Source organism: Bacillus cereus group sp. MG4 (genome assembly GCF_040460055.1).
Lineage (GTDB): Bacteria > Bacillota > Bacilli > Bacillales > Bacillaceae_G > Bacillus_A > Bacillus_A wiedmannii.
In genome coordinates this window covers 5029268-5144610 of sequence record NZ_JARVGZ010000001.1, presented here as the reverse complement: position 1 = coordinate 5144610, position 115343 = coordinate 5029268, and the positions used below count along the sequence as shown (strand labels likewise).

The window sequence follows — 115343 nt, the reverse complement described above, 5'->3', positions numbered from 1 at the left end:
GGCGGGAACAAACAAGAATTAAGTCAATTTGCTATAGGCGTATTATATGGATTTCCTGCATCCGCACTACTACTATTTATCGTCTATATTGGTCTAAAAAACTCATTTTCACTTAGTACATCTTTCCTGTTTGGTATAGGTGTTTGGTGTATCGTTTTTGCTTGTCAAAAATTATTTCAAGCTTAGTTAGGGGGATTTACTATTTATAAATTTGTAGAGGTATTGAAGCAATTCACTCCTTGCAAATAAAAAAAGGAAGCAACTAACGCTGCTTCCTTACTTATCTATTCATAATCTTCTTCATCATCGATTTCTTCATAATACGAATTCCCATTACTTACATATATAGGGCTATTCGCAACGTCAATACGTAATACCCATGCCCATGGCACAGCTAAACGCTTATGTATTGCTCGCCAAAAGCTCATTGATTTTCTTTCGTACTCCTGGAACTCCTGAAGTAACTCTTTGTAGGAGGAACCGTCTAACTGAATATTTGCTTCTAACAAACGAGAATGGGCATAGTACTGCAGCTCTAGTTCAGCAGCAATTTCCATTTCTTCTTCCGTTGCCATACCAATAATTGCTCCATCTGCTGGTACAATTTCAAATACGTTCTGAACTTCAATAAGCCCTTCTTTCTCTTTCTCAAACATGTAAACAGCCTCCTTTAACACATATTTTTTATGTTACAAAGTCATACTTCTACAATAACTTCTCCCTTTCCTCTTTTTTTGATAAACTTTTACAAATTATTTATCTGATAATCTGTAGGCTGTATTCTTTCAGCAGAACTGAAACAATTATTATCAAAAGTTAATTTATACACGTCAGGCATATGAAGGGTTTTCCAAAACTGAAAATCATATTTCGAATCAAAATAATTCATTAGTAATACCATAATATTCCCATGAGTACCTATTACAATATTCTTACCTTTATATTTTTTTAATATACTTTGCATACATATTACAGCACGTCTTTGCGCTACATCATTTGATTCTCCGCCTTCGTATGCAAAAGTCCAGTCTTCCCATACCTTCTGAAGAGCATCATTAAAATCCTGTACTGGTTCTTTACTTAATAGCCTTTCCCGTAAATCCTCTTCCAGTTGTATTGATAAATTATATGTATTCGCAATTCCTTGCACAGTTTGCATTGCCCTTTTGTACGGACTAGAAATCACAACATCAATATGTTTATCTTTTAATAAGCGTGTTACATTCTCTGCATCACAATGTCCTTTTTCAGATAAAGGCCGTTCCCGTTCTTCTTTTGTATATGTAGAGTGGGCATGGCGAACGAAATATATTGTCGTCATTTTTCAACTTCCCTTCTTATTTTCAATCTATATTCAATGAAGTAAATAAGAAATCCTGTATTATAAAAAGAAAAAGGACGCTTTCTAAAAAGCGCCCTTGTTTACATAATAAAATTATTTCATTATAATTTATTTCTAAACCCTTCATCTGTTATAGCATCTTGAATAAAATAATCTATATTATTTCTCAGCTTTTGGTATGCAACTTGATCTTCTATATCGTTAAACATAATTACAACTTCTACCTTATTTCCCTTCTTATCTGTAGTATACAAACTTTTTGTCAATACGAATGCGGTAGACCCACCTTTTTGACCAGCAAATTCTAACTTATTATTATTAACTGTTCCTTTGAAAATATTCTCAATTTCTTCTTGCATTGATTTTGGAAAATAATTTCTACTATTTATCTTTTTCATTATACTCATATAGTCTTTAGCGTTTGCACCCACTAATCGATCTGACCAAATTCGCTGAAATCCCATATCTACCTTTAATGGAATATCCCGTTTTCTCCATTCTTCTTCATCTTTCATCCATTCATGAATTTGTAATACATGTTTATTATACTCATCCTTTGACATGTTACGTATCATTTCTAACGATTGATTTTCTGGCTCATGAAGCTCTTTTTCTACATACCCTCTCATATATAGTGAAGCAGTATACGAAGAGAATTTGTCATGACTAGTAAGCTCTAACTCTTTTAAACTATCATTCACTCTTTCTATTCCAAGCTTATCTAACAAATATGTTGTATTCGCATTAGAACTATAATGAATCATTCCTTTAGCCACTTCTTCTAAAGCGATCTGCCCATTTTTCACTAATTCTCTCGCTTTGGCATCTTCTAACCAGTCAGGATGCGCTCCACCATCAGTGTTTTTAACGTAATATTTATCTAGCTCCTGCAATGAAATTTGTTCATCACGACTTATTTTCCCTTCTGACACTTGCTTAGCAAATTCAACTGCTATTACAATTTTGGCCATACTCGCTAATGGCAATTTTTTATTTATAGAAGTTATTACTTCTCCATTTCTTTTAATAAATAATGAGCATGTTTCATCATCTTTATGTTCTTTTATGTACTTTAATACGTAACCAGGGTCTTCTTTTGACAAATAGTACTTCATAATGACAAAGAAAGCTATAACGGCTACTATAATGACTCCTGCAATAATTCCTATAATCTTTAATATGTTCACAATATGCCCCCTCTATAAATTCCCTTCTATATAATAATTATAACGAATAAAAATACAAAATTATACAAAATAGAGTAACTCTTCCTAAAAAAAGAAAGAGTTACTCTATTTCACATGATGTTATTTGTCCATTTAACGTAACAACTATATTTGAGTCGTCACTTTCTTTAATGCTATTTAGTCGATTTGAGTTAGGAGGACCAATTACAACTGACTCCTTAATTGGCGAAAGATCCTTTCCCAATTTTTCTGCACTTACACCGTATGCAGATTGAAATACTTCTGGCGGTGTTAATCTAAGTATGTCTGATCCTTCTGCTGTTTCAAACTGATCGTTATTGAAGAACAAATGTAATTGTACTTCTTCTGTTATCGCTGTAATCCAATGCCACCATCCCATTGGAATAAAGACAGTTTGCCCCGCTTTTACATGATAATTTTGCAATTGATTCGTTTCCGGATTTAAGATAGATGTAATCGCTTCTCCTGATACAACAACATCTAATTCCCACGCATTCGGATGCCAATGTGGTTCCCGCATGTGCCCTTTTGTCATAAATAAATCGACAAACGCTCCACCGATCATTGCTGGTAACTGCGTTGACGTAACTTCATAGGCAACGTTTTTCTCATCTCTTTTAAAAAAGATGTTTTTTCTCGAATCAAAGAAAAGGTTTGGAGTTCCTGAACTTTTCTTTAAATTTTTATTATCTGGAACATAACCTGAACTACTCATTTTATCCCTCTTTTCCACTCCGAACATTTCTAGTTTCACACTGTATCGTATGGAAAAAATGTATGAATGTGCCTAATCATTCACATAACAAAAAAACATGCCTTCATGATGAGAGCATGTTTTGTGATATTCTTCACATTGTTTAGTTAAAAAATAAACTTTTTACTTACCATGATGTAACATTAAATCACTAAGTTCTTCTTCAATGTGATTTAATTTCGCAACGCCTTCTTTCCATTTATGAATATAACGTGAAACCCCAACAAAAAACAAAACAATAATTGTGGAAAGAATAATACCATATACGATTGCTACAGTACTCATAGTTACACTTCCTTATAATTAGTAATGTGGTTATTAGTTATATTTTTATTATAAACCTTTTTCTTTTAAAATACTTCGATTTCAACTTTTTGTAACAAAATTGATTTTTCTAATATTTTGTTCGTAAAAATGGCATATTTTTCACAAATTATACAAAACTTCACCTTATGTACTATTACCATATGAGTTATATTATTAAATAGAATAAAGGGGATGATATACTATGACGACTTGGTTTATTGTAATGTTAGTTGTATTTGGGGCATTTAAAATTATCGTTTCTAGCCTTCCCAACTCTGTTATTGAATCCATTATTAGCAAGTACGAAACACATCCACAACTTGAAGAAGAGAATTCGACTGTTACAATCAATGGAAATAACTTAGAAGGCGAACAAAAATCCAAAATTATTCATGATTTTAACGAAGGTTTATTTTTAGATCGCTATTATGCACCACCACACAATGAGGGCACGCCTTTAATTATCAATGCAAAACGTGGTAAAAAAGATTTTATCTTTTACATTTATAGTCATGAAGAGCATGTTGATGTTGTAAAGCAACATAAAAAGAAAGTAGTTGCTTATAGTTTACGCTCTAAAAACCTTCAAAATAATGATATGTTCTTGTCAGCTGATTTAGCTTAATACTCATATATTAGAAAAAGGAATCCATGGAATATGGATTCCTTTTTACTATTCACTGAAAAATAAGCTCAGTCTTCAAACTATCTTTCGGTAACAGCCATCCTTTTTGTTCTAAACTCTTCATTAATAATTCTCTTTGTTTTGTTGCAATACTTTCCTCATTTGTTTTAAACGACACTTCTATTACGAAGTCATCTTCTATTTTCCCTGTATTACTTAGTGGCCAAACTTCAATATTCGTTTTAATATTTTCAAATTCAGCTGTATACCTTTTCATTAATACAGGGCCATAAATACGAGAATTTTTGAGCATTTCTTCTCCCCAATTCGTATACAACCATTTGTTCATTTTCCCTGGTAACTTTTCTATTAACATGTTTTGAGCAGCTCGTTCTTTTGGTAAATCAAGTACTCCATATCCTTTAGCACTGTAGCTTTTCTTATTTGAAATACTTAACGTTTTCTTCTCAAATCCCCAATCTATTTCTGCCTCATAGTTATCAGTTTTACTATCAAATCCATCCTTTTGAGCCACTTCTAGTGCATCTTGAATTACACCATTTTGAATCGGATATCTTTTTTTATATGTTAGCTCAAAATCTTTACTAAATTCTTTCTTTCGAATTCTCGCAAACCACCCTTCATTACTTAAATTTTTATTTGCCGTATCTAAAAATTCCACTTGTATTCTTTCATAATTTGTACCAGCCTGAAAATATTCTAATATCTCTTGGTTCATTTCTTTGTTGTAACCTAATACTTGTTCTGGCTTTAATAATAACTTCACTTCAAAACTAGGTTTCATTGGACTAGCAGCAAACCCTTCCTGAACGTTATAAAGGAAACAACAAAAGAAAATGCTTACGAATACAAATACTTTTTTCATATACCTATCCCCTTTACATTTTAAATGACTTCTATACGTTCCATAGTTAGTGAATACACATTTTCATATCCTGCTATACTAAGCTTTTTCTGTAATCGATCCGTATCCTCTTTCAAAGCGTGTACTAACACCGTATGTTCTGGTAATAATGTATTTAACATCTCTTTCACATCTCTTATACTTTGGTGAACTTTATATGGAACTCGCTTCACCCTACATTCTTTACCTACACGTTCTTTCAAAACTTTGTCTGCAAAACCCCCTTTAGCAATATGTCCAGTAAATATAATGGAATTTCGCTCGTCATGCCGAAGTTGTTCATAATATAACTGTGCTCGTTTCGTTTGCATATTCGCATCACTCATTACAACTATTCCATAACTATGTTGCGTACCGATGTTATCATCCATAACTATTACGTTTCTTTTTAAACTCTCCATTAGCTCTTCAAGTTTTTCATTATTTTTGATCCAATCTTTATATACGATCATCTCTTGGAATCCAGCCAAAATTTCTTGATCTACTATAATGGGAAGTTCTTTATATTTTTTATATAAATACAATACGATATCTTGCGCCCTCCCAAGCGGTGGCAATGGTAATAATGCTATTCCCTTCTTTTGAGCAACTCGTTCAACTTCTGCACATAGTTCGTCTACTCGTTCATTTTGCGAAACATCATCAGTGTGATACGCGGCATCTACGATTGCAACTTTTATATCGACATGCAATTTCTCAGGTAAATTAGCTCGTAGTATGTTAGACTCTGCTGAATAATCGCCAGAATAAAATACATATGTATGACTCATATCCACTAAAAACCAAACAGCCCCTAATACATGTCCGCTATACCCCCATTGAAACCGCAATGTAGGTGTAATCTGTACCCATTCATTTGGATTACTAATCTCATCAATATATACATAATTTAAATCTTTAACATTTTGGTCGTTATAAGGTACATTCCATCCTCGCGTCAAATTGTAGTTTCTCCATTTTTCGTAATAAGCTGGAAGTTGTTCCTTCGTATAACGGGTCGTCCAAATTTTTTTCTTATATCCATACTTCGCTAATAAAGGTAAACCCATCGTATGATCTTCATGAATATGTGATAAAAATACTGCATCTAAAAACGGTACAACTTCCCTCTCTATTTTTGGATAACTATCCTCATATGATCGATTAATACCACAATCAAATACTAGTTTCGTCTCTTTATGGTTTACGAAGTAGCAGGAACGACCGTATTCTCCCGCTCCTCCCCATACTTCTATCCTCATCATGCTACCCCTTTTCGTTTTTGCTCCATATGTTGCAGAAGTAATAAACATATTGTTGTAAGTCCAACTGAAACGACAGCCATCGCCATTCCTATAGATACTTCTCCTTGTTCAAATTGAGCAAAAATAAATGTTGCTGACGTTTCTACTGATGGAGGTAGTACGAGCAGCGATGCTACTAACTCTCTTATCGAGATTGTAAATGTCATCGCCCATCCAGCAAGAATACCCGGGATAATAAGAGGTAATATTATTTTTCTAAAAATATAAATATAATTTCCAGAAAAAATGGTTCCTGCCTGTACAAGAGAATCATCAATTTGCCCGAGCGATGCTTTTACATACTGCACCGTATAAGGTAAAAAAAGAACAACGTACGTCACGATAACCATGACTGGTGTATTGTAAATTGACATGGGCATATAGGGTGAATTCCAAAATAAAATCAGCCCTACAACCATCACGATTCCTGGTACCATATTCGGTAACATACCGCACATATCAAGCCATTTTTCAGAGGACTTTTTCCCCTTTCGGATCATAAGCGCCAAAAACACTCCAATCATTACAGCAATAATCGCTGTTATAAGTGAAAAGAGAAAACTGTTCCATAAAGCTTCTAATCCTGGAGAGCCAATTGTAAACAATGCTTCATAATGGCTTGTTGTAAAGTTGTTTACATGCAAGCCGCCGCCTCTTAATTTTGATAATGAAGCAATCAGTATAGAAAAGTATGGGATTCCAATTGATACGATTAATAAACCAATTACATAGCCCCATGCCACAACGCGTGTAAATATAGACAATGTATACCTTTTAGATTTCACACCTTTTCCACTAACCATTGCATATGAATACTTTCGATTTAATACATTTTGCATATACCAAATGAGCATACATGCACTAAGTAATAAAGAAGATAATGCTGTTGCACTACTAAAATCAATCGGCCAACTCGAAATAAATTTATGAATCTCTGATGTTAACACATGAAATCCTATTCTTCGTCCGAATGTAGCTGGTGTTCCAAATTCAGCAATCGTCTTTACGAAAATGAGTAAAGCACCCATTACATAACTTGATACTAATAACGGCAATATTATTTTTCGTAAACGATAGAAAAATCCTCCACCATGAACTGCTGCCGCTTCTTCTTTACTACTTCCAATTTGAAGTAACGTGTTTTTCAACATGAAGTAAAGAAATGGGAATAAATGCAGACTCATAATTAAAACCATACCTCCTAAACTAAAAAACGAAGATGAAATCGTCTTTAGCATCGGGAAAAACTGTTCGAAATAGCCGTTCGGTTGCATGAACAAAATCCAGCCCATCGATCCAATATATGGCGGTGTCATAAATGGAATCATAAAAATAACATCTAACTTACTATATTTTCCAACATCTGTTTTGCTCATAATAAACGCTAATGGAAATGCAAATACGGTTGCTCCTATTACTACGAGTACACCTAGGAGCATCGAGTTTAGAAAAATCCCAGCTAATCCACCACTATGCATCACTTCAAAAGGCTTTAAAAAATTCCAACTACTATTTTCATATACACTAGAAAGTAAAATGAGAAAAAGCGGAATGACGATTAACATCGCCACAAGTAACAACGCTAACGTCATTCCAACTTGTCTTACTGATACGAATCGATTTACCATGTAATCACCATCTTATTGAAATACTTTCTTAAATTGTTTTCCTATTTCATCTTGTTCCTTCTCAACTGTTTTCCAATCAATATTTAATACTGGAATCTCTTCCACATTTGGTCTATTTTCAGCTTTTATATCTGTTCTACCAGGCAATAAATATGCTTTAGAAATTTGTTTTTGCACATCATCTGATAATAAATAATCAATAAACTCTTTTGCACCTTCTACATTTTTACTATCCTTCATAATGCCTGCTGCGCGTGGACTAATGACTGTTCCGCTTTTTGGATATACGATATCAACTGGTTCACCCTTTGCTTTTGCACTGTACGTCATATAATCAACACCCGCAATGACCATATCTTTTGCACCTGTTACAACTGGATCTAATGCCTCTTGGTTTGCCCCTGCTACTGTAACTTCATTTTTCTTAAGTTGTTCAAATAAATTCCATCCATCTTTTCCATTCTTTTTCACGTATCCTGTTACAAAGTCTAAAGCTGAACCTGAAAGTGCTGGATCTGGAAGATTCACTTTCCCTTTCCATTCTCCTTTTGTTATATCGCTCCAATCTTCAGGCGCTGTCTTCACATTTTTTGTGTTATACACAATTCCTAATGCGGAAGCACTATACCCGAAATAATGACCTTTATCATCCGACCATTCTGGACGAAGCTTATCAGCTTGTTTTGCTTCTTTATAAGCTAACGTTTGACCATATCCTTCCATCGCTGGTAAAGAAGCAAGTACGACTACGTCAACGACTGGTTTTTTCTTTTCAGCTTCCATTCTCGCTAAAATTTTTCCAGTTGTCCCTTGAAACATTTCCACTTTTATACCCGTTTTCTTTTCAAAGTCCTTTTGAATTTTTTCTGCTAATCCTTTTGGTCCTGCACTATATACAACAATTTTCTTTTCATTAGTAGTTTTACTTTTTGCATCTGCATTACCTGTCTTTGAACTACAGCCTGTTACGACAGCAGAAAATAATAATGTACATACAAATAAAGACTTAAGCGAACTGAATTTCTTCATACGATTCTCCCCCTATATGATGAATACATTTTTTTGGTACGTATAACGATACCGGTTTCCCGATACTTAACTTACTATTGTGATAAGCTGTCCATACACCGCGTGTCCCCATGTTTACTTTCACTTCATAACGTTCCCCTACATATGTAACGTGCTGAATTTCACCTGTATACATTTCGCACACTTCATTTTTGGTCCAGCTCACATGCTCTGGACGAACCATTTCTTTACCCTCTACAAGCCAATTTGCCTTACCAACAAATTTTGCAACAAATTCATGCGATGGCTTCACGTAAATGTCTTCTGGTGTTCCTTTTTGTAATACTTCTCCTTGTTCCATAACAATAATTTGGTCTGACATTGACATAGCTTCTGTTTGATCGTGCGTGACATACAATGCCGTTAAACCGATCGAATGAACGATATCCATAAGCTCTAATCGCATTTCTTCTCGCAAAATTGCATCGAGTGCACTCAGCGGTTCATCGAACAAAATAAAATGTGGTTTCGTTACAATTGCTCTAGCAAATGCGACACGTTGCTGCTGTCCACCAGAGAGTTCATGCGGATATCTTTTCTCCATCCCTTGCAGGCGAACTCGCTTTATTGCATCTTCTACTTTTTCCCGTAATTGATTCGTTTGCTTTGTAGCTCTTAAACCAAATGCGACATTTTCAAATACAGTCATGTGTGGCCATAAAGCAAAATCTTGAAATACCATACCGATATTACGTTCATGAGGAGATGTTTTTATTTTTTTCGCACCAGAATACATACACGTATCTCCAAAATATATTTCACCTTTATCTGGCTCTTCAAGTCCTGCAATCATTCTAAGTAAAGTCGTTTTCCCGCATCCCGAAGGCCCTAAAAGTGTGGTGAATTCACCTTGTTTCATGACAATTTGTAACGGCTTTAACGCCTGCGTTTTTCCAAAATTCTTTTCTAATCCACTAATTTTAATATCCATCGTTTCACCTCTCTCCCCTCACTCTTAACCTGCTTTCATTCTATATGGAAGATTTATACTGAATGTTAATGTACTGTAAAGATTAAATTAAAAAACTTCTAATAAACTATTTATTTCTATAGATTTTTTCTATAGTTAAAATAAAAAAGGCGGCAATTCATAATGAATCTCTTAAAATTGGAAATTGTAGTGCTTATTAAGAAATACAAAAAGCTTACAATCGTTGCAGAAAAACTAGGTGTTAAACAACCTACTATTACATTCCATATAAAAAGCCTAGAAGAGGAACTCGGTGTATCTTTATTCGAATTACGTTCGGGAAGGTATTTCTTAACAGAGGCTGGTGAGGCATTACATCATTATGCTTGTAAAATAGATGCACTTATGAAAGAAGCTAGACGGGTCACGCAGGAGTTTAAAGATTTTCATAAAGGCGCTATAACAATTGGCGCTAGTTATGTACCAGCGACTTATCTTTTACCAGAAATTGTTCATCAATTTCAATGCGAATTTCCAAATATAAAAATAACACTTATGGTAAAAACAGCTCCTGAAATTCGAACGATGCTACAAAATCATGAAATTGATCTCGGTGTAATTTCCGCAGCACCGTTTGATGAATTACTTTTAAAACAGGCAAATGTAATGCCTGATACACTTGTTCTTGCTTTCTCCAAAGAACATCATTTCTCGAAAAAAGGAAATGTATCACTACAAGATATTGAAAAAGAACGTATACTATTGCATCGTAATCCATCTACAACGAGAGATTTACTTACAAAATGGATGTTAGCTCATAACATTACATTCCAATCTGAAATTGAATTAGATTCATTAGAAACAATGAAACAAATTTTAAAATATTGTAATGGTGTCGCTTTTATTTCTAAACTAGCTATTGAACAAGAAGTACAACGAAATGAACTATGCTATATACCCATCCCGGGATTTGAATTTCAACGTAACATTTATACGATTCATCATGAGGACAGATGGAATTCTAAAATTATTTCTTTTTTACTACATAGCATCGCTTCTTATGCAGAAAAAGATTAAAAGGCTGTCGTTATACACGACAGCCTTTTAAACGATAACTCTATTTATTTTTCTTCGTTTCAATTTTTGCTTGCGCCTCTTCAGCCTTATCTAACGCTTCTGAAACTTTCTTCTCTTTTTCTTTCACATCATCTATACTATCGACAGCTTTAATGAGTTTATCAATTCCTTCTTCTTCTACTTTTCTACGCTTGGCTACTCTTTCATTCACTTTCTCTTCTACATCTTTTGCTTTTTGAAGCATATTCTCTGCATTTGATGTTACAGCTTTTTCAAGTGCATCATCTTTTTTCTTTTGTAACACTTCATTTGCAATGTCTTTCGCTTCTAAATACTTACCGTCTTTTAATGCTGTTGCTCCGTGATCCATTCTCTCTGCAACTTCTTTATATGATTTTGCTTCATTTCCTGATTTCTCTTTTTCTGCTTTTTCAAACCACATCGTTGCATCACTATATTTTTCATCTTTCAATGATTGCATACCTGTTTCAATATATGTGTCATAATTGCTACATCCAGCCATTACGACTAACAGAAAAAGCATAACAAAACTTAATTTTTTCATGATGTTTTCTCCTTTTCTTTGCCTGCTCACTATACTGTAACATACATGAAAAAGAGTTTCAAAAACTAAAATACTAATTTGGTCATTTTTATAATGATAAGTCAAATTTTTATTATTTTCTTATTTTTAAGCCGACACATCTACTTGTTTTTTCGCCATATGTTGCTTTACTCCAACTAATACAACTAACAATACCCCCCCGCCTATCGTCATCATAACAATGCTAGTTGGCAACATATCTAATAATAATCCATATACAATCATACCAAGCGGTGCGATTGCAGTCGCAATTGTTTCAAGTAGGCCAAACACACGCCCTAAGTAGCTCGGATCTGTCGTCTTTTGCATATGTACTTGCATCGGAATATTTACAATCATAATTGATATACCCGTTAACATCATAAAAGCTATATAGTAAATAAAACTTGCCACTTTTGGAATGGTAACTAACAACGGGAAGACTGTACATAAACTCAAACCAGCAAACAAAAACAGTCCCGTATAAATAGAACGAAACGGATTATTCACTTCTTTACGCACTGATAAAGCAATCGCCCCCATTAACATCCCGACTGCTAACATTCCCTCTACAGTACCGAGTTGCTTTGAAGATAAATGCAATGTATGGACGATAATGTATGGAAGTGCAACGGTTAGCCCACAAGCAAAAAAGTTTACCCACAATGCTATTTTCATTAAGCTATATATTTCATGCTGTCGTTTTACATATGAAAAACCTTCTTTTATACTCGTCAAGAAATGCTCTTTACTCCCAGCCACTTCTTTTTTATATAAATCAAACACAATAAATAATTGCAAAATAACCGCTAAAAAGAATGTAATGCTATTTAACAAAAAGAACGACTTAATGGAAAAGAAACCAAATACAACTCCACCAATAATCGGCCCTAAAATATTTGATAAAGAAGCTGCCGTTTGATTTAAAGCACTCGCTTTTTGAATACGCCCCTCATCCACTAAACTCGGAATAGACGACGTTAATGCAACAGAATAAAAACTTGCACAAATTGATAATAATGCTGCTGAAATATAAATAAAAAGAAGTGATGGTCCAAATATAGTAACAAGAATAAACATAATAAGCATCGTTAAACTACTTAATAAATCTGTACCAATGACAAGCCATTTTCGATTGGCACGGTCAGCTACAGCACCTGCAATTGGACCACAGATCATCCTTGGAAGTGATCCGCAAACGAGCGTAATTGCAAACCCCATTCCTGAACCAGTTGTCTTTAGTACGTATAACCCCATTGCAAACGTATAAATACCCGCCCCTAACAAAGACGTCATCTTTCCAATCATCATTAAAATGATATTTCTCGTTGCAATCTTCATTCTTGAATCAGCTTGACCTATACTTACATCTTCCATTATGACACTCTCCCCTTAAAAGTTAAATTGTGTTAAACTTATTATATAATCAACTTTCCAATTATTACAACAAAAAGTTTAATTGTATTTAACTTTTTTAATTATAAAGGAGCTACAATATGGCAACTCTCGGAGAAAAAATTAAGGCATTGCGAAAAGAAAAAAAGCTTACTCAAACAGCACTGGCAGGTTCCGAATTGACAAAAAGCATGCTTAGTCAAATTGAAAATGGAAAAGCTACACCTTCTATGAAAACATTACAATATATTGCAGAAAAACTTGAATGTGAAACGAGTTTTTTATTAGAAGAAGATGATGTAGAAATTGTAGCACTCATTCAAAAAATGGAGCCATTAATAAAAGCAAATAAATGCGATGAAGTATATGAGACTTTACTACCTATCGTTCAAAAAGAACTACCTCTTACTTTAAATACAGCACGTTTATATAAACAGTTCATAACTGGAGCGGCTATTATGAACGATTATAATATTGAATATTACGTTGAAAAAGCTGTTTCTATATTTGAAAAATATACTTTGTATCGCGAAAGTACTGAAACGAAACTACTGTTTTACTATATGCTCTACAAACGGAAAAAATATAAAGAATGTTTACAGTTGATTACCAGAATTCGCGATGAATATAAAACGAAGAATTTAGAAATGGACCTTATTACACATATACAATTATATTTAAAAGAAGCAATTATTTTACTCGCATATGGTAATTATGAAAAATGTGAAAAAGTCATTTTAGATGCACTTGCATTTTCAAAAAAACATCAAGTGTATTATAAAACAGATGAATTTTACCGTATTTTATCTTATCAAAAAATCATTACAACTGATAAAGAAAGATATTTATATTACATAAAAAAATCTGAGCAATTTGCCATATTTACAGAAGATACTTTATCTGCTGCAAATATACATATATTAAAAGCTTATTACTACAATACAATTACAAACGAATATACCATTGCATTAGAACATCTAGAACAATTCCGAGAAAAACTAAAAGATGTACCAATTTTTCAAGACGATGGACTGTATTATCTTGAAAAAGGAAAATCTTTGTATGGTTTAAAACATTACAAGGAAGCTTTAGGAGTATTAGATCGTGCTATCATACCGGATTATATGAGTCATCCACTTGATCAATCGTGGTTATTAACAGCTGGATCTTATCGTGCCCTTTGCTATATAGAACTTCAAGATAAAACAGCTGCACTCAAAGAAGCAAAAGAAGCAGTTCAAGCGATAGATAGCTATCCTGATTCCATCTTCTCTTCATTTATTAAAGAAACATTACAAATAATACAAAAACTTTAAAAATGTCTCGAAATGGTATATTATTCCTCCCTTTTTGCAAAGATAATAATGATGGGAGGAATATAAATGAATATACAACGTGCAAAAGAGCTTTCCGAGTCATCTGAAGAAGCCAATGTCAGTTTTCAAGGCATGCCTGTTATGATTCAACACGTCGATGAAAGCAACGAAACCGCCCGCATATATGAAGTAACAAATCCAAAACGCGAATTAACTGTTCCAGTTAATAGCTTAGAGGAAATATAAAAAATGCCACTTCGATTTTGAAGTGGCATTTTCTTTTATTATATGTTGCATCACTCGTTTTTCCTTTTTAATAAACCGTACAATCCTATACAAATTACAATGAGACCCACTATGCCAAAAGCCAGTTTTTCAAATAAATCTCTTGTTTCATGCCTCCTCACATCTACTATACTTTTGTTTTGTCTTTCAATTTCATTTTGCTCTGCTTCTACTCGCTCCCCATACACTAACAAACGATATTTACTTGATGTATATGGTTCACACGTAAGTAATGTAACTTTATCTTTTCCTTTTATTACATTTAATTTATCAACTTGATTAGGATTAATAATCTCACGGCCAACTACTTTATACTCTTGCTGCTTTCCAAATACCTTTACATAGAATAAGTCTCCATCAGTTAACCGATCAAGATGGCGAAACATCTTTGCCCCGTGATAACCTCGATGCCCTGCTAAAACAGTATGTGTATCTTTCCCACCAATTGGTAATGAAGTCCCTTCAATTTGCCCTATCCCTTTACTTAAGTTTTCTTGACTCGCCCCTAAATAAATTGGCAACTCCTCATTTATTTTTGGAATTGTAATTGTACCAAATACTTCAGTTTTATTTATAAAATCTAATTGTTCGTTATTTACTTTTTCATCATGAACAAATGGATCATTCATTTTAAAAGTAGTTTTACCTAATAAGCTATTATACGTTTCCATCCTACGAAATTTCTCATTAACATCTTCTACTTTTAAATTATCAACCACTTTTTCGTAACGGATTACTCTCGTTTTATATACATAATTGTTTATATAATTAGCGACCAATGGATATAGAAATAGAGATAAACCTGCAAGGAACAAAACTAAACTTATGAATCCCCTTCTCACACACTCACCACACAATACATACTATTTTCGTTTTTTTAAATAGATTATTAGAAGGACAATGCAAATAATACCAATAGAAAAAACGATCATCCAATCTTCTAAAATGAAAGGTTTTGTAATCATTTCTTTTTCTTCAGCATCATATGGAACACGGTGTCCTCTCACTAGTAACCTATGCGTGTTCACTCCATAAGGGGTACACGTAATTAATGTTGCGTAATCTTGTCCTTGTACAACTAATAAATCTTCTGTTTCATTTGGTAATACGATTTTTATTTGATCTACCTTATAAGCAAGTACTTTATCTAACGAATGAATATAAAACACATCATTCTTTTCAATTTTGTCTAAATGGGTAAACATAAGCGCTGAGGGTAAACCTCGATGTCCTGTTAAAACTGTATGTGTATTTTCTCCACCTACCGGTAATGAGGATTCATTTAATTGCCCAATTCCACGGCTTAGCACTTCTTCCGCCGTTCCTTGATAAATTGGAAGGTTCACATCTATTTTCGGAATTTCTATATATCCCATAATTTCGCCGATATTTAGCACATCTACATGGGAACTTTTTTTCTCCTCACCATTTTCATGAAACGGATCCGAAAATGTCTGCGTCGTATTTTGAACTTTCTTATTATACTCTTGTGCTTCTGTTTCTTTACGATTAATCTCTTCTTTCTCCAACTCCTTTATCGCTTCATCATACATACTCACTTCTGAATAATGAGTTCTCGTTGCAAACCAATTACTTACAGTTGGATATAAAAATATACTTAACCCTAGTAAAAAAATACTTCCAAAAATAATATTTCTTTTCATAACATCCTCTTTCACTACGGATAAAATGTGGAAAAGAGGAAAGCAATATGCCTTTCCTCTTTACTAAACTCAATTATTATAAAGATATCAATTAAGAATTCTTAACAGGTTTCTTTCTAAAGAAAATAAGCGCTGCTGTCATCATTAATAAAAGACCAGTTACTGTGAAGAAAATTGTTCCCATTCCACCTGTTGCTGGAATAATCCAACCGCTCTTATTATTCTCAACTTGTAGCTCTATTGTTTGATGTTTTTCATCAATCGTAATATCAATCGGGTCTCTTAACTTTTGATAGTGTTCGACTGCACCGTCTTTATCCTTATACTTTGGTGCTTCCGTCTCAACAATTTGATATTCACCGTACGGGATTTCATTCCATGTAATAATACCATTTGCATCTGTTATATCATTCATTTCTTTCCCATTAACTTTTATAACATTACCTTTTTTATCTTGTAATTGAAACTTCGCACCTTCTAATTTAAGCGTCTTATCCTTACCATCAACTTTTTCAATTTTAATATTTCCCGTTGTCGGTGTGACCACCACTTCATTAGATGGCTTTCCATCTTTTTCTGATGAAACATCATCTTTGTTTACAAAATCAAGTACTGCTTTGTTCGGAATTTTCACTCCAGATTCAACATCACTTTTAATTTTTGCAGTAATTTGTAAATGAAGCTCTTTTCCATTTATTTTTGAAAAATCTTCAATCGTAGCGGTTACTTTTTGACCTTCTACAACTACTTTTACACTATCATCTTCAACTTTCTTTCCATCAACCATAACAATTGGTAGGCCTTTTATTTCCAAACGATCATCTAAAATATCTGTTACAACATATTTTTTATATGATTGAATATCTTCAGGAAGTAGTGTTTTAATATCATACGTATAATCTGTCTCTTTATTAATTCCAGCTACTTTTGAACCGTTATTTATACTTTTAGTAATGGTAGGTTCTTTATAGTTCTTTATATCATCCAGCTTAACTACTTCACCAGATTCCTTAATAGAGAAAGGACGCTCCTCTTTACTAGTTAAATAACCTGTTGGAGCCTTATGCTCAATAAAATAATAATAATCCCCATATTCTAGCGAATCAACACGAACTTTACCATCTTCACCTGTTACTAATGAACTCGGTGTCTTAACTTGTGTACTAGTTCCATCCTTATTCTTTTTAAATAAATGGAACTCTGCATCTTTTAATACTTTACCGGCTTCACCTTTTTTTACGAATTCTACTGAACCACGTTTTGTTTCATTTTTAGGGTAAATATGAACATCGTAATTTAAATCTTTACCGTCTGCACTTGTCATTGGAATATCGACAATAAAAGTAGTCTTATCCAACGCAATATGTTTTGGACCTTCAATTGCTTTTACTTCATAACGTCCTAGCGGAAGATTTGTAAAAACAGCTTCCCCTTTTGTGTTTGTTACCTTTGTTATTGCAGCGTCTTTTACTGGTTTTGCATCTTCTTTTATAACAGTTCCATCATTTGAAATTTTTTCAAATGACTCAATTCGTTTAATTTCAAAAGTTACACCTTCTAAAGGTTTTGCATCTTCTGGAACAGTTTGTCCTTCTTTCCCATTACCTTCTGTAGTTGTTTTAGAACCTTTACTTTGTTCAAACTTGTGAATCGTTAAAGTACCTGTACTTCTAGATTCCGCACTAACAATTATGTTAGATAACGTTGAAAAAGCTAACATACAGATTAAAAATAAACTAAAAATCTTTTTCATTGTCGTCCACTCCCTATCATTTTCATTGCTTTTGTTATTTCTATCTCTCATTGTTTCTCTTTCTAACAAAGAGGAACAATGTAACCAACATCAATATTCCACCAATTGCATAATAAATACTTGTCCCTATTCCACCAGTCTCTGGAATAACAAATTCACTCTTCTTATTTACTACTCTTATTTTTTGTGAATCCATTCCAGACTTCACTTCTATTTCTACTGGCTCTCTCATCAACATATATCCTTTTGGTGCCTGTACTTCTTTTAATGTATATTTCCCAATTATTAATGGAGTTGAAGTTGCTAAACCATTTTTATCAGTTGTTAATGTACATACTGTATTTCCATCTTTACTTATCACTTCAAATACTGCGCCTTCTAATTTGAGGTTTTCATCGTTCGCATCTACTTTTTCAATCTCAAACTTTCCTAATGTTGGTGGTACTACAAATACTTCATTTGATATGGATTTCTTCTGATCAAACAGTAACTCTGCTTTATTTGGAATACCATTATTCTCTTTATATTTCGTTAGTATATCTGCACTTACATTAGCATTTAGTGTTGACTTAATATGCATTGTGTAAGATTGATTCGCAAGATAATTATAGTTTCCGTCCTGCTTTGGTAACTCAATACTTACTTTCTTTAATTGTTCATCAATTTGCGGTATAACTTCTATTTCTTCTCCGTCGCTGTTTACAAGTCGTACTTGTAGGACAGTTAACACATCTTCTAAGTCATCCTGCAATACCACTTTTTCAAGGTTCATGACATCATTACCAAAATTATAGTTTACATGCCATGTAAACTCTTCACCTACACTTTGTAATGTCGCCTTTTCCACTTCTTTTTCATCTGCATCCGAAACCTTCTTTCTTACCGTAGGCTCCCTTGCTTCCACATTCGTTTTTACATTCGGTTTTTGTGGTGGTAAATCTTCATTATCTGGTGTTTTCCCCTCAATAACCGCTATGTTCTCAATTTCTTTCGTTTTTAATGCGTCTTGCGTAACTTTCACTTTAAAAGTTACCGTTCTTTCTTCTGTATCAAGTACATCACCAAAGTTTACTTTGATCGTGTTATCCTCATACGATCCTTCATCTTCGTCAACTGCATCTGTCATTCGCTTCCCATTCAACTTCATACTACCAGCTATATACTCTATACCTCCAGGAAGCTTATCCGTTAGACGCATATCTTTAATAAGCCCATTTTCTACCTTATTTCGAAGTTTAATTTGATACTCTAATTCATCATTGACATGGAATTTTTCTTGCTTAATACCAATAATCTCTTTCTTCGATTCTAGTTGACCAGACAACGGGTCAACTGGTGTTTCAACTTCTGGCTTTTCCTTATCTTTCGAACTATCAGTCTCAACTATTGCTATATTTTTTATTTTCTTATTTGCCATCTCCGGCTTTACAACAACTTCAAACGTAATTGCTTTCTCTTCCTCACCTTTAAGGTCGCCGAGATGAGCATAAATCGTTCCATCTTTTATATGTGCATGATCTTCATCTTCAACATCCGTTTGTTCCTTCCCGTTTATCTTCAACGTATTTGGAACATATTCTACTTCTTCAGGGAGTTTATCCGTAATTTTAACAGATTTTAAGAGAGAATCTGGCACACTATTTTTAGTATGAATTGTATACTCTAATTTGTCGCCAACCTTCAGCGTACCACCATTTATATCCTTAGCTAGTTTAGTAGCTACTAACTTCCCGGGTTTCTCCTCTCGTTCGGGTAATACTTTCACTACTACTTTATTAGAAGAGTTATCCTCAACTTTACTTCCTGTTAACTCATCAATCCCTTGAACAACGGCAGTATTAGGAACTTCAGTTTCTACCTTTCTACCTTTTAATGTTGCCTTAAATTCAACGATTGTTTCAGGCGTTTTATCCGTATAAATTCCGCCTTTCGAAGCATTCGCTCCTTCACCAATCCTAATTGTTAACTTTCTCGTCTTTTCATCATAATCAACTTGATCTGTTTGATTCCCCGCGTTCGGACCAGAGATAATTTTCACCGATCCAGGTATAAAGTTTAAACGATGGTCTAGAACATCTGTAATCTTTGTATCAATTGCACTCGAATTCGGCTCAATATTTTTTACTTTCAATCGATATACGATTTCTTCACCGGGTTCGTATTTTTCTTTTACATTAACGACTGATTTTTCAATATCAAGCTCTGGCGCTGTTGCATTTACAGCAAAGGCTAGTGTGTTTAATACGTAGTCATCTTTTGTTGTATATGCTTTTAACTTTACTTCTCGTTGACCTGGCTTAATATACCCTTCTGGTAATTGAATTAAATCCGCATCAATTCCCAAGTTATTTCTATAGTCAGGGGCAAAAGTACCTGGGTACTTATCACGCATATGTTGACCATATTCTGAAATTGTAGAATTAAATATATTGTCGCTAGGGTTTAATGTATCCGTAATTCCTTTCCAATTATTTTTCCCATCAATGTCCATCTCTAACTTATCATTATTCCAATATCGGTCCCCTTGTACAGCAAACACAGATACTTTAGGTTCTAATTTACCACTACTTGCCGCAATAAAATCTTTTATTACAAACTCTTTCGCTCCAGAGCTACTTGCTCGCTTTAATCCTCCATCATAAACAGTAAAAGCTTTTCTCGTTTTTGATTTATCTTTCGTGACAACTAACATGTACCAACCTGCAAAAGAATAATACCCACTACTATAAGCGTAGTATGAATTTGGATAAGGAATATTCGCTACAGTATAACTCCCCTCTTTTGAATTAGATGTTTTCAAAAGTTCCGTTACATTTGCATAGTTAGTATAATACGTACCATTAATTCCAAAACCGTAAGCTAATCCACTTCCATAGTAAGTATAGCTTGGAGACACATCAAAACTCTTTCCTGTTGGAGTTGAAAACTTTATAGGTGCCGTATATTCTTGTTGTTTCAGCTCGTAACGTGTTGAGCTCCAATACAAACCCGCCCACTCAATTTCAGCATCACTTGGTATCGGAATATAAGCTTTTGAAGAATTTTTTGTTCCTGAATCATTATCAACATCTATTAATTCTCTTGTTTGACTAGCAGGCGCAGTTTCCCACGCTACATAATCAATATCTGAATAGAGTATTTTGTCCTTCCTTGCCGAATCAATTTTAACTCCCAAATTCACATTCCCAGTAGAATACATATCACCTTTATGAATAGATTGATAAGTAGGTTTATCGAATCCCTCATCATCTGTTACCGCTGCACTCGCCTTATCAATTGGACTTAAAAACTGTAATTGGGATAATAGCAAGAATAAACTCATAACAACTACAAATACATTTAATATTTTTTTATTTTCTTTTATCTTACTGTGCAAAGAGATCACCTCCTTCAATACATTTTACTAACATATTATATATATATATTTTATATGTATTATTCTAATATAAATCATGTGATTTGTTAACAAAATATGTGATTTATTCCTAATTTATGAATTTGTATATAATAATTTTAAGACTTCTAACACTATCCAATAATAATTAAACTTTGAATATAAATAATATAGAAACTTCTTACTTTAAACCTATTTTATGGTATTCTATATAATGGTAATTACAGAATCCTTATAACCTAATATAAAATTTTCATATTTCCATACCCTATTAATAAAGGAGGCTTTTGATGAACCTTTCTATATACGAAGGTTTAGGCATTATTTTTCTCTTAATAATTATTATTTACGCTCTCGCCCATAAATATTTATGGTCAAAAAAATTACTTACTATTCTATTTCTCGTTAGTAATACTATTTATCTTATTTGGCGAACTTTTTATTCGTTACCAACTATTAATCTCATAAGTATTATGGCGGGTATTATATTGTTAATTACAGAGTGGGCTGGTTATTTACAATCTATCGTTTTCAGCATCATTTCATGGAAGCCGTATAAACGGAAAGAAGTACCTTTATCTACTTTCGAAACATTACCTAAAGTTGACATTTTTATCGCAACTTACAATGAGCCACTCGATTTATTAAAACGAACTGTCGCTGGTTGTACAATGATTACTTATCCGAAAGAGTTGCTCAATATTTACATTTGTGATGATGGTCGACGGGAAAGCGTTAAAAATCTTGCTAGTGAGTTTTCTGTTCACTATATTACTCGTACTGAAAACAATCATGCAAAAGCAGGAAACTTAAATCATGCCATGACCCATTCGACAGGTGATATTATCGTTACAATGGATGCTGATATGGTCCCAAGAGCCAACTTTTTAGAGCGAACGATTGGTTATTTTTCTAAAAATAATGTTGTATTTGTTCAAGCACCACAAGTGTTTTATAATGCTGATCCGTTCCAATATAATTTGTTTTTTGAAGATAATATCGCCAATGAACAAGATTTCTTTATGCGTCAATTAGAGGAAGGAAAAGATCGATTTAACGCTACGATGTATGTTGGTAGTAACGCTCTATTTCGCCGTACTGCTCTTGAAGAAATTGGAGGATTTGCAACTGGCGTTATTACTGAAGATATGGCAACTGGTATGCTACTACAAGCGAACAAATGGGAAACTGTATTTGTCAATGAAACACTCGCTGTTGGATTATCCCCAGAAACGTTTAGCGATTTGTTAAAACAACGTGATCGCTGGTGTCGAGGGAATATTCAAGTCGTAAAAAAATGGAATCCTTTCACTTTAAAAGGATTATCTTTTATGCAGCGTCTTTTATATGCAGATGGAATCCACTATTGGTTTTTCGGCATTTATAAAATGATATTTTTACTAGCACCACTATTATTTTTAGTATTCGATATTTATAGTTTAGAAATTAATTTTATGCAATTATTTATGTTTTGGGCTCCTGCCTTTTTAACGTCACAGCTTATTTTCAAAGCTGTTTCGAATAAAAAACGAACGACTACGTGGAGTCACGTATACGAAGTAGCTATGGCACCTTATATGGGATTTGCTATTTTGTCTGAAACATTCTTACGGAAAAAGTTTCAATTTCATGTAACGAGAAAAGGCGTCCAAAATAACACGAGGCATTTTTTATGGATTGCAAGTGTCCCTCATCTCGTGCTACTAATATTAACAATTATTGCACTTATTCGGGCAACGCTTATGCTTCTATCCCCTGAACAATATCATATTGAAAGAGAAAGCTTATATATTAATATTTTCTGGGTACTTTACAACGGAATAGCTATTATCACTTCCTTATTTGTAGCATTTGAAAGACCGCGTTTCCGAAACTCTGAACGTTTCGTAATAAATTTACCAGGTACTTTACAAACCGAAGATATGACGATTTCTTGCCACGTCCTTGATATTAGTGAAACTGGTGCACGTTTTGAAGTAGATTCATCCATTCCATTTGAAACTTTATCAAGTCTATCTTCCTATACACTATCTTTTGGACAGGTAGAAAAGATTCATAGTACAAAAAAATGGATCCGAAGACAAGCAAATTCAGTACAAATTGGTGTATCGTTTCATGATGTATCCCATGAGCAATATTGTAAACTCATTCTTCATCTATTTAGTAAACCTATTAATGACCGGGTGGAAAAGGTATACGATAAAGCATTTCTTACACTAGCAATTGCATCGTTCATAAAAAACACAAAGAAATCACCAAGACAATTTCGCAGGCAACATATACGTGAACAACTGATGTCTCCTGGAACATTGCATATGAATGGGATGCCGATTGAAGCGACCATTATCGACTATAGTACAGGTGGGTGCCAAGTACAAACGAACACCCCACTCGCGATTGACCAAATTATACAGATAACAATGAATGAGCGTAATATTCAAAAGAAAAAAGCAAAAGTATGTTGGATCCAAAAAAAGGGTCGTAAAATATATGCTGGATTAAAATTTACAGCGTAAAAAAGAAAAGAAGCCGCGTGCTTCTTTTCTTTTTATTTCGTGCTAAAATTCAAACTATGAAATAATTTTCAAGGGGGAATTTGAATGAAGAGCACATCGCAAAAAACGAGTCATTATTATGCAGTTATTTTCACTTCTAATTTATCAAATGATACGGCAGACTATAGTACCGTTGCTGACAAAATGGAGGAACTTGCAAAGCAGCAACCTGGATTTCTAGGTGTAGAAAGTGCACGAGATCATTCAGGACTCGGAATCACAATTTCTTATTGGGAATCACTTGAGGCGATTGACAATTGGAAACAGAACGCCTCACATAAAGAAGCAAGAAAAAGAGGTCGTGAGCAATGGTATGAAAACTTCCACCTACGTATCTGCCTTGTTGAGAAAGAATTTAAGTTTCATAGAGGTACATTGTAACTATGAAGAAAAAATTAGCTCTCGTTATTGTTCATGAAATATATGGTGTAAACGACCATATGCATCACGTTATCCACCACTTCACTTCATCCCATATAGATGTATTCTGTCCTAATCTTCTACAAACGCAACACGCATTTCATTATAGTGATGAAGAAAAAGCATATCAACATTTTGTAAATCATATTGGATTTGATGATGGAAAAGACCAAATTGACGAATTCATCAATACTCTTTCAAGCAATTATACACATATTGAACTTATCGGCTTTAGCATTGGAGCTACCATCTCATGGCTATGTAGTAACAATCCGAAAATAGATTTTATTATCGGATGTTACGGTTCCCGTATACGCGACTATGTTCATATAAAACCAACTTGTGCTACCCTACTTATTTTCCCTGAAAAAGAATCTAGTTTTTCAGTATCCTCTTTAATCCAAACATTGCAGCAACAAAAAAATCCTTTATTAGAAATACAACAACTACACGGTGAACATGGTTTTCTAAATCCGTACACTGAAAAATATAACGTGCACTCTACAAAACAAGCATACAATCTAATAAATTCGTTTCTTATAAAGTGAAACTTTAATCAGTGGGGGCTCTTTATCTCCTACTAATTATTAGTTGAACCAATCGGGCTTTTACGGGCAGTTGCTCCCCCACCTAACCTCTTTTCTTACGCTGAATTTTGAGGTGGGATCTTACTGCCCGTTAATGCGGGATAAAAACAATCTTATAAAGGAGACTCAAATGACGCTTACATTACTGTTATTTATTTTCATAGTCATTGCCTTTATATCCGCGCTAACTATCATTTTTATGACCGTAAAAAAAGAGGGGTTTTTCAAACGCCCCTACTTACAATCTATTATCGTTTGCATTTTATTTTTTACAAATTGGATCTTATATTTATCAACTTTTTACTCGTTACTCCCTGAGAAAATTAGTGATTTTATATTCTTACCCATTTGGTTTTTCCTTTGTATTTTAGGATTTATCGTTTTCTGGCGCGAATGGAGAAATAATCGTGTGTTCTCGATATGTATCAGTTTTCTTTCTTTGATTAGTTTTTTATTTGGATTATTGTTGTTACTTCTTTCGGGGATGTGACTGTTATAAAGAGAAGAAAACACCTCTTTATAACAGTTTTTTTCGTTCCATGACTAAAGGAATTAGTAAATAAAAAGCGTAAGCAATAACCATCCAAATGGTAAATGATATGATTTGCTGTGAGGATAATTGTGAGAATATACGAGAAGAATTATATAAGATGTAAGAATCTAAAATTAAACCGATTGCTGTACCACATATACCTAACTTAATAACTGCATATTTTGTAGTATCTAGTCTTTGGTATAACCACATTACAAAGTATAAAGCTATAGCTGTTGCTAATTCAAGAAACGTCAATTGTAGAAAAAATCCATTTGAAGTGTATTCTAATAAAACGGAAGAACCGAAAATAATGAAGAACGCTGAGGCAAAAAGCCAAACGCCGATAGAAAATAAAATTGTGAGCCAAAGTCTATTATTCACTGACATTACCTCCCTTTTGTAGCACTGTAAACTTTTCCAAGAGCATATATAAATCACCATATACTTTATCTGTAGAAAAAAATGGATTGAATAATGCTTGCAATGCCAATCCATCAACTAATGCATTACATAAAACGCTCCACGTTTCAGTTGGAATTTGAGATGTCATTCTATCTCCAACTTTTTCATTTAACACCCTTTCTAGTTCTTGATTTTCATATTGTAACAGTTCACCAATTTTATTTTTCATCGCATCATTTTGTAATCCACTAGCTACTAATTGAAAAAACAAATGATGATACATTGAATCTTTCACACATCTACTTTCGGCAGACTGTAAAGCCTTTTCTAACTGTACATCCTTTCCTATTTGTTCCCACGACGCTTTACAAAACGATTCAGTTACTTCAAGTAATAATTGATCTTTCGTTTTAAAATGATAATATACGGTACCTTGTGTAACTTGAGCACTCTCTGCAACTGCTTTTAATGTCAACTTTTCCATCCCATGCTCTGCAATAATTTCTTTTGCTGCTTGTAGTAAATTCTCTTTATTAACAACGTTCGGTTTTGCCATTTCTATGACCACCTTTTAAGTTAGTTGGATAACTAACTTAAATCATACAGAAAAATCAGATAAAATAAAAGAAAGAAAAGCCAACATTCAACTTTTCTTCCTTCTATGTTTTCCTTTAGTTTTCACTGTCACTGATTCACAAGGTGTATAATATATTTGAGGTGTCGCCTTATCAACAAACATCATAAACGTGACGAAGCCGATAATAAATAAAATAAACAACGTTAACAAAATTGCTCCTATCGTTAAAAGTATCATAACACCACCCCTATATTTTTCATGTTATTACACTTTTCGCTATTATATGAGCGTAATCCTTTTTAGAAAAAGAAACGTAACAAAATAATCACAATCACTCCTGTTAATACTGTACCTAACAAACTACGAGTATATATCGCTACAAGAAATGTTGGAATTGCTGCGATCAAGTAATCCCACTGCATCGTCTCATGCATAAATAATACTTGGGCTAAAAGTGCTGCTAATATCGCAATTGGTATGTAATTTAACCATTTTAAACCCCAGTCTGGAATTTGTAGTTTGCTAAATACGAGTAGAGGTAAAATACGTGGCACGAGTGTGACAGCTCCTGCTGCTAATAAAAGTAATAATACGTCTAATCTCATTTCCATTTTTCAATTACCACTCCAATCGTCGCAGCTAATAAGGTTGCGATAATAACCGCTATACTATCTGGCATAAATAAGTGTGAAACGTATGCGATCATAATCGCTACAATTGCAACAATAAGATGAATTGCTAGTTTCGGTTTACTACTTATGAGCTGAAGGACAAATAATCCGATAAACATCGCTGGTAATGCATAATCCATCCCGTACGTATGTGGATCTGGTATCCACTCACCAAATAGCCCGCCAATGATAGTAGCAAGAATCCAATTTAAATAAGCCGTTACATTTAGCCCAATCATCCATCTTTCGCCTACATATCCTTTTTGCGCTGCATGCTGTACTGCCACGCCGAACGTTTCATCTGTAATTTGAGAACCGATAAATACGTTTTTTAATAGAGGAAGTTTCGTAAAGTACGGTGCAAGGGCAGCACTCATTAGAAGGTGGCGTAAATTAACAAAAAAGACGGTGAAAATGATTGCTGAAGCAGGAGCACCGGCTGCATACATACCAGCTAATATAAATTGGGCAGAACCTGCATAAATTAAAGTGGACATAAATGCAATTTCAATGATTGAGAACCCTGCTGTTTTTGCAATTACACCAGCTGCTATACCGATGCTCAAGTAACCAAATACAGTTGGTAAACAATCTTTTACTCCTTGCTGAAATGTATCATCGCTCTGAAAAGCTACATGGGCCTGAGCTTTACTCATTCGTATCATCCTCCATTCCTTCCATCGTTCGTTTTCCTGTTACGACATGAACTAAATCTATATTTTCACGCCATAACGTATCTAACTTATCAGCTCCAAATTCCTTCGTGATTTCTTCAACCATAATATCGTGCCGCACATACTCTGTAGCAACGAGAACTAGTGCTGGGTCATACGTTGTTACGGCCCATGAGGTACTATCATTTGAAAAGTTCGCAATTAATACTTCCTCTCCATCACGAGCAATAACAGTTAAATGACCACCCATTCTCTTTTCAACAACGTGGGGTGTCATGTAATTATGGTGAAACGTCGCGCCTATTTTTGTATTGGGAGTGCCAAATAAGATTGAAAATATATGTACACCTTCCTCTTCCTTTTGACGAATATATGGCTCAATTTCATGCACTTGATCTTCCCATACAGAAATCCATAACTCTTCCTTTGCTCTACTAATTATATTGCATATTTCTTTTAATACACGATCATTTGAACGAATATGCGAAATTACATCTATTTGTCGCTCTTGTTCTAAACCATTTAATTTCTCATCTAAAAATTCAAAGGACTTCTCAAAGTCTTTTCGCATTCGATTCATTAATTCGGTAGCTGGTACTGGTACATATTTCACCGGTTCTGACGGAACGATATGCACCGCCCCTTTATCCATCAATTTACCGAGTACTTCATAAATCATCGAACGAGGTACCCCTGTTTGTTTACTCACTTCATACCCAGTTACTGGAGAATGTTTTAGTAGTCCAATATACGCTTTACATTCATACTGGGAAAAACCTAACTTTTGTAATTCCTTTATAATTTCATCCATCAGTACCCCTCACACTCTATATAACTCTCATTTCAAAACGATGCATGTATGTTAGTAGTTATTAGTATACCTACTAATATAAAAAAACAGACCTATAAAGTCAATTGATAATTCTGAAATTTAACCCTAAAAATAAAAAGCCTTTCATAAGAAGGCTTTTTGTAGTAACACTCCTGTTATTTTAACTGCAAAGATTTTGATGTATTTCCCCTTAAATGTTCGCGCAAAGTAGAACCTGTATACTCTTCTCTAAATACACCAGCCTTCACAAATAAAGGAATGACTTCACTAAAAAATAGATTTAGTGACTTTGGAGGTCCTCCTGGAATGGCAATAAATCCATCTAATGCTCCGGCCTCAAATCTATCCATAATTTGCTTCGCAACGTCTTGCGGTGTACCAACTGCAACCCAATGAGCGGAGCCAACAACTTCTGGCCGTTCTAGTATTTGTTCAACAGTTGGTTCATTTTTCATAATGAAGTTCCGTAATAATTCGGCATGTGTTTTACTGCGAACCGTTTGATCCCGACTTGGCAGCATCTCTTCTGTAACCTTACTTTCCAGCGGAATCCCTCTAGCGTCTAGTCCGAGAACCATTTCAAGTAACGCATATCTCTTCTCTTTTGTGAGATGTTGATGAGCTTGCCTATGCATTTCTAACGCTTCTTCATATGTATCACCGATAAAGAAATATAATCCAGGCAATACACGTATATCATCTTGCTTTCGGCCATGCTGTTCTGCTCTTTTTCTTAAATCTTGACGCAGTTCCATTCCTGACTCTACATCTGGCGTTGCAGCAAAAATTGCATCAGCAACAGAAGCAGCAAAATTCCGGCCTGACTCTGAAGCACCCGCTTGAAATAATGGCATTTCCCCTGAAATATGCTGCGGAATATTTAGTGGACCTTTCACCTCAAAGTATTCACCATTATGCTCAATAGGCTTTACCATCTCTCTAATAACATCAGGATTATCTACTTTCAATACTTCATTAGGGTGACTCCCCCAAAGCTTTCTTACTAACGCTGTACATTCTGCCGCTTTCGCGTATCGTTCCTCAGATGATGGCATTCCTTCCTCACCAAAGTTTTCAGCACCGTCAATGGATGTAACAATATTCCAACCAACTCGGCCGTTGCTAATCCAGTGTAACGATTGTAATTGCCTCGCTAATATATATGGTGGATAAAACGAAGTTGAAGCAGTCGTAACGACTCCAATTTTTTCTGTTGCATAAGCAATAGCGGTAAACAGTAACGTCGGATCTAAAATGACATTTCCCTTATTACGAGCAATTAAATCCGGGTGCGTCACTAAATAATCTGCCTTAAAAACAAAATCTAACTTAGCCTTTTCTGCCTGTAGTGCCAACTCTACTTGTTCATCAATTCCCGAATCAAATATACTATCTTCTTCTTTCTTTCTAGAAATTAAACATAATCCAATACAAAGTTGTTTTTTTGTAGACATACACACCATCCCCTTGTTTTTAATTTACCTAGTTAAGCAATGTTACTGTCATTATGAAATTCCATTTTTATGAAAAAAGATAAAATGATATTGATAATCATTATCATTTTATGGTGTAACTGTAATAAAAGCAATAATAAAAAAGACTTCCACTATGGGAAGTCTTTTATCTCAATATTTCATTCGCTTCTTTTTCATAAATTTTATCAAACGAAGTCATAACACGTTGTGACGCTGAAATCATTTTTTGATCCGTCATAAGATCAGCCATCTCTTTCGTCATATCTACATTTGAATTTTCTAGCATATGGTTTTTTACTAAGCCTGCTCCGTTCGGTAAATCAGCAATGTTCCCTTCTGCTAGTGTAAAGCTTTTGTTCTCTCTTTGTACGAGACGATTATTCGCATCTGCACCTACTGTTTTTGTTTGCAGACGAGCGATATTATTTTGCGTCACCGCATCATATAACGTACCGTCTGCTTGTACAGCTACCTTTGCTCCTTCTGGAATACGAATACGTTCATTATTCTCACCCATTACAAAAGCACCTGAAGTTGTTTGCAGATAACGATCACTATTTAATGCAAAACTACCATCTCTCGTTAAAAACGTTTCATCATTTTTAGATGTAACGAAAAACGAAGCTGTGCCAGCAGTTCCGTCATCTAAAAAGAAATCTGTAGCACTATTTGTCATTTGTATATTTCCTTGTACTAAGTTCACATGCGTTGCGGCTGGTACTACAGCGTAATCGACCGAACCGATATTTGTCACAGCCCCATCTCCGCGGCGATATGTGTCTTGTACATCAAATACTTTAGAAGTCATATTTTCTGCTTTAAATCCTGTCGTTTGAGCATTTGCAACGTTATTCGAATGAACATTAATGCGCTGCATGTAATTCATCATACCCATAGAACCTATATAAAGACCGTTCATACTCGTTTGAATAAGGCAGTTGCCTTATCCTTCACCTCTTTTCTATGATGTTTGCAACATTTGTTTCGCTAAATGTTCAGCTGTAGCGATATGTATATGTTGCTTCACGTCTTGTCCGTCAGTAATTAATACAATTGGAGCTGATGATACTGCTGGAATTTTCAACAATTCACCACTACTTGCTGTTTCATCAAATTTCGTAAATACGATACCATCAATATGAATATCTTTAAAGTTCGTAATGATTTCAATCATATCTTTACTTTTCATCGAAGCAGATAACGTTAAACAAATGTAATCTGGCTCTACTTGTCCCATCGTTTCAATCATTTCTTCCACTGTTTCTGACGCACGATAATTTTTTCCGGCTGTATCAATTAAAATATAATCGACACGCGCTTCTTCTTTAAAATACGTAAGCGCTCTTGTCATTGCAGCCTCATCACGTACGGCGATTACTTCAAATCCAATTGTCTTTACGTAATCTTGCAGTTGCTGTACTGTCCCGATGCGTGAATGGTCTGTCGTAATAAAACCGACCGTTTTTTTCTTACCGTGAAACTGCCATGCCATTTTCGCAAGAGTCGTCGTTTTTCCAACTCCAGTTGGACCGATTAATGCAATTGTTTGCACTTCTTTTTCAAAAACGTTTTCCGTATTGAAATGAGATCTCATATCTTCCAATATGTATCCGATCACTTCTTCTTCTGTAATCATCGTTGCATTCTCAAACTTCACTTTTAACTTTTCAGCATATGCATGAATGAAATATTGTTCTACATCGTTTTGCTCTAGCATGCGAATTACTTTTTGAATAATAAACGGTACAGATTCTTGCTTTTCTTTTTTTACAACTACTTCTTCTTTCTTGACCGGAACAACTTTTTTCACAGCTTTTTTCTTTTTCGTTACTTTCGTTTCTTCCGTCTGTTTCACAACGACGATACCTTTTTCAAACAGCTTTAATAGTTTCTCTTTCTTTCTTGTCCATTCTTCACTATTTCCTGTTTGCATCGCCGCATATGACATAGAAGTCGTCACGTTTTCTAAATTGTGCAGTACCGATTGAATTCCGTTCGCCTTTACAATTTGTTCTGAAGAATCATTTACAACATCCATTAGTTGTTCATGAAATTGAGCTGTGCCTTCATTCACTTCTTCCTGTTTATCCTCTGGAAAAGCAACTAACATTTCATAATTCTTTTTCCAAAAAAACGGGATATTCCGTTTTACACTTTCATCGACAACGTAATAATAATCTGTACCATATTGGTCAAATAACTTTCGATACAATTCATTTTTCGAAGCTGCTTTTATTCGCATTAACGCTTCTTTCTTTTCTGTACTTTCCATTACTTCACCCCCTACTATTCAATATAGGCAATTTGATCTACAACAATTTCCGGTGCTAATTCGCTAATACAAAGTACTTGCGCTTCTACTTGATAACGCTCAAGAAGTCTTACAATCGCAAATCTGAAATCTTTTCTACGCGTTAATAATACTGGTTCTCTTCCCATTAAACGAGCTTGTTTAAAAACACGCTGTACTTGTTCAACAACACGTGTTTCTAAATCTAAATCCCAGTTTAATAAGTAACCTTGGTATGAATTATTTACAACATCCGCATCTAACTCGATTGAATCTGAGAAGAGCGCTGCGTAAATTTTACCGTCAGGATTTTTCGCATTTTCACAAATCACTTTTGAAATACATTCACGGACGAATGACGTTACACCGTCTACATGATTTTGATAAATTTCTTTTCCATCAATAATACCTTCGATAATAGTTGGTAAATCACGAATAGAAATACCCTCTTTTAGCAATTGTTTAATAACATTTTGAACGAGTGATAAGTCGATTTCTTTCTTCTTAATCTCTTCTAATAAAACACCGTTATCATTTTCAAGCGAGTTAATTAAGTCTTTTACATGTTGACGCTGAATTAACTCATGAAGATTACGTCTAACGACAACATCTAAATGTGTAATTAATATGCTAAGCGGCTCTAATACTTGATAGCCTTTCATTTGTGCATCTTGTACCATATGCTCTAAAATCCAATATCCATCTTCACCGAAAATTGGATCTTTCGCTGGTTCTGCATCTAAATCGGCCATTACATTCGGTGTTTTCAATGCTAATAAGTAACCTGATTTTAAAACACCTTCTGCTGCCTTCGCCCCTTTAATACGAATAATGTAACGTCCGCGTGGTCTAAAACTCGTATTATCTTTAAAGTTAATGCCAGGAACGTTAATACCAAGGTCAGTAATAATCGACTTCCTCATAAGAACAACTTTATCACGAGCTGTTTCCCCGTTAATCTTCTGCTTTACAAGTGCTGCTAAATCTAAACCGAGCTCTACAATAATTGGATATTTATCTGTAAATACTCCGAATGAATCTTCCACTTGTTGCAGCTGCTCATCTTCGCCTTGAATCATTTCTAATTCTTTTTGAAGCTCGTCTTCTTTTTCTTTCTTTATTCGGTTTTTATTACGAATTCCTAATAAAATAATTGTTCCACCAACAAGAGCAAACGGTAGAAATGGTAGCGGAGTGAAAATACCCATCGCAATAAATAAACCACCAAGCGCATATACAACAACTTCATGTGCTAATAACTCTTTAAAGATACCTTCTGTTACTGTATCCGCTGAACCATCAAATACACGTGTTACGATAATCCCAGTTGAAATCGCAAGCATTAACGAACCGATTTGGTTTACGATTCCGTCACCGACAGTTAACTGTGTATAGTGAATAGCTGCATCAGCAAAACTCATTCCTTGCTGCATCATGCCGACAATTAAACCGAAAATAATGTTTACGAATAAAATGACAATCCCGAAAATAACGTCCCCTTTAATGAACTTCCCGGCACCATCCATCGCCCCGTAAAACTCTGTTTCCATATTTAACTTTTTTCGTTTTGCCTGTGCATCTTTTTCAGTAATAATACGCTGGTTTAAATCCGCATCGATCGACATTTGTTTCCCGGGTAAAGAATCAAGTGTAAAACGAGCTGCAACTTCAGCTGTACGAGATGCACCGTTTGCAACGATAAACTGGAATATAATTAATACTATAAAAATAACGATACCAATTAATAAGTTCCCGCCAATTACAAACTGACCGAACTCTTCAATAACATGCCCCGCATTTCCGTCTGTCAAAATCGCTCGCGTCGTCGATACGTTAATCGATACGCGGAAAATCCCGATTAATAACAGCATCGTCGGAAATGACTTTAATTCATCCCACTCGTTAATACTTGTTGCTCGCATATAAATAAGCACTGACATACTTAGTAAAAAAACGATAACGATATCAAGTATAAATGGTGGAAGTGGAATTAAGAGCGCCACTACGAATGACGCTGCTAAAAAGATAGAAAAATAGGTTCTTGCAGAATCTATCTTAAACACAAGAGATCTCCTCCAACCGCGCTATTATACTTCAAGTTCATTCGTTTGAATTAAATAGCGCATAACTTCAATTACAGCTACGTATAAATCTTCTGGAATCGTCTCATCTTCCTCGACTTGATAATATAAAGAACGAGCAAGTGGACGGTTTTCCACCATTGGTATTTCTTGTTCGCGGGCGAGCGTTCGTATATATAATGCGAGCTCATCTTCCCCTTTTGCAACGACAATTGGCGCCGAATCAACTTGTTTATTGTACCGAAGTACGACTGAAATATGAGTCGGATTGTTTACAATAAACGTTGCACCATCCATCTTCTTCGCAATTGTCCCTTGCAAGATCGCATGCATAAAGTTTTTTCGCTTTCCCTTTACTTGCGGGTCCCCTTCATTATCTTTATGCTCTCGTTTTACTTCTTCTTTTTTCATCTTAATATCTTGTTCGTACTCCCATTTTTGATAAATAAAATCAATAATAGAAAGAACGATTAATATAATTAAAATAGCTAAAAAGATAAATTTAATTTGCCTAATAATTTCAGTAAGTGACGCAGTCCAGTTAAATCCAATCATACTAACGATTTTCTCTAAATTCTTTTTAAAGAGAATGTAAGCGACGTAACCGATTAATCCCATATAAAATAGTGATTTCAAAATATCTACTAAACTTTTACGACTAAACAATCTCGTAAAATAGTTTTTTGGGTTAATACGTGAAGCTTTCGGCTTAATGACTTTAGAAGAAAATAAGAAACCGACTTGAATCATATAATTAAATAAATGAAAAGCGTATACGAGTATTAATATCGGAGCTGATACTTTTAGTAATAAAATACCCATTAAATAAAAATACTCGGTCGAATCTGTATTTTTTCCAATTTGATCAAACAGCACCGCTACAGAATTTGCAATCTCAAACCCTAACCAATCTCCGAAAAAGTAAACGACAACTGCTAATACAAGTATGGAAAACAAATTATTTAAATCTTTACTCCGGGCAATATTCCCTTCTTCACGCGATTTCTTACGCTTCTGCGGGGTGGCCTTTTCTGTTTTATTATCCTTTGCCATGTGCGTCCCCCTACTTCGTTAAGAAAAAGTTAAATAGTTTCGTATATTCCTCAAGCAATACATCCGTCATATTTTTAAACACATAACCGAGCATCGGTACACTCATCGCAATAAACAAAATACCACACGTAATTTTAATGACATACGCATTCATAAAAACGTTTAATTGCGGAGCGTTTTTTGCGATTAAAATTAAAACAAAGTTAATGATGAACAAACTTCCCATGAGCGGAAGAGCAATTTCAACCGCTGATGTAATCGCAAATAATAACGTTGCGAGTAGACTATCTAAAAAACTAGTCGTCAGCAATTTTGAAATCGCCTCTGTATATTGAAACGACTTTAAAATCGTGGCAACGAAATAATTAATGCCGCCAAGTGAAATAAAAATAATGAGAAAAAATATATCAAAAATGGTTGATAGTAAAGTAGACTGTGAGCCTGCATTTACATCAAACAAACTTGCCTGTGATAAACCGATATCAAAGTCTAAAATATGCCCGGCCATTTTTGGAATGTTCCACAGCATTTCTACAATTTTTGAAAGCGATAATCCAATTACAATTTGCGTACCTGCATAAGCTGCCACGTCCCAAGTTGTCTTTATGTGAGAGACATCAACTTGATCGGCCACTGTAATTGAAAGAGCAAGTCCTACTGTAACCTTTGCCATCGCTGGAATGGATCGACCTGAGAAAAACGGTAAAAAATATAAAAATGAAGTAATGCGGCAAAACGCAAAAAACGTCGCCGCCCATAATTCCATATTCATTTCAGTTCACCTATCTTAGTACGAACGCAATAGCGATGGGATTTTATCAAATAAATCTAAAATAAGCGTCGTTAACTCTTGAAACATCCACGGACCTAAAATGATAATAACGAGTACAATACTCGCCATTTTCGGTAAAAACGTCAACGTTTGCTCTTGAATTTGCATCATCGCCATAATAACAGCGATGATAATAACGACAATCATACTTACGCCGGCAACCGGCATTAAAATCATAACCCCTTTATAAAAAAAGGTTTGAAAAATATCTATAATTGGTGACGTATTCATTTATATGACTCCTATCACATAGCATCAAACGCTTCAGGCGACCGTTTTAAACATAATGTCGACGATTTTTGTATATCCACCTAAATATACGAAAACGAGTATTTTAAATGGTAAACTTAAAATCATCGGCGGTACCATCATCATCCCGAGATACATTAAAAGTGTACTAATAATCAAATCTATAAATACAAAAGCTAAATAAATGAACATCCCCGTTAACAAACCCTTTTGAATTTGCGTTAACGTAAAGGATGGTACGAGCGTAAATAAGGAAAGATCTTTCAAATCTTTCGGCAACTCTTCTCCGCGAACTTTCAGCATCATCTTTAAATCATGCTTATACGTATGCTTTGACATATACTCTTTCATAATCGGAGCTGTCGTCTCCGCAGCTTGACTTACTGTTATTTTCTCTTTCGTCATCGGATCCCACACATCGCTCTTTAGCTGTCCAAGTACAGGCTGCATCGTAAAGAGTGATAAAAATAATGCAAGTCCAACAAGTACTTGGTTCGGTGGTAAATTCATTACCCCAAGTCCTTGACGTGTAATCCCAAGAACGATCATAAAATAAGTAAAATGTGTAAATAATAGAACGATAGAAGAAGATAATGATAAAAGGGTAACGAGCGCAAATAGTTGTACACTTGAATTACTCGTAAACTCTTTTCCATTTTCGAAATTAATAAAACCATTCGGGGCCGCATACGCTGGATTTACAAAAACAATTGAAAAAACGATAGAAAATACGAAAATAACGGCTAATAATGATAACTGTTTCTTTATTCTCATGATGGATCCTCTACTTTTTTCGTTTCACTCTTCACCGCGTCTTCTAGCGCTTGTTGAAACTGATTTCCTGTTCCTGTTAATTGCACAGATTGTACACCGTTATTACTAATAACAGTGAACACTTGCTTGCCATCAACTTCAAATAAAAAGGCGCTCGTTTGATGATTTAAATAAACGCCGTCCTTCACTTGAATGTGGCCATTTTCACCTTGTTTAAAAAACTGCTGCTTGCGCGTCTTTTTCGTCATATAATATGCACCGTAGCCGAGCGCACCAAACAGTAAAACGACTTGAAATAAGGTCGTCATATACGACATATGACTCCTCCTCTACTCTTTATCTTGCATCTGACTTTGCGCTTTCATAAGCGCAGCTTGCTTCTTGTCAGCTTCAATTTCAGAAATGATAATACCGAACTTCTCGTCCATTACGATCGCTTCCCCAATGCCAACTTTCATATTACTTAAATACACATCTACTTTATGTCCTAAGTTTTTCTCTACTTCCAAAACATCGCCCACTTTTAACTGTTTCACATCACCGAGCGTAATAGATGACTTCCCAAGCTTTACACCAAGTTCAATCGAAATATCCGAAACAGTATCAATATGTGCTTTACCTGTCTCATTTCGCTTTCCTGCAAATTCTTCTAATCCCATTAATGACACAGGAGATACTTCATGCTTCATATGGATCCTCCTACTCTACAAAACTTTTAAATAAGAGCGCCTTACGCGTTCCATCTTTTCCAATAAAACAATTAAATTTATGCTTTCCATCTACATAACCAAGCAATTCATCCGAAACTTTCGTATGAAGCGGAATAATATCTCCCTCTTCAATTTGTTCAATGTCACCCATTGTCATCTTCTGTTCACCAATCGCAACGTGAACAGGTTTAAACACTTGATTTACTTTCACTTCTACTTCAGACGTATACTTTTTACGCTTATCCGAAGAATGTTCGACAACATTTTCAGACGTTAACTTATCCATAATTTCTTCAACAGATAAGAATGGAATACCGATACGAACTGTCGTATTCCAAAAATCAGTTTTCATATTTACGTTCAGTAATGAAATGATATCACTTGCTGTCGTAATCTTTAACGCATTTGGATCTGTCTCTGTCGTTACAAATTTCGGTTTAATCTCTACAACACTTTCAAATGATTGCTCTAAATTTTTGCATAGAAGCGCAAAAATATTATCAAGCGTTAAAAACTCGAACGCCGTCAGTGGTCTACGCATCGTAAAGTTACGCTTACTATCTCCGCCGAGCCAGCACTCATGAATGTAAATAACAAATGCTAAATCAATCTCAATAACAATTTCTCCAAGCTCTGGAAGTCCGAGGTCAATGACGCAATATAAATAGTAATCTTTCGGCATTTTCTCCACATACTCACTCGTAAATGGAACTTGCTCTACTGTCGAAGGCTCTAAGTCAATTGGAATACGCATACGCGCTGACAACGTCTGTGACGTCTGTTTACCAAACGTAGAAGCAATCGCTTGCAAACTACGTAAATGCTCCACACCGAACTTCTCCGGTCTATTAAAATCATACTCTTGAAATTTATCTTGCTTCCCTGCTTCTTGTGCGAAAGCTGGCATTTCCTCGCCTTCATTTACCGCCTTCAGCAGGGCATCAATTTGCTCTTGGCTTAATTTATCGCCGCTCATGAAAATCCCCTTCCCTACCTTTTCAATTCAACGATTTCAACGTACATCTTTCCATTCTTCGTCAAAATCTTTCCGGTTCCAATCTCTTCATTCTCAAGCATAAGACGCACCGTATTTTTCGTTGAATTTTCAAGACGATACAATGTACCTTTCGTAATATGAAGCAGATCTTCAATTTTCTTTTTCGTATTTCCGATTTCAAAATAAATTGTTAACGGAATATCATCTTGTAATTTCAAACTGGCCAACTCCCATATCATGTTCACGAAAATTTCATGTTCTCTCTATATGAATGAAATCTCTTATTTTGAAACGTCGATATTTAATATTTTTTTAATATATCCTTGCGTTTCTTTAAATGGAGGTACGCCTCCGTACTTTCTCACATTACCAGGACCAGCATTATAAGAAGCAAGCGCTAAAACTAAGTCACCATTATTTTTCTTTAAATAACCGCTTAACTCTTTCACGCCGCCTTCAATACTTTCAGCTGGTGAAAACGGATTTTTTATCCCCATCTCTTTCACATTCGCCGGCATAAGCTGCATAAGTCCCATTGCTCCTGCATGCGACACCGTTTTCGGATTAAAATTAGACTCTACTTCAATCATTTTTTGAATTAACGTTTTCGGAATTCCGTATGTATGACTTACTCTATCAATAATATCCTCATACTTACCTTCATTGGAAGAACGTATTTTTTGAATATTATACTTCTTCGTTAATCCCCACGTATCAACAGCCTCATTTTTCGTTTCTGGGAAACGTCGTTCAAACTCTTTTTGTGCAACTTGCACTTCATCTACGTTCTTCGTTTCAGCTTTTTCTTCAGGCTTACTCGCTTCCTCTACTTTATTAATAGATTGTTCCGTTTTATTTACGACCGTTTCTATTTTCGTAGATTGTACCGGCTGACTCATATCCTCTACATTTGCCGGCTGCGTTGTGCCCTTCGTCTCCTTCGCAGGTTCACTCTGCAACTTTTCTTGAAAACGACTACTAACGAATGCTTGTGGACTACTTAGCTTTTGCTGAATTTGTCCTTTCTTATATGCAAGCACTTCTTTTACTATATTTCCAACTAACATAATATCACCTTTTCGGTAAACAAAGATAATCTAATATTAGAGTTTTTTCGTAAAGTTTGCAATAATCCTTTGCAATTATATTGTAATAAAAAAATGACTAGATTGCTAAACTGTTATTTTTTTATATTTGTTAATTACAATTATTCGTTGACACGATATACACCAAGGATTACAATTAATTCGAAATTGACTTTTTTACATATTGCCATCTTGCAATTTGCAGAAAAATCAATATAAAAAAATGGGGGTTCTTAACATGAGAATTAATACAAACATTAATAGCATGCGTACGCAAGAATACATGCGTCAAAACCAAGCTAAAATGAGCAACGCTATGGACCGTTTATCAAGTGGTAAACGTATCAACAACGCTTCTGACGATGCAGCAGGCCTTGCAATTGCAACTCGTATGCGTGCTCGTGAAAGCGGTCTAAACGTAGCTGCAAATAATACACAGGATGGTATCTCTTTAATTCGTACTGCTGATTCAGCTTTAAACTCTGTTTCTAACATTTTACTTCGTATGCGTGACATCGCTAACCAATCTGCGAACGGTACAAACACAGACACAAACCAAGCTGCATTACAAAAAGAGTTTGGTGAATTACAAAAACAAATAGATTATATTTCAAATAACACTCAATTTAATGACAAAAAACTTTTAAATGGTGATAGTTCTACAATTAATATCCAAACTCTTGATTCTGACGATAAAACAAAACAAATCGGTATCGAGCTATCTAATACTTCTATTCAAGCATTAGGAATTAAGGATTTAAAAATTGGTGCTCAAGCTCCAGACCTTACTGAACTAAAAGATGCATTTACAAATTATAAAACATTAAAAGCGGCAAGTCCTGCAACTGATGCTGGTGTTTTAACAAAAGCTAAAGCTGATGCTAAAGCTGCATATGACAAATTAGCACCTGATTTCATTAAAATTAAAGATTCTTTAGGTACCGATGCAGCTAAAGCTGTAGGAACTACTTATCCAGCTGCCGACACAGACATCGATCCTGTGGTAACAGCTTTAATGGCCACTGGAGAATTTGACAAGGCAGAAGCTGCTTTTAAAGAGAATCCACCTACAACTGGTGTAGATGCAAATAATGCGATTAAAAAAATTGACACAGCAATTGAACAAATCGCTTCTAACCGTGCGACTCTTGGCGCTACATTAAACCGTCTTGACTTTAATGTAAATAACCTGAAGAGCCAATCTTCGAGCATGGCTTCAGCTGCTTCCCAAATCGAAGATGCTGACATGGCAAAAGAAATGTCTGAAATGACTAAGTTCAAAATCTTGAATGAAGCTGGTATTAGCATGCTTTCTCAAGCTAACCAAACACCACAAATGGTTTCTAAATTATTACAATAATTAAACCTTACAAAATATCACATATAAAGGAGAACTAAAAATGAGAATTAATACAAACATTAATAGTATGCGTACACAAGAATACATGCGTCAAAACCAAGCTAAAATGAGTAACGCTATGGACCGTTTATCAAGTGGTAAACGTATTAACAACGCTTCTGACGATGCAGCAGGCCTTGCTATTGCAACTCGTATGCGTGCTCGTGAAAGTGGTCTAAATGTAGCTTCAAATAATACACAAGATGGTATCTCTTTAATTCGTACTGCTGATTCAGCTTTAAACTCTGTTTCTAACATTTTACTTCGTATGCGTGACATCGCTAACCAATCTGCAAACGGCACTAATACAGATGACAACAAAGCTGCTCTTCAAAAAGAATTTAGTGAGTTACAAAAACAAATTGACTATATTTCAACTAACACTCAATTTAATGACAAAAAACTTTTAAATGGAGAACATCCTACAATTAATATCCAAACTCTTGATTCTGATGATAAAACAAAACAAATCGGTATCGAATTATCTAATACTTCTGCTGAATCATTAGGTGTTAAAGATTTAAAAGTTGGTGCTCTTGCAACAAAAACAGATATTGCAGATGCTAAAGCTGCATTTACAAAAGCTACTACTGGAACTCCAACTACTGATGATAAAGAAAATGCTAGAAAAGCTTTTGATAAATTAGTTTCTGGATTTGATCAAATTAAAGACAAGCTAACAGCTAATCAACAAGCTGCATTAGAAGCATATAAAACTGCTGCTAATAAATCTACGGCGTTTACAACAGCTACTACTGGTGCTTTGGCTACATTTGATGCCACTGCAATTGATAAACTTTCTGCTAACATAGACGCAAATGATTCAATTGCAAAAATCGATAAAGCAATTGAACAAATTGCTTCTAATCGTGCAACTTTAGGTGCTACATTAAACCGTCTTGACTTTAACGTAAACAACCTGAAGAGCCAATCTTCAAGCATGGCTTCAGCTGCTTCTCAAATCGAAGACGCTGACATGGCGAAAGAAATGTCTGAAATGACTAAGTTCAAAATCTTGAACGAAGCTGGTATCAGCATGCTTTCTCAAGCAAACCAAACTCCACAAATGGTTTCTAAATTATTACAATAAGCCATTTGAGTTAGTTTCATGAATAAACCTCTCTGCTTGCGGAGAGGTTTATTTTTCTATATAGATAGATTATTTGCAAAAGCTTTCTTTTTTTATGTAGAAGAGAGCACCCGCAATGCATAGAAGCGGTCAGTGCTTATCTTGATTCCCTCTTAGGTTAAAACACAAGCAACAAATAAGCATAAGCCCTTTATCCTTCCATAACCGTTTATTAGATTTAGAGTTACCGACTATATCAATCTATAAGGAGTGTCCATTTATGCGTATTGGTACGAATGTTTTGAGTATGAATGCTAGGCAATCGCTATATAAGAATGAAAAACGTATGAATGTTGCGATGGAGCATTTGGCTACTGGTAAGAAGTTAAACTATGCTTCTGATAATCCAGCTAATATTGCGATTGTGACTCGTATGCATGCGAGAGCAAGTGGTATGCGTGTGGTGATTCGTAATAATGAGGATGCGATATCGATGCTGCGTACAGCGGAGGCTGCTCTTCAAACTGTGACAAATGTTTTACAGCGTATGCGTGATTTAGCTGTTCAATCTGCAAGTGGTACAAATTCAAATAAAAACTGCGATTCACTAAATAAAGAATTTCAATCTTTATCAGAGCAAATTGGCTATATTGATGAGACGACTGAGTTTAATGATTTATCTGTGTTTGCTGGACAAAACCGTTCTATTACGTTAGATGATATCGGGCATACACTAGATATTACGAAACATATTTCCCCTGCCCCTACACAACATGACATCAACATTTCAACAGAACAAGAAGCAAGAACGGCGATTCGTAAAATTGAAGAGGCATTGCAAAGCGTATCACTTCACCGTGCCGATCTTGGCGCTATGATTAACCGTTTGCAATTTAATATCGAAAATTTAAATAGTCAAAGTACAGCGTTAACAGATGCCTCTTCTCGAATTGAAGATGCGGATATGGCACAAGAGATGAGTGATTTTTTAAAGTTTAAATTGTTAACTGAAGTTGCACTTAGTATGGTTTCACAAGCGAATCAAATCCCACAAATGGTATATAAATTACTGCAATCATAATTGTCATTCCACTCTTTGAAACGATTCCACACAAAACAAAAGGGAAATACATATAAACTATGTATCTCCCTTTTATTTTGTACCCAATACTTCTATGGTGCTACCGTCATAACTTGTCCTCTACGGTCAATTCTTATTTTCATTTTTCCGTCTTGTGCGTTATATAAACCTAGCTTATTTAATTCTATTTTGCATTGTTGTACGAAGGTTGGTAATTTACGAATTTGATCGACATCAGAACTTTTAATGAAATAAACTAACTGTTGCGTCATGTCTTTCACATCTTGCACAAGTTCTTCTTTTTCTCGTTTTAACCTTTCGTTTTCCAATTGTAGCGCTCTTAATTCACTTTCTAGACTACTTCTACTAGACTCTTCTTTGAAATGCCCTGCAGCCATGCTAGAAAGTTTATAAATACCTTCCATAAACTGATGTAATTCATTTTCTTTTCTTTCACTATGTTGACTAATTGTTTCAAAGTTATCAACGATACCAGATATAACTGTTACGAGGCTTTTTTCATTCTCTTTATGCTGTACTTCCTCTATTAATACGTGATTGTTTTCTTTTTTCATTTCAACGATTGCTTCTTTTACAGGTGTATATTTTCGCTTTCGTCCAGGTTTTTGCTTTTCAATATTTTCAAACGGTATTTCGCATTTTTTTAATTTGTAATACGTATTTTGTAATTGACTTTCTGTTTTCGGGAAAAGATTTAGTTCGTTTTTACTAACGTATTTTGAAATATTAATAATGTTTAAACCGTGACGTTGGCAAAATTGATACACTTCATATAGTAACTCTAGTTCAGACTTCAGCCATGTAATCGCTGACTTTTCATATACTCGCATCCCGCCATGTTTTTCTATATCTATTTGAAATAATACCATTCTATTATGTAAATCAACTAGTTCTTCATACTTTACTTGGAATTGTTTTTCTATTTTTTTTAATTCCGCTTCTAGTTGCGTATCGTTCATTTTATTATTTGACATGTTTTGTAAGAGACTTAATACATTGATTGCTGTGTGGTGATACATAATCTGTGTCACTCCCCCTCATCCTTTCACAATTCTCATCTGACTCCCATGTCTTCTCAGAAAATAGCAATTTTTACATATCCATATTATAACATTTCGAAATTGTCTGTCAAATGATAAACATACAAAAACGTATAGAAAGTATAGAAATAGAAAAAGATTTTTTCATTAATATGTATAATTGCATATTAACTACTTTTAATTATATTATATGGTATTTAGAATGTAATTTCACCGAAAAAGTTTGCGTTATCACGAAAAATTACTAAAATAATCCAAAGATACGTTTTTTATATTTTCAAATCAAAAATCTTCAAATAAAGATTTTTCATACATACAACCACAAACACTCCAAAAACGTTCCATCTTTCTACCTAGACAGCGTATAGAACAATAAAAAAGAACTAACCAATACTACACATGGCTAGTTCCCTTCTCTCCACTAAAAGAATAGAGTTGTAAATAGAGTCTGCAAATCCTCAATCGAAGCCTCACTTCTTCTATTTACCTAAAACTACTCTATATCTCTGGTCTCACATCGCATGGGCCTCTATTAAGCACTGAGCGCCACCACACATAGCTAGAGCTTCCATTAGAAGCAGATCGTACACGTACTCTTCTACAACTATCTCAGTGTCCCACTTATCCCATTTGCCTAAAACCACTTCCTATCTCTGGTCTCACATGGTATGGGGCTCTCTTAAGCACTGACCGCTCCCACACATGGCTAGAGATTCTATTCAAGCAAAAAGGCGCTTTTAAAACTCTTTTACAACACTAACTTATCAACTAAACCAATTAACTCTTGAATATCTGGCTTACTTACTTGAGCATTCGCACCTACAGCTTCGCCTTTATGGAATAATTCATTTGTAATTAAGGAAGAGAAAATAACGATTGGTAAACGATTCGTTACTTCACCATCTTTAATTACTTTCGTTAAATGGTGCCCATCCATTTTCGGCATTTCAATATCTGTAATTAGCAAATGAATATGTTCAAACATTTTTTCTCCTTGCTCTTTCGCTAACTTTTCAATTTGCGCTAACGCTTCTGCGCCATTGCTGAAGAAGTTCATTTTCGTATATCCAGCTGATGATAATGTTTCTTCTAATATTTGGCGAAGCATTGCTGAATCTTCTGCAATATAAATCACTTTTTCAGCTCGATCTGTTTTCTGTTCTAACCCTGCAAGTGATTTATTGTCATAACCAGTACCGCTAATTTCGCATACAATTTTTTCATAATCTAATAGTAAAATGATTTTTCCATCTAGTTTTACAATACCAGATGTCGTTTCTTCTAGTCCCATAGACAATGAAGCTGGTTCATCAATTTGTTCCCACGAAATACGTTGAATACGATGCACTTCATCAACGCGGAAAATAACCTTCATTTGGTTTAATTCAGAGATAATAAATTTCGTTTGATCAAGTGGCTTTGTTGATTTTAAATTAAGAGCCGTTGCTAAGTTAATAACAGGTAATATTTCACCACGTACTTGAACAACACCTTCAACTGCATGATGAGATTCTGGCACAGTTGTAACAGGGAATGGATTGATGATTTCACGTACTTTCATTACGTTAATACTAAATAGGTTTTCACCAACAGTATATGTAACAATCTCTAATTCATTTGTTCCGCTTTCTAATAAAATACTTTGTGCTTGTGACATAAAGGTGTCGCTCCCCTTTCATTATTTCCATATATCTAATTATTAAGCTTTATTAAACCGAAAAAGTCAACTACCTATATGAAAAATATAGATAGTCGAACGATTCATTTCTTTATTTAGAAAAGCAATTACTCTTGTATAAACGAAGCAAGTGCTTCTAATAACACTTCTTGTGCTCCTACAATTTCTGTCGGCATCGCTTCCCATTTTTTCGAAAGCTCTGTTTCTACTCTTATTCTTAACTCTGTATTCATTTCTGCTAGCACATATTCTTTCGTTGCTATATCAACATCAAGTAGCGCAAGCGCATATAGTTCTGGATCATTTATTTTTTCAAATAATCGTTTTAATACTGCCGGTGCTATATGTTTTAATTTTTCAATATGAATCTCTTTATCTGAAAATAGCAACTCATATTGAATAAACGTAACATTTTCTTTAATCACTTTAAAATAGCAATTATTTTTTTTATCATTTACAAAATAACCGTTCGGATCAGCAATAATACTCTCTACTTTACGAATTAAATCTGGCAAACTACTCGCCGACATTACAGTCCGCTGCTCAACCTCACTCGGCGAAATGAATGTAACGCGATACTTATTCTGCGCCATCCTCCTCACCTCTCCTTTTATAAAAATCTATCGGCACAAACGATCCAAAAGGCACTGGTCTGCCATAAAACGATTAACCATCCCAGTAACCTTTCATAGATCTATTTTTGCCACTACACTTCGCTTACATCTTCCCAAACTAACCTAGTAACTCTACATATTTCCGGTCTTAAACACCAGTCGAGCATCTATTAGGCACTAACCGCCACCACACACCGCCAGGCCCTCTCTCAAAACCTAAAAAGTGCTTTAAGATCTTTTAAAATCTTTTAAGACCTGTTCAGTAACTCGATGTTATTGAACCAAAACGCTATCTGCTGATCCGCAATATCCGGCAACGTAACAAAAAACTCACGGCATTTCATCTCATCTTTAAACAGTTGATACTTCCAAACGCTATCGCTACCAACACTTACGAAATAAAATTCGTGAATACGACCGATGATTGCTTGTTTTTCACCAAATGAGTACGGAGGGACTTGCTTAATTTCAAATTGATCTGGTAAATATACATGCTCTTCTCGTTCCATTTTTAACACTTGCTCGGCAAGTTCACGTTTATTTTCGAAAAAAGGCAATTGTAAAATTCGTTCTTGTCTTGTCATACGAATAAAAAATCCTTCCTACTACATTACAATTTTTCTTTATTATATATTATCGAATTAAGTTTACAACTTCATTTAATACTTCATCTGATACTTTAATTACTTTCGCATTTCCTTGGAATCCGCGTTGATAAAGCATTAAATCAACGAATTCTACAGATAAATCTACGTTTGCACCTTCTTGTGCACCACCACGTACTTTACCTGCGCCGTTTTGACCAGATGCACCAAGTGCTAAAATACCCGTTGTATTCGTCGCTGTATAGTTACCATTACCTGTTTTCATTAGTCCACCTTCGTTCGGGAACATCGCAACAGCTAATTGACCAGCTGACTTCATACTTCCATCAGAGTATTTTACCATTACGTATCCACCGTCAGCAATAAAGCAATCTTTAACAGTTGCTGCTGCTCTACCGTCTACATCTGTTACTGATAATGTTTTATCCGTCGGATGATTTGTTAAATTACTAAAATCTAAATTTATCGTTCCGCCGTTAAACGGGATATTTGCTCCTTGTTGTACCGGATCTGGATTTCCAACATTATTAAATTTCAAAGTACCTGTTGACCCTGCTCCTGTAACCTCTTCAAACTTTGGATCTTTTGCCGAGTCATTACGTCTTTGAACTTTATATGTATACTCGTGTTCACTCGTTTTCGTAAATTCTACACGCATCGTCCATGTATTACCGGCATCATCATAAAATGGTAAATCTTGCGTAATTTTACTTTCATTCACCGGGATATTCCCTTTAATTGTACCCTTCGTTGTTTGAATACCACCAATTGCAGTTCCCATCGGGATTTGTAATGGTCCTGGAATACCAGATAAATCAACTTCACCTGTTGCTGCATTTGCAGGGTATGCAAATACGTATTGACCTTCTGTGTTCGTAATATAGTAATTTGAAGATATTCCAAACGTACCTTTACGAGTAAATTCCATATTTCCGCCTGCTGAATCACCTACTACGAAGAAACCATTACCTTCCATTGCCGCTTGTGTTTTACCACCAGTTAACGTAATTGTTCCGTCGCTATAGTCTGTAACTGTACCGCTCATTTTCACACCGTTACCGATACTTTTCGGATTCGTTCCAGCGTATTTATTGTCACCTTTTGAACCAATTGAGTTGTTATATAGTAAATCATCAAACATAGCTTTTTGTTTTTTATACCCTACTGTTTGTGCATTCGCAATATTATTTGAAGTTACACTTAATGCATTTTGTGTTGCATTCATTCCTGTAATACTTGTATATAACGCTTTAATCATAACGTATGGACACTCCTTATGAATTTGTAGTTTTTACTTCTTCTGTTACTTTTTTCTCGTCTTTCTTCGCATCTTCTGGATTTGTTTCTCCAATTGGTTTATCGGACACTCTCTCAACGAAACGAAGGGATACAACTTTATTATCAATAACGAGCTGTACCTCATTATTTTCTGCGAGGCGAACTGTCTCTACTTGACCAGTGACTTTTTTACCATCACCGTCAACACCTCTTACATACTTCCCTAAAAACTTCATTCCACCATCAAGCGCTGTCGAATACATTGTCGTTTTTAAAGAGTCTACTGCTTTTGTCATATTCTGTACTTGTTCCATAAGAGATAATTGCGCTGTTTGGTTCATCATTTGATTCATATCCATCGCATTAAATGGATCTTGATGTTGGAAACTCGCTAAAAACAATTTTAGGAAATCATCTTTCCCCATTACACCAGGCGTCTTTTGTTCTCCTGCCGCTACTCCATTCGTTTGCCCTACTGCCGGTTGTGCACCGTTAACAGATGCGTTCCTATTCTGTGCTCCTGCTTGCAACGGAATATGATTTGTACTCGTTGTATTTAATCCAACTGTTGGCACGCTTTATTCCTCCAATAATCCCGCAAATTCTTTTGATTCTCGTTTCCCATGTTTCGTACTTGCTAGTTGTTGCTTTTGCCTTTGCTCTTGTTCTCGCTGCTCTTTACGATTTTCATCTTTATCTGAATAGCTAATTTGAATATTGATTTCTTTTTCTTTTAACTTCAGTCTTAATTCATCAAAAATGATTTCAACACGTTTTTTCGCATCGTGTTTTTCCATTTCTACGTGAACATCAATTTGATCTCCATGTTTTTTCATAAACACTGTTAATGTACCGAGCTTTTCTGGATTTAACTGAAATAAAACACGTTCTTGTTTCACTACAAACTTTTGCAGTGCTTCTACTTGTGCTTCCATTTTCTTCCCTAAGTCAGGCAATGAAACTTTCTCAGCGCCACTATTGGATTTTCCTATTGAATCGGTACTCGTCGCTTTATTTAATAACTCCGCACCCGCAGAATTCGAATCGTTTAATACATCACCTTCTGGCAACTCTATATTTACATCATCGCCCTCAGCTTTCGGAAGATCTAAATCTAAGTCTTTGGACTCTTCTTGTTTCTTTGCAATATTACAAGTCTCTGTTTCTACGACTTTCAATACTTGCATCATTTGTTCTGGCATCTTCACTTTATCTAATGCCATTTGCATTGTATCTTCTAAACATATAGCATTTTTGATATTCATATTTGAAAGGAGCTCTTGTAACTGTTGTAATTCACCTGCGGGTAATTCGTTAAGTTTTATATTTCCATATTCTTTATATAGCTCTTGTATTTTTTGTATGTATTGATATAAAAATTCTGGCTGCACACGTAATTGCTCAATTGCAACCATTTGCTCAGATACAGCTAATAACAACTGTTCTGTCTCTTTTTTTTCTTCTTTGTTTACATTAGGCTCTTCTTTCGTTGCCGATTTTTTAGAAAGAATATGTTCTTTTCTATCTTCTGGTGCATCTTCTCGCTTTGTTTTCTCCGTTTGCGGCTGCTTTTTATTTTCCATTCTCATCGTACGATCGAATGAAGAATCTTCACTTTTAGATTGTACTTCTAGCCCTTTTTCTTTTTGCGGAGGTAAACTTTGTTGCACCGGTAATACAGACTGTATCACTACATTCACCTCATCCATTCATACACATTTTCAAATCAAGAAGCATTTTTTCTTCCTGCTTTTCTCTTACTTTTGCAAGCTTTTTACACTCTTCTTGATACATCTCATCAATGACACGTTCTTTTTCTTTTACTTGTTCTAAAAGGCTTTCATTTTTTTGAATAAAATCTTCTGTTTTTTTAATTTTCCGATTCCATTCTTCTATTCTTTCAGGTGAAAACGTATGTGAGGAAAGCATACCAGCCATAATACGTTGCCCAGTTTGTACGACTTTACTACGCGATTTCACAACATATAAATCATATTCTTTTTTTCGTTCTATTTTTCTTTTTTCAGCTGTTAATTCATACACTTCTTTCAAGATCTGTTCTTTTTCTTGATTTACTTGCAATTTTATCGTATCGTACTGCTGCTTATCCACCTGTTTTCATAGCCCCTTCCTATTATAACGCTCTCTTTTTCTATTATATAGTTTTTTTCCAAAAAAATCTGTGAAATATTAAAAAACAAAAAAATAAGACCTGCAGGGCGCGAGGTCTTATACTATATGGTGCACTGCTTGAACAATATCATCAAATTGGAAACGATCTGATCGACCTTGTTTTAAAAATGAATTTATACCTTCTACTTTATTTTTACATTCAAAAACATAAGCATTTTCTTCATTTTCTTGAATCGTTCCTAATTTGAAATATAATTCATTTTCTTTATAAATAGATAAAATTTTTCTCATTTCATTTGCAAGTTGCCAATGGGTTGGCGAAACGATTTCTTCCATAATCCTACTTACTGAATCTAGCACTGAAATAGCAGGGTAATGACTAAGCGTTGCAAGCTCACGTTTTAATACAATATGTCCATCTAAAATACCACGTGCTAAATCTGGTACAGGACCGTTTAAATCGTCTCCATCAACAAGTACGGTATAAATACCTGTTATAGATCCCTTTTGCGTTTTCCCAGATCGCTCTAACAGCTTCTTCATATAACTTTCCATTAAGAGTGTTTTACCGCCAATCGGTAACTCTTTAACGGCAATATCAACACTTCTACGTGCATCAGCAAAACGAGTAACAGAGTCCATCATAAGTAGTACGTTATTGCCCTGGTCTCGGAAATGTTCCGCGATAGATGTTGCAAGCTTAGCTGCACGAAGTTGCATAAGATGACTTTCATCTGACGTCGCTACGACAACGACGCTTTTCTTCATGCCTTCCTCGCCTAATTCTTTTCGAATAAAGTCTTTTACTTCCCGGCCACGTTCTCCTACTAAACTAATAACGTTTATATCAGCTTTTGCATTTTTGGCAATCATTCCGAGTAAAGTAGATTTACCAACACCTGATCCAGCGAAAATACCAATCTTTTGACCGATACCAATTGTTAGCATAGAATCAATGGATTTAATTCCCGTTTCAAATACATCAGTAATCTCTTCCCGTTCAAATGCATGAATAGGCGGAGCATCTAACTTTATTTTTTGCAATGGAATGTTTTCAGCGTTTTCATTTAGCACTTCGCCATTTGCACTTAACACTTTTCCGAGTAAATGATTACCACGAGGAATAACAACATCTTCAGCAATTAATGTAACTGAATCTCCGTAACATACTTTTTCTGTCTGTTCAAATGGGAGTAACATATTGTTTTCTTTTTCAATCGCAATTACTTCACATAAAACGCTATGTTCTCCGACGAGACAAACATCACCAATTTTCGCCTTTGGCCCTTTCGCTACGAAAAACTGCTCTTGCACACTATGAACTTTACCGACTTTCGTAAAAAACGGCGTTTCAATAAACGTATTCCATTTTTGGTTTTCATTCATTAACAGTCGATTCATACATTTTGCTCCTCAAATAACTTCTCTTCTTCCCATTTCTGGCGAAGTTTCGCAAATATAGGTGCAAATTTAAATTCAAAGAACTCTTTCTCTTCTTCCAGAACAAATTCACCGAACTGTAAGGAGAAATCGTATTTCCATTCTACTAATTGTAGTAACCAATACTCTTTCGTATTTTCCTTCTCTTCTTGAATACGTTCAAATGTTTCAGGATGTACGGTAATGACTAATTTTTCAAACGAAGTAGGCAATGTTTGAACGATACCAGTTAAAATAGGTAGCACATCAAGCAATCGCGCATCAACTGCTTGATTCACAATTTTTTCTGCTAGTTGAAAAGATTGATCCCATAACAATTCCGTCCATTCGTATGCTATTTCTTGTTGCTCTTTTTGAAACTGCATATGTGCCGATTCTATTTCTTTCATCTGCTGCTGAACGTGCATTTGAAATTGTTCTTGATCATGTAATAATTGCTGGCGCTCTCGTTCTAACATTTGCTGTTCTTGCCTTAGTTGATTCAGTTCAACATGCAATGATTGTTGCTGCGCAAGAAGTTCTTCATGATCCACTTGTATTTCTTCTTCTACGTGAACTGGTATTGGTTTTGGAAATTGTAATTCATACGTTTCTTCAGAAAAAGAAACAGAATTCTTCGGAATTCTGTTTTTAAATAAGGACATCATCTTCACCTCTTTGAACGATAATTCTTCCTTCTTTCTCTAGCTTTTTCACCGTACCTGTGATTGTTTGCTGTGCTTTCTCAGCATCCGTCATCTTAAGTGGCCCTAAGCCATCTAATTCTTCCAGAATCATCTCTTTACGGTTTGAAGACATACATGTAAATAATTTCTCTTTAATTTCTTCTTTTGCAATTTTAAGCGCTTTTGCAATGACACCGTTATCTGTAATTTCCTCTAGTACACGGCGAAGCGCAAGATCTTCAAGACCAAGTAAGTCTTCAAAGACAAACATATTTTCTTTAATTTTCTCAGATAATGCATAATCAACTTCATCCAGCTTTTGAAAGACTGTTTTTTCAACGCCTCGTGAAACGTTATTTAAAATGTTCACAATTGTTTTCAAGCCATCTGTTTTATTAATTGCACTAAATGCCATATTATTTAATTTCGCTTTTAATAACTCACCAATTTGATTAATTAATTCACCGTCAACTTGTTCTAGTTTCGCAATACCCATTACCGTTTCTACTCGCTTATGATCTGGCAATCTCTCAATTAACTGAGAAGCAAGCTGCGGTTTAATGTAAGAAGCGATAATTGCAATTGTTTGTGGTGATTCATCATTAAGCACTGTAAGAAGTGGCTCTAAATCTGTAAGTGAATTTAAGAATTCAAATGGATTATCTTTGTTATACCAAAGGTCTTCCAATAATTTTTCCAGATCCTCTTCTGGCATATTTTTAAATATGCGACGAATGTACTCTTTATCTGGAGTGACTAAGTTCAATTCTTTTACATTAAGTTCATATAAGAACTCCCCTAGTACATTCTCTAACGTTTCTGGTTTATATACACGAAACTTCGCGATTTCACGCAGTAACACTTCTTTTTCCTCAGCCGTCATATATTCAATGACTTTTGCTGCCACCTCTTCATTTAATGTACGAATGAGGATGGCAGCTTTTTCTTTGGAGGAGATTTCATCTAACATCGTTGTTCCTCCCTTACTGTCCGTTTAACCATTTTTTAATTACTTTTGCAGTACCTTCTACATGTTCTTTCGTAGCATCCTGCACTTGTTCATCTAACGTCGGTTCTTTCGGTTCTTCTGGTTCAGGTTTTGCTTTTGGCTCTGGTACTATTTTCTCTTCAGGAATTTCCATAATACTTTCACTACTTGCAGCAACTTCCTCTTCTGCTAAGTATTCTTCATATTCCTCTTCTTCTTTCTTTCTCTTACGTCGTGCTAAGAAGAACCATATTAGTCCAACAAGCGCTAATAAGCCACCTGTAATTCCACCGATTAACCACCAATTCATACCACTTTCTTCTGGCTCTTTCGGCTTCTCTTCTTTCGGTTGATCAAACTGAACAGTTACAACATTAACTTGACCATTTGTAAAGTTGCCATTTGGATCAGCTTGAAGTCCAGCTGCTGTACCAATTGCTTCTTTGAATGTTGTCATATCAATTCTTCGTTTTACTAACGTATCATTATCTACCCATACAACAACATTTGTTTTCGTTAATTCTGGATGTTTCTTAATCGTTTCAACTGTTTTATCTATTTCATAGTTTTCGATTTTGTTTCCATTTTTATTATCGTAGACAATTTTTCCATTTTGATTATTGTTCGTACCGTAGTTTGGCACTTCGCCATTTGCTGTAATACCAGCACCTTGCTTCGTATCTGCTCCTTCTTGCGCAGTAGAGCTTTCCTCTTGCTCTTGTTTACTACGAAGTACACCTTTATCACCATATTTTTCAGACTGACGTGTAACTTCATCGTAGTTTACAGATACTTTCGTATTCACTTTATATTCATTCGGCTTAAACATCGTCATTAACGTTGCATCGATGTCTTGCTTTAATTTACCTTCAATTTGATGTTGCATCTCTACTTCTTTCTCATAAGAAGAGGAACTACTAGAATGTGCTTCATCTGCTCCTTTTGAGATAACACCTTTTTTGCTATCAATAACACTTACTTCTTCTGCTTTTACACCAGGAACTGCTGCACTAATCATTTGCTGTATACCCGCAACTTGATCAGCTGTTAATAGTTGACCACGTTTCACGCCAACCGTAATCGCTGCTGTTCCTTTTGCTTTCTCTTCATCAAAAATCGTCTCTTTTTCAGGTAATGTAATTTGAACATTTGCCGTTTCTATTGCAGCAAAGTTTCTTACAATATCTTGCTCTAGTTGCTTTTTCGTACCGACAATTTGCTTCATTTTTTTATCTTGCTCACTTGAACCGAGCGAGCTTTCTAATAAAATTTCCTCACCGCTTTTTGAATTAAACGGTAATCCCATTCCATTCATTTCTTTTCGAACCCATGGAGCATCATTCTTTTGCACACGAATCGAACCATCGGCTGCTAATTGGTAATCGACACCTAGCTTCGATAATTCTGCTGTAATCTCTTGCTTGTCTGCATCATTTAAATTTTGATATACAACAACATATTTATCTGGCAAGGTGAAGTATAAAAGTGCTCCTGTTACAATTGCTAAAAGCGCAGCACCAATGACTAACTTATGCCACGTTTTTAACGATTGGAAAACATTTTTTAACTTTTCCATTTAAACACACCCGTCCATTTTCCTAAATTTGCATATTAATTAGTGACTTATAATTTTCAATAAGATTATCACGTACAAGAGCAGCCGTTTTCATTTGAGACTCAGCTTTCTTTTGCTGAATTAAAACGTCATGTGTTTCTCCTACCCCTTTTGTTAGTAAATCATATACTGCTGTTTGCGCATTGTTTTGTGTTTGATTCATATCTTCCAATAAATCGATAAACTTCTTCCCCTCGACTACAGGTGTTTCTGAAGTTTTCGGTGCACCAATTGACTGAATCGCGCCAAATGGCTGTGTATTTAACATTGGTTGGATTTTCATCTTCCCATATTCCCCCTTTATCCTCGGCCGATTTCTAAATCTTTATCAAGCATTTTTTTATTCGCATTTAATACACTTGTATTTGCTTCGTACATTTTTTGAGCAACCATTACATTCGTCATTTCAGCAGTCACATCCACATTCGGATAACGTACATATCCCTCTTCATTAGCATGTGGATGCGTCGGATCATACACTAAGTTTTCAGTTTTGTCCGCTTCAATACTTTTTATTTTCACCCCGTTAGTAGGTGTACTGTCTAACATATTGGCAAAACTATTATTTGATTCAAGTACTACACTACGGCGCTCATACAAATCTGCCCCCGGAGCTGCCGTTGTATTTGCATTTACAATATTATTTGAAGTAACTTCCATCCACTTTCTCGCTGTCGTCAGCCCTGATCCACTTGCATTAATTGCCTGAAACATCGTTGTCTCTCCTTCTACTATTAACGTCCACGCGCTGCTTGGTTAATTGCGTATTGTGTATTAATCGCATTAATGGAAACACCATATAATTGGTTTGTTTTCATTAAATCTAGCATTTCTGTCGTTACATCCACACTATTTCCATCTTTATTCGTTTGCATTGATTTCGTTTGAATCTTTGCATAAGTATTTTTCGTATTTACTGTCGGTAAGTGCATTTCATTCGTTTGATATAAATCTGGATTGCTTTTTAAATCCGCAGCATTACTCTTATATAATGCACTACTCTTATTCATTTGCTCAGCAAATGTAACGTCTTGTGCTTTATAGCCAGGTGTATTCGCATTTGCAATATTACTAGAAACCGTATTTCGTTTCGTCACTAAATAATTCATATAATGGCTTACATCACTCACTAAATCTGGCATACTCCACACCCTTCCTTTTTAACTTACCATTTTGAACATAATGATCCACTGATGGAAGTTTCACTTCATTATTTAATTTCCTATATGTATTTATTAAAATATTAACTATTATGTACCCTTACATATTTTATTCCATTTTTACATTGTTGTCTTTAGAAAAATACAAAAATATAAAAAGAATATAAAAAAACTGTATAAGCGTAGTAATCTATATAACATTTCAATATATTTACGACTAGCTGAATCTTATTTTTATATTATTTAGATTACTCCTGTTTTTTTTACAGCCATAAAATGAAACCTCAACCAGCGGAATTCTTTATTTACATGAAGGAATGGACCCCCTTTTTTAAAAAGAGGAATCCGTTCCCACACATTATTATTAATATTTACCGTAAAATGAATTTGCTTTCATTCGCCCATCATTTGTCATAATCATTTCTTCCAAAATCTTTTGCTTATCTCGAATATGCTGTGCTGCCTTAATAATGAATGGGCTTACTTCTGCCGCAACTCTCGCACGCGTTTCTTCATCCAATGTCATCATCCAGCGATTTAACATCGTACTCTTCTCAGCAAACTCTCCATCTGACACTTGCAATTCACCGATTTCATTAAAACAGCCGACAAATGCTCGATAAATATCATTGTTCATTTTCAAGCGCTCCGCGATAACCTTCTATTAAATCTTGTAACACTTTCACAATCGCATCAATATCTTTCGCTTCACGTGTTACTTTCATCGTTTGAATTTGAACGCTAATCCAATCGTATAAACCATAAAGACTATCATATAAATCTTTCGTAATCTCAGGGTTTAATTGAAGCTTTAATTCTTCAAAAATACGTTCTAATTTTTCAAGAAGTGCATCCCCTTCTTGTAGTTTAAAAGTATGTAAAAGCTCTTCTAAATTACGAAACTCTACAATGCATTTTTCATAAATAAAAATTGTATTTTTAATCGGATTACTCGTCATAATATCATTTTGCATATAACGTTGCCATGCTTGCATACGATCACTTCCTCAACTTTCATTAATCATCACTTTTTTGTTTTGTCATTGCTTTAATTGTTTTTAGTTGGCTATCAAGCGCCGCTAATGTACTTTCTAACCTTTGATACTTCTTCACAATTTCATCTTGCTTTTGCAAGTTTTGTGCTTCAATATCTTTAATCTTTTTATCTAAATCACTTACACGTGAATCAATGTTTTTCACACGTTCTCCAACTATACCTTTATCACCGAATAATTTATCAAGTGGTTCTTCCATCATTTTCCCTAAACCGTTAGAACTAAAGAAAAATTGCTTCGCTGCATCTGGCTTCTCTTTTAACGCTTTCGTTAATGCTTCGTCATTAACTTCCATCGTTCCATCTTGTTTTAATTGAATACCAAATGAGAATAAATAATTACCATCTTGAGAAAATGTTACGACGTTATTCATCGCTTGGCGTACACTTTGCATAATAGTTTGCCCTTGGAAAGCTCCGCCTTTTCCAGCAAAGATATCTATTGTAGAAACAGCTTTATTATAATCCGCAACCATCTTTTTAATAACATTTGATGCATCTGTTACGTTTGAGTCACTTACTGTAAACTTCAGTTCTATCCCTTTTGCTTTCGCCTCTGTTGTCTTTGGATCAACCTCTGGTTTTTCTACTGGCTTTTCTTCTACTTTTTCCTCGGTTACTTTTAACAATTCAATTTTCACACCAGGAAGTGCTTCAATTGTGTTGGTAGAGCTATCACCTTTAATACCATTAATCGTATATTCAGCATTTTGCGCTTTATTTATTTCATGAAGCGCTACGCCGTCATCATTAGCTAAACCTATTTTTTGAAACAATGAAGATTTGTTCCCCTCAAAATTAATTACTCCATCTTCGCCTTCTTTTTTTGAGGTCATGAAAATTTTATTCCCCAGTGTATATGCTGATACGCCGTAATCTCCATCATTAATTTTATTAATTAAATCTTTATATGTCATATCAGATGTTACTTTTAGTTCTTTACCACCTAGTTTTAATGTTTCATCACTATTAATCTTGGCATCTATATTTTCAATTTGGTCAGAAGCTATTTGATGACGCTGCGCAAGCTGTGTAATCGTCATATTAAAAGTTCCAGCAATCGCACCGCCATCAGCTTTTACATTAATATAACCGTCTTGTGATGTTGTTACCTTTTTCTCATTTCCTTTAAAAGCCGCTAAATTTTTAAATGTTTGCGTGAAAGAACTAAATTCTGATTTTAAACTTGTATATAAAAGTTTATCTTGTGAAAGGCTATTCTTTTCATTTGTATACGGCGTTTTTCTCATATCCAGCGCATTCATTTCTAATTCAACGAAATTAGAAGTATCGATCATATTATTTCCAAGGTTCCAAATCTGTTGTCTACCGCCAATACCCGTTAACGTTCCTGCCATGTTTCTCACTCCTTATTTTTTTACATGTAGTCTAAAATACTCGTTTTGCTCATCGTGCTAACTGCTTTAAGCGTCGCTTCATACGTCGCATTAATATACGCCAAGTCAGAAATTGCTACCGCTAAATCAACATCTTCGATTTCTTTACGATTTTCTTGAAGGGCTAGATTTTGCTCGCTTAAAATTGTCTTAAACGTATCTACAGTGTTCATCGTTGCTCCTACTTCTGTTGTACGATTAATAACACTATCCAAGTTTTTCTTATTTTCCGCTAATAACGGTTGTAACGCTTTTTGATCACCGTTTTGCATCGCGTCTTTCATCTTTACTAACGTTTGAATAACAGGAGTTAGTAAGTCCTCACCTTTACGAAACGCTTTAATTTCATAACCATCATTTAGCTTCCACATTACATCTTTTTCGCCGCCTTGGTATGTCCCATCATCCGCAAATGGAGGCTTCTCTGCACTATCTCCACCAAACAGATAGCGACCTTGCTCTTTCGTATTCGCTAAATATACAACTTGTTTTAAAATTTGATCGATTTCGGCACCGATTGCCTTTAATTCTTTTTCACCATTTGGTCCATTTAATGCTTGCACCGTTAATTGATCCGTTCTCGTTAAAGATTTCACAATACCTGACAATGTATTTTCTGTCTGACTTAGTACATTTTTAGAATCCGCTATATCTTTTTGCATTTGTTCAATATTCGCCAACGAATGTTGAATCGCGAATGATTTACTTGCTGCAAGTGGGTCTTCACTCATAAAAAGATTTTTCTTGCCTGAAGTTACTTGATTTCGATGATATTGCTGTTGCACATTCAAATCCATTAACTGATTCTTTGCCCAATTTGCATTTTGAAATGTAGATACTCTCATTTCTATCTCCTCCTTACTTATTTTCAATCAATTACTATTCCCTATCGGATAATCGAAAACAGACTATCAAACACTTCATTCATCGTAGTAATAGCTTTAGAATTCGCTACGAAGTACTTTTGGAAGGCCATTAAATTAACCATTTCCTCTTCCATATTCACGCCTTCGATACTCATCTTTTCTTGCTGAATACCTTCTAATAAATCTCCATGAATACTTCGATAAGCATTCACTGCACTTTTATCAGACGCTACTCCAACTATGAATTGGTCTAATGCTTTTTTATAAGAAAGTCCCTCTTTATAATCGTCATCTGTAATTCCTGCCAGTTTATTTGCAGTTTCAGCAGATATTTTCATTTTCGAAAAATCATTCGCGAATTCTGGATTTAATTTCAACTCTTTCGCATAATCTCCAACGAAGAACTCTTTTCCCATCACTGTATTTACTTCATTTTTTACTGAACTCATTAAGTCTTCAAGATTTTTTTTATAACTAGCAATCTGCCCTTTCGTATCGACCGCTGATTTTATCGCACCACTAGTTAAAGGAATTTCCGAACCGTAAATTTCAACAGACATTGGTTCTTTCGTTTTATTTAATTGGAGCGGATATGTATCTTGTCCATTTACAGTTAAAACACCATTCATTCTAACACTTGCGATATTAGGATTCATAGATTCATAAGATACTTCTATATTGGCATACTGAGACATCTCTGTAATGATACGATCTCGCTCGTCTAAAAGTTGATTCGGCACTTGTGTACCCGCTTGTCCAATTTTTTTATTCGCTTCTGCTAAACTAGCTGCAAGACGATTAAATTCATTGACATGCGCTTCAATATCTTCTGTCGTCTGTGCTTCTACTGAATCTAAATTTTTCGCAAGTTTATTTACCTGACTTGTAAACTTCCCAGTTTCAGAAATTAATGTATCGTAATAGTTTGATTGATCCGGATTTTTTGCAACTTCCCGAAAAGCATTAAAGAATCCATCCATTAAACTAGATAGTGAATTTTTCCCTGTCGTTCCTACCATAGACTCTACTCTTGATAAAACCGAATTTTTATAATTATAGTAAGAAAGCTGAGATAATTGGTCGTTAAACTGTTTCGTCTTCACTTCATCTGTAATACGATCAACACCTAACGTTTGTACACCGTATCCTATTCTTTGTTCCGGCGTATGCCCATTACTTGCTCCAACAGAACCGAAATTCACCGCTTGACGCACATATCCAGGTGTATGAATGTTAGACAAATTTTGTTTCGTCGTTTGTAATCCCATTTGTGCCGCTAACATACCCGATAGCGGAGTATTATAATCAGATAATCTCATAATGCTTCACTTCCCCTTTACAATAGTTCGTTCATAAAGATTTGCGAATTATTGTTTCGTTCTAAGTTATATTCAGAAACAGAATCCACAATACTTTCTGTAGTTTTTAATAGTACGTTTAAGTAATATTGATTTTTCAAAAGAAGCATTTTTACATTCTCTTCTAATTCCGTTAAGTTTTTTTGTAATTTTTCCATTTTTTCAATTTCTTCCTGAGAAAAATACGAAAATAACGCACTTATGCGAAATGATTCCATTCCCTGTTCTTTACAAAACTGAACAACCATTTCTTCAAATGATCTCGACAATTGTTTTAAACCCTCAATATAATGCAATTGCTCTACTTGTAACTTTTGAACTGCATTTACATTTTTATTTTTTAAATTCTCATATATTTGTTCACCAAGCGTGTGAATGTTTTCATATGCTTTTTGAATAATAACAAGCTTTTCATATAATTGTATGTACATATAGCTTCCTTCCTTTTACAAGACTAAATTTACAATTAAACCGTGGATCTCTCCAATTTGATTTAACATTTCTAAATGTCCTGTTTTCGTATTAATTAAGTTCATAACATCTTCTAACTCATTTAATCCCATTTCCGCCTGTTTCACAATCGTCATTTTCTGTGAATATCCATAACGTGGATGACGAGACATGACATCTTTATATTGCAATACATTGTCAACGTAAAAATTCAAAAATGATTTTACTGTATTTTTGTATTCCATTACGTTATCAAGTGTTAATTCCATTTCAATTTTCTCTTTAATTTCTCCAATGTTATCGACAAATGCTTCCATTTGTTCTAGCAATTTATCTTTTTTCGGATCTGCATGCAAATTATCCGAAAATGCAAGTCCTGTCCTGACATTTGCTTCTTTCGGCATTTGAGTAGCAGGCGGTATATGCGATAAAATTGGATTATGTGAGATAGAACGCAGCATATATATCACCTTTTTATTTTTTTATTTCTTCCTAAAGTTAATCGTAAAATCTAGTTATTTATAATTATACTCTGAACACTAATATTTTGCAGTTATTTTTTATAGAAGATATGTTACAATTTAGCATGAGGTGGCACAATTCTATGAATATTTTTCTTTGTGGTTCAAATCAATTAACAGCATTAGATCAAGAAGAAATTAAAAAATTTTTAACTGACTATGCTCACAAACATAAAATTTACATATTATGTTATAAATCTATTGAAAATGAGGTACTTCGTTTTTTCGTCGAAAACGAAAGACTCGCTCAAAATTTATGCCTTTACACGCTACAACCGTTTCAAGCAGTAACAGATGAATTTCAAGAAATCGTTGATTATTTAAAAACACACGGAGCCGAGTATGTTGCTTTTGATCATCCTTCCGACTCTATTTACCGATCAGATTATATGTTTTTTGTTAAACAAATTATTGAAGATACCGATTTAGTTCTCTGTTTTTATAACGGAGACAAGCATACATCTGTCATTCCCGTTGATATTGCAAAAGAAGCTGGGATTGATGCTGTTATTTATGATTTACCAGGTTTACATGAAAAACAGATGAAAAAAAACTTTGAACAAAAAATCCGTATGATGTAAAGGGGGAGGCACAATATCGTTATTGTGCCTATTATAAATATGATAATTGAACAAGATTATGATCATTTTATCGCGAGTTTTAAACAACAATTCAATATGGATATCGCTTCATATAAACAAGATAGAATGCGTCGTAGAATCGACGCTTTTATTTCGAGAAAGGGCTTTGAGAACTACACTAGTTTTCTAAGCAATTTACGTACCGATCAAAACTTATTTTTAAGTTTTATTGATTATATTACAATTAACGTTTCAGAATTTTTTAGAAATAAAGAACGTTGGCAAACGTTAGAGACGAAAGCACTACCAAAATTACTTGAACAAAATAACGGAAAATTAAAAGTGTGGAGTGCCGCTTGCGCTGCCGGTGAAGAACCATATACACTCTCTTTGATTTTATCGAAGCATCTAGCTCCATTTCGTTTTGAAATACAAGCAACAGATCTTGATTTTCACATTTTAGAAACTGCAAAACGCGGTCAATATACAGAACGTTCTTTAAAAGAATTACCTATCGATTTGAAAGAGCGTCATTTCACAAAAGAAAATGATATATATTCATTACATCAAAATATTAAGCAAAACGTCACGTTCAAACAACACGACCTGTTAATGCAGTCGTTCGATACAAATTACGATTTAATCATTTGTCGCAACGTAATGATATACTTTACTGAAGAAGCAAGGGTAAAACTTTATGAAAAGTTTAGTCGTTCTTTACGAAAAGGCGGCGTACTATTTGTTGGTAGCACAGAACAAATTTTAACACCTGAACGTTATAATCTTCAGAGATTTGATACATTCTTCTACGAAAAAATATAAAAGAGGTCGTCACAATGTAAAGTGACGACCTTTTTATATAACTCGAATTAAAATAATACAAACAACCCATATAAAGAGAAAAAGAAACGTCATTGACCATTTATGTTCTTGCATCGTTTGTTTCAACGCCTGTGATAATTGTGTCATATTCATTTCTGCGAGCGCTCTCCATACACTTACATCCCGCTCTTTAGCAGTGCGATCTGTAACGCTAATTAAAATAGTTTCGTTAGACAATTTCGTTATGTAAGCAGTAATAACCGTTACCATTAAATTTATATTTCCTTCTGATGAATCACTCTCCACGCTAGAAAGGAGTGCACTTACATCTAGCAACGGAATATGTACCTTTCTGCCAAATGATAGTTGTACTTCAGCGAAATCATACGTTCCATCTAACAAAGGAAGTTCTTTTATATGCGCCTGTTTTACAAGCCCTTGCAAGCTTCTCATTATTTGTTCATATACTTTTTCGGTTTGCTTTCCTTCTCCAGATAGCGTGTGTAACTTTTTAAAAAGTTGTAACACTGTATCCATCTCTTTAGAAAGCATTTCTTTCACAATCTTTCCATCACCTAAACTAGCAAGTAAAATTCCGATTTCATTATTTTTCATAATGATTTTAGAATGTCCAGTAAACACTAGGTTACTACGTTTTCGTTCTTTCTGAATCTCATGTTCTGAAATAGCTGCAGGCTGTTTTAATGGTTGTAGCGTCTTATTTTCAATTGTCGTACGTTTAATTTCCATTTAAGCGCCTCCATTACGATGAAATAATTAGCCCCATTCTTTATTACTCTTTAAAACTAAAAACAATACGAATAAACCTGACATAATAGCAAACACATTAGAAGCTTGTACTCCTTGTTCGCTACTGTCTTCTTTTTTCTTTTGCGGTTCTTCTATTTGTTCTTTCTTTTTCGAAACGACTCCATTGTCATTTCTACTTTTATTCTCTTTTTGAGCCTTTCCATCACTTACTTCCTTATGATTTTCCAACGGCTCTTTTATAAAGTAAGTAATTTCTTCTTTCTCTTTCAGCGGCTCTTTTATAAAATCGTTTATTTTCTCATCTTGCTTCGGAATTTGAACAACTGGCGGTTTTTCTTCCAGAAGTGGAATCTCTACTTTCGATTCTTCCTGCTCCTCAGTTTCTTTCTTATCTTCTAATTTATCTTCATTCTCTCGTTCTTCTACCTTTTTATCCTCTTCTGGTTTTTGCTCCAAAATAGAAACGATATACTCACTTTCTTCAACCAGTTTATTGCCGGCCGCATCTACTATCTCTACAAGTATTTCGTATGTCCCGATTGGCAACGCATCCGTTATTTCAAATACTTTTTGCCAATCCATGTCGCGCTTATTGTAATCTAATAAAAATGTAATTTCTTTATTTTCTTTCCCTTTTAATGTAACACGAACCTCTTTCACAACTGATTCTCCGTCTGTCGCCTTCACTCGCACACGTATAGAATCGCCTTGTTTCCGTTCAATTAGCTTCTCTTTCGCCTCGTCAACAGTAACTTTATGCAACTTCGGCAGTTCTTTATCTATTGTTGGCGTGTCATTATTTATACGAATAAATGGGACTTTCACTTCATTTTCTATAAGCTCTTCTTTCTCAGCTTCTTTAGAACTTTGAATGAGCTGAAGATTCCAATCACCTTGCAAATCAAAAGTTTCGACCTTGTAGTTAGCAATCCATCGCTTTGTTCCCTCTTCATACTTAAACGATAGCATTCTTTCTTGTTCATACTGATCGCCGTTTTTTGGCAAGCGCAAAATACCTTTTATACTTTGAACATTTTGCTCTTTCGGCTCTACAATAACTCGCACTTCTTCGCCAACTTTTAATTCCGACTTATTTACTGTAATAACCCCTTGATCCGTCTCTATCTTTTTTTCGACCTCTTGTTCATTTACTACTTCTTGTTGTTGCTCTTTACCTTGATTCACTTCCACTTGCTCTGGCTGCTCTTGAACTTCTTTGTTTTCTTCTTGTACATTCATTTCATTTAGTTTTTGATCTGGCTCAATTTGTTCTTCCGCCTGACTTTGCAGAGGGAAGAACAGACACACATTTATGAATAACCAGCTCATTAGAAAAAACTTTACGTTTTTCATCTACTAGCTCAAACTCCTATTTCAACGACTTATAGCGATTTCGTCACTTTTACTCCGAAAAATCCATCTACATTTACAAGTTCACCATACGCCACCAATACATCATTTACATAAATACGAATTGGCTCGTCAATATCCTCATCTAATACAACCGCTTCATTCTCTTGTAAACTTAAAATATCTTGAATTGTTTTCACTGTGCTTCCAAATACAAATTTCACATTCATTTCTACATTTTGTAAAATGGATGTGTCCATGTATACTGGTTCCATTTGTTTTACTTCTTTAAATTCAATAGGTTGCACAACAGGTTCTACAATTTTTTCTTCTTCAATTTCTTCCGTAACAATCTCTTCTTCCTCTTCCATCATTGGATATAGAAGTCTTCTTACCATTTCTTTCGCTTCTGAAATCGGTAAAATTTGATACATTTTCGATTGAAGCAGGTCGCCAATTTCAAGGTTGAACGTAATTTGGACGAGTTCGTCTACTTTCATTGACTCTCCCAAATATTCCATTTCTTCTTTTAACGTTACGAATTTAACATTTGGTGGTGTCATGTCCATTTTTTCTTGAAATATTTCTGACATCGCCGTTGCAGCGTGCCCCATCATTTGGTTCATGATCTCTTTAATACCGCTCAGTTCTAATTCACTAAGTTCTTTCTCTGAATCAACTTCCCCTGTTCCCATCATCATTAAATCTACCATTGTTAAAGCGACATCTTTCGTAAATACGAATACATTCTCATTCTTTAGTCCTTCAACAAAATCAACATTTAAAATAACAAATGGGACTGGTACTCCGTCATAATGACGAACATTGATTGATTCTACATTGGGCGTACTAATTGTAACTGGCTGATTTAAAAGTGTTGACAATACTGTTGAAGCGGAACCAATTGAAATATTTGCAATTTCCCCAAGGACATCTTTCTCTTCTTGTGTTAAATGCTCTTTTTCAACTTGTTCTTCTACAATCTCAGTTTCCACTACTTCCGCTGGCTCGTCTTTTTCTTCTACTCCACCAGATAATTGCATTAATTTATTTACCATTCGTTTCGCATGTTCAACTGAAACAATTTGCACAAGTTTAGAGTTTACAAGATTATCTATCTTTAAATCAAATGATACTTTAACAATCGTTTGATTCCCATCAATCTCAGAAATTTTCTCCATTTCTTCTGATAACTTTACAACTTTAATTGTCGGCGGAGACATATCTACTGTATCTTGGAAGAATTCAGACATAGATGTAGCTGCGAACCCCATCATTTGATTCATTGCTTCTTGTACAGCACTTAGCTCTAATTCACCAAGTTCTTTTCCGTCTTCTACTTCACCTGTTCCCATCATCATTAAATCAGCAATGGATAATGCAACATCTTGCTTAAGAACAAGATGGTTTTCCATATCTAATCCTTTTGTAAAATGAATGTTTAATACAACGTGTGGAACTTCGACGTCGCTTGAATCATATAAATCTACCAATTCTATGCGAGGAGCAGTAATGCTTACTTGCCTATTTAAGATTGTTGATAATACAGTCGAAGCTGAACCAAATGATATATTTGCAATTTCGCCAAGAATATCGCATTCTTGAGGCGTTAAATGCTCATTTTCTTTTTCTAGCACAATTGTGCTCGTATCCCCTTTTGTGTGTTGCTCAGGCATTTTCTCTGCCTCCTCATTTCTGTTTTTCTATCAAATGATATAAACTCTCATTTTATTTTAACAAACTTATTATATAAAACGTTAATATGTATTTATTCCCATTTTTAGATTAGTAACGATTAACCAAAAAGCTCCCCAATTGTATACAAGTGGGGAGCTTTCCTTCATTCCTATTATAAACCTTCTGGGTTTAAAATGAGGACCACTCGTCCATCACCGAGAATTGTCGCACCAGAGAAATAATTAGAACTCTCTGCAAAGAAGTCACCTAATGACTTTAGGACTATTTCTCTTTGACCGATAATTGTGTTTACAATAAGTCCATAGCTGCGATGTGTATTACGAACAATTAACACAGGAACCATTTGACCATCATATGACGCAAACGCCTCATCTACTGTTTTCTCACCAAATACAGTACTTAAATGCTTCACTTCAATAATTTGATTACGGTAATTTAACACATCTTTTCCTTGTAAGGATTGGATGTCTTCTCTCTTAATCCGAATTGCTTCAACAATATTACCAAGAGGGAAAGCATAACGTTTATCATTCGTTTGAACAAGCATAGATTGAATAATGGACAACGTTAATGGCAGTTCAATTCTAAATGTACTACCTTTTCCTTCTTCAGAATCAATAATTAAATGTCCACCTAAACTATGGATCGTATGTTTCACTACATCTAATCCAACGCCACGCCCAGAAAGGTCTGATACAACTTCAGCTGTACTAAATCCTGGTTGGAAAATCAAATCAAATACTTCACGATCCGTTAATTTATTTGCCTCAGATTCTGTTACAACACCATTTTTAATCGCTTTTTCTAATACTTTCCCTTTATGAATTCCATTTCCATCATCCGTAATTTGAATTACGACATGATTTCCACTATGGAACGCTTCTAATTTAATCGTACCTGTCTCATTTTTCCCTGCATCACGACGTTGTTCAACAGTTTCAACACCGTGATCAATTGCATTACGAATTAAATGGACGAGTGGGTCACCGATTTCATCAATAACAATTTTATCAACTTCGGTGTCTTCACCTGTAATTTGTAAATCGATTTTCTTCCCTAAATCTTTCGCTAACATACGTACCATACGCGGGAAACGATTGAATACCGTTTCAATTGGTACCATACGCATGTTTAGTAGTACATTTTGAATATCTTTTGAAATATCGCCTAATCGATTTAAATGCTCAATTAATTCCTTATTTTGAATTGCTTGTGCCAATTCATCTATACGACCACGCTCAATTACACTTTCTTCAAACATGTTCATTAATCTTTCAATTTTTTCCAATTGAACACGTATGGAACGATTTTCCACTTTACCATTTTTCGTTTTTGCAGCGCTTTTAGCAGGTGTAGCATTAGCTGATTGCTTCGATACTTCTTTAGTTGATTCCACATGCGTAGCCGCTTGTAAATCTTCCTGCACGGCTTCTTGTGTACCCAATTCTTTCGAGACTACTTCTTTTAATGTATGTCCTTGCTTCACTTCTACTTTCTCAATTTCAGAAACATGAAGCACTACTTGTTTTAATTCTTCTTCACTTTGATCAGTATCCATAAATACTGTGAACTCAAACCCGAAAGCATCCGCTTCAATTTCTTCAATACTTGGAACTGTTTTTTGTACATTACCTACATTTTGCAGTGCTTCAATACACATAATTGCACGTACTGCTTTTAAAATAGCATGTTGCTCAACAGTTATATGCACTTCATGCGAAACTGCATTATCATTATTTATAGGTTCTTGCTCAATATATTCCGCAGGAGTTTCTACATTGCCATTCAATAATGCTTCTAATTTCTGCTTAGTTGTAATTACATCAATATTGCCCATTCCGCCTTGTTGCACATCTGCAACCATCTTCTCTAAATTATCAATGCACTCAAAAATCACATCAATAATCTCTGCATTTACAACTATATTCCCATGACGAATTTCATCTAAAACGTTTTCCATTTTATGCGTTAAATCCGCCATTTCCGTAAATTCCATACTCGCTGACATACCTTTAAATGTATGGGCTGAGCGGAATATTTCTCCCACAACATCCATATCAGTGGGATTTTGTTCTAAAGTTAGCACATTTTCATTTAGCGATTGTAAATGTTCTTCTGATTCTTCAAAAAATATATTTAATAGATCTGTTTGCATTTTCATCCCCTACCTGTCTAACAAACATTTCATTTATGTATAACAATTTAGTGTTTTATAGCAAGAAAAAAGGGGGCCACACGCATATCCGCTATCAATGTTTAGATTCCTTGTGGCACCCCTTCTATATTAGCTGTTTGCTACTTTTGTTAAAGCTTCAATTACTCGATCCGCTTGGAACGGCTTTACAATAAAGTCTTTTGCTCCACCCTTAATTGCATCTAATACCATACCTTGTTGTCCCATTGCAGAACAAATAACAACTTTTGCACTTGAATCAATTTTAATAATTTCTTTTAACGCTTCAAGTCCGTCCATTTCTGGCATAGTAATATCTAATGTTACAATATCCGGTTGAAGTTCTTTAAACTTCTGAATTGCTTCTACTCCATTCTCTGCTTCACCAATAATTTCAAATTCAGAATTACTTTTTAATAAGTTTTTAATCATCGTTCGCATGAACATCGCATCGTCTACAACTAAAATTTTATGTGCCATTCTTTTTAATTCTCTCCTTCTATGTATAAATATATCTTAATATTTCACCTTATCATTCTCACTCATTATACAAAATAAAATGATAAAATTTAATATTTTTTTAAAAGAATTTTCGTATTTTCATTATTTTATTATTAAAATGATAATATACTATTCTTTTATGTAAATGACAACGCGACGGTTTTTCTCCCAATTTTGCGGTGAATCATTTGGTACAACTGGCTTTGTGTCTGCATATCCTACCGCAGCTAGCCTTTTATCATCCACATTATACACTTCGATTAAGTGGTGAATCATATTTGCTGCTCTTGCTGAAGACAGCTCCCAGTTAGAAGGGAATTTGTCATTATGAATCGGTCTACTATCTGTATGCCCTTCAACAACAATCGGATTTGGTACTGATTGGAAAAACCCAACTAATTGACTTATTATCTCTTTCGCTTCTAGTTTAACGTTCGCGTCACCTGTATCAAATATTAAATTATCTACTATAACGACGCTTACTCCCGTATCCTCTCGATATACATTCACTTGACTAATACCGTTATTATCTACATATGCTTTTAACTTTTTATATAATTCATCCATTCTTTTTTTCGAGACCATTTTTTCATCATTTTTTTCATGTGAAATATCTGGTATTGTATTTTCCATTACTTTTGCATCTACTTGCTCCACGTCACTAAACTTTTCAAGCATCTTTGACAATTTTACTGCATCCTGCTTTGATGTAGCAACTAGTAATACAAAGAAAGTTAATAATAACATCGTTAAATCTGTAAAAGTCGTCATCCAACGAGGCGATCCCTTTTGCGGTCGTTTCATCATCACCATACCACTCCTTGAAATATTAGGCTGCTCGTTTTACTTTTTTTATCTTTGTTTCGTATACATATGTATCGAGTTTCAACTTTAATTTAGAAGGGATTTGACCGCGATATAATTCTGAAATCGCTTCAATAACAAACTTCTTCTCTGTATATAAATCTTCAATACCACGATACACCTTTTCAGCAAGAGGGATTGCAATCATATTTGCAAGTACTGACCCATACAATGTCGTTAACATCGCAACTGCCATCCCTGTACCAATCTGCGATGTGTCTTGCAAGTTTTGAAGCATAATGATAAGACCGATTAAAGTCCCTATCATGCCCCAAGCTGGAGCGAAATCGCCAATTTTATCTAATAATGCTGCCCCTTTTCTTAACTCATACACTTCCGTTTCAACATCTTTCATTAACACTTCTTTTAATTCATCTTCATCGTAACCACTTAACATTAATCGAATTCCTTTTTGAATAAAAGGATTGTCTACTTGCTCTCCATCAACTTCTAAAGAAAGTAGGCCGTGTTTTTTAGACTTTTTCGAAAAATCGACAAACAAATCCGTTAACTGTTCTAAATCTTCTTCTCTTCTATGTAAAACAGTAAAAATACTTTTCGTATATTTTTTTATTTCTCCAAATCGATATGCCACAACAATTGTCGCAGTTGTTCCCCCTATTACAATTAAAATAGATGAAACATCTAAAAAGTTTTTAAAAGCTTTTACTCCGCCGCCGCCAATCATAATTGCTGCTATTACAATAGCAAAACCTACTATTATGCCCACTGGGCTAGAAATATCAAACTTCCTTTTTTTTCTTTCTGGTCTAGCAAACACTTGATTTTCATCTCCCATATTCCGGACCTTCCCTTTTCATTTTTATAAAACATTTTTTTATTTTAATAATGCGTTTTCACATATAATAAGTATTATACGCTCATCATCTATTTATCGCAATATACTCATAGAATTGACACATTTCATTTCCATATTAGAATTATAGTATGGAAATATGAGGAGGATCACGATGGAACATAACATTTTACAAGTCATTGCACTAGCAGAAAAACTAAAATATGAAATGCGACATAGCTGGCTTTCTAACGGACGTCAAGAAAGCGTTGCTGAACATACGTGGCGCATGTCTCTAATGGCCATTTTAGTCGAGCCTTATTTAGATCAAAAAGTAAATATTGAAAAATTACTTAAAATGGTTATCATTCACGACCTAGTCGAAGCTGAAGCTGGTGATATTCCTGCTTTTGATACAATGAATAGTCATGAATTACAATTACAAAAACAAAAAAATGAGCAAGAAGCCATTTTAAATATTAAACGAACATTAAAAGGTTCTCTCGGTGAGGAATTATATGATTTATGGATGGAGTTTGAAGCGAAAGAAACGTACGAAGCAAAAGTTGCCAACGCACTTGATAAGCTTGAGGTGAAAATTCAGCATAACGAAGCTGATATTGATACGTGGCTACCAATTGAGCATAAAATGACATTCCAAGTGGCAAAGCATACAAACTTTGATTCTTTCCTATCTAAATTACAAAAAATGATTGAACAAGATGGAGAAAAGAAATTACTAGCTGCCGGTATTAACGTGGAAGCTTGCAAACGATAATGAAAAGACACTCAAATTGAGTGTCTTATTTCATTATCGTTGATACAGCCTGCTTGTAAATCAGTTGTTGTTTTCCATCAACTAACATTAAAACGGTAAATTTGTCTATCGCAACAATTTCTCCTACTATTCTAACGCCACTCTTTAAAAAAACTGTAACAATACCTTTTTCTTCTTTTATTTGTTTATATAACTCTTCTTGTAAATGTTCCAAATAATTTTCTCTCCTTTTTCGCAAAATATCCTAATATAAAAAACTACAAATTATTTATGCAATTTATCTTTTACATTCATAAACTTATTAATAAGTATATCTAAATCTCGGCTAAATAACAAAACTTTATCATGATCCAATCCGTGTCTAGCAACAAGTTGGATTAGCTCTTTCTTTTTGTTTTCTATTTTATTGTGTAATTTTCCCATCTCCATCTCTTTACTAAAACTCCCTTTTCCCATAATATTACTTGTAAAATTATAGTACAAATCCTCTCATAAAAAAATATAAAAATGGTTTTTTTTACAATTTTTATATTTTTTTATGAACAAATCGCAAAGTATATAACGATTTCTTCACATACCCCTAGCACAATATACAATCAAAATAACCATACAGGCGTTTGTCTAATTACAAAAGAGACTGGCTCCTTTTCCACACAAAAAACATACTGTATATAGTAGTCCATGAATTATATAGATTAACTTATTCAAAAGGAGGAAAACATATGAGCTATGGTGGAAGTTGCGCTGGTTTCGGCGGTGGATTTGCTTTGCTTATCGTACTATTCATCCTTCTAATCATCATCGGTTGTAGCTGCTGGGGTGGCGGCGGATACGGATACTAATATATCCTATCCTTAACAAATGAACGAAAAACTATACGAAAACAGCTCATATTTGAGCTGTTTTTTCATACTTTCGTATGAAGTGATATCCCCCTATTTTGTGATTTCAACTAATAAAAAAAGTTTACTATGAAATAAGAAATATTTTACTAAGGAGGAGTACAATGATTAAAGGTCTTTACGAAGCACATTTACCTGTCAGTAACTTAGAGATATCAATATCTTTTTATAAATCACTTGGACTGAAATTATATAAAAGAGGAGATGATATTGCTTTCTTTTGGATTAAAGAAAACGAAAGTTGGCTCGGTCTTTGGGAAGGCACAGAATACAAAGTTAATTATCATCCCTCTTTACGACACATCGCCTTTCAAGTAAGCTTACATGATTTAGAAAATGCGATTCATTGGCTAAATCAAAAAGGCATTTCAGCACGAAAAGATTTTGGAATGGAACCAATTGAACCGATTGTTTTTCCAGAATTAGCGCATGCCGCCGTATACTTTAACGATCCTGACGGAAATAGTTTAGAATTAATTGCACAATTACCTGTTGGACTTCCTACAGAGGAGAAAGTGTATTTAAGTGAATGGAAGAAACAAGTTCAAGCATCATTATTACATAAGGATTAATCTTTTATGTCAGTTTCTTATTCCACACTGCTTAAAATAAATAAAAACTTCAATAAGCTATTTTATGGGCAAACATTAAGTGTACTTGGAGATTGGTTTCATACGGTAGCTTTATTAACATTTGTCTACAGCATAACGGAATCGCCTTTTATGGTCGCCCTTACTTTGATAAATAAAGGTTTACCACAGCTTCTTCTTAGTCCATTCATAGGCGGGATTGTAGATCGTTTCCCTAAAAAGAAGATTCTGATTTTTACTGATATTTCACGAGGCATAATCGTCCTCACTTACTTATTTGCACTATATAAAATTGAAATTATTTTCATTTCTAACATATGTTTATCCGTACTTTCTTGTTTATTTGAGCCAGCTAAACAAGCAACCTTAAAAAATATCGTACACCAAAATCATTTCGTAACTGCTAACTCTCTTTCTAGTACAATTAATGGTTTTATGTCTATTATGGGTGCTTCTTTAGGCGGAATCCTTGTACAATCTTTACATATTGAGTTCGCTTTTTTAGTAAATAGCCTATCATACTTTATTTCAGCCTATTTTATTTATAATATGAGTGTTCCTTCTCATGATACTTGTAGCAAGAAAAAAGCATTTTTTACTGATATAAAAGATGGTTATACATACATATTACAAACAAAAATAATTTTAACGTTAATTCTTGTCGGCATTTCATGGGGTATTATTGGAGGCGCTTATCAGCTACTTCTAACGATCTATGCCGAAAAAATTTTCCACACCAACATTGGAATTTTATATACGGTTCAAGGGGCTGGGCTTATGATTGGAAGCCTCCTCGTTAATCTTTATATGTCTCATAATAAAGAAAAAATGAAAAAAGCATTCGGTTGGGCCTATTTCCTACAAGGAATTTTCTTTCTCGGATTCATTTTGTCCAATTAACTTATTATCGGTATCATTACATTATTCTGTATGCGTATAGTAGGAGGAATCATCGTTCCACTTGATACGACATTACTTCAAACTTATACGAAGGAAAATATGATGGGTAAAGTTTTTTCATTCCATTATTCCATTTACGGATCTCTTATTCAGTTATCCATGTTTTTTACGGGAGCGCTTTTAGAAATTCTTTCTCCGCAAATTATTGGTAGCCTATTAGCTCTATGCTGTATTTTTGTTAGTTTTATATGGCTTTACCTGTTTTATCGTGGGAAACTGAGTGAAGAATCTACTAACACTTAATAGCATGTTTATATACATGCTATTTTTATTTATGTCGAAACATAAAGGAAAAAGGCGATTTATTTTCCTTACGTTCTAATTTTTTAGAATGTACAATAAATTTAGATTATAAGAAAGGAGATGCCATAATGTTTGACGATAGACTTACTATTTCAGCTGAGCAGCAGAAGCTCATTTCTAATGCAACTCGCATTCAAATTCTTCACCTTTTAAAAGACGAGGCACTCACTGCAAAACAAGTAGCTACTAAACTAAATAAATCTGCTGGTAGCGTACATTATCACGTTCAAATTTTATATGATGGAGGGTTACTTGAATTAGTAGACATGAAAGAAAAACGAGGAATTATTGAAAAATATTACAAGGCAAAATCTGCTCATTTCTATATTGAAGAAAGCGGCACAGAAGGAACGAATACAGGCAGTCATATTGTATCTCATTTATTTTTAACTCCAGAGGAATTACAACAACTTACTTGGGAAGTTACACAAGTTTTATTACGCTGGGAAAACAAAACCGCTCGTCAATCAAACTCCGAAGAGGAATACGCTATTTCCTGCAGGATTAAAAAACAATGAAAGAAAGGTCCAACTGCTTATGAAAAATAAATTATTATTATTGTCGGGAACAGGAATTTCTCGTTTAGGTGATTTTATGTATCTCATCGCCCTAAACTTAATGGTGTTAAATAGCACAAACTCCCCTGCTGCTGTAGCAGGATTATGGATTGTAGGTCCAATTGCCACCGTTGTTACAAAAATATGGTCTGGTAGTATAGTAGACCGATTAAACAAACGGTCCATTATGCTCATCACAGATATAATTCGGGCAGCTCTTATTGGCTGTATTCCACTATTTGATTCTATTTGGGCCATTTATATTTTTATCTTTTTAACTCGCATCGCTACATCATTTTTCGATCCAGCTTCATTCACTTATAAAACGATGCTCATACGAGCTGAAGAACGCGCTCAATTTAACGCTTGGAATAGCTTATTTACAAACGGGGCTTTTATTATCGGTCCAGCTCTTGCTGGAATACTTCTCACCACGTACTCAGCATCCTTTGTGATTTACTGCAACTCACTTTCCTTTCTACTTTCTACCATTCTCATTTACTTCTTGCCAAACATTACACTACAAACAAAACAAAACGAAGAAGTTGCAAATACTTTTGTACAAACATTACGAAGTGATTGGAAACAAGTTTTTTCATTCGCTCGAACTGAAAGTTACATTATTCTCATATTCGTTTTATTTCAAGCTACTATGCTTGTCTCTATGGCACTCGATTCACAAGAAGTTGTTTTCACAAGACAAGTACTGTTTTTATCCAATATAGAATATAGCATGCTTGTTAGTATAACTGGTGCTGCTTACGTTTTCGGTTCATTTCTTGTTTCTCTCTTTGCTAAACGATTACCAATTCAACATTGTATCGGATTAGGTATGATTTTCACAGCAATAGGCTATGTAATTTTCGCCTTTTCAAATTCATTTATAGTTGCAGCGAGTGGTTTCATTTTACTTGGCATTTCTTCATCATTTGCTGGTACTGGCTTTATAACATTTTATCAAAATAACATCCCTGTACATATGATAGGACGTATTGATAGCGTATTTGATTCCATAAAAAATTTCATCCAAATCTTTTTCATTTTAGCAATTGGGGCATCCGCACAATTTCTTTCCGTTCAAATCACTGTAATAAGCAGCTCATTACTCATTCTTTTCCTCTCCTGTTTATTAGCAATCCGTGTAATGACGCCTTCACGAGAAAAATATTTTAAAGCTACAGGGTCATCATTGGAATATTAAATGCAACATAAAAAGCGACTATTTAGCCGCTTTTTTCCCGTATTAAAGGGCAGTAAGCCCCCCACTGATTAAAGTTTCACTTTATGTTAAAATATGTATTGGATCTGATTATGTAGGAGGGCTATTTTGGAGATTATATTCATTTTCATATGTATTATATTAGTAGCTTCTATTTTACAAACAAGTACAGGTTTTGGCTTTTCTATTATGGCAACACCTTTCTTACTCATGTTATTTCTACCACAAGAAGCTATACAAATAAATATCATTTTATCATTAATTATTTCCATATCACTCATTTGGAAAATAAGAATGGACATTGATTTTATTCTACTGAAAAGATTAATATTCGGAAGTATAGCTGGTGTTCCTTTTGGTATTTTAATTTTCACTTCCATTAACATCAACACATTTAAATTAGCAATTAGCATCCTGCTCTTACTATTAACGTTGATGCTAATATGCAACTTTAAGATTCAATCAACAAAATCTAGAGATTTCATCGTTGGCGGATTATCTGGTCTTTTAACGACAAGTATCGGTATGCCAGGACCACCCCTGTTACTTTACTTTACAGGAACTGATACGAAAAAAGAGAAATTGAGAGCAACTACTTTAGCTTTTTATCTGTTTATATATTTCATTAGTCTACTAACTCAAATACTCTTTACTGGCACAAACAAAACAATTTGGGAATCAAGTTTTTACGCTATTCCAATCGTATTTCTAGGTTTGTATATAGGTCAAATTATTTTCAAATGGCTTAATCAACGGATTTTCAAAATATTTACGTATATCCTTTTGAGTTGTACGGGTATGTATCTTCTTATTGAAAGTTTACATTTGTTATAAGTAAGTTTTTCAAGATAATAGATGCTTTATATTATTAAGTACGGTGGAGTATTTTACATCAAAAATAAGAAACATATTTTAGAGATACAAAATCATAAATAAAATACTAACTAAACGATAAAAAGCGGCTATTATGCCGCTTTTTATTTTCACATTAAATATTTAAAAACTAAAAGCCCAGCTATCGCTATTACAAACACATTGAAAAAAATCATCCAACTTTTTTCAAATTCTTTATATCTCTCTTCTTTCACTCCACATTGTTTTAGCTTTTCAATTAAAATTGTTAATTCTTGATTATACTCTTTACTTCCTAATTGTATATAATTGTTATTTATTTTAATTCCATATACATTTTTCATTTTTTTATGTTGCGAAACTGCTTGAATTGAGTTTATTAGTACATTGTATTCATTCAACTTTTTAAAATAACAATCTAACGCTATAATTTGTAACCTTGTATTAGTTAAAACAATGTAATAATAAAAAGTAGCACCTGCCGTGAATATATTCGGTATAACTTTAGAATTAACAACCCCTCCTTCTTCCACTAATATTTCACACTCGATTTCTTCTCCTTCTTGCAACTCTTTCCGAACTGATTCTTCCAACATTTGCATCGTTAATTTCTTTAATAATTCCCCGTTTTTTACATAATACTTATCTATATTTATAGACTCATTCGCTTCTTTCTCTAAACGTGCAATTTCTTCCTCTGAATATTGGAGTTCATTTAACATAGATAATAATCTTTTATCCATATTACACACTCCCTTTCCACAGTTTTTGAATTTTTTTCTTCCCACGAGAAATTCGATTGTATATATAATCCGCCGTTACTTTTAATTCTTTCGCAATATCGTCAATAGAATATCCATCAATATACCTCTTTAAAAAGATATATCGATCTTTATTATTTAAATCTTGAACTATTTCCATAATCTCTTCTTCTTGTTCTATTTCATACCTATCATGGACACTTGTATCTATTTCGACGTCTTTATCGATTGTATTCTCTTTATATACTTTCTTTTTATATTCCAATGCCTTTAATTTAGTAATACCAATCATCCAAGATTTTAAGTTTCCCTTTTCTGTATCAAATTGGTCGATATGAAACCAAATGACAGTAAATACATCTTTATAACAATCATCCACATATTGTTTTTCAATAGGGGTACTTAATGATTTATGAATAATGTACAAAATTAATTTTCCATATTGATCAATCACTTCTTTCAAAGCATCTTGATCATGTTTTTTCATAGCTATAATTAAATCCTCTTCAGAATTGAAAATCATAAGCATCTTCCTTCCTCAGTTCCCCTTTAGCAGCTGCTTTTACTTACTATTGGCATTTCACTCTCATTTTCTATCACTTTTGTAAAAAATTATTAATTTTTATTTCTATGTATATAATAGCAAATAAAAATACCTAAGTTCAGAAAGAATAACAACTTTCTGTGCTTAGGTGTTTCTCCTTCAAAAAAAGGCAAACCCGTATCAAAGGTTTGCCTCTTTACTCATTTCTTATTAAATCCTTTTTCACTTAAAAATTCTTTCATATGCATTCTTTTTTCTTTAGCCATAAACGAACTCATTGATTCCGTCCATGTTACGTTCTTCTTATTTGATGATCTTTCTTTGTAATACGAACTCATCGTTTCATCGTATTCGTTCAATAATTCATCATATCTCTTTTCATCATATCCATTTTCATGAAGGATTGCTGCTACTGGTAAACGCGGTTTCACTCCATGATTTTCATCTGGTACGCCAACCGTCATTCCGAATACAGGGTATACTTTATCCGGTAAATGAAGCAATTCACTCACTTCTCTCGGATTATTACGAATACCACCAATATAACAAATACCGTACCCTAACGACTCTGCTGCTAACGCTAAGTTTTGCGCGAAAAGTGAAGCATCTACCGTTGCAACGATAAAGTCTTCTACTCCTTCATGTTTTATCTCTGTACTATGCTGTTCACACGCTATTTCAAGTCGTTTTAAATCTGCACAACAAACAAAGAATGCTGCACAGTCTTTCACGTGACGATTTCCTGATAACTCTGCTAGTTTAGCCTTTAGGTCTTGATCTGTTACATATATAACAGAATACGCCTGTACAAAATGTGAGGAAGCGGCATGCTGCGCAGCTTGCACCATTCTTTCTACTACATCTTTCGGAATTGATTCTTCTTTATATTTACGAACTGAAACGTGTTGCTCCATTTTATGTATGATCTCATTCATGAAAAACACTCCTTTTTTCTCTTCATAATGAAAAATTAACATATCTTTTTCAATATTCACAACTTATAAGCACAAAAAGAGCAATTCTTTTGGAATTGCTCTTTTTAAAACGTCTATCAATGCGGTACATGAAATTATATCGACGATTATTTAAATATATCGACGATTCCTTGCACTATATCAACGATTTTTCGAATATATCGACGATTCGACAAGTGATATCGACTTACCGACAAATAACGACAAATTCACTCCGAATTATTCCTTATCTTATTACGCTGTTTTCAAAACTTTAACACCTTTTACGATATTCCAAATGAAGTAATAAATCCCTACAAGAATGAACACCGCATATGTGATCATCATTCCAATTCCAGCACCATCGGATTGATTGAAGCTTAAACCATATATGCCCGATACTGCTAATCCACCAAATAAAACCGCATACGGGAAAATATGTGACCAAAATGCTTTTTTCGCGTGGTATTTCACTTCATCCTCCGCAACGAAGTACACGATAATTGGCAGTAAAAATGGTGCAAAAAAGATACTAAAGTAACATAGTGAAGATAATATATTATTTCCTTTCATCCGATTCACCTCTAAATAGTTTTTGTTATCTTCATTATGTCAGGAATCGGTTCTAGAAACTATCGCTTTACCTTTCATGAACATGACATATTTGTAAGATTTTCATCAAAAACAATCCCGACTGGACTTCCAGATGGGATTACTTTTTCTATATTCGATTCATAAACCAATATTGTGTAATCGCTAAATATTCTCGTACATTTGATGGAATGATGATTGGTTTCGGTGTTTTTGCCGGAAGACCTTCTAATTGTAAACCTTGTTTTGCTGCTATTTTTTTCGCTCTAAACATATGGAAATCGTTTGTTACGATCATTCCTTTTTTCATATTGTCCGGAATTAACGGTTTTAAGAATGTAATATTCTCATCTGTACTCGTTGACTTATCTTCCATTATAATGCGGTCTTCTGCAATTTTCAGTTTCATTAATCCATTTTTCATTGCTAATGCTTCAGAAATATCTTCTCCTTTTCCTTTCCCTCCAGACACAATAGCAATTGTTTTCTCATGTGATTGTAAATACTCAGCTGCTTTATCAATACGATATTGCAAGGAGTATGATGGTTTCGTCCCGTTTACTTTCGAGCCTAATACAATTATATAATCAGCATCATAGGCCGCATTCATTTGCCCATGCTTATAAATGTTATATTGTAAAAATCCCGCATAAACAGAGCAAACCATTATAATCCCTATCATATACTTAATTATTTTCTTCTTTCTCATATCGATATACTCCTATGTTCTTTTCTTCTTTCATGATAATATCCATTTATTTGTTTGTATACAGACAAATTCCAATTCACCCTAATTTATCCTCTAGAAAGTAATATTTATATTCCTTTTGGGAACAGTAAGTACAACTTTGCACGAAGGAGTGTCCCTATTGCTTCTCTTTTTATGTAACGTATCGTTCTTTTTTATCTTGTTTTTACTATCACTTAAGATGCTCGGTAAATCTGCTTTAGCACAACTAACTCCTCATGATTTTGGTGCTATTATCTTTTTATCTTATTTAGCTTTTCAGGCCATACCTGTCTCTGGTGCTTTGCAAGCTTTTCTCGGTATGGTCGTTATTACATGTTTGCATTTGCTTCTTACAAAATTAAGCTTACTAAACAAACTAAATCGTTTTATTCTCGGGCACCCTATCATTTTAATTAAACATGGTGATATTATTTTTGAAAACTTACAAAAAAGTAGATATCCAATCGCTGAACTACTGTCTAACCTTCGCGTCGCAGGATATCCAAGTGTTCACGAAATTGAATATGCTATTTTAGAAGCGAACGGAGCCATTAGCATTTTACCAAAGCGTGAACTTGTACCATTAACTCCAAAAGATTTGAACATAGATGTTACGTATGCTGGATTACCAATTGCCCTTATCGTTGATTCGCAAATTCAATACGATAACTTAAAGTTAATTCATAAGGACGAAAAGTGGTTATATAAAGAATTAAAAGAAAAGGGCATCACGAATATTAAAAGCGTTGCTTTCGCGTCTGTTCAAGAAACAGATGGATCTTTTGCGATTAGTTTAAAAGAGTAAAAAAATCCCCTTACTTGCTCAAGGGGATTTTCTTCATTATATCGCTTCTTTCTTTCCTGTCATATTTAACGGAACAGGATGTTTCATACGATTCATCGTAAATACAATAATCGCTGTCAATACTTCAGCTACTGGCATAACGAGCCAAATTCCGTTTATCCCAAATAATTTTGGCATAATCCATAATAATGGAATAATAAATAGTAACCCTCGGCTCATTATAATCAGCACTGATTTTGTCGTTTGTCGCACGGATTGGAAGTACTCTCCATACACAATGTTATAGCCTAAAAATACATATTGGATAAAGAACAAGCTAATACCCGTTAATGTTAACTCCAATAACTCTGGAGATTGGACATCAAAGAGACCAATAATATATTTCCCGAAGAATAATCCGACAATTATTGCTACGCCCCCAAGTACAACTGCAATTTTTACAGCAAACTGCAATCCTTCACGTAATCTTTCTGATAAATTTGCCCCGTAATGGAAACTAGCGATCGGTTGTAACGCTGCTCCAACACCGAAGAATAGTAGTAATGTCATCGCATGAATACTATTCACCATCGCATAAGAAGCGACTCCTACTTCTCCTGCATATTGAACGAATGTAATATTAAAACCAATCGTAACAATCGCTACTGTACTTTCTGCTGTAAAGCTCGGGAAACCTATGATCATAATTTGTTTAACTGTATCCCATTCAAAATGGAATTTCGTCCATTTTAAAATACTACTTTTTCTAAAGAAGTGCGTTAATAATACAAGGAAGCCAATCGCTGCTGAAAGAATAGTCGCTGAAGCCGCACCTGTTACGCCCCATCCAAAGATGAAAATAAAGATATAGTCAAACACTATATTTAATACAGCCGTTACAACTAGCCCTGCCATTGCTAAATTAGGATTTCCATCATTTCGTATAAATGTACTTAAAATATTTTCTAAAACGTATATCATTCCAAATGTTAATAACACGTGTAAATAGTCTAACGCATACGGTAAAATCACTTCGTTTGCACCGAATAAGTATGCTAAATCTTCTATTCTCCATAAGCAAATCGCTGCTAACACACCTACGATAATTACTGCTACCGTCATGGATTGAGTAAAAATAGATCTTGCCCTATCTAATTTATTTTCACCTAGTGCAATGGAATATAACGTTGCCCCGCCCATTCCAATCCATAATGAAATAGAGAAGAAAATTGAAAACGCTGGAATAGCCACGTTTACTCCTGCTAATCCGTTTGCTCCAACTCCCCTACTAATCATAACCGCATCAATCACAATATTAACTGACATTAACACCATTCCTAGAACGGCTGGTATTAAATAAGAAATAAATAAACTTTTTATCGGTTTTTCTCTTAACTTTTCTGTTGTTTCCATCATATAAATGCTCCTTTTTCAATGCTCTGTTCACAGTTTAAACCTTCAAGTTACTTGAATGTCAATAGAGAATTAAAAAATAGGTAACTTAATTATCATATTTAGGGCCAATTTGTAATGATACGCGTCCTACAACTTATTGCTTTGTTTTTTCATTATAGGAATTTGAATTTCTGTTACTTGCTCCTCTGGATTGTCTGTTACAGACCAATCAATTAATGCTATCTCAATCGCATCGCCACTTACTTCGTATCCTTCTTGATTAATATATTTCATTAACTTCTTATATGTTTCATCCGTTTCTTCATATGGTCCATGATGATATACACAGGCAAACATGCCTTCTTTAATTTCATCTGAACTATGTATTTGAAAAGGCATGTAATCCAAAAGAATAAAAACACTACTATATGCTTGAAACTCATTTTGCATTAATCCTTTTTTCGCAACTGTTACACCGATATCTCCAGAAAATAAGCTATCATCCATTTGTCTCATATTTTTTTGCAACGAATGAATATAGTACTCAAACATATCATCCGTCGTATTCGGGGCAACCGCAATTGCTGTAATTTTTCGCTGCGGGATCTCTTTAATTACCATTTGTTCAGCTTTTGCTTTTGTTGCTTCCTTAATTAAATGAATTCTATGCTCCATTTTCGCCAAAGCATATTCAATTTCTCTTTGTTTTTTCAACATCATTTCTTGTTGTTTTTCCAGTAAATTGAGTGCGTATGCCGGATTTCTTTCATCAATATATTTCTTAATTTCCTTTAATGGAATATTTAATTGGCGTAAAAATTTAATCGTATCTAATAGTGAAAATTGATCGATCGTATAATAGCGATAATTTGTTTGCGGGTCCACAATGGACGGATGAAAAATTCCCTTCTCATCATAATAACGTAAAGTTGATTCAGCTATATTATGCATTTTTGCCATTTCTCCAATTGTAAAGCGTTTGTTTAATAACATCTTTTATTTCCTTCCATTTCTATTTATTTCATTATATGTTCATTCTGTCTTCAAAACAAAAAAGAATTCCCCTATGAGAATTCTTTTTATTAACTCTTAAACCTCTATTATTATAGGAAGGATCATCGGTTTTCTTTTCGTGCTAGTATATATAAACTTTCCTAAAGCTTCTCTTACTTCTCTTTTCAAAATACCCCAGCTATTCACATTCTCTTTCTTTAAATTATTAATTGTAATAACAGCTAATTTATTTAATTCCTTCAAAAATTCTTCTGAATCACGAACATAGACAAATCCACGAGATATAATATCAGGACCTGAAATAATTTCTCCATCCACTTTATTAAAAGTAATAACTATTACGAGCATTCCATCTTCTGAAAGTTGTTTTCGATCACGTAATAAGGCATTTCCAACATCACCAATTCCTAATCCATCTACATATATATTTCCAGCCTGTATTTTTCTAGATTGAATGGCCACTTCATTACTTATATCTACAACATCCCCATTACGAACGATAAAGATATTTTCTTTTTCAACACCAATTGATTCTGCTAACAAACTATGGTGATGTAGCATTCTAAACTCTCCATGAATTGGGATAAAATACTTTGGCTTCATTAAAGTGAGCATCAATTTCAACTCTTCTTGATATGCATGACCGGATACATGGACTCCAGTAGAACTACCTGATCCATAAATTACTTTTGCTCCTAAAGCAAATAAATTATCTATAATTCTTGAAACGTTACGTTCATTTCCTGGAATCGGAGTCGCGGCTATAATAACCGTATCTTCTGGTAAAACATCAACTTGCCTATAATTTCCACTCGCTAAACGCGCTAAAGCTGCCATCGGTTCTCCTTGACTTCCTGTACAAAGTATCGCTACCTGCTTTGGATCTAAACGATTTACCTCATTCGATTCAATTAACATGCCGTCTGGAATATGTAAATACCCTTTCTCTAGAGCAACTTCTACTACATTTACCATACTTCTCCCGAGCAAAGCCAGTTTTCGATTTGTTTTTATGCAAGCTTCAACTATTTGCTGAACACGATTTACATTAGAAGCAAATGTAGAAATAATTACTTTTCTATTTGCTTTCATAAATATTTCCTCTATCCGTTCCCCTACCGATTTCTCTGATGGAGTAAAACCTGGTCGTTCTGCATTTGTACTTTCAGATAGTAAAGCTAGTACACCTTCACTACCTATTTTAGCCATTTTATGAATATCAGGATGTTGGTTATTTACAGGTGTTAAATCGAATTTAAAATCTCCGGTGTGTACTACAGTACCTTCTGGTGTATGAAACACAATACCGAGACAGTCTGGAATACTATGATTCGTTTTAAAAAATGTCGTCTTAATAGAACCGAGATCGATTTCTGATTCTGCGTGAATAACGATTAATTCCGTATCATTTTGAAGATTATGCTCTTTTAATTTAATTTCAATTAAACCTAACGTTAACTTCGTCGCATAGATTGGTACGTTTAGTTGTTTTAAAAAATATGGTATTCCACCAATATGGTCCTCATGTCCATGCGTCACCACTAACCCGCGAATTTTTTCTTTATTTTCTTGTAAGTATGTGATGTCTGGAATTATTAAATCAATTCCTAATAAACTTTCATCTGGAAATTTAGATCCACAATCAATAACGATAATATCATTTTCATATTGAATAGCGTACATATTTTTTCCTATTTCATTTACTCCACCTAAAGCAACGATAGACAAATTGTTTTTTAATGACTTCAAATGATAAGCCCTCCCTTTCACATTTATAATTCGTGAAATCGTATTTAAGCTTTATTATTTGTAATGAAAAAGGACTTCATACTATTTCATACATATAAAAATTCACACGCTATTCTTATATGTATATCCCTAATAACACCGTTTCTCTCTAAAAAAGCTCCCATTTTTTCATTGATTTTTTGTAAAATCTATTATATATTAATTACAGGTTCAAATTACGAGTTCAAAAGAACTTGTAATTAGACCCTTTGTTTAATGGGTTTACATATTTTCATTAGGCAAATTCCGAGAAATCGTATGATAAAAATAAAAATGATGAGGAGAGGATCCGATGGATTTCGAATTTTTCTTTCAAATTGCACTTATTTTATTAAGTACAAAGCTTGCTGGTGATCTTAGTGTTAGACTAGGTCAACCTTCTGTACTCGGTAAATTAATTGTCGGTATCGTTATCGGTCCAGCTATATTAGGTTGGATTGAAAATTCAGAGCTTCTAACACAATTAAGTAATGTCGGTGTTATTCTTTTAATGTTTATGGCAGGACTTGAAACAGACTTAGAGGAATTAAATGCAAATCGTAATTCTTCTTTAGCTGTTGCACTTGGAGGTATCATTCTACCATTCGTAGGTGGTTACGTTTCTGGTCTTGTTATGGGAATGGAACAAGGAAATGCTGTATTTTTAGGATTACTTCTATGTGCGACAAGTGTTAGTATTTCCGTACAAACACTTCGTGATTTAGGAAAGATGAAAACACGTGAAAGTACAACTATGCTTGGCGCGGCTGTATTTGATGACATTCTTGTTGTTATTTTATTAGCATTTGCAATGAGCTTCTTAGGTACAGACGATGTTAACTTAACAATGATTATCTTGAAGAAAGTTGTATTCTTCGCTTCTATTATTTTAATCGGATGGAAAGGTGTTCCTGCGATCATGCGCTGGTTATCACCACTACGCGTATCTGAGTCTATCGTGAGCGCGGCTCTTATCATCTGTTTCTCATTCGCATATTTCGGCGAACTATTAGGAATTGCTGGTATTATCGGTGCTTTCGCAGCTGGTATCGCTATTTCTCAAACGAACTACAAACATGAAGTAGAAAAGAAAGTAGAACCAATCGCTTACGCTATGTTCGTTCCAGTATTCTTCGTTAGTATCGGTATGAATATTACATTTGACGGTATTGGCAATCAAATTTGGTTCATCCTAGCATTAACAATAATCGCTGTATTAACGAAACTAATTGGTTGTGGATTTGGTGCACGAATGACTGGATTTGACGCTAAGTCTTCTGCAATTATCGGTGCTGGAATGGTTTCTCGTGGTGAAGTTGCACTTATCATCGCAGGAACAGGACTTTCTTCAGGCCTATTAGCACAAGATTACTTTACAGCTATCGTTATTGTCGTTATTTTAACTACAATGATTACACCACCAATGTTAAAATACACTTTTGGTGCAAAAGATAAAGCGATGAAAGCAAGTAAATAAGTTTCATATAATAAAAGGAGATTGCTATCTTATAAGATAGCAATCTCCTTTTTCGTTTTATCTTTAAACAATTTTATTCGTTTTTAACCATTTTTCAAAAATAATTCGTGCTTCTTCATCATCAATATCATTACTAAATGAATACACCATAATGCCGTAATCATCTATATATTCACCTAGCTTCATTTTCTCCACTTTCTTGTAAAAATTGTCTACCTCATAGTGCGGAATATAAGCATCCCAAACTGGCTCATTTATTCTTTTGTACGCCGTCACTTCTAAATCGTATCCATCTTCATAATACCCGATGTGATAATGTTGACTAGGATCATATTTCTTCATAATAATTCCCCTCGCCTTGAAAATTTATCATATTTCACATAATAAACAAAAGCGAGCTGTATATTACAGCTCGCTCGATTCATTAAATACGTTCCATCGCTGTCTTCAACGTTCCAACAACAAAGGCAATTTCTTCACTTGAGATAACAAGCGGTGGTGCTAATGTTAAGACGTTATTATATCCTGCTGTTGTCATGCCGTTTCGTCCAATAATTAAACCTTTTTCTTTACAAGCATTTACAACACTTGCAATTTTGTCGTTATCAATTGGCTCTTTCGTCTCTTTATCATTTACTAGTTCAATTCCAACTAGTAGACCTTTCCCTCTAATATTCCCAACAAGTGGATGCTCTCCAATTTCTTCTTTTAATTGCTCTAATAAAAGCGAGCCCATTTGTGCAGATCGCTCAATTAAATTTTCATTTTCCATAATCTCCAAGTTTTTAAGCGCTAATGCACAAGCCGCAGGATTTCCACCAAATGTATTAATATGACGGAAGAATTCATATTCTCCCTTCCCTTTAAATGCTTCATATATTTCTTTTTTCACAGCTGTCGCTGATAACGGTAAATATGCACTCGTAATCCCTTTTGCCATCGTAATAATATCCGGCTGAACGTCATAATTCATAAATCCAAATGCTTTTCCTGTACGTCCGAAACCACAAATCACTTCATCACTAATGAGCAAGGCACCGTGTTTTTGACACGTTTCATGAACAGCTTTCATATAGTCTTGTGGCGGCATTAAAATGCCTCCGCCCGTAATAATTGGTTCCATAATAAAAGCTGCAATCGTTTCACTTAATTCCCATGTCATAACGCGATCTACTTCTTTTACACATTCTACATCATAAATGTTTTCTCTTTCTATTCCAGGCATACGATAACAATCTGGCGGTGTTACATGTAAAAATCCTGAAGCAAATGGCTCATATTGATATCTACGCTGTGCTTGTCCCGTCGCTGCCATCGTTGCCATTGTATTTCCATGATACCCGCGGTAACGCGACATAAATTTATAACGATGCGGTTCACCTTTTTGAGCATAGTATTGTCTTGCTATTTTAAAAGCTGTTTCGTTCGCTTCCGAGCCACTATTAGAGAAGAAAATAACATACTCTCCTCCAAGCCACTCATTTAATTTTTCTGCAAGCTTTATAGCCGGTTCATGCGATTGTGACATCGGAAAGTATGATAATGTTTGTAATTGCTTATATGCCGCCTCTGCGAGCTCTTTTCTGCCATATCCACTATTCACACACCAAAGACCACTCATACCATCTAAATATCTTTTCCCTTCTATATCTTCAACCCAGCACCCTTCTGCTTTTGCCCCTACCATTGTACTATTTGGACTAAAAGGACGCATTCCGTGCCAAACATATTGCTCATCTTTTGCTAATAATTCATCAGTCTGTTTCGTTTTCATCATTTCTTCCACCTTCCATAACAACTTATTTTTCACAAAAGCTGCGCTGGTGCCATGATGATTTAAATTTCTCCCTGCTTATTTTCATTCCACAAAATTAAGACAAAATCCTACTTACAATACAGTAATATTTACAAGAAAAAAAGAGCTTTTCTTATATATCGAAAAGCCCTTCTCTTTTTAATGTGACGATGCATCACTAACACCATGACCTGTATTAGATTTCACAAGAATCTCATCAAATTTCGCAGCATCTTCTTTCTTACTAGATAACACGGTTCCTAAATATGCTGCAAGGAATCCAAGCGGAATTGAAATAATTCCAGGTGTCGTATATGGGAATATCGCTTCCCCAACAAATATAGCTTTTCCAGCTACAGGGTTCCAAACATTTGGGCTTAAGGCTACGAGAACAATTGCTGATACAAGACCAACGACCATACCCGAAATGGCACCTGTTGTATTGAAGCGCTTCCAATATATTGTGAATAATATAACTGGTAGATTTGCACTCGCTGCAACTGCAAATGCTAATGAAACTAAAAATGCTACGTTCAACGTTTGAGCAAATAACGCTAGTATAATGGATAATACCGCTACCCCAATAGACGCATAGCGAGCCATTGACACTTGCTCTTTTTCCGTTGATTTCCCCTTGCGAATAATTTCATTATAAAAATCATGTGCAAATGCTGATGCTGCTGTTAATACAAGGCCTGCCACTACAGCTAAAATAGTTGCAAAGGCAATTGCTGAAACGAAAGCAAATAAGAAATCTCCACCTAGCGCTTTAGCTAACAAAGGTGCTGCCATATTACCAGCAGGGTTTGCTTTCATAATTGCCTCATTCCCTACAAATGCTGCTGCCCCAAATCCTAAGAAGATTGTCATAATATAAAATGCGCCAATTAACCACGTAGCGTACACAACAGATTGCCGTGCCGTTTTTGCATCACGTACTGTAAAAAAGCGAACAAGAATATGTGGTAATCCGGCAGTACCAAGAACTAGTCCTAAATTTAAAGACAGTGTATCAAGACCATCCTTATACTTTACTCCTGGATTTAAAAACGAATCTTTTAATGGAGTAGCTGTTTTCATTTGAGCGAACATTTCAGTTACACTAAAATTAAATTTGGAGAAAACGATAACAGAAATAATAAATGTACCAGCCATAAGTAATACAGCCTTAACAATTTGCACCCAGCTCGTCGCAGTCATTCCGCCAAAAATAACGTACACTGTCATTAATGTACCAACGATTAAAACGGATGTCGTATATTCGATCCCTAATAATAATTTAATAAGTGCACCAGCCCCAACTAATTGTGCAATCATATAAAAAATCGAAATCGTCATCGTATTAAGCGCTGCAACGCCGCGAACTTTTTTCGCATCAAAACGTGCTGCAATCATATCCGCCAATGTGTACTTCCCTAAATTTCTCAGCGGCTCTGCAACTAAGTATAATACAACTAAGTAAGCAACTAAGAAACCAATACTATAAAAGAATCCATCAAACCCAGTTAATGCGATCGCTCCGGCTATACCAAGAAATGACGCAGCAGACATGTAATCTCCCGCGATGGCCAGACCATTTTGCCAACCAGTTAATCCCCCTCCAGCTGTATAAAACTCACTCGCATTTTTCGTTTTCTTCGACGCAAAATAAGTTATGACGAGTGTACCAAGAACGATGATTAAAAATAATGCAAAAGCGGTTACATTCAAAGTTAGCCCCTCCCTTTTTGCATATCTTGTAGAATTTTTTGCGAGATTTTATCAAAGGATTCTGCTTTTTTGCTATAAATCATACATAATGACCACGTCATAATAAATTGCGCAAATGCAAACACCCATGCCCACGTAACGTCCCCAAATGCTGGTGTATTGAGCACCTTTGAATACGATGTTAAAATAGGTAATGCAATAAAAAAGCTTAAAAAGAAAATACTCATCGGAACGATAAACTTCTTTTTCGTATTTAATAGTAATTGAAATTCTTCTGACTGAACAATCTCTGTATAATTCACTTCATTTTGTAACTTACGTGCTGACGTATCATCTCTTTTCATTCCCATTCCCCTCTCTTACTGAAAATACACTTCCCCCTTGTATACCTAAAGACTAAATTTTATAAATATTCAGAAACTTATTTCTATTTTAGACAATCCATACATTCCTGCAAAGATTTTTCGATAGACATTTTTCGCCAATTTATCCTAAGTTTTTAATATACTTTTTCAACATAAAAATTACGTACTTCAATTCCTCACCAGTCAAGCTTTACAGGAAGTTATCTTCCATCTAACTTCCTCATATTTGCCGAATTTTGAGGCGGGAGTTTTACCGCCTGGCAAATTTCTAGATAAAAAAAAGTAGTGCTTATCGCACTACTTCTGTCTTTTTTTCTTTTTCTAAATTACGAGCTGTTTCGCTTAATTCAACGTCTTTCCCATCTTTAAGCGTTCCAAATATGAAATCGAATACTGGATTTGAAACACCAAACCAAAACTTTTCATTTTTATAATGGTGTAATATGTGCTGCTTTTTTAGCCATCTTCCAAACTTAGTGACGGGACGAATTGGCTTATGTGCAATATAATGTTTCCATTCATAAACGAGAAGCATAATAATCATTCCGATTCCGAATGAAAGTGTAACAGTAACACTTTTTGTTATACCATATGCTATAAGTAAATATATAGTAAAGCTCGGTATACTAAACCATACAGGTAAAAATAAAAGTTTTAAATCATCTGGATACACGTGATGATCATAATGTAATCGTCTTAACATTTTTAATAAAAATACGTTTTTAGGTGGCTTTAAGTGAAATAAAAAACGATGTGTCATATATTCGTTAAGTGTATAAAAAACAATCCCAAACAAACACGAGAACATACCGATCCATGTGAAAAATTGCATTTTTAAAATAATGATGAAAACCAATAGAATACTGTACATAATAACGATATCATGTTGCAAAAAGAACTCTTTCCCCACTCTCTTCATCTTCCTTCCCCCTTTTCCAAAAAAACAGCCGCAACATATCGTTACGACTATTTCTTTTATTTTTTATTTTATTCTATTCACTTTACAAATTTGCCTGTTGCTCTATTGTCGAGAAAAAATTGTTCGATCCAAATATATTTTGCTTTGGAATAATATGTTCCACCGCAAACACTGTTACTTCTCCTCTTTGTACCTCTCCAATAATGAGCCCAAATATTTCATGATTTACCGCAAACGTCGGTTGCTTTGTTTGTAGTAATCTTGCTGCAGTATGAAATACCGCTTCATATAGTGGATTCCTATCAGTAATTTCTTTTCGGATTTTTGGTGCTAACGTAATAATAATTTCTTTTCCGTCAATAGTGGTTCGATACATAAAAATCTCCCCTTCAATCTTATGTGAACAACTGTAAAGCTTTGTATGCAAAATGGATAGAATATCCTACTAAAATAATACCTGCTCCGGCTGTTATATAGCCAAGTGCTTTTTGCTTTAATAAAGTTCTGCCAAAATGGACAGAAAAAGCAATATTTAAATTCCATAAAATAATGCCAATGATAATACAAAGACTGTACAAAAAGGCTTCTTGTTTCGTTACCTTCGTAAGTAATGAACTAAGTGTACTTCCGTATATACCAAACCAAAAAACAAGATTTAATGGATTGGATATCGCAATTAAAAAACCTGCCATAAACGATTGTTTAAGACCGCCTACCTCTTCTTTTTTATATTCCATATTCGAGTGAGAAATTCCTTGTTTTACACTTTGAAATCCTAAATAAAATAATAGGAAAAACCCTGTGCAATACATAAAAGCTTGTACATATGTATACATAAACACAGAAGATAAACCGAAATAAATGAGAAGCATAAACAAAATATCTGCAGTCATTCCACCAATTCCAACAACCCATGCATGCCAAAAACCTCTTTCAATTCCTCGTTTTAACATTTCAATATTGATTGGACCTACTGGCGCAGCTAATGAAATACCTAATACAATTTGTTGTATAATCGCTCCAAACATCGCTCTATCCTTTCTACTTCCTTTACTATTAAGTAATGATGTAATGATTAAAAATAGACTAGCTTACATCAAAATATTTACTACTAAAATACCCTTTTTTATCCAAAATATGCAAAAGAGCCATCTGGATGATGGCTCTTACTTTTCTACCTTATGAAGAAAAGGACATTTTCCTTTTATCGGCTCTACATCGTCTCCTATGAAGTATTGTTTCCATTCACGATGATCTGGATCACCATAATGACTAATGTTAGGGTGTTTCGGCAGCTGATCCCACTTTTCAACTCGATCTCGGACCGTTTGTCTTGAATATGCTCCTTTAGGGCGATCCCCTTCTAATCCATCAAAGATGGTGCGTGGTTGAAATCCAATAACGAGAGAATTTCCTAAACGCCTAGTTTTTCGTTGTTTATAAGCTGGCGCATTTCCAAATGCGAATATTGGTTCACCACCAAATGAAAATTCCCATAAGTAATGGTCTGGGTCTTCAGGAATTTGCTTCGGCCATGTTTGGTCATCGTTTTCATGTAAATATTGTAATACTTTCCAAAAGTAATCACGATAATATTCCAGTGATTGTTCCTCACATTCCGGTTCCACAAAAAGAAAGAATCCTCTTCTTACAATTGGGCGCTCTTTCATTAACTCTAAAAAAGATAACATTGTATGTGGCAAATGGCTCCAATCATTATGAGAGAGAAATGAATAACGAAGTTCATTCTTTTTCAAAGCTGTTAAGCCGAAATAACATGGGAAAGTTGGTTCTAGCACGACACTCGAAAAATTTTGAAATTCTTTTGTAACCCAATTTGGTATGTCAGTTCTCGTTCTCATTCCTTCATTATCTAATAAATAAGACTCATTCATTCTTTCTTTCACCTCATTATGTATAGCATTCAATTAAGAATATTACATACTCGGCCTGTCCTATACCTATTTAAAAGTTCGGCTGGAAAATTATTTAAAAATACAAAAAAATAAAATCGCTTACTTGACTAATTTCTACCAATTCGTGTATATTTAAATTAATCATTTAGCAGAATATTCAAGATTATAGCATTTTTAGTTTATATTATCTTTCAAATGAATTTCACTAAATGAAAAAAGCAAATGTTTTTAGGAGGAATTGTAACATGCAAGGAAAAGTAAAATGGTTTAACAACGAAAAAGGTTTTGGATTTATTGAAATGGAAGGCGCTGACGATGTATTCGTACATTTCTCTGCTATTCAAGGTGACGGCTACAAAGCTTTAGAAGAAGGTCAAGAAGTATCTTTCGATATTACTGAAGGAAACCGTGGACCTCAAGCTGCTAACGTAGTAAAACTTTAATCCAACATATAACAGGAGGTTACCTTACTTGGTAACCTCCTTTGTTATTCCTTTGTATATTTCCGTTTTACAGAGCAAAAACTATGTGAAATGCGCAATATACAAAGGAGGAAGTAATAATGGGATCAGAAGTAAATGATTTTGAAGAAGTGAAATTCCGTGTAGAAACAGCACAAAAAATGGTAGGGTCAGCGACAATTTCAATGGATCCAGATACATTAGAGCATGCGACTACTGCTGTAGAAGCCGCTCGCTCTCAGCTTGAAATTATGAAATCTGTTGCGACAGATTTAGATGAGCCATTTTTAATGAATGAGGAAAAGAAATTAAGTAAATGCGAGCATCAACTACACGAAGCAAGACACTAAAAAACATCCAGAGAATTTTCTCTGGATGTTTTTTCATGACAACTGTTCTCCATACTTTTTCAATGTTTCTCCAACTGTACATTGCCTAATACAAAAAGAATGAGCATAATATTTACTATTTGTCTTTCGATTATGTTCTCGTAAAAAACACCCTTCACAATACGTTTCTAATAAGTCATTTACCTCTGTAATGAGTTGCTTTTTATCCAACGTTGCACCTCTCTATTCGGTTATTTCTTTATGACTATCAATGACGGTTCCTTCTAATGCTTGCGTTGCTAATTGATGTGCTTCTTTATTTTGTTTTCTAGATATTGGCTCACATACAAGTTTTAATTTCATTTGCTTTGCTTTTTGTTCAATTTGGTCTAAATAATGATTTAAATGTTCATCATAACAAGGCCATTCCCCGGCCAACTGCTGCAGTACAACTTGAGAATCTCCTCGAAGTGTAACTGCTTCATACTTAATCCCTAATTCCTCGAGTATATTCATTCCGTATAGTAATGATGCATATTCCGCTTCATTATTATCATATATTCCTTCTATATATGCATTACGGCGAATTCGGTATTTTGTATTTCCTTTTTTATAGTATACACATATACCTACTCCAGCTTCTTTCGTCTGTACATCATAACCGCCATCAAAATAAACGAGAATTTCTTGGGGCTCTTCCTCCACTTGTTTACTCAGCTTTTTCATTTCCTTTAATGACCATTCTGCATCCATTTCATCATAAAATGATAGTTCTTTCACTCTTCCTGTTTTCTCGAAATCCTCTGCAAATTGCAATACATCTTCTATGTTCATATAATCTGTCGTTAATTCCGTCTGCAATCCGCTCTTTGTTTTATACAACCAATGGATTTTATATTTCATACTAGATTCCCCTTATATATGACTTCTTATATGTAGCCAGCTAATGAAAGCCTCACTTTATTTTATTATATTGTATCAAGAGTCACAGCATTATATTCAATGTGATTACATACAAAAAGAGCTATCCCTATAGGAATAGCTCTTTCATCTATTGCATAAATCTTTCAAATTGTACTCGCTTATTAATCCAGTACATTACAGGCATACCGATCGCCATGACAACAAATTCACCGACTGCACATGTTAACCAAGACAACATAAATGGTAAACCCAATGCAAGATGAAGTTCAATTGCAATCATAAACATTGTAATTGTAAAAATAACTGTATTAAAAATCATACGAGCCCAAACACCTTTAATAAATCGCATAGAAATAATCGTTGCAACTAATGCAAGAATAGATTGCCCTACTCCAAATACTAAATCGTAAGCGATCATTGGTGAGAAAAAGAGATTCGTTAAAAATACACCTAATACAATTCCGTATATTGCTTTCTTATTAAATACAACAAGATGATTAAACATCTCTGAAATACGAAACTGTACATTCGTAAAGCCAAATGGCTGAATAAGCATAGAAACAGCAATATATAATGCCGCTAAAATACCATTACCGACTAAAGTTCTAATATTCATGACAAAATCTCCTTAGTTTTTTTACGTGGGATGGTTTCGAACCACGTTATTCGTTTTTTAAGCAACAAGGTTATATTCTACGCAATACACACTCTTTCGTCAATAGATTCCTATCATTAACTACCTTTTTTCTTTTGGACAACGTATAATAAAACATATGAAAGTTTTAGGAGGTTTCACTTCATGACCGCAACAATTCAAAATGAAAAAGTGATCGTTTCCATTTCTGACAAAGGTGCAGAATTACAAAGCGTTCGCTTAAAAGAAGATAATACTGAATACTTATGGCAAGGCGATTCTACTTATTGGGGGCGCCGCTCACCAATTCTATTCCCAATTGTCGGCCGATTAGTAGATAATACATACTACGTAGATGGTAAACCATATTCTTTAACACAACACGGCTTTGCTCGTGATCTTACATTCTCTGTAAAAGAACAAAGTGAAACGAAAATCACTTATGTTGTAACTAGTAATGAAGAAACATTAAAAAAATACCCATACGAATTCGAATTACTCGTTTCTTATGAGCTAGACGGACAAATCGTTCATGTAACATATGAAGTAAATAACCCTACTTCAAAAGAGATGTTCTTCTCAATCGGAGCACATCCTGGTTTCAACTTCCCCTTATTAGAGGGCGAATCATTTACAGATTATCATTTATCATTTAATGGTTCTGAACGCTTAGAAACAAGCGTATTAGAAGGACCTTACCTTTCAAGTAAAAAGCAATTAATCGCTGAAAATACGAATGAATTACCACTTACATACGATTTATTCAAAAATGATGCGCTTATTTTTGAAAATATGAATACGGATGAAATCTCTATTCGTTCTCATAAACATAATAAATTTGTAAAAGTAGAATTTGATGGCTTCCCATTTGTTGGCGTATGGACACCAGGCGAGAACGCACCTTTCTTATGTATTGAACCTTGGTACGGCATTGCTGATGAAGTAAATCCAGCAAAAGATTTCAAGGAAAAAAAAGGAATTCAATCTTTACAAGCGAATGAAACATTTACATGTCGTTATAGTATTACAATCGGCTAAGTTACTCTATCCCCTACTTCAAAGAAACATATAAGTAGGGGATTATCTTACAATTTGGAGGTTTCTCATTTTGATTGAAGTATATATTGATGGTGCATCAAAAGGAAATCCTGGTCCTTCTGGTGCTGGAGTGTTTATTAAAGGGGTGCAACCAGCTGTACAATTATCATTGCCCCTTGGGACAATGTCCAATCATGAAGCAGAATACCACGCTTTACTTGCGGCATTAAAATATTGCACGGAGCATAATTATAACATTGTCTCTTTTCGTACAGATTCGCAACTTGTCGAGCGAGCTGTCGAAAAAGAATACGCAAAAAACAAAATGTTTGCACCACTATTAGAGGAAGCATTACAGTACATAAAAAGTTTCGATCTCTTTTTTATTAAGTGGATTCCAAGTAGTCAAAATAAAGTTGCTGATGAATTAGCTAGAAAAGCTATCTTACAAAATTAACGGGGGTATGAGTGTGAAAAAAGATTGGGTTGCTCCTCTTGCGTTATTATTTGTCTCTTTTATTTGGGGAGCTACGTTTGTTGTCGTTCAAAATGCTATGTCTTTCGTTGGTCCATTTACTTTTAATGGTATTCGCTTTTTATTCGCTGGAATTATTTTATTATTCGTTCAAATGATTTTCTCAAAAAAAGCTTCAAAACAAGATATAAAACAGAGTAGCTTCGCTGGATTAATTGTTGGATTCTTTTTATGTATTGGCTATGTATTACAAACATTCGGATTACTTTATACAACTTCTTCAAAAACTGGTTTCTTAACAGGGCTTAGTATCGTTATGGTACCCATTTTGTCTTTTATCTTTTTAAAACAAAAAGCTACCATTTTTATCGTAATGGGCATTGCTGTGGCAACAGCAGGTTTATACTTATTAACGGCTGGTGATTCTTTTCAATTAAACATTGGAGATATACTCGTTCTTGGTTGTGCAGTTGCTTTCGCTGCCCATATTCTTGTTAACGGCTTCTTCTCTAAGAAAATATCACCTTTATTGTTAAGCACGTCGCAAGTGTTAGCTGTCGGTATGTTTTCTTCTATTTGCGCTTTTTTGTTTGAAGATTGGGAAAAATTATTTTCAGTGGCACTATGGACGAATTCTTCCTTTTTATTTGCTCTATTTCTAACTTCCCTATTTGCGACATCCATTGCTTTTTTTATTCAAACATCAGCACAAAAACATACGTCTCCAACGAGAGTAGCAATCATTTTCGCAATGGAGCCCGTTTTTGCTGCCTTAACAGGCGTTCTCGTTGCAAACGAACAACTTTCTGTCTCTGCTATTATCGGATGCCTATGTATTTTCCTAGGCATGGTTTTTGTTGAATTACCTTCCAAAACAAAAAAAGAAGCGCAGGCTGCATGAAGTTACGCTTGTAACTTCCGCATAAAAGCCTTAGCGCTTTTTTTATCTGTAATTTCTTCTTCTTTCAATCGTTCTAATAACGCAACAAAATAACTTCCATCAAACTGTAATTGATGTTTAATTGTCGCTTCTATTGCCGCGTTCACAATTCCATCAGATGCACCAGTATATCCTTGTCCGAACATAATAAATCCTTGTGCTTCCTCTGATAATTTAAATCCTTTCGTATGTAAGAATGAAAGATAATCTTCTACTGTTTGCATGTTATTCCCACCTACTCAAAAATTCTCCATCTCCTATCATACATGTTTTTACACGCTATGAGAATGAAATTTCTTTGACAACTTTGTAAATCTATCGTCTACTGCATAGACAATAGAGGATTTCCTTGCAATATGAATGAATATGTATAGTGGAACTTATTTCATATTAAAGGGGAGACACGATGAAACAAGCACTATTAATTATCGATGCGCAGCAAGAATTAATGGATGGAAATGAACAAGAAAAAGAAGTTTTTCGTAAAACCGAGTTACTATCTACACTAAATACAGCCGTACAGAAAGCGATAGATGCAAATGCCCTCATTGTTTTCGTAAGAGATATCGATGTTGCTTCTGGTAGCGGAGAAGGATTTGAAGTACATAATGAAATTCAAGTACCTCAGTCTGCAATCCTTATTAATAAAGCAGCAACAAACTCATTCTATGGCACTTCTCTACTTGAACTTTTAAAAGAAGAAAAAATTAATCATATCGTTATCGGTGGATGTAAAACAGAACATTGCATCGACACCGCAATTAGAACAGCTACTGTACAAGGATTTGATGTTACATTAATTAAAAACGGTCATTCCACAACTGATTCTAACGTATTATCTGCAGAGCAAATTATTGGTCATCATAATAAAACTCTACATGGACATTATAACGTTGATCATTTTTCAATGGTTAGAGATGTCGAGGAAGACCTTTTTCAACCAACTCACGACCAATATCGTGATTAATAAAAAAGAATCCTTCATTCAGAAGGATTCTTTTTTATCCAAAAATTTGCGCTGCAATACTATACAGATCATTACTCCTTTTTAATAATTCATCGCTATTTTTCATCATTATTGGTGGTGTATTAACCTTTTGAAAACCAATAATCTCTAATTCTTTCATGAAACCTCTCTTTCCTTCTGGTACATCAATTCTTAATTTACCATGATGCTGCCTTGCTAAATCATGTACAATCCTCATTGCCATCGCATCATTTTTCGCGACGACTGGTCCTATTATTTTATTTTCTGATGTTTGTATACTTAAACCGTAACCTAATACATTTTGTTTGTTGTCCTTTACAACGATGCACTGTTCACTTTGTATAATTCTTTTCGTTAAAAATGCTTTTCTATTTGTTCCAAACGCATTTTCATCTAATTTTATTATTTCTTCTAAATCACACTCTTCATACTTCATCATATAATCTTCATTTCCTACACAATAATTATTCACATTGTACGAGTTACATATGTATTTAGAAACATAGCTTACTGCCCTAAATCCTAGTTTTTCATATAACGGCTTTCCTTCATCCGTAGCAATAAGCATAATTGGAGTTTGAGCCGATACGCTCTTAATACATGCATTCGTTATCACCTTTCCAATCCCACTTCCCTTATAATTCGGATGTACAATGACCATTCCGATAGACGCTAATTTCTCCCCATATACTATTATTGCCGCGCTAGCGATTAGTTCCTTTCTCTCATTCCACACACCGTATACAATACCGGATTCAAAAATAGTCATAATTTCTTCCCTGTTATAATCCCATCCAATATAAGAAGATAATGCTGCAATATCCCCTGTTTTTTCTTTCCTAAGACGCTCCACCCTAATTTCCAATTCAATCATACTCCATCCCCTTATCTAGACATTTAAATCATTATTACTAAATCAACTTGTACATGTTTCCCTTTATTTATCACGCACATATCCTATTTTGACCAAGACTATATTGTAAATGAGGTGACAACATGCCCATTACGAATCGATTTTCTACCACCACTAACGGCGCACTCGCTATTACAGGAAACACTTTAGGCTTAAGTAAAATTAGCAATCAAAACCGTGCTGGTACAATCGGGGCAATTGGTGCATTCGCAACTACGAATACTGCTTTACAAGTAACTACTTTTCCTGCAGGTACAACGTTAAACTATACACAAAATAGTTCTACCGCTCTTTTAAATATCCCTGCTGGTAGTACTATTCTTTACGCAGAACTCGTTTGGGGTGGAAACTATTTATCTCGTGATCAAAACATTACGAGTGTATTAGGAAACCCAGTTTCTTTTACAACACCTGTTTCAACATACTCGATTACTCCTTCAGCTGTTACAGCTTCAAATCAAACATTCGTTTCTGGAACAGTCACATTTGGATTTTATACACGTTCAGCAGATGTAACGTCACTCATTCAAGCTGCTGGAAGCGGTTCTTATACGACCGGATCTGTTCCCGGACTTGTAGATCCTATAGATGCTTCTAACGGAACAATTAATTCAGCTGGATGGACGCTTATCGTCGCTTACCAAAATGGAACATTACCTGCAAGAAACTTAACGATTTATGTAGCAGGTAACCGTGTTTCTGCAGAAACTGGTAGTGCCGATGTATCTGTCTCAGGATTTTTAACACCTTCAGGGGGACCTGTAAGCGGTAGATTATTTTTAAGTTCTACTGAAGGAGATGCTGATTTAACTGGGGATCAAGCTTTATTTGGACCAAATTTCAGTTCATTAAACGCTTTATCTGGGCCAAATAATGCTATAAATAATTTCTTCGGTTCTCAAGTGAATAATGCTGCCGGAAATTTAGATACAACTGGAACATTTGGCACGCGAAACCAAAGTGCTTCTACAAGTACAAATATATCCGCAGGAAGACAAGGCTGGGACATTACTTCCATTGATATTTCTCCTTATTTAACAAACTCCCAAGTGTCTGCCGCAATCCGTTTAACAACTAACGGAGACGCATATATGTTAAATACAGTCGGCTTACAAATTAATATAAACTCACCAAATATACAAGCAACGAAAAGCGTAAATAAAAGTGTTGCGGCAATTGGAGACGTTCTCACTTATACAGTTACTATCCCTAACACCGGACTTCTTCCTGCCAATAACGTTATTTTTACAGACATTCTCCCTAACGGTACTTCCTTTATACCTGGCACTGTAACAGTAGATAATGTCCCGCAAACAAACGCAAATCCGGCCGCTGGTATATCTCTCGGAACCATTAATAATGGTGCTTCTCGTACAGTAACTTTCCAAGCTACTGTCGTTTCTCTTCCAAGTCAAAACCCTATCTCTAACACTGCTAATATTACATTTCAATATACACCAATTGCCGGAGGAACGACTTTTAATGGTCTTGCAACAAGCAACTCTGCTGGAACACAAATTAATCTTGCAGATATTAATGGTACAAAATCAGTTAACAAAACCTTTACCGATATTGGCGAAACGTTAACTTACAGTATTGCCTTAGCTAATATAGGAAACATCGCTGCAACGAATGTTATATATACGGATCCGATTCCTAGCGGGACTACTTTCATTCCGGGAAGTGTAACTGTTAACGGAGTTACTCAAGCTGGAGCGAATCCCGCTAATGGTATATCCATTGGAACCATTGCTGCTAATTCTACGACTACCGTTTCATTTCAAGTATTCGTTCCTTCTATCCCGCAAACAAATCCAATATTAAATAGTGGTACAACAACTTATCAATACATTCCTGTACCAAATCAACCGGCAGTAAGCGGGACTGATACGACGAATATTGTCTCCACTCAAGTGAATAATGCTACTGTCACAATGACGAAAGCAGTAGATAAAAATTTTGCAGATATTGGGGATATATTAACTTACACCGTTTCCTTTACAGGTACAGGTAATACGAATGCAAACAATGTTATTTTTACAGATGCCATTCCTACTGGCACAACTTTTGTTCTAAACAGTTTAACAATTGATGGCACGACACAAGTTGGAGCAAATCCCGCTAACGGCGTGAACATTGGATCGATCCCAACTGGTACAACTAAAAATGTTTCCTTTCAAGTAGTAGTAAATACAATACCCGCGCTAAATGTCGTATCTAATGGATCAAGCGCTTCTTATCAATATACCGTCAATCCTAGCCAATCACCCGTTACAAAAAACATTTCTTCTAATCTCGTTTCCACTCAAATTAACAATGCGAATGTAACATTAACAAAATCAACAAATAAACAATTTGCTACAATTGGTGAAACAATCAGTTATACAATTTTTATTACAAACAGTGGAAATACAGCTGCAACTAACGTACAACTAACAGATCCACTTCCAAATGGAACGATATTGACTCCTGGTACTGTAACACTAAACGGAGTTTTGCAAAATGTAGATTCTCTCGTTGCTTTACCTATCGGCACAATTCCTGGCGGAGCTACTTTTACCCTTTCTTTCCAAGTAACAGTCATCAATATTACCGCCCAAAATCCTATCATTAATAATGCTTTCGCCTCTTATCTATATACTGTAAATCCAAGTCTGCCACCAACTTCAAAAACAGCAAATTCTAATTCTGTTACATCAACAATTAGACTAGCAAACCTTCAAGCTACTAAGTCTGTAGATAAAACATTTGCGGAAGTTGGAGATGTATTAACTTATACCTTTGCTCTTACAAACGATGGAAATGTTGCGGCGAACAATGTAGTACTATCCGATTCAATTGCGAATGGTACTGCCTTTGTGCCAGACAGTGTTATAGTTAACAATGTTGCTCAGCCAGGTGTTACACCAGCTAGCATCAATATTGGTAGCATCAATGCTAATACTACAATTACTGCTTCATTCCAAGTATTAATAACTAGCATTCCAAATCCAAACCCTATTTCAAATAGTGCTTCTATTTCCTATAACTTTATCGTTGATCCAAACACTTCCCCTGTAAGTAAGAACACTACTTCAACTACTACATTTACTCAAGTAAACGATGCAAATGTCATTTCAACCAAAACAGTGGATCGAGCGTTCGCTACTGTTGGAGATGTATTAACTTATACTATTCTTTTAATGAATGCCGGAAGTGTTACTGCTGATAATCCAATTTTTGTAGATACAAATCCAGATGGCACTACCTTTATTCCAAACACTTTCCTTATTAACGGTGTACTCCAAAATAACGCAGATCCAAATATAGGTGTTCCACTACCTTCCATTGCTGCTAACGGCTCACTTACCGTCTCTTATCAAGTAACTGTCACCTCTTTACCAGCACAAAATCCAACAATAAATTCATCTAGTACACAGTATAGTTTTATTCTAAATCCGGGTGATCCACCAACTATAGAAACATCTTTAAGTAACACCGTAAGTACACAAATTAATTTAGCAAACGTAATTATTTTCAAAGATGTAGATTTAACTATCGCTGATGTTGGGCAACCAATCACATATACAATTGCTTTAGCTAACCCTGGAAATACTCCAGCAAATAATGTAGTCGTTACTGATATACTCCCTCCTGGCACAGCTCTCGTACCAAATAGTACTTTTATAGGCGGCGCTTTACAACTAGGTGCGGATCCAAGTGTTGGTCTTCAAGTTGGTACGATTCCAGCAGGCGGAATTACAACAATTGTTTTCCAAATTAGTGCAAATAGTTTACCTTCACCAAATCCAGTTCAAAATAGTGCTGCACTTCAATATAGCTTTATCGCAGATCCAAATTTACCTGCTGTTGTTAGAAATGCTACTAGCAATATAGTAACGACACAAATTAATACCGCTAATATTGTTGCTACGAAACTAACAAGCACAAATTTCGCTGATGTTGGCGATATCATAACGTATGCTACAATTTTAACGAATAACGGCAATATCCCTGCCTCTAATGTAACGTTTACAGATATCATTCCAGCTGGTACCATCTTCCTGCCTAATACTGTAACGATTAACGGTGTCCCTATAGCCAATGCAAACCCTGCTAACGGCATTCTTATTGGTACGATAGGAGCGAATTCATCACGTACTGTTTCATTCCAAGTTTTTGTACCAACTATTCCTAGTGCAAATCCGCTTACGAATCAATCGAGCACTACATTCCAATACACGTACGATCCATCCAAACCAATTGTAATGCAGATGGTGGCCTCTAACACTGTACAGACAACGATTAATAATGCAACGATTACCGCTGCAAAATCTGCTGATAAACAGTTTGCTAACGTAAATGATATTATTACGTACACGACTACTTTAACGAATAATGGGAACACCCTTGCATCAAATATAGTATTTACAGATGCCATTCCAAACGGGACGTCTTTTATTCCAAATAGTGTAACAGTAAATGGCACTACACTTCCTAATGCAAATCCAGCAACTGGTGTAACAATTGATCCAATAAATCCAAATACCAATACCACAATCTCATTTCAAGTAATCGTAAATTCCATTCCTAGTCCAAATCCAGTCCCGAACCAAAGCAATACAACGTACCAATATGTCGTAAATCCTAACTTACCTCCAGCGTCCTCTAATGCGCTAAGTAACGTAATAACAACTCAAATTAATAACGCTACAATCATCGCTACGAAATCAGTGAACACAACGACCGCTGCAATTGGAGATATCGTAACCTATACGATTGCAGTAACAAATACAGGTAATATCCCTGCTAGTGCTACAGTTTTAACAGATGGACTTGGACCAGGCGCATCTTTCATCCCGAATTCCGTTACAATAAACAATGTTTCCCAACCTGGATTAGACCCGTCATTAGGTATTCATTTAGACGATATTTCACCAGGAGGCACTACTGTCATTACATTCCAAGTGAAAATCCTCGCTATTCCACCTAGTGGAACTTTAACGAATAACGCCCTAGTAAACTACGAATATGCAGTGAATCCAACTGAAACACCAGCTGTTGGTAGTACCGTTACAAACACGACAGTTACACCGATTATTGATGCTACTCTAGTAATAAATAAAAATGCGAGTACAACTTTCGCTACAATTGGAGATACAATTACATTCACCTCAGTTGTTACAAACACAGGAAATACTACTGCTAACAACATTATATTTACAGATACAATTCCAAATGGTACTACCTTTGTCCCAAATAGTTTTAAAATAAACGGTGTAACCGTTCCGAATGCAAATCCACAAAATGGTATCAATATTGGTAACTTGAATGCAAATGCATCGATTACACTCAGTTTTCAAGTAAACATTGCAACACTTCCAAACCCTAATCCAATCCCTAACAAATCATCACTTCAATATAGCTTTATTGTAGATATAATTGAACCGCCTGTTTCACGAACAGTTCAATCCAATAAAACTTTTACACAAGTAAATACTGCTTCCGTTATCGCAACAAAAACTGCAAGCAGTGCATTTGCTGCTGTTGGAGATACAATTACGTATACAACTACCCTCACTAATAGCGGAAATACTACCGCAAACACACCTGTTTTTATCGATATATTACCACCTGAACTTTCATTCGTTCCTGATAGTGTACAAATTAATACCATCCCACAACTTGGATTTAGGCCCGATAGCGGGATTTCTTTAGACTCAATTCCAGTTGGAGGAACGACAACTATTAGCTTTCAAGCTATCGTTGGCTCAATACCAGCTACAAATCCAACATTGAACCAATCTAGCACAACATACTCTATCATTGTTGATCCTACCCAGCCTCCGGTGACAGAAACAGCTACAAGTAATCCAACTTTAGTTCAAATTGTAACTACTCAGCTTCCTCACGGAGGCTTTTTTCATTTACTAGTCTGATATGTACTTTTTGTGTGAATACTAGATATATCATACAAGGAGGTGGTATTTATGTTGAAAAAACAAGAAATTCTAGCTGTCTATCAAAAGGGACCTCAAGCTATTTGCGATTTTGTTCATCAATTAGAAAGTCAAATACAGAATTTAAAAGAGCGTATAGAAGAATTAGAAAATCGTTCAAAAAAAAACTCTACAAATAGTCATAAACCACCCTCTACAGATGGTTTTCGTAAGCCTATTACAAAAAGTTTGCGAAAATCATCCCAGCGTCAAACCGGTGGCCAGTTGGGCCACAAAGGACATACTCTTGGTTTGACAGCGACTCCAGACCATACAATTACATATTCTCCTACCTATTGTACTTGTTGCTATACTTCTTTAGACCATGAGCCTGTAAAAGGATACCGCATTCGCCAAGTGTATGATTTACCACCTATCCAGATAGAAGTGACGGAACATAAAGTGGAACAAAAAGAATGCCCACATTGCCATTCTATTCAAGAATCCCAGTTTCCTTCTACTGTCTCTCGTCCTGTTCAATATGGTCCAAATATAAAAAGACTAATCCCCTATTTAACGCATTATCAGTGTCTTTCTTTAAAAAGAACAAAAGAATTCTTTCAAGATTGTTTTGGACATTCTATCAGTGAAGGAACGTTAGTCAATCATACAAACAGTTTTTCGGCTCAATTGCAGCCTTTTCTCCAAGAAGTAAAAGACCAGATCCTTCAGTCTTCTGTTGTCCATTTTGATGAAACCGGTATGCGTGTAGAAAATAAAACACAATGGTTACATACTGCCAGTACACCGGAGGTGACATTGCAACATATTCATCAAAAACGCGGAAAAGAAGCAATGGATGCTGGAGAAATCTTGCCGTCTTTTTCTGGAATCGCGATGCATGATGGTTGGAAATCATATGATGCGTATACAGATTGTCGTCACGTATTATGTAATGCCCACCTCTTACGAGATTTACAAGGAATTATAGATAGTACCGGAGAAAAATGGGCACAACAGATGCAGGAGTTTTTAACGCAAGCCTTAACGCTAAAAAAACAATACAAAGGACTCCTGCCAAAAGCAGAGCAAGAGAATCTGTCGACTGCCTATCAAGCTATATTAAAAGAAAAACAAGTATTTTCTTCAGAACCAAAAAAGAAAGGAAAACAGACGCCTGCTCAAAATTTATGGAATCGCTTCGTCAAATATGCTGACAGAATTCTAGCATTTTTAGAACATCCAGACATTCCATTTGATAACAATCAAGCAGAACGGGATATTCGAATGACGAAAGTCAAACAGAAAGTGTCTGGAACGTTTCGAAGTAAGAAAGGCGCAGAATCTTTTTGTCAGATACGAAGCTTTATAAGCACCATGAAAAAACAAAAACAATCTGTCTTACAAGCGATAGGTCAGGTTATAGAAACCGGAACGGTTCCTTGGAATTGCACGATTTCATAAGAGAAATTCTCGATTCGATCTAGATTCTTTCTCTTATGGGCATATTTTTTTTCATGTTTTCGAATTGGAAACATGTATTTAGCATGCTTTTTTGTCTGAGGAAGCTGAGTAGTTACTTCAAATTAACGAAGCAATCATTCAAGCAACGAAAAGTGTGGACCGTATCTTTTCTGACGTCGCACCTGGAAATTCTTTTTTAACGTATACTGTTTTATTAGAAAATATAGGGAACACAACTGCTACTAATATCATTTTTACAGATCCGATTCCAAACAATACAGTATTTATAGAAGATAGCGTTCGAGTAGGTGGGGTTTTATTACCTGGAGTAAATCCAGCTAACGGGATACCAATTGGGGATATTATTGCAGGAGATTTCATAAACGTTACCTTCCGTGTGCAAGTAGTTAGCATCCCAAATCCTATTTTTACAATCGGACCTGGAGGACCAAACTCACCAGTTGTAAACGGCGCTTCCATTGATTATCAATTTATGACAGGACCTAATTTACCACTTGTTTCACGAAATACGATATCTAATTCTGTTTCGACACAAATAAATTCTGGGGAAATTGCACTCGTCAAATCTGTAGATAAAACTTTCGCAACGATTGGCGATACAATTTCTTATACAATTACATTAAGTAACCCTGGAAATGTCACTTCACAAAATATAATTTTCACAGATATTTTACCTGAAGGAACAACATTTATTTCCGGAACTTTGACAAATGATTCTGGTACACAGCAAATTGGAAATCCAGCTAACGGCATTCAGGTTGAAAATATAAATCCAAGTGGAACGGCCGTTATTACTCTTAATGTACTTGTTACAAACATTCCAAGTATAAATCCAATTTCGAATTTTAGTTCTGTACAATTTGCACATGTGGTCGATCCTAGCCAACCTGCCGTAACACAAACGAATGTATCTAATGCTGTTTCGACAACAATTAATAGTGCAATATTAAATACAACAAAAACTGTTGATAAATCTATTATTTCCGTCGGTGATACACTTACGTATACAACTACGATTACGAATACAGGAAATACACCTGCTACAAATATAACTTTTACAAGTACCATTCCTCCTAGCACTACTTTCGTACCAGATTCGGTCACAATAAATGGAGTTCAACAATCTGGTACGCAACCAGCACTTGGGGTAACTATACCAAATATAGCTCCAGGTGAAACCGTAACCGTTACTTTCCAAGTAAATGTTATTTCTGTTCCCTCTTCAAGCTCGATTATGGGTAACGATACGATTTTATATTCTTATACTGTTGATCCAACCGGAACTCCTGCTACTACTTCTACTTCAACGAATATTGTTACAAACCCCGTATTAGATGCTATGATAACAATGATAAAATCGGTAGATCAAACACTTGTAACACTAGGTGATACCATTACCTATACGACAATTTTAACGAATAGTGGTAATACAAACGCAACTAATATTACGTTCACTGACCTTATACCAGATGGTACAACGTTTATTACTGATAGCGTTACAATAGATGGCATCACACAAATTGGTCTTAATCCTAATACAGGTATAACGATTGGAGCAATTGCTCCAAACAGCTCAATATCTATAGCATTTCAAGTGATCGCTACTTCGACTCCTGTTCAAAATCCTATTGCCAATTCCACTAGTGCTTCTTACACATTTATCGCTGATCCTAATGCCCCTATTGTTTCAAGAAATGTTACTTCAAACTCAGTGTTCACTACAATTAATACAGCTACCATTCTTTCATCTAAACAAGTTGATAAATCATTTAGTCATATCGGGGACACACTCACTTATACTGTTACCTTAACAAACAACGGAAATTCATCTGCACAAAATGTTATATTCACAGATACCGTGCCGAGTGGAACAGCATTTATTGCAAACACATTTTCTATTAATGGAGTTCCTCAAAGTGGTGCGGATCCAACAAACGGTGTAAATATTGGGCCTATAACAGCTGGGTCTACAGTAAATGTTTCTTTCCAAGTAAACGTAACCTCATTACCAACCGAAAACCCAATTGTAAATTTCTCATCAACATCTTATCAATTAGTCTCACCGCCTGATGCAGAAACTTCAATTAGTAATCCCGTTTCAACGCTAATTAAAGAAGCTATATTATCCATGACGAAAAATGAAAGTGTCTCCTTTGCAGATATTGGGCAAACTGCTTTTTATACTACTTCTATTTCGAATATAGGAAATACGGATGCAACTAATATAGTATTTACAGATGCATTACCAAGTGGACTCACATTTGTTCCTAACACCTTAACTGTTGATGGTGTTTTACAACCTGACGCGAACCCAAATACAGGTGTATTACTTGCAACACTTCCACCAAATGAAATATATAGTATCGTATTTCAAGTTACGGTTAACAGTATCCCACCTATTAATCCTGCACCAAATACAGCAGCAACGACGTATGAGTTTACTGTTGATCCTGTTAATCCTCCCGTTTCAAGTACAGCTAATTCTAACACGACGCTTCTTCAAATAAGCAATGCAACTATTATTAGTACAAAAACAGTAAATCTTACTTTTGCCGATGTTGGTAATACAATAACATTTACACTTAACCTTCCTAATACCGGGAATGTAGCTGCAACTGATGTTACCGTTATCGATATTCTTGATAGTAACTTAAGTTTCGTTCCAAACAGTTTCACAGTTAATGGTCAAATTATTCCAAACGCGGATTTATCTACTGGTGTAAATATCGGTTCAATTACTGGCGGTAATGCGGCAATCGTCACATTCCAAGCAACTGTCACTACACTTCCTACACTTAATCCAATTTCCAATTCTGCTTCTATCACATATCATTATGTTGTTGATCCTAGCCAGCCATCTCTTACAAATTCCAATCAATCTAATACGACGACTACACAAATTAATAGCGCTATCCTTACTGCACAAAAAAATTCAAATGTATCTACGGTAGATATCGGGCAAGATATTATCTACTCCGTTACGATTACAAATAGCGGAAATGTTAGTGCGACAAATGTTATTTTTACCGACCTAATTCCAGACGGAACTTCCTTTGAACCGAATAGTTTTACACTTAACGGAACTACCATCCCAAATGCAGACCTAATTACAGGCGTTCCAATTGGTGATATCGCGCCAAACCAGTCTGTCATCGTAACATTTCATATTAGTGCCGATGAAATTCCGCCTATAAATCCAATTACCAATCAAGCTAGCGTTAGTTTCCAACATATCGTCAATCCAGCTAATCCTCCTGTTTCAAAAAACATTACTTCAAATAGTGTTACAACAACAATTGAAAGTGCTATTTTAACTACTACTAAAATCGGAGATAAAGCTTTTGCAACGATTGGTGATACGATTACGTATACAACTACGATTACGAATACAGGAAATATTCCGGCTAATAACGTTATCTTCTCAGACCCGATACCATCGTGGACACAATTTGTTGCAGGATCAGTTATTGTTGATGGCACTCCATTACCATCTGCTTCTATCATTGATGGTGTTGGCATAAATACGATCATTCCAAATCAAACTGTAACAATCGTATTCCAAGTTCAAATTGTAAGCAACCCAACAACGTTCACACCTGAACTCCAAAACTTAGGATTTGTGAACTTCCAATATAACGTAGGAAATGCATTACAACCTCAACCTGGCAATGTGGAAACGAACGTCTTCGTTACTTCTATTAATTCAGCAATACTTTCAGCCGTAAAAACTGCTAGTACAGCCTTTGCGAACATAGGAGACACGATCACTTATACAGTTTTAATTCAAAATAGCGGCAATACAAACGCTACGAATGTAAATTTCTCAGACCTCATTCCAGCAGGAACGACCTTTGTTGAAAATAGTTTTGCTGTAAATGGAAGTACCATTCCAGGTGCAAATCCAAATAACGGGGTTAATATCGGAACCGTTAGCGCAGGTAGTTCCTTACCTGTTACTTTCCAAGTCATAGTTACATCTACTCCACCTTCGAACCCAATTACAAACGTTGCATCTATTCAATACGCATTCATCGTTGACCCGACAGCCCCTCCTGTTACAGGCACTATAAATTCTAACGGTGCTTCCACACAAATTAATAACGCTACTGTTACAACTGTTTTAGAAGCAAATCGAACAATCGTATCTATTGGAGATATAATTACGTACACTGCAACATTAACAAACACTGGAAACTTCCCAGCAAATTCTGTATTACTCATTAACGGCGTTCCTGAAGGGGCATTATTTGTTCCAAATAGTGTCACGCTTAACGGGATTTCACTTCCAGATGCAAGTCCAACTCTCGGTATTCCAGTTGGTATTATCGCACCAGGTGATTCTGCTACTATTACGTTCCAATTTCTTGCAAGTTCTATTCCACCGCAAGGAGCAATTATAAATCAAGCACTTACAAGTTACACTTATATTGTCGATCCAAGTCAACCTCCAGTTACCGCAACATCTTCATCTAATACGGTAAATACAGCTGTCGTTGATGCATCGCTATCTGTAATTAAAAATACAGATTCTCTCGTACAATCTACTGACGGTACAATCACTTACACGGTAGTCGTTCAAAATAACGGAAATACAACTGCAAATACAGTTACTTTAACAGATTTGGTCCCAGAAGGAACTGCATTTATTCCGAATAGCGTAACCATAAATGGTGTTTCAGCTCCGGGTGCTGATCCAAACGTAGGAATCTCCTTAAACGCCATTGCACCTTCAGAAATCGTCACCGTCACATTTCAAGTTATCGTTCAATCTATTCCAAGCGTGAATCCAATTTCTAATATAGCCCGTATTGACTATACTTTTATCGCCGATCCAACTGCTCCTATCATCTCTCGAACAATTACATCTAATCCAGCTTTCACACAAATTTCGGATGCGAATGTTCTTTCTTTAAAAGCTGTCAATGCACAACAAGCAACAACTGGTGACATTTTAACCTACACGATAACACTAGAAAATACTGGAAATATTCCAGCTACTAATCTCATATTTTCTGATACGATTCCAGAAGGGACTACATTCGTAGAAAATAGTTTTACACTTAACGGAACAGCTATACTTGGTGCAAATCCAAATGCAGGTGTTACTTTGCCTAACCTAGTAGCAAACGCTACTCACCTTATTTCGTTTCAAATTCTTATTAACGATTCATTCTCGCAACAATCGATTACAAATCAATCTAATACAACATATACAATTCAACCAAACCCAGGACAACCGCCTATTACTGAAACATCTACAAGTAATATTGTCATTACAAATTTCGTGCAAGCACAATTGACAATTACAAAAACGTCCAATCCAATAACTGTAGATATTGGTGGAACTATACTTTATATTTCTGAAGTGAAAAATATCGGCAACGTTGATGCAATAAATATTATTTTCACAGATTCTATTCCAACTGGGACTACATTCGTTCCCGATAGTGTCACAATTAACGGTGCTCTACAGCCAGGTGTAAATCCTGAAAACGGAATACCGATTGGAACAATTCCAACAAACAGTTCCAAAACGATACTATTTCAAGTACAAACAAATAACCCACCTACTGAAACCGAAATTATAAATCAATCTTCAGCAACTTACCAATATGTAAGTATCCCTACAGCTCCACCAGTGAATCGCTCTGCAAATTCTAATATTGTTACAACATCACTTCAAAATGCAAATATTATTTCTGTTAAAAGCGCGAATGTAACTTTCGTATCAATCGGGCAAATTATTACCTACACAAATACACTACAAAATATAGGAAACGTTCCAGCTAACAATACGGTGTTCATTGATAACATTCCAGAAGGTACTATATTCATTGAAGATAGCTTATCAATAAATAATGTGATTCAGCCTGGTGCAAATCCTCAAAATGGAGTAACTCTCAGCACGATACAACCAAATGAAACAGTCACTATTTCATTTCAAGTACAACTTACAAATATACCAGAGGGCAACACAGTCATTAACATTTCAGACACTTCGTATGAATACCAAATTGATCCTAGTTCTCCGATTATTCAGCGTAGATCGTTAT

At 34.8% G+C, this 115343-nt stretch carries 116 protein-coding genes, 4 pseudogenes and 1 riboswitch (2 of these 121 running past the window's edge); of the genes and pseudogenes, 32 read left to right on the top strand and 88 right to left on the bottom strand.

Annotation, left to right across the window (positions count from 1 at the left end):
* Positions 1 to 186, top strand: partial view of a DUF3147 family protein gene (locus QCI41_RS27180; protein ID WP_353836215.1) — the 3' portion only. The gene continues 144 nt to the left of window position 1, outside the view; the window shows 186 of its 330 coding nt (coding positions 145-330); its start codon lies beyond the left edge, outside the window; the stop codon is at positions 184 to 186.
* A 98-nt stretch (positions 187 to 284) separates the two neighbouring features.
* Here QCI41_RS27180 and QCI41_RS27175 read toward each other — a convergent pair whose 3' ends face one another.
* The 6 genes from QCI41_RS27175 to QCI41_RS27150 all read right to left on the bottom strand — a co-directional run bounded on the left by QCI41_RS27175 (position 285) and on the right by QCI41_RS27150 (position 3771).
* Entirely contained in the window at positions 285 to 656 is a 372-nt protein-coding gene (locus QCI41_RS27175) for a hypothetical protein (RefSeq protein ID WP_353836216.1), read from the bottom strand.
* Between the two features lie 89 nt (positions 657 to 745).
* On the bottom strand, positions 746 to 1321 hold the full coding sequence (locus QCI41_RS27170) for a histidine phosphatase family protein (RefSeq protein WP_353836217.1): 576 nt from the start codon (positions 1319 to 1321) through the stop codon (positions 746 to 748).
* A gap of 122 nt (positions 1322 to 1443) precedes the next feature.
* Entirely contained in the window at positions 1444 to 2529 is a 1086-nt protein-coding gene (locus QCI41_RS27165) for a serine hydrolase (RefSeq protein WP_353836218.1), read from the bottom strand.
* Positions 2530 to 2629: 100 nt separating this feature from the next.
* Entirely contained in the window at positions 2630 to 3265 is a 636-nt protein-coding gene (locus QCI41_RS27160; protein WP_353836219.1) for a cupin domain-containing protein, read from the bottom strand.
* A 162-nt stretch (positions 3266 to 3427) separates the two neighbouring features.
* A complete protein-coding gene (locus tag QCI41_RS27155; protein WP_000108701.1) occupies positions 3428 to 3589 on the bottom strand; it encodes a hypothetical protein in 162 nt (53 codons plus the stop codon).
* Between the two features lie 65 nt (positions 3590 to 3654).
* Complete coding sequence (locus QCI41_RS27150) at positions 3655 to 3771, bottom strand: multidrug transporter MatE (RefSeq protein ID WP_079998370.1); 117 nt, start codon at positions 3769 to 3771, stop codon at positions 3655 to 3657.
* 41 nt (positions 3772 to 3812) lie between these two features.
* Between QCI41_RS27150 and QCI41_RS27145 the strand changes: the two genes are divergently transcribed.
* A complete protein-coding gene (locus tag QCI41_RS27145; RefSeq protein WP_353836220.1) occupies positions 3813 to 4235 on the top strand; it encodes a YfmQ family protein in 423 nt (140 codons plus the stop codon).
* 52 nt (positions 4236 to 4287) lie between these two features.
* On the opposite strand, the gene QCI41_RS27140 is transcribed toward QCI41_RS27145, so the two are convergent.
* Genes QCI41_RS27140 through QCI41_RS27120 form a run of 5 tightly spaced genes read right to left on the bottom strand, consistent with a single transcriptional unit; the run spans position 4288 to position 10070 of the window.
* On the bottom strand, positions 4288 to 5121 hold the full coding sequence (locus QCI41_RS27140; RefSeq protein ID WP_353836221.1) for a hypothetical protein: 834 nt from the start codon (positions 5119 to 5121) through the stop codon (positions 4288 to 4290).
* A gap of 20 nt (positions 5122 to 5141) precedes the next feature.
* Positions 5142 to 6404: an MBL fold metallo-hydrolase gene (locus QCI41_RS27135; RefSeq protein WP_353836222.1), complete on the bottom strand. Its 1263-nt coding sequence runs from the start codon at positions 6402 to 6404 to the stop codon at positions 5142 to 5144.
* The gene (locus QCI41_RS27130) at positions 6401 to 8071 is read right to left on the bottom strand and encodes an ABC transporter permease (protein ID WP_353836223.1); all 1671 of its coding nucleotides are present in this window, start codon (positions 8069 to 8071) and stop codon (positions 6401 to 6403) included. The genes QCI41_RS27135 and QCI41_RS27130 overlap by 4 nt, the downstream gene beginning before the upstream one ends.
* Before the next feature lie 12 nt (positions 8072 to 8083).
* A complete protein-coding gene (locus QCI41_RS27125) occupies positions 8084 to 9100 on the bottom strand; it encodes an ABC transporter substrate-binding protein (protein ID WP_353836224.1) in 1017 nt (338 codons plus the stop codon).
* The gene (locus QCI41_RS27120; protein WP_353836225.1) at positions 9078 to 10070 is read right to left on the bottom strand and encodes an ABC transporter ATP-binding protein; all 993 of its coding nucleotides are present in this window, start codon (positions 10068 to 10070) and stop codon (positions 9078 to 9080) included. The genes QCI41_RS27125 and QCI41_RS27120 overlap by 23 nt, the downstream gene beginning before the upstream one ends.
* A gap of 162 nt (positions 10071 to 10232) precedes the next feature.
* Here QCI41_RS27120 and QCI41_RS27115 point away from each other — a divergent pair, with 162 nt between their 5' ends.
* On the top strand, positions 10233 to 11126 hold the full coding sequence (locus QCI41_RS27115; protein WP_353836226.1) for a LysR substrate-binding domain-containing protein: 894 nt from the start codon (positions 10233 to 10235) through the stop codon (positions 11124 to 11126).
* 40 nt (positions 11127 to 11166) lie between these two features.
* Here the strand turns inward: QCI41_RS27115 and QCI41_RS27110 are convergent, their stop codons facing one another.
* Both QCI41_RS27110 and QCI41_RS27105 read right to left on the bottom strand, forming a co-directional pair.
* Positions 11167 to 11691 (bottom strand): hypothetical protein, encoded by a 525-nt coding sequence (locus tag QCI41_RS27110; RefSeq protein WP_353836227.1) that lies wholly within the window; start codon positions 11689 to 11691, stop codon positions 11167 to 11169.
* A gap of 126 nt (positions 11692 to 11817) precedes the next feature.
* Positions 11818 to 13086 carry an MFS transporter gene (locus tag QCI41_RS27105; RefSeq protein ID WP_353836228.1) on the bottom strand — a complete coding sequence of 423 codons (1269 nt, stop codon included), beginning with the start codon at positions 13084 to 13086 and terminating at the stop codon, positions 11818 to 11820.
* A 119-nt stretch (positions 13087 to 13205) separates the two neighbouring features.
* Here QCI41_RS27105 and QCI41_RS27100 point away from each other — a divergent pair, with 119 nt between their 5' ends.
* Together QCI41_RS27100 and QCI41_RS27095 are read left to right on the top strand one after the other, a co-directional pair.
* A complete protein-coding gene (locus tag QCI41_RS27100) occupies positions 13206 to 14420 on the top strand; it encodes a helix-turn-helix domain-containing protein (RefSeq protein ID WP_193671507.1) in 1215 nt (404 codons plus the stop codon).
* Positions 14421 to 14486: 66 nt separating this feature from the next.
* Positions 14487 to 14666, top strand: coding sequence for an H-type small acid-soluble spore protein (locus QCI41_RS27095; RefSeq protein WP_001025736.1), 180 nt, complete (start codon positions 14487 to 14489; stop codon positions 14664 to 14666).
* Positions 14667 to 14716: 50 nt separating this feature from the next.
* Here the strand turns inward: QCI41_RS27095 and QCI41_RS27090 are convergent, their stop codons facing one another.
* The 4 genes from QCI41_RS27090 to QCI41_RS27075 form a co-directional block, all read right to left on the bottom strand.
* Positions 14717 to 15547 (bottom strand): class C sortase, encoded by an 831-nt coding sequence (locus tag QCI41_RS27090; RefSeq protein ID WP_353836229.1) that lies wholly within the window; start codon positions 15545 to 15547, stop codon positions 14717 to 14719.
* Between the two features lie 21 nt (positions 15548 to 15568).
* Entirely contained in the window at positions 15569 to 16369 is an 801-nt protein-coding gene (locus tag QCI41_RS27085; RefSeq protein WP_353836230.1) for a class C sortase, read from the bottom strand.
* 91 nt (positions 16370 to 16460) lie between these two features.
* Complete coding sequence (locus QCI41_RS27080; RefSeq protein ID WP_353836231.1) at positions 16461 to 18122, bottom strand: SpaH/EbpB family LPXTG-anchored major pilin; 1662 nt, start codon at positions 18120 to 18122, stop codon at positions 16461 to 16463.
* Positions 18123 to 18162: 40 nt separating this feature from the next.
* Positions 18163 to 21498, bottom strand: coding sequence for an isopeptide-forming domain-containing fimbrial protein (locus tag QCI41_RS27075; protein WP_353836232.1), 3336 nt, complete (start codon positions 21496 to 21498; stop codon positions 18163 to 18165).
* Between the two features lie 308 nt (positions 21499 to 21806).
* Here QCI41_RS27075 and QCI41_RS27070 point away from each other — a divergent pair, with 308 nt between their 5' ends.
* The 4 genes from QCI41_RS27070 to QCI41_RS27055 all read left to right on the top strand — a co-directional run bounded on the left by QCI41_RS27070 (position 21807) and on the right by QCI41_RS27055 (position 25568).
* Positions 21807 to 24032, top strand: coding sequence for a glycosyltransferase (locus QCI41_RS27070; protein WP_353836233.1), 2226 nt, complete (start codon positions 21807 to 21809; stop codon positions 24030 to 24032).
* An 84-nt stretch (positions 24033 to 24116) separates the two neighbouring features.
* Positions 24117 to 24452 carry an antibiotic biosynthesis monooxygenase family protein gene (locus QCI41_RS27065; protein ID WP_353836234.1) on the top strand — a complete coding sequence of 112 codons (336 nt, stop codon included), beginning with the start codon at positions 24117 to 24119 and terminating at the stop codon, positions 24450 to 24452.
* Positions 24453 to 24454: 2 nt separating this feature from the next.
* Positions 24455 to 25039 carry a dienelactone hydrolase family protein gene (locus tag QCI41_RS27060; protein WP_353836235.1) on the top strand — a complete coding sequence of 195 codons (585 nt, stop codon included), beginning with the start codon at positions 24455 to 24457 and terminating at the stop codon, positions 25037 to 25039.
* A gap of 169 nt (positions 25040 to 25208) precedes the next feature.
* Positions 25209 to 25568, top strand: coding sequence for a hypothetical protein (locus tag QCI41_RS27055; RefSeq protein ID WP_353836236.1), 360 nt, complete (start codon positions 25209 to 25211; stop codon positions 25566 to 25568).
* A 27-nt stretch (positions 25569 to 25595) separates the two neighbouring features.
* Here the strand turns inward: QCI41_RS27055 and QCI41_RS27050 are convergent, their stop codons facing one another.
* The 19 genes from QCI41_RS27050 to QCI41_RS26960 form a co-directional block, all read right to left on the bottom strand.
* Positions 25596 to 25994 (bottom strand): DUF5367 family protein, encoded by a 399-nt coding sequence (locus QCI41_RS27050; RefSeq protein WP_353836237.1) that lies wholly within the window; start codon positions 25992 to 25994, stop codon positions 25596 to 25598.
* Complete coding sequence (locus tag QCI41_RS27045) at positions 25987 to 26571, bottom strand: TetR/AcrR family transcriptional regulator (RefSeq protein ID WP_353836238.1); 585 nt, start codon at positions 26569 to 26571, stop codon at positions 25987 to 25989. The genes QCI41_RS27050 and QCI41_RS27045 overlap by 8 nt, the downstream gene beginning before the upstream one ends.
* Before the next feature lie 87 nt (positions 26572 to 26658).
* Positions 26659 to 26829, bottom strand: a complete 171-nt coding sequence (locus tag QCI41_RS27040; RefSeq protein WP_048561248.1) for a DUF3951 domain-containing protein — start codon at positions 26827 to 26829, stop codon at positions 26659 to 26661.
* A 62-nt stretch (positions 26830 to 26891) separates the two neighbouring features.
* Positions 26892 to 27203, bottom strand: a complete 312-nt coding sequence (locus tag QCI41_RS27035; protein WP_000425942.1) for an AzlD domain-containing protein — start codon at positions 27201 to 27203, stop codon at positions 26892 to 26894.
* Positions 27194 to 27919: an AzlC family ABC transporter permease gene (locus QCI41_RS27030; protein WP_353836239.1), complete on the bottom strand. Its 726-nt coding sequence runs from the start codon at positions 27917 to 27919 to the stop codon at positions 27194 to 27196. Before QCI41_RS27030 ends, QCI41_RS27035 begins: the two co-directional genes overlap by 10 nt.
* Positions 27912 to 28748 carry a TrmB family transcriptional regulator gene (locus tag QCI41_RS27025; RefSeq protein WP_353836240.1) on the bottom strand — a complete coding sequence of 279 codons (837 nt, stop codon included), beginning with the start codon at positions 28746 to 28748 and terminating at the stop codon, positions 27912 to 27914. The genes QCI41_RS27030 and QCI41_RS27025 overlap by 8 nt, the downstream gene beginning before the upstream one ends.
* Positions 28749 to 28924: 176 nt before the next feature.
* Positions 28925 to 30223, bottom strand: coding sequence for an NtaA/DmoA family FMN-dependent monooxygenase (locus tag QCI41_RS27020; protein ID WP_353836241.1), 1299 nt, complete (start codon positions 30221 to 30223; stop codon positions 28925 to 28927).
* A 166-nt stretch (positions 30224 to 30389) separates the two neighbouring features.
* Positions 30390 to 31163, bottom strand: coding sequence for a flagellar basal-body rod protein FlgG (locus QCI41_RS27015; protein ID WP_353836242.1), 774 nt, complete (start codon positions 31161 to 31163; stop codon positions 30390 to 30392).
* Positions 31164 to 31205: 42 nt separating this feature from the next.
* A complete protein-coding gene (flhF, locus tag QCI41_RS27010) occupies positions 31206 to 32516 on the bottom strand; it encodes a flagellar biosynthesis GTPase FlhF (protein ID WP_353836243.1) in 1311 nt (436 codons plus the stop codon).
* Positions 32517 to 32530: 14 nt separating this feature from the next.
* The gene (gene flhA, locus QCI41_RS27005) at positions 32531 to 34597 is read right to left on the bottom strand and encodes a flagellar biosynthesis protein FlhA (protein ID WP_048543382.1); all 2067 of its coding nucleotides are present in this window, start codon (positions 34595 to 34597) and stop codon (positions 32531 to 32533) included.
* Positions 34598 to 34621: 24 nt separating this feature from the next.
* Positions 34622 to 35668, bottom strand: coding sequence for a flagellar type III secretion system protein FlhB (gene flhB / locus QCI41_RS27000; RefSeq protein WP_099004569.1), 1047 nt, complete (start codon positions 35666 to 35668; stop codon positions 34622 to 34624).
* 10 nt (positions 35669 to 35678) lie between these two features.
* Entirely contained in the window at positions 35679 to 36440 is a 762-nt protein-coding gene (locus QCI41_RS26995) for a flagellar biosynthetic protein FliR (RefSeq protein ID WP_001055716.1), read from the bottom strand.
* A gap of 15 nt (positions 36441 to 36455) precedes the next feature.
* A complete protein-coding gene (locus QCI41_RS26990) occupies positions 36456 to 36731 on the bottom strand; it encodes a flagellar biosynthetic protein FliQ (RefSeq protein WP_001098085.1) in 276 nt (91 codons plus the stop codon).
* A gap of 33 nt (positions 36732 to 36764) precedes the next feature.
* On the bottom strand, positions 36765 to 37523 hold the full coding sequence (locus QCI41_RS26985; RefSeq protein WP_001220587.1) for a flagellar type III secretion system pore protein FliP: 759 nt from the start codon (positions 37521 to 37523) through the stop codon (positions 36765 to 36767).
* Positions 37520 to 37840, bottom strand: coding sequence for a hypothetical protein (locus tag QCI41_RS26980; RefSeq protein WP_000121176.1), 321 nt, complete (start codon positions 37838 to 37840; stop codon positions 37520 to 37522). The genes QCI41_RS26985 and QCI41_RS26980 overlap by 4 nt, the downstream gene beginning before the upstream one ends.
* Before the next feature lie 12 nt (positions 37841 to 37852).
* Positions 37853 to 38212, bottom strand: a complete 360-nt coding sequence (gene fliN / locus QCI41_RS26975; protein ID WP_000680026.1) for a flagellar motor switch protein FliN — start codon at positions 38210 to 38212, stop codon at positions 37853 to 37855.
* A 10-nt stretch (positions 38213 to 38222) separates the two neighbouring features.
* On the bottom strand, positions 38223 to 39209 hold the full coding sequence (gene fliM / locus QCI41_RS26970) for a flagellar motor switch protein FliM (RefSeq protein ID WP_088082949.1): 987 nt from the start codon (positions 39207 to 39209) through the stop codon (positions 38223 to 38225).
* Between the two features lie 14 nt (positions 39210 to 39223).
* Positions 39224 to 39448 (bottom strand): flagellar motor switch protein FliN, encoded by a 225-nt coding sequence (locus tag QCI41_RS26965; protein ID WP_000775712.1) that lies wholly within the window; start codon positions 39446 to 39448, stop codon positions 39224 to 39226.
* Between the two features lie 63 nt (positions 39449 to 39511).
* Positions 39512 to 40297: a lytic transglycosylase domain-containing protein gene (locus QCI41_RS26960; protein ID WP_353836244.1), complete on the bottom strand. Its 786-nt coding sequence runs from the start codon at positions 40295 to 40297 to the stop codon at positions 39512 to 39514.
* A gap of 256 nt (positions 40298 to 40553) precedes the next feature.
* Between QCI41_RS26960 and QCI41_RS26955 the strand changes: the two genes are divergently transcribed.
* From QCI41_RS26955 to QCI41_RS26945, 3 genes are all read left to right on the top strand, one after another.
* Positions 40554 to 41675, top strand: a complete 1122-nt coding sequence (locus QCI41_RS26955; RefSeq protein WP_151035370.1) for a flagellin N-terminal helical domain-containing protein — start codon at positions 40554 to 40556, stop codon at positions 41673 to 41675.
* A 40-nt stretch (positions 41676 to 41715) separates the two neighbouring features.
* A complete protein-coding gene (locus QCI41_RS26950) occupies positions 41716 to 42804 on the top strand; it encodes a flagellin N-terminal helical domain-containing protein (RefSeq protein WP_151035369.1) in 1089 nt (362 codons plus the stop codon).
* A gap of 259 nt (positions 42805 to 43063) precedes the next feature.
* The gene (locus QCI41_RS26945) at positions 43064 to 43864 is read left to right on the top strand and encodes a flagellin N-terminal helical domain-containing protein (RefSeq protein ID WP_353836245.1); all 801 of its coding nucleotides are present in this window, start codon (positions 43064 to 43066) and stop codon (positions 43862 to 43864) included.
* A 92-nt stretch (positions 43865 to 43956) separates the two neighbouring features.
* Here QCI41_RS26945 and QCI41_RS26940 read toward each other — a convergent pair whose 3' ends face one another.
* The 22 genes and pseudogenes from QCI41_RS26940 to QCI41_RS26835 form a co-directional block, all read right to left on the bottom strand.
* The gene (locus QCI41_RS26940) at positions 43957 to 44904 is read right to left on the bottom strand and encodes a DNA-binding domain-containing protein (RefSeq protein ID WP_353838794.1); all 948 of its coding nucleotides are present in this window, start codon (positions 44902 to 44904) and stop codon (positions 43957 to 43959) included.
* 769 nt (positions 44905 to 45673) lie between these two features.
* Positions 45674 to 46582, bottom strand: coding sequence for a chemotaxis protein (locus QCI41_RS26935; protein ID WP_000075948.1), 909 nt, complete (start codon positions 46580 to 46582; stop codon positions 45674 to 45676).
* 128 nt (positions 46583 to 46710) lie between these two features.
* Complete coding sequence (locus QCI41_RS26930; RefSeq protein WP_000068327.1) at positions 46711 to 47196, bottom strand: hypothetical protein; 486 nt, start codon at positions 47194 to 47196, stop codon at positions 46711 to 46713.
* Between the two features lie 269 nt (positions 47197 to 47465).
* The gene (locus QCI41_RS26925; RefSeq protein ID WP_097857349.1) at positions 47466 to 47801 is read right to left on the bottom strand and encodes a DUF3964 family protein; all 336 of its coding nucleotides are present in this window, start codon (positions 47799 to 47801) and stop codon (positions 47466 to 47468) included.
* Positions 47802 to 47850: 49 nt separating this feature from the next.
* Positions 47851 to 49080 carry a flagellar hook protein FlgE gene (locus QCI41_RS26920; protein ID WP_048543393.1) on the bottom strand — a complete coding sequence of 410 codons (1230 nt, stop codon included), beginning with the start codon at positions 49078 to 49080 and terminating at the stop codon, positions 47851 to 47853.
* 16 nt (positions 49081 to 49096) lie between these two features.
* Positions 49097 to 49675, bottom strand: a complete 579-nt coding sequence (locus tag QCI41_RS26915; protein WP_001143472.1) for a flagellar hook assembly protein FlgD — start codon at positions 49673 to 49675, stop codon at positions 49097 to 49099.
* Between the two features lie 3 nt (positions 49676 to 49678).
* Positions 49679 to 50791 (bottom strand): flagellar hook-length control protein FliK, encoded by a 1113-nt coding sequence (locus tag QCI41_RS26910; RefSeq protein WP_353836246.1) that lies wholly within the window; start codon positions 50789 to 50791, stop codon positions 49679 to 49681.
* Between the two features lie 10 nt (positions 50792 to 50801).
* The gene (locus QCI41_RS26905) at positions 50802 to 51212 is read right to left on the bottom strand and encodes a cytoplasmic protein (protein ID WP_353836247.1); all 411 of its coding nucleotides are present in this window, start codon (positions 51210 to 51212) and stop codon (positions 50802 to 50804) included.
* A gap of 117 nt (positions 51213 to 51329) precedes the next feature.
* The gene (locus QCI41_RS26900; protein WP_001080942.1) at positions 51330 to 52634 is read right to left on the bottom strand and encodes a flagellar protein export ATPase FliI; all 1305 of its coding nucleotides are present in this window, start codon (positions 52632 to 52634) and stop codon (positions 51330 to 51332) included.
* The gene (locus QCI41_RS26895) at positions 52631 to 53317 is read right to left on the bottom strand and encodes a FliH/SctL family protein (RefSeq protein WP_353836248.1); all 687 of its coding nucleotides are present in this window, start codon (positions 53315 to 53317) and stop codon (positions 52631 to 52633) included. The genes QCI41_RS26900 and QCI41_RS26895 overlap by 4 nt, the downstream gene beginning before the upstream one ends.
* A complete protein-coding gene (locus QCI41_RS26890) occupies positions 53304 to 54308 on the bottom strand; it encodes a flagellar motor switch protein FliG (protein ID WP_048543398.1) in 1005 nt (334 codons plus the stop codon). Before QCI41_RS26890 ends, QCI41_RS26895 begins: the two co-directional genes overlap by 14 nt.
* Before the next feature lie 13 nt (positions 54309 to 54321).
* Complete coding sequence (locus tag QCI41_RS26885) at positions 54322 to 55902, bottom strand: flagellar M-ring protein FliF C-terminal domain-containing protein (RefSeq protein ID WP_000413177.1); 1581 nt, start codon at positions 55900 to 55902, stop codon at positions 54322 to 54324.
* A gap of 22 nt (positions 55903 to 55924) precedes the next feature.
* Positions 55925 to 56224 (bottom strand): flagellar hook-basal body complex protein FliE, encoded by a 300-nt coding sequence (gene fliE / locus QCI41_RS26880; protein WP_000701677.1) that lies wholly within the window; start codon positions 56222 to 56224, stop codon positions 55925 to 55927.
* Between the two features lie 17 nt (positions 56225 to 56241).
* Complete coding sequence (flgC, locus tag QCI41_RS26875; protein WP_087985613.1) at positions 56242 to 56655, bottom strand: flagellar basal body rod protein FlgC; 414 nt, start codon at positions 56653 to 56655, stop codon at positions 56242 to 56244.
* Between the two features lie 20 nt (positions 56656 to 56675).
* Positions 56676 to 57147: pseudogene (flgB, locus tag QCI41_RS26870) on the bottom strand (flagellar basal body rod protein FlgB).
* A gap of 318 nt (positions 57148 to 57465) precedes the next feature.
* Entirely contained in the window at positions 57466 to 57738 is a 273-nt protein-coding gene (locus QCI41_RS26865) for a hypothetical protein (RefSeq protein ID WP_048543403.1), read from the bottom strand.
* On the bottom strand, positions 57728 to 58096 hold the full coding sequence (locus QCI41_RS26860; protein ID WP_353836249.1) for a flagellar export chaperone FliS: 369 nt from the start codon (positions 58094 to 58096) through the stop codon (positions 57728 to 57730). The genes QCI41_RS26865 and QCI41_RS26860 overlap by 11 nt, the downstream gene beginning before the upstream one ends.
* 22 nt (positions 58097 to 58118) lie before the next feature.
* Complete coding sequence (locus QCI41_RS26855; protein WP_262747195.1) at positions 58119 to 59513, bottom strand: flagellar hook-associated protein 2; 1395 nt, start codon at positions 59511 to 59513, stop codon at positions 58119 to 58121.
* A 20-nt stretch (positions 59514 to 59533) separates the two neighbouring features.
* A complete protein-coding gene (locus tag QCI41_RS26850) occupies positions 59534 to 60397 on the bottom strand; it encodes a flagellar hook-associated protein 3 (protein ID WP_353836250.1) in 864 nt (287 codons plus the stop codon).
* A gap of 41 nt (positions 60398 to 60438) precedes the next feature.
* Entirely contained in the window at positions 60439 to 61737 is a 1299-nt protein-coding gene (gene flgK / locus QCI41_RS26845) for a flagellar hook-associated protein FlgK (protein ID WP_097857356.1), read from the bottom strand.
* A 17-nt stretch (positions 61738 to 61754) separates the two neighbouring features.
* On the bottom strand, positions 61755 to 62207 hold the full coding sequence (locus QCI41_RS26840; protein WP_061673254.1) for a hypothetical protein: 453 nt from the start codon (positions 62205 to 62207) through the stop codon (positions 61755 to 61757).
* A 15-nt stretch (positions 62208 to 62222) separates the two neighbouring features.
* Positions 62223 to 62687 (bottom strand): YaaR family protein, encoded by a 465-nt coding sequence (locus tag QCI41_RS26835; protein WP_000946323.1) that lies wholly within the window; start codon positions 62685 to 62687, stop codon positions 62223 to 62225.
* Positions 62688 to 62830: 143 nt separating this feature from the next.
* Here QCI41_RS26835 and QCI41_RS26830 point away from each other — a divergent pair, with 143 nt between their 5' ends.
* Both QCI41_RS26830 and cheR read left to right on the top strand, forming a co-directional pair.
* Positions 62831 to 63328 (top strand): hypothetical protein, encoded by a 498-nt coding sequence (locus QCI41_RS26830; RefSeq protein WP_001020104.1) that lies wholly within the window; start codon positions 62831 to 62833, stop codon positions 63326 to 63328.
* 39 nt (positions 63329 to 63367) lie between these two features.
* Positions 63368 to 64150, top strand: coding sequence for a protein-glutamate O-methyltransferase CheR (gene cheR, locus QCI41_RS26825; protein ID WP_000582890.1), 783 nt, complete (start codon positions 63368 to 63370; stop codon positions 64148 to 64150).
* Between the two features lie 33 nt (positions 64151 to 64183).
* On the opposite strand, the gene QCI41_RS26820 is transcribed toward cheR, so the two are convergent.
* The 7 genes from QCI41_RS26820 to QCI41_RS26790 all read right to left on the bottom strand — a co-directional run bounded on the left by QCI41_RS26820 (position 64184) and on the right by QCI41_RS26790 (position 72306).
* Complete coding sequence (locus tag QCI41_RS26820; protein WP_064449892.1) at positions 64184 to 64900, bottom strand: hypothetical protein; 717 nt, start codon at positions 64898 to 64900, stop codon at positions 64184 to 64186.
* A 27-nt stretch (positions 64901 to 64927) separates the two neighbouring features.
* Positions 64928 to 66274, bottom strand: coding sequence for a transglycosylase (locus tag QCI41_RS26815; RefSeq protein WP_353836251.1), 1347 nt, complete (start codon positions 66272 to 66274; stop codon positions 64928 to 64930).
* A gap of 29 nt (positions 66275 to 66303) precedes the next feature.
* Positions 66304 to 67947: a flagellar motor switch protein gene (locus tag QCI41_RS26810; RefSeq protein WP_353836252.1), complete on the bottom strand. Its 1644-nt coding sequence runs from the start codon at positions 67945 to 67947 to the stop codon at positions 66304 to 66306.
* Positions 67948 to 68120: 173 nt separating this feature from the next.
* Positions 68121 to 70124: a chemotaxis protein CheA gene (locus tag QCI41_RS26805; RefSeq protein WP_215562945.1), complete on the bottom strand. Its 2004-nt coding sequence runs from the start codon at positions 70122 to 70124 to the stop codon at positions 68121 to 68123.
* A gap of 129 nt (positions 70125 to 70253) precedes the next feature.
* On the bottom strand, positions 70254 to 70622 hold the full coding sequence (locus tag QCI41_RS26800) for a response regulator (RefSeq protein ID WP_000940570.1): 369 nt from the start codon (positions 70620 to 70622) through the stop codon (positions 70254 to 70256).
* Between the two features lie 150 nt (positions 70623 to 70772).
* Positions 70773 to 71450 (bottom strand): OmpA family protein, encoded by a 678-nt coding sequence (locus tag QCI41_RS26795; RefSeq protein ID WP_353836253.1) that lies wholly within the window; start codon positions 71448 to 71450, stop codon positions 70773 to 70775.
* A gap of 22 nt (positions 71451 to 71472) precedes the next feature.
* Positions 71473 to 72306, bottom strand: coding sequence for a flagellar motor protein MotP (locus QCI41_RS26790; protein ID WP_353836254.1), 834 nt, complete (start codon positions 72304 to 72306; stop codon positions 71473 to 71475).
* Positions 72307 to 72478: 172 nt separating this feature from the next.
* Between QCI41_RS26790 and QCI41_RS26785 the strand changes: the two genes are divergently transcribed.
* Entirely contained in the window at positions 72479 to 73081 is a 603-nt protein-coding gene (locus QCI41_RS26785) for an HD domain-containing protein (protein WP_353836255.1), read from the top strand.
* A gap of 25 nt (positions 73082 to 73106) precedes the next feature.
* Here QCI41_RS26785 and hfq read toward each other — a convergent pair whose 3' ends face one another.
* Together hfq and QCI41_RS26775 are read right to left on the bottom strand one after the other, a co-directional pair.
* Entirely contained in the window at positions 73107 to 73295 is a 189-nt protein-coding gene (hfq, locus tag QCI41_RS26780; protein WP_000400662.1) for an RNA chaperone Hfq, read from the bottom strand.
* A gap of 50 nt (positions 73296 to 73345) precedes the next feature.
* On the bottom strand, positions 73346 to 73564 hold the full coding sequence (locus QCI41_RS26775) for an aspartyl-phosphate phosphatase Spo0E family protein (protein ID WP_002108625.1): 219 nt from the start codon (positions 73562 to 73564) through the stop codon (positions 73346 to 73348).
* A gap of 239 nt (positions 73565 to 73803) precedes the next feature.
* Between QCI41_RS26775 and QCI41_RS26770 the strand changes: the two genes are divergently transcribed.
* From QCI41_RS26770 to QCI41_RS26745, 6 genes and pseudogenes are all read left to right on the top strand, one after another.
* A complete protein-coding gene (locus QCI41_RS26770; protein WP_000120179.1) occupies positions 73804 to 73923 on the top strand; it encodes a YjcZ family sporulation protein in 120 nt (39 codons plus the stop codon).
* Between the two features lie 164 nt (positions 73924 to 74087).
* Complete coding sequence (locus tag QCI41_RS26765) at positions 74088 to 74555, top strand: VOC family protein (RefSeq protein WP_088092759.1); 468 nt, start codon at positions 74088 to 74090, stop codon at positions 74553 to 74555.
* Positions 74556 to 74561: 6 nt separating this feature from the next.
* Positions 74562 to 75776: pseudogene (locus tag QCI41_RS26760) on the top strand (MFS transporter).
* A gap of 128 nt (positions 75777 to 75904) precedes the next feature.
* Positions 75905 to 76354, top strand: coding sequence for an ArsR/SmtB family transcription factor (locus QCI41_RS26755; RefSeq protein WP_353836256.1), 450 nt, complete (start codon positions 75905 to 75907; stop codon positions 76352 to 76354).
* A gap of 19 nt (positions 76355 to 76373) precedes the next feature.
* Positions 76374 to 77594 (top strand): MFS transporter, encoded by a 1221-nt coding sequence (locus QCI41_RS26750; protein WP_353836257.1) that lies wholly within the window; start codon positions 76374 to 76376, stop codon positions 77592 to 77594.
* 126 nt (positions 77595 to 77720) lie between these two features.
* Positions 77721 to 78446 carry a sulfite exporter TauE/SafE family protein gene (locus QCI41_RS26745; RefSeq protein WP_353836258.1) on the top strand — a complete coding sequence of 242 codons (726 nt, stop codon included), beginning with the start codon at positions 77721 to 77723 and terminating at the stop codon, positions 78444 to 78446.
* A gap of 149 nt (positions 78447 to 78595) precedes the next feature.
* Here the strand turns inward: QCI41_RS26745 and QCI41_RS26740 are convergent, their stop codons facing one another.
* The 5 genes from QCI41_RS26740 to QCI41_RS26720 all read right to left on the bottom strand — a co-directional run bounded on the left by QCI41_RS26740 (position 78596) and on the right by QCI41_RS26720 (position 82022).
* Complete coding sequence (locus QCI41_RS26740) at positions 78596 to 79207, bottom strand: flagellar motor switch protein FliG (RefSeq protein WP_353836259.1); 612 nt, start codon at positions 79205 to 79207, stop codon at positions 78596 to 78598.
* Between the two features lies 1 nt (position 79208).
* Positions 79209 to 79754 carry a sigma-70 family RNA polymerase sigma factor gene (locus QCI41_RS26735; protein WP_353836260.1) on the bottom strand — a complete coding sequence of 182 codons (546 nt, stop codon included), beginning with the start codon at positions 79752 to 79754 and terminating at the stop codon, positions 79209 to 79211.
* 215 nt (positions 79755 to 79969) lie between these two features.
* On the bottom strand, positions 79970 to 80704 hold the full coding sequence (nfsA, locus tag QCI41_RS26730; protein WP_353836261.1) for an oxygen-insensitive NADPH nitroreductase: 735 nt from the start codon (positions 80702 to 80704) through the stop codon (positions 79970 to 79972).
* 273 nt (positions 80705 to 80977) lie between these two features.
* The gene (locus QCI41_RS26725) at positions 80978 to 81295 is read right to left on the bottom strand and encodes a magnetosome magnetite crystal formation protein family (protein WP_098149870.1); all 318 of its coding nucleotides are present in this window, start codon (positions 81293 to 81295) and stop codon (positions 80978 to 80980) included.
* A gap of 148 nt (positions 81296 to 81443) precedes the next feature.
* Positions 81444 to 82022, bottom strand: coding sequence for a YdcF family protein (locus QCI41_RS26720; protein WP_353836262.1), 579 nt, complete (start codon positions 82020 to 82022; stop codon positions 81444 to 81446).
* A gap of 160 nt (positions 82023 to 82182) precedes the next feature.
* On the opposite strand from QCI41_RS26720, the gene QCI41_RS26715 reads away from it, so the two are divergent.
* Positions 82183 to 82848 (top strand): DUF421 domain-containing protein, encoded by a 666-nt coding sequence (locus tag QCI41_RS26715; protein WP_000923941.1) that lies wholly within the window; start codon positions 82183 to 82185, stop codon positions 82846 to 82848.
* A gap of 36 nt (positions 82849 to 82884) precedes the next feature.
* Here QCI41_RS26715 and QCI41_RS26710 read toward each other — a convergent pair whose 3' ends face one another.
* The 3 genes from QCI41_RS26710 to QCI41_RS26700 form a co-directional block, all read right to left on the bottom strand.
* Positions 82885 to 84240 carry an MATE family efflux transporter gene (locus QCI41_RS26710; RefSeq protein ID WP_353838795.1) on the bottom strand — a complete coding sequence of 452 codons (1356 nt, stop codon included), beginning with the start codon at positions 84238 to 84240 and terminating at the stop codon, positions 82885 to 82887.
* A gap of 129 nt (positions 84241 to 84369) precedes the next feature.
* A complete protein-coding gene (locus QCI41_RS26705) occupies positions 84370 to 85215 on the bottom strand; it encodes a MerR family transcriptional regulator (RefSeq protein WP_046958957.1) in 846 nt (281 codons plus the stop codon).
* Between the two features lie 96 nt (positions 85216 to 85311).
* Positions 85312 to 86985 carry a ribonuclease J gene (locus tag QCI41_RS26700; protein ID WP_353836263.1) on the bottom strand — a complete coding sequence of 558 codons (1674 nt, stop codon included), beginning with the start codon at positions 86983 to 86985 and terminating at the stop codon, positions 85312 to 85314.
* 331 nt (positions 86986 to 87316) lie between these two features.
* Between QCI41_RS26700 and QCI41_RS26695 the strand changes: the two genes are divergently transcribed.
* The gene (locus QCI41_RS26695; RefSeq protein WP_353836264.1) at positions 87317 to 88480 is read left to right on the top strand and encodes a cation:proton antiporter; all 1164 of its coding nucleotides are present in this window, start codon (positions 87317 to 87319) and stop codon (positions 88478 to 88480) included.
* A gap of 63 nt (positions 88481 to 88543) precedes the next feature.
* On the opposite strand, the gene QCI41_RS26690 is transcribed toward QCI41_RS26695, so the two are convergent.
* From QCI41_RS26690 to QCI41_RS26655, 8 genes are all read right to left on the bottom strand, one after another.
* On the bottom strand, positions 88544 to 88822 hold the full coding sequence (locus QCI41_RS26690) for a DUF3986 family protein (protein WP_088062751.1): 279 nt from the start codon (positions 88820 to 88822) through the stop codon (positions 88544 to 88546).
* A gap of 82 nt (positions 88823 to 88904) precedes the next feature.
* On the bottom strand, positions 88905 to 90254 hold the full coding sequence (locus tag QCI41_RS26685; RefSeq protein ID WP_000850952.1) for an aspartate aminotransferase family protein: 1350 nt from the start codon (positions 90252 to 90254) through the stop codon (positions 88905 to 88907).
* Positions 90255 to 90434: 180 nt separating this feature from the next.
* Positions 90435 to 91985: a solute symporter family protein gene (locus QCI41_RS26680; protein WP_001103252.1), complete on the bottom strand. Its 1551-nt coding sequence runs from the start codon at positions 91983 to 91985 to the stop codon at positions 90435 to 90437.
* A gap of 2 nt (positions 91986 to 91987) precedes the next feature.
* Complete coding sequence (locus QCI41_RS26675) at positions 91988 to 92329, bottom strand: DUF485 domain-containing protein (protein ID WP_000817357.1); 342 nt, start codon at positions 92327 to 92329, stop codon at positions 91988 to 91990.
* 310 nt (positions 92330 to 92639) lie between these two features.
* On the bottom strand, positions 92640 to 93269 hold the full coding sequence (locus tag QCI41_RS26670) for a sterol desaturase family protein (RefSeq protein ID WP_353836265.1): 630 nt from the start codon (positions 93267 to 93269) through the stop codon (positions 92640 to 92642).
* 82 nt (positions 93270 to 93351) lie between these two features.
* A complete protein-coding gene (locus QCI41_RS26665) occupies positions 93352 to 93645 on the bottom strand; it encodes a hypothetical protein (protein ID WP_064476567.1) in 294 nt (97 codons plus the stop codon).
* Positions 93646 to 93664: 19 nt separating this feature from the next.
* Positions 93665 to 94297, bottom strand: coding sequence for a LysE family transporter (locus QCI41_RS26660; protein WP_046958953.1), 633 nt, complete (start codon positions 94295 to 94297; stop codon positions 93665 to 93667).
* Between the two features lie 138 nt (positions 94298 to 94435).
* A complete protein-coding gene (locus QCI41_RS26655; protein WP_353836266.1) occupies positions 94436 to 95164 on the bottom strand; it encodes a YqcI/YcgG family protein in 729 nt (242 codons plus the stop codon).
* 266 nt (positions 95165 to 95430) lie between these two features.
* On the opposite strand from QCI41_RS26655, the gene cspB reads away from it, so the two are divergent.
* Positions 95431 to 95628, top strand: a complete 198-nt coding sequence (cspB, locus tag QCI41_RS26650; protein ID WP_001161731.1) for a cold shock-like protein CspB — start codon at positions 95431 to 95433, stop codon at positions 95626 to 95628.
* A 119-nt stretch (positions 95629 to 95747) separates the two neighbouring features.
* Positions 95748 to 95996: a DUF2564 family protein gene (locus QCI41_RS26645; protein ID WP_046958951.1), complete on the top strand. Its 249-nt coding sequence runs from the start codon at positions 95748 to 95750 to the stop codon at positions 95994 to 95996.
* A 33-nt stretch (positions 95997 to 96029) separates the two neighbouring features.
* On the opposite strand, the gene QCI41_RS26640 is transcribed toward QCI41_RS26645, so the two are convergent.
* The 3 genes from QCI41_RS26640 to QCI41_RS26630 all read right to left on the bottom strand — a co-directional run bounded on the left by QCI41_RS26640 (position 96030) and on the right by QCI41_RS26630 (position 97515).
* Positions 96030 to 96206 carry a zinc-finger domain-containing protein gene (locus QCI41_RS26640; RefSeq protein ID WP_000358801.1) on the bottom strand — a complete coding sequence of 59 codons (177 nt, stop codon included), beginning with the start codon at positions 96204 to 96206 and terminating at the stop codon, positions 96030 to 96032.
* Positions 96207 to 96218: 12 nt separating this feature from the next.
* Complete coding sequence (locus QCI41_RS26635) at positions 96219 to 96878, bottom strand: ribonuclease H family protein (protein ID WP_048561297.1); 660 nt, start codon at positions 96876 to 96878, stop codon at positions 96219 to 96221.
* A 148-nt stretch (positions 96879 to 97026) separates the two neighbouring features.
* Positions 97027 to 97515: a QueT transporter family protein gene (locus QCI41_RS26630; protein ID WP_001026476.1), complete on the bottom strand. Its 489-nt coding sequence runs from the start codon at positions 97513 to 97515 to the stop codon at positions 97027 to 97029.
* A gap of 6 nt (positions 97516 to 97521) precedes the next feature.
* Positions 97522 to 97566, bottom strand: a riboswitch (PreQ1 riboswitch).
* A gap of 132 nt (positions 97567 to 97698) precedes the next feature.
* On the opposite strand from QCI41_RS26630, the gene QCI41_RS26625 reads away from it, so the two are divergent.
* The 3 genes from QCI41_RS26625 to QCI41_RS26615 all read left to right on the top strand — a co-directional run bounded on the left by QCI41_RS26625 (position 97699) and on the right by QCI41_RS26615 (position 99947).
* The gene (locus QCI41_RS26625; protein ID WP_353836267.1) at positions 97699 to 98571 is read left to right on the top strand and encodes an aldose 1-epimerase family protein; all 873 of its coding nucleotides are present in this window, start codon (positions 97699 to 97701) and stop codon (positions 98569 to 98571) included.
* A gap of 70 nt (positions 98572 to 98641) precedes the next feature.
* Positions 98642 to 99028, top strand: coding sequence for a reverse transcriptase-like protein (locus QCI41_RS26620; protein ID WP_000573873.1), 387 nt, complete (start codon positions 98642 to 98644; stop codon positions 99026 to 99028).
* Between the two features lie 13 nt (positions 99029 to 99041).
* Entirely contained in the window at positions 99042 to 99947 is a 906-nt protein-coding gene (locus QCI41_RS26615) for a DMT family transporter (protein ID WP_353836268.1), read from the top strand.
* A gap of 2 nt (positions 99948 to 99949) precedes the next feature.
* Here QCI41_RS26615 and QCI41_RS26610 read toward each other — a convergent pair whose 3' ends face one another.
* On the bottom strand, positions 99950 to 100210 hold the full coding sequence (locus QCI41_RS26610; protein ID WP_001195212.1) for a DUF6123 family protein: 261 nt from the start codon (positions 100208 to 100210) through the stop codon (positions 99950 to 99952).
* Between the two features lie 182 nt (positions 100211 to 100392).
* Between QCI41_RS26610 and QCI41_RS26605 the strand changes: the two genes are divergently transcribed.
* Entirely contained in the window at positions 100393 to 100953 is a 561-nt protein-coding gene (locus QCI41_RS26605; protein ID WP_353836269.1) for a cysteine hydrolase family protein, read from the top strand.
* A 34-nt stretch (positions 100954 to 100987) separates the two neighbouring features.
* Here QCI41_RS26605 and QCI41_RS26600 read toward each other — a convergent pair whose 3' ends face one another.
* Positions 100988 to 101848: a GNAT family N-acetyltransferase gene (locus QCI41_RS26600; RefSeq protein ID WP_353836270.1), complete on the bottom strand. Its 861-nt coding sequence runs from the start codon at positions 101846 to 101848 to the stop codon at positions 100988 to 100990.
* A gap of 122 nt (positions 101849 to 101970) precedes the next feature.
* Between QCI41_RS26600 and QCI41_RS26595 the strand changes: the two are divergent.
* The 3 genes and pseudogenes from QCI41_RS26595 to QCI41_RS26585 all read left to right on the top strand — a co-directional run.
* Positions 101971 to 107757: pseudogene (locus QCI41_RS26595) on the top strand (DUF7507 domain-containing protein); the annotation flags it as partial.
* Positions 107758 to 107856: 99 nt separating this feature from the next.
* Positions 107857 to 109269: an IS66 family transposase gene (tnpC, locus tag QCI41_RS26590; RefSeq protein ID WP_353836078.1), complete on the top strand. Its 1413-nt coding sequence runs from the start codon at positions 107857 to 107859 to the stop codon at positions 109267 to 109269.
* 112 nt (positions 109270 to 109381) lie between these two features.
* A pseudogene (locus QCI41_RS26585) lies at positions 109382 to 115343 on the top strand (cell surface protein) (its annotated part continues 3296 nt past the right edge of the window); the annotation flags it as partial.

Bases quoted from the DNA above. Each gene is read 5' to 3' on its own strand.
- QCI41_RS27175 (WP_353836216.1), bottom strand. From the start codon at position 656: ATGTTTGAGAAAGAGAAAGAAGGGCTTATTGAAGTTCAGAACGTATTT.
- QCI41_RS27170 (WP_353836217.1), bottom strand. From the start codon at position 1,321: ATGACGACAATATATTTCGTTCGCCATGCCCACTCTACATATACAAAA.
- QCI41_RS27160 (WP_353836219.1), bottom strand. From the start codon at position 3,265: ATGAGTAGTTCAGGTTATGTTCCAGATAATAAAAATTTAAAGAAAAGT.
- QCI41_RS27155 (WP_000108701.1), bottom strand. From the start codon at position 3,589: ATGAGTACTGTAGCAATCGTATATGGTATTATTCTTTCCACAATTATT.
- QCI41_RS27150 (WP_079998370.1), bottom strand. From the start codon at position 3,771: ATGGTAATAGTACATAAGGTGAAGTTTTGTATAATTTGTGAAAAATAT.
- QCI41_RS27145 (WP_353836220.1), top strand. From the start codon at position 3,813: ATGACGACTTGGTTTATTGTAATGTTAGTTGTATTTGGGGCATTTAAA.
- QCI41_RS27140 (WP_353836221.1), bottom strand. From the start codon at position 5,121: ATGAAAAAAGTATTTGTATTCGTAAGCATTTTCTTTTGTTGTTTCCTT.
- QCI41_RS27135 (WP_353836222.1), bottom strand. From the start codon at position 6,404: ATGATGAGGATAGAAGTATGGGGAGGAGCGGGAGAATACGGTCGTTCC.
- QCI41_RS27130 (WP_353836223.1), bottom strand. From the start codon at position 8,071: ATGGTAAATCGATTCGTATCAGTAAGACAAGTTGGAATGACGTTAGCG.
- QCI41_RS27125 (WP_353836224.1), bottom strand. From the start codon at position 9,100: ATGAAGAAATTCAGTTCGCTTAAGTCTTTATTTGTATGTACATTATTA.
- QCI41_RS27120 (WP_353836225.1), bottom strand. From the start codon at position 10,070: ATGGATATTAAAATTAGTGGATTAGAAAAGAATTTTGGAAAAACGCAG.
- QCI41_RS27115 (WP_353836226.1), top strand. From the start codon at position 10,233: ATGAATCTCTTAAAATTGGAAATTGTAGTGCTTATTAAGAAATACAAA.
- QCI41_RS27110 (WP_353836227.1), bottom strand. From the start codon at position 11,691: ATGAAAAAATTAAGTTTTGTTATGCTTTTTCTGTTAGTCGTAATGGCT.
- QCI41_RS27105 (WP_353836228.1), bottom strand. From the start codon at position 13,086: ATGGAAGATGTAAGTATAGGTCAAGCTGATTCAAGAATGAAGATTGCA.
- QCI41_RS27100 (WP_193671507.1), top strand. From the start codon at position 13,206: ATGGCAACTCTCGGAGAAAAAATTAAGGCATTGCGAAAAGAAAAAAAG.
- QCI41_RS27095 (WP_001025736.1), top strand. From the start codon at position 14,487: ATGAATATACAACGTGCAAAAGAGCTTTCCGAGTCATCTGAAGAAGCC.
- QCI41_RS27085 (WP_353836230.1), bottom strand. From the start codon at position 16,369: ATGAAAAGAAATATTATTTTTGGAAGTATTTTTTTACTAGGGTTAAGT.
- QCI41_RS27080 (WP_353836231.1), bottom strand. From the start codon at position 18,122: ATGAAAAAGATTTTTAGTTTATTTTTAATCTGTATGTTAGCTTTTTCA.
- QCI41_RS27070 (WP_353836233.1), top strand. From the start codon at position 21,807: ATGAACCTTTCTATATACGAAGGTTTAGGCATTATTTTTCTCTTAATA.
- QCI41_RS27065 (WP_353836234.1), top strand. From the start codon at position 24,117: ATGAAGAGCACATCGCAAAAAACGAGTCATTATTATGCAGTTATTTTC.
- QCI41_RS27060 (WP_353836235.1), top strand. From the start codon at position 24,455: ATGAAGAAAAAATTAGCTCTCGTTATTGTTCATGAAATATATGGTGTA.
- QCI41_RS27055 (WP_353836236.1), top strand. From the start codon at position 25,209: ATGACGCTTACATTACTGTTATTTATTTTCATAGTCATTGCCTTTATA.
- QCI41_RS27045 (WP_353836238.1), bottom strand. From the start codon at position 26,571: ATGGCAAAACCGAACGTTGTTAATAAAGAGAATTTACTACAAGCAGCA.
- QCI41_RS27040 (WP_048561248.1), bottom strand. From the start codon at position 26,829: ATGATACTTTTAACGATAGGAGCAATTTTGTTAACGTTGTTTATTTTA.
- QCI41_RS27035 (WP_000425942.1), bottom strand. From the start codon at position 27,203: ATGGAAATGAGATTAGACGTATTATTACTTTTATTAGCAGCAGGAGCT.
- QCI41_RS27030 (WP_353836239.1), bottom strand. From the start codon at position 27,919: ATGAGTAAAGCTCAGGCCCATGTAGCTTTTCAGAGCGATGATACATTT.
- QCI41_RS27025 (WP_353836240.1), bottom strand. From the start codon at position 28,748: ATGGATGAAATTATAAAGGAATTACAAAAGTTAGGTTTTTCCCAGTAT.
- QCI41_RS27020 (WP_353836241.1), bottom strand. From the start codon at position 30,223: ATGTCTACAAAAAAACAACTTTGTATTGGATTATGTTTAATTTCTAGA.
- QCI41_RS27015 (WP_353836242.1), bottom strand. From the start codon at position 31,163: ATGAACGGTCTTTATATAGGTTCTATGGGTATGATGAATTACATGCAG.
- flhF (WP_353836243.1), bottom strand. From the start codon at position 32,516: ATGGAAAGTACAGAAAAGAAAGAAGCGTTAATGCGAATAAAAGCAGCT.
- flhB (WP_099004569.1), bottom strand. From the start codon at position 35,668: ATGGCAAAGGATAATAAAACAGAAAAGGCCACCCCGCAGAAGCGTAAG.
- QCI41_RS26995 (WP_001055716.1), bottom strand. From the start codon at position 36,440: ATGAATATGGAATTATGGGCGGCGACGTTTTTTGCGTTTTGCCGCATT.
- QCI41_RS26990 (WP_001098085.1), bottom strand. From the start codon at position 36,731: ATGAATACGTCACCAATTATAGATATTTTTCAAACCTTTTTTTATAAA.
- QCI41_RS26985 (WP_001220587.1), bottom strand. From the start codon at position 37,523: ATGAGAATAAAGAAACAGTTATCATTATTAGCCGTTATTTTCGTATTT.
- QCI41_RS26980 (WP_000121176.1), bottom strand. From the start codon at position 37,840: ATGTCGTATATGACGACCTTATTTCAAGTCGTTTTACTGTTTGGTGCG.
- fliN (WP_000680026.1), bottom strand. From the start codon at position 38,212: ATGAAGCATGAAGTATCTCCTGTGTCATTAATGGGATTAGAAGAATTT.
- fliM (WP_088082949.1), bottom strand. From the start codon at position 39,209: ATGAGCGGCGATAAATTAAGCCAAGAGCAAATTGATGCCCTGCTGAAG.
- QCI41_RS26960 (WP_353836244.1), bottom strand. From the start codon at position 40,297: ATGTTAGTTGGAAATATAGTAAAAGAAGTGCTTGCATATAAGAAAGGA.
- QCI41_RS26955 (WP_151035370.1), top strand. From the start codon at position 40,554: ATGAGAATTAATACAAACATTAATAGCATGCGTACGCAAGAATACATG.
- QCI41_RS26950 (WP_151035369.1), top strand. From the start codon at position 41,716: ATGAGAATTAATACAAACATTAATAGTATGCGTACACAAGAATACATG.
- QCI41_RS26945 (WP_353836245.1), top strand. From the start codon at position 43,064: ATGCGTATTGGTACGAATGTTTTGAGTATGAATGCTAGGCAATCGCTA.
- QCI41_RS26940 (WP_353838794.1), bottom strand. From the start codon at position 44,904: ATGTATCACCACACAGCAATCAATGTATTAAGTCTCTTACAAAACATG.
- QCI41_RS26935 (WP_000075948.1), bottom strand. From the start codon at position 46,582: ATGTCACAAGCACAAAGTATTTTATTAGAAAGCGGAACAAATGAATTA.
- QCI41_RS26930 (WP_000068327.1), bottom strand. From the start codon at position 47,196: ATGGCGCAGAATAAGTATCGCGTTACATTCATTTCGCCGAGTGAGGTT.
- QCI41_RS26925 (WP_097857349.1), bottom strand. From the start codon at position 47,801: ATGACAAGACAAGAACGAATTTTACAATTGCCTTTTTTCGAAAATAAA.
- QCI41_RS26920 (WP_048543393.1), bottom strand. From the start codon at position 49,080: ATGATTAAAGCGTTATATACAAGTATTACAGGAATGAATGCAACACAA.
- QCI41_RS26900 (WP_001080942.1), bottom strand. From the start codon at position 52,634: ATGAATCGACTGTTAATGAATGAAAACCAAAAATGGAATACGTTTATT.
- QCI41_RS26895 (WP_353836248.1), bottom strand. From the start codon at position 53,317: ATGTCCTTATTTAAAAACAGAATTCCGAAGAATTCTGTTTCTTTTTCT.
- QCI41_RS26890 (WP_048543398.1), bottom strand. From the start codon at position 54,308: ATGTTAGATGAAATCTCCTCCAAAGAAAAAGCTGCCATCCTCATTCGT.
- QCI41_RS26885 (WP_000413177.1), bottom strand. From the start codon at position 55,902: ATGGAAAAGTTAAAAAATGTTTTCCAATCGTTAAAAACGTGGCATAAG.
- fliE (WP_000701677.1), bottom strand. From the start codon at position 56,224: ATGAAAATCCAACCAATGTTAAATACACAGCCATTTGGCGCGATTCAG.
- flgC (WP_087985613.1), bottom strand. From the start codon at position 56,655: ATGTTTCAGGCAATTAATGCAAGTGGATCAGGGCTGACGACAGCGAGA.
- QCI41_RS26865 (WP_048543403.1), bottom strand. From the start codon at position 57,738: ATGAACAATGATATTTATCGAGCATTTGTCGGCTGTTTTAATGAAATC.
- QCI41_RS26860 (WP_353836249.1), bottom strand. From the start codon at position 58,096: ATGCAAGCATGGCAACGTTATATGCAAAATGATATTATGACGAGTAAT.
- QCI41_RS26855 (WP_262747195.1), bottom strand. From the start codon at position 59,513: ATGGCAGGAACGTTAACGGGTATTGGCGGTAGACAACAGATTTGGAAC.
- QCI41_RS26850 (WP_353836250.1), bottom strand. From the start codon at position 60,397: ATGAGAGTATCTACATTTCAAAATGCAAATTGGGCAAAGAATCAGTTA.
- flgK (WP_097857356.1), bottom strand. From the start codon at position 61,737: ATGAGATTATCTGATTATAATACTCCGCTATCGGGTATGTTAGCGGCA.
- QCI41_RS26840 (WP_061673254.1), bottom strand. From the start codon at position 62,207: ATGTACATACAATTATATGAAAAGCTTGTTATTATTCAAAAAGCATAT.
- QCI41_RS26835 (WP_000946323.1), bottom strand. From the start codon at position 62,687: ATGCTGCGTTCTATCTCACATAATCCAATTTTATCGCATATACCGCCT.
- QCI41_RS26830 (WP_001020104.1), top strand. From the start codon at position 62,831: ATGAATATTTTTCTTTGTGGTTCAAATCAATTAACAGCATTAGATCAA.
- cheR (WP_000582890.1), top strand. From the start codon at position 63,368: ATGATAATTGAACAAGATTATGATCATTTTATCGCGAGTTTTAAACAA.
- QCI41_RS26820 (WP_064449892.1), bottom strand. From the start codon at position 64,900: ATGGAAATTAAACGTACGACAATTGAAAATAAGACGCTACAACCATTA.
- QCI41_RS26815 (WP_353836251.1), bottom strand. From the start codon at position 66,274: ATGAAAAACGTAAAGTTTTTTCTAATGAGCTGGTTATTCATAAATGTG.
- QCI41_RS26810 (WP_353836252.1), bottom strand. From the start codon at position 67,947: ATGCCTGAGCAACACACAAAAGGGGATACGAGCACAATTGTGCTAGAA.
- QCI41_RS26805 (WP_215562945.1), bottom strand. From the start codon at position 70,124: ATGCAAACAGATCTATTAAATATATTTTTTGAAGAATCAGAAGAACAT.
- QCI41_RS26800 (WP_000940570.1), bottom strand. From the start codon at position 70,622: ATGGCACATAAAATTTTAGTTGTAGACGATGCGATGTTCATGCGAACG.
- QCI41_RS26795 (WP_353836253.1), bottom strand. From the start codon at position 71,450: ATGATGAAACGACCGCAAAAGGGATCGCCTCGTTGGATGACGACTTTT.
- QCI41_RS26790 (WP_353836254.1), bottom strand. From the start codon at position 72,306: ATGGGAGATGAAAATCAAGTGTTTGCTAGACCAGAAAGAAAAAAAAGG.
- QCI41_RS26785 (WP_353836255.1), top strand. From the start codon at position 72,479: ATGGAACATAACATTTTACAAGTCATTGCACTAGCAGAAAAACTAAAA.
- QCI41_RS26770 (WP_000120179.1), top strand. From the start codon at position 73,804: ATGAGCTATGGTGGAAGTTGCGCTGGTTTCGGCGGTGGATTTGCTTTG.
- QCI41_RS26765 (WP_088092759.1), top strand. From the start codon at position 74,088: ATGATTAAAGGTCTTTACGAAGCACATTTACCTGTCAGTAACTTAGAG.
- QCI41_RS26755 (WP_353836256.1), top strand. From the start codon at position 75,905: ATGTTTGACGATAGACTTACTATTTCAGCTGAGCAGCAGAAGCTCATT.
- QCI41_RS26750 (WP_353836257.1), top strand. From the start codon at position 76,374: ATGAAAAATAAATTATTATTATTGTCGGGAACAGGAATTTCTCGTTTA.
- QCI41_RS26740 (WP_353836259.1), bottom strand. From the start codon at position 79,207: ATGGATAAAAGATTATTATCTATGTTAAATGAACTCCAATATTCAGAG.
- QCI41_RS26735 (WP_353836260.1), bottom strand. From the start codon at position 79,754: ATGCTTATGATTTTCAATTCTGAAGAGGATTTAATTATAGCTATGAAA.
- nfsA (WP_353836261.1), bottom strand. From the start codon at position 80,704: ATGAATGAGATCATACATAAAATGGAGCAACACGTTTCAGTTCGTAAA.
- QCI41_RS26725 (WP_098149870.1), bottom strand. From the start codon at position 81,295: ATGAAAGGAAATAATATATTATCTTCACTATGTTACTTTAGTATCTTT.
- QCI41_RS26720 (WP_353836262.1), bottom strand. From the start codon at position 82,022: ATGAGAAAGAAGAAAATAATTAAGTATATGATAGGGATTATAATGGTT.
- QCI41_RS26710 (WP_353838795.1), bottom strand. From the start codon at position 84,240: ATGGAAACAACAGAAAAGTTAAGAGAAAAACCGATAAAAAGTTTATTT.
- QCI41_RS26705 (WP_046958957.1), bottom strand. From the start codon at position 85,215: ATGTTATTAAACAAACGCTTTACAATTGGAGAAATGGCAAAAATGCAT.
- QCI41_RS26695 (WP_353836264.1), top strand. From the start codon at position 87,317: ATGGATTTCGAATTTTTCTTTCAAATTGCACTTATTTTATTAAGTACA.
- QCI41_RS26690 (WP_088062751.1), bottom strand. From the start codon at position 88,822: ATGAAGAAATATGATCCTAGTCAACATTATCACATCGGGTATTATGAA.
- QCI41_RS26685 (WP_000850952.1), bottom strand. From the start codon at position 90,254: ATGAAAACGAAACAGACTGATGAATTATTAGCAAAAGATGAGCAATAT.
- QCI41_RS26675 (WP_000817357.1), bottom strand. From the start codon at position 92,329: ATGAAAAGAGATGATACGTCAGCACGTAAGTTACAAAATGAAGTGAAT.
- QCI41_RS26670 (WP_353836265.1), bottom strand. From the start codon at position 93,269: ATGAAGAGAGTGGGGAAAGAGTTCTTTTTGCAACATGATATCGTTATT.
- QCI41_RS26665 (WP_064476567.1), bottom strand. From the start codon at position 93,645: ATGTATCGAACCACTATTGACGGAAAAGAAATTATTATTACGTTAGCA.
- QCI41_RS26660 (WP_046958953.1), bottom strand. From the start codon at position 94,297: ATGTTTGGAGCGATTATACAACAAATTGTATTAGGTATTTCATTAGCT.
- QCI41_RS26655 (WP_353836266.1), bottom strand. From the start codon at position 95,164: ATGAATGAGTCTTATTTATTAGATAATGAAGGAATGAGAACGAGAACT.
- cspB (WP_001161731.1), top strand. From the start codon at position 95,431: ATGCAAGGAAAAGTAAAATGGTTTAACAACGAAAAAGGTTTTGGATTT.
- QCI41_RS26645 (WP_046958951.1), top strand. From the start codon at position 95,748: ATGGGATCAGAAGTAAATGATTTTGAAGAAGTGAAATTCCGTGTAGAA.
- QCI41_RS26635 (WP_048561297.1), bottom strand. From the start codon at position 96,878: ATGAAATATAAAATCCATTGGTTGTATAAAACAAAGAGCGGATTGCAG.
- QCI41_RS26630 (WP_001026476.1), bottom strand. From the start codon at position 97,515: ATGAATATTAGAACTTTAGTCGGTAATGGTATTTTAGCGGCATTATAT.
- QCI41_RS26625 (WP_353836267.1), top strand. From the start codon at position 97,699: ATGACCGCAACAATTCAAAATGAAAAAGTGATCGTTTCCATTTCTGAC.
- QCI41_RS26610 (WP_001195212.1), bottom strand. From the start codon at position 100,210: ATGCAAACAGTAGAAGATTATCTTTCATTCTTACATACGAAAGGATTT.
- QCI41_RS26605 (WP_353836269.1), top strand. From the start codon at position 100,393: ATGAAACAAGCACTATTAATTATCGATGCGCAGCAAGAATTAATGGAT.
- QCI41_RS26600 (WP_353836270.1), bottom strand. From the start codon at position 101,848: ATGATTGAATTGGAAATTAGGGTGGAGCGTCTTAGGAAAGAAAAAACA.
- tnpC (WP_353836078.1), top strand. From the start codon at position 107,857: ATGTTGAAAAAACAAGAAATTCTAGCTGTCTATCAAAAGGGACCTCAA.